This is a genomic window from Dyadobacter sp. (assembly GCF_017744695.1).
Classification (GTDB): domain Bacteria; phylum Bacteroidota; class Bacteroidia; order Cytophagales; family Spirosomataceae; genus Dyadobacter.
In genome coordinates this window covers 115,343-230,685 of the sequence record NZ_JAGIAS010000011.1, presented here as the reverse complement: position 1 = coordinate 230,685, position 115,343 = coordinate 115,343, and the positions used below count along the sequence as shown (strand labels likewise).

97 protein-coding genes and 1 pseudogene (2 of these 98 running past the window's edge) are annotated in these 115,343 nt (G+C 52.4%); 51 read left to right on the top strand and 47 right to left on the bottom strand.

Going from position 1 to position 115,343, the window contains the following annotated elements; genetic code table 11:
* Together J7619_RS30230 and J7619_RS30225 are read left to right on the top strand one after the other, a co-directional pair.
* On the top strand, positions 1-264 hold the 3' portion of the coding sequence (locus J7619_RS30230; protein WP_291208075.1) for a GTP-binding protein. It extends 942 nt beyond the left edge of the window; 264 of the gene's 1,206 nt are visible here — the last part of the coding sequence; the start codon falls outside the window, past its left edge; its stop codon occupies positions 262-264.
* Between the two features lie 127 nt (positions 265-391).
* Positions 392-1,240 (top strand): YncE family protein, encoded by an 849-nt coding sequence (locus J7619_RS30225; protein WP_291208073.1) that lies wholly within the window; start codon positions 392-394, stop codon positions 1,238-1,240.
* A gap of 81 nt (positions 1,241-1,321) precedes the next feature.
* Here the strand turns inward: J7619_RS30225 and J7619_RS30220 are convergent, their stop codons facing one another.
* The 6 genes from J7619_RS30220 to J7619_RS30195 form a co-directional block, all read right to left on the bottom strand.
* Positions 1,322-2,239, bottom strand: a complete 918-nt coding sequence (locus J7619_RS30220; protein WP_291208071.1) for a bestrophin family protein — start codon at positions 2,237-2,239, stop codon at positions 1,322-1,324.
* A 106-nt stretch (positions 2,240-2,345) separates the two neighbouring features.
* Entirely contained in the window at positions 2,346-5,249 is a 2,904-nt protein-coding gene (locus J7619_RS30215; protein WP_291208069.1) for a T9SS type A sorting domain-containing protein, read from the bottom strand.
* A gap of 555 nt (positions 5,250-5,804) precedes the next feature.
* The gene (locus J7619_RS30210) at positions 5,805-9,038 is read right to left on the bottom strand and encodes a TonB-dependent receptor (RefSeq protein WP_291208067.1); all 3,234 of its coding nucleotides are present in this window, start codon (positions 9,036-9,038) and stop codon (positions 5,805-5,807) included.
* A gap of 185 nt (positions 9,039-9,223) precedes the next feature.
* Positions 9,224-10,114, bottom strand: coding sequence for an RDD family protein (locus J7619_RS30205; protein WP_291208065.1), 891 nt, complete (start codon positions 10,112-10,114; stop codon positions 9,224-9,226).
* 51 nt (positions 10,115-10,165) lie between these two features.
* Positions 10,166-11,359, bottom strand: a complete 1,194-nt coding sequence (locus tag J7619_RS30200; RefSeq protein ID WP_291208063.1) for a winged helix-turn-helix domain-containing protein — start codon at positions 11,357-11,359, stop codon at positions 10,166-10,168.
* Positions 11,360-11,422: 63 nt separating this feature from the next.
* Complete coding sequence (locus J7619_RS30195) at positions 11,423-12,277, bottom strand: hypothetical protein (RefSeq protein WP_291208061.1); 855 nt, start codon at positions 12,275-12,277, stop codon at positions 11,423-11,425.
* A gap of 408 nt (positions 12,278-12,685) precedes the next feature.
* Between J7619_RS30195 and J7619_RS30190 the strand changes: the two genes are divergently transcribed.
* From J7619_RS30190 to J7619_RS30165, 6 genes are all read left to right on the top strand, one after another.
* A complete protein-coding gene (locus J7619_RS30190; protein ID WP_291208059.1) occupies positions 12,686-13,312 on the top strand; it encodes an RNA polymerase sigma factor in 627 nt (208 codons plus the stop codon).
* A gap of 89 nt (positions 13,313-13,401) precedes the next feature.
* Complete coding sequence (locus J7619_RS30185) at positions 13,402-14,487, top strand: FecR family protein (protein ID WP_291208057.1); 1,086 nt, start codon at positions 13,402-13,404, stop codon at positions 14,485-14,487.
* Between the two features lie 349 nt (positions 14,488-14,836).
* Entirely contained in the window at positions 14,837-18,394 is a 3,558-nt protein-coding gene (locus tag J7619_RS30180) for a TonB-dependent receptor (protein WP_291208055.1), read from the top strand.
* A 10-nt stretch (positions 18,395-18,404) separates the two neighbouring features.
* Entirely contained in the window at positions 18,405-20,321 is a 1,917-nt protein-coding gene (locus J7619_RS30175; RefSeq protein WP_291208053.1) for a RagB/SusD family nutrient uptake outer membrane protein, read from the top strand.
* Between the two features lie 12 nt (positions 20,322-20,333).
* Entirely contained in the window at positions 20,334-21,524 is a 1,191-nt protein-coding gene (locus tag J7619_RS30170; RefSeq protein WP_291208050.1) for a DUF5000 domain-containing lipoprotein, read from the top strand.
* 17 nt (positions 21,525-21,541) lie between these two features.
* Entirely contained in the window at positions 21,542-22,237 is a 696-nt protein-coding gene (locus J7619_RS30165; RefSeq protein WP_291208048.1) for a DUF4998 domain-containing protein, read from the top strand.
* Positions 22,238-22,327: 90 nt separating this feature from the next.
* On the opposite strand, the gene J7619_RS30160 is transcribed toward J7619_RS30165, so the two are convergent.
* Together J7619_RS30160 and J7619_RS30155 are read right to left on the bottom strand one after the other, a co-directional pair.
* Positions 22,328-23,194 carry an SDR family oxidoreductase gene (locus tag J7619_RS30160; RefSeq protein WP_291208046.1) on the bottom strand — a complete coding sequence of 289 codons (867 nt, stop codon included), beginning with the start codon at positions 23,192-23,194 and terminating at the stop codon, positions 22,328-22,330.
* Positions 23,195-23,270: 76 nt separating this feature from the next.
* On the bottom strand, positions 23,271-24,083 hold the full coding sequence (locus J7619_RS30155) for an AraC family transcriptional regulator (RefSeq protein ID WP_291208044.1): 813 nt from the start codon (positions 24,081-24,083) through the stop codon (positions 23,271-23,273).
* 247 nt (positions 24,084-24,330) lie between these two features.
* Between J7619_RS30155 and J7619_RS30150 the strand changes: the two genes are divergently transcribed.
* On the top strand, positions 24,331-27,486 hold the full coding sequence (locus J7619_RS30150) for a GH92 family glycosyl hydrolase (protein ID WP_291208042.1): 3,156 nt from the start codon (positions 24,331-24,333) through the stop codon (positions 27,484-27,486).
* A gap of 20 nt (positions 27,487-27,506) precedes the next feature.
* On the opposite strand, the gene J7619_RS30145 is transcribed toward J7619_RS30150, so the two are convergent.
* Positions 27,507-28,346, bottom strand: a complete 840-nt coding sequence (locus J7619_RS30145) for a universal stress protein (RefSeq protein ID WP_291208040.1) — start codon at positions 28,344-28,346, stop codon at positions 27,507-27,509.
* A 13-nt stretch (positions 28,347-28,359) separates the two neighbouring features.
* Complete coding sequence (locus J7619_RS30140) at positions 28,360-29,928, bottom strand: succinate CoA transferase (protein WP_291208038.1); 1,569 nt, start codon at positions 29,926-29,928, stop codon at positions 28,360-28,362.
* A 201-nt stretch (positions 29,929-30,129) separates the two neighbouring features.
* On the opposite strand from J7619_RS30140, the gene J7619_RS30135 reads away from it, so the two are divergent.
* The 8 genes from J7619_RS30135 to J7619_RS30100 all read left to right on the top strand — a co-directional run bounded on the left by J7619_RS30135 (position 30,130) and on the right by J7619_RS30100 (position 39,669).
* Entirely contained in the window at positions 30,130-30,783 is a 654-nt protein-coding gene (locus J7619_RS30135) for a Crp/Fnr family transcriptional regulator (RefSeq protein ID WP_291208036.1), read from the top strand.
* Between the two features lie 84 nt (positions 30,784-30,867).
* Positions 30,868-31,662, top strand: a complete 795-nt coding sequence (locus tag J7619_RS30130) for a sulfite exporter TauE/SafE family protein (protein ID WP_291208034.1) — start codon at positions 30,868-30,870, stop codon at positions 31,660-31,662.
* A gap of 109 nt (positions 31,663-31,771) precedes the next feature.
* A complete protein-coding gene (locus tag J7619_RS30125; protein WP_291208032.1) occupies positions 31,772-33,247 on the top strand; it encodes a rhodanese-like domain-containing protein in 1,476 nt (491 codons plus the stop codon).
* Position 33,248: 1 nt separating this feature from the next.
* Complete coding sequence (locus J7619_RS30120; RefSeq protein ID WP_291208030.1) at positions 33,249-33,812, top strand: YeeE/YedE family protein; 564 nt, start codon at positions 33,249-33,251, stop codon at positions 33,810-33,812.
* A gap of 3 nt (positions 33,813-33,815) precedes the next feature.
* Entirely contained in the window at positions 33,816-34,319 is a 504-nt protein-coding gene (locus J7619_RS30115) for a DUF6691 family protein (protein ID WP_291208028.1), read from the top strand.
* A gap of 48 nt (positions 34,320-34,367) precedes the next feature.
* Positions 34,368-35,006, top strand: a complete 639-nt coding sequence (locus tag J7619_RS30110; protein ID WP_291208026.1) for an NAD(P)H-binding protein — start codon at positions 34,368-34,370, stop codon at positions 35,004-35,006.
* 172 nt (positions 35,007-35,178) lie between these two features.
* A complete protein-coding gene (locus tag J7619_RS30105) occupies positions 35,179-38,283 on the top strand; it encodes a TonB-dependent receptor (protein WP_291208024.1) in 3,105 nt (1,034 codons plus the stop codon).
* Positions 38,284-38,298: 15 nt separating this feature from the next.
* The gene (locus J7619_RS30100; RefSeq protein ID WP_291208022.1) at positions 38,299-39,669 is read left to right on the top strand and encodes a RagB/SusD family nutrient uptake outer membrane protein; all 1,371 of its coding nucleotides are present in this window, start codon (positions 38,299-38,301) and stop codon (positions 39,667-39,669) included.
* A gap of 99 nt (positions 39,670-39,768) precedes the next feature.
* Here the strand turns inward: J7619_RS30100 and J7619_RS30095 are convergent, their stop codons facing one another.
* The 9 genes from J7619_RS30095 to J7619_RS30055 all read right to left on the bottom strand — a co-directional run bounded on the left by J7619_RS30095 (position 39,769) and on the right by J7619_RS30055 (position 50,100).
* On the bottom strand, positions 39,769-41,547 hold the full coding sequence (locus J7619_RS30095) for a RagB/SusD family nutrient uptake outer membrane protein (protein ID WP_291208020.1): 1,779 nt from the start codon (positions 41,545-41,547) through the stop codon (positions 39,769-39,771).
* A gap of 21 nt (positions 41,548-41,568) precedes the next feature.
* On the bottom strand, positions 41,569-45,084 hold the full coding sequence (locus J7619_RS30090) for a TonB-dependent receptor (RefSeq protein WP_291208018.1): 3,516 nt from the start codon (positions 45,082-45,084) through the stop codon (positions 41,569-41,571).
* Positions 45,085-45,294: 210 nt separating this feature from the next.
* Entirely contained in the window at positions 45,295-46,266 is a 972-nt protein-coding gene (locus J7619_RS30085; RefSeq protein WP_291208016.1) for a FecR domain-containing protein, read from the bottom strand.
* A 99-nt stretch (positions 46,267-46,365) separates the two neighbouring features.
* Positions 46,366-46,929, bottom strand: coding sequence for a sigma-70 family RNA polymerase sigma factor (locus tag J7619_RS30080; RefSeq protein WP_291208014.1), 564 nt, complete (start codon positions 46,927-46,929; stop codon positions 46,366-46,368).
* 223 nt (positions 46,930-47,152) lie between these two features.
* Entirely contained in the window at positions 47,153-47,719 is a 567-nt protein-coding gene (locus J7619_RS30075; protein ID WP_291208012.1) for a dihydrofolate reductase family protein, read from the bottom strand.
* 92 nt (positions 47,720-47,811) lie between these two features.
* Positions 47,812-48,321 carry an SRPBCC domain-containing protein gene (locus tag J7619_RS30070; protein ID WP_291208010.1) on the bottom strand — a complete coding sequence of 170 codons (510 nt, stop codon included), beginning with the start codon at positions 48,319-48,321 and terminating at the stop codon, positions 47,812-47,814.
* Positions 48,318-48,638 carry a helix-turn-helix transcriptional regulator gene (locus J7619_RS30065; RefSeq protein ID WP_106594777.1) on the bottom strand — a complete coding sequence of 107 codons (321 nt, stop codon included), beginning with the start codon at positions 48,636-48,638 and terminating at the stop codon, positions 48,318-48,320. The genes J7619_RS30070 and J7619_RS30065 overlap by 4 nt, the downstream gene beginning before the upstream one ends.
* 48 nt (positions 48,639-48,686) lie before the next feature.
* Entirely contained in the window at positions 48,687-49,067 is a 381-nt protein-coding gene (locus J7619_RS30060) for a MauE/DoxX family redox-associated membrane protein (protein ID WP_291208005.1), read from the bottom strand.
* 109 nt (positions 49,068-49,176) lie between these two features.
* On the bottom strand, positions 49,177-50,100 hold the full coding sequence (locus J7619_RS30055; protein ID WP_291208003.1) for a DUF6454 family protein: 924 nt from the start codon (positions 50,098-50,100) through the stop codon (positions 49,177-49,179).
* 155 nt (positions 50,101-50,255) lie between these two features.
* Between J7619_RS30055 and J7619_RS30050 the strand changes: the two genes are divergently transcribed.
* The 3 genes from J7619_RS30050 (at position 50,256) to J7619_RS32340 (ending at position 51,258) form a co-directional block, all read left to right on the top strand.
* A complete protein-coding gene (locus J7619_RS30050) occupies positions 50,256-50,504 on the top strand; it encodes a hypothetical protein (protein ID WP_291208001.1) in 249 nt (82 codons plus the stop codon).
* Positions 50,471-50,626: a DUF5683 domain-containing protein gene (locus J7619_RS30045; protein ID WP_310589835.1), complete on the top strand. Its 156-nt coding sequence runs from the start codon at positions 50,471-50,473 to the stop codon at positions 50,624-50,626. The genes J7619_RS30050 and J7619_RS30045 overlap by 34 nt, the downstream gene beginning before the upstream one ends.
* A 170-nt stretch (positions 50,627-50,796) precedes the next feature.
* Complete coding sequence (locus J7619_RS32340; protein ID WP_409012779.1) at positions 50,797-51,258, top strand: cation:proton antiporter; 462 nt, start codon at positions 50,797-50,799, stop codon at positions 51,256-51,258.
* Here J7619_RS32340 and J7619_RS30035 read toward each other — a convergent pair.
* The 7 genes from J7619_RS30035 to J7619_RS30005 all read right to left on the bottom strand — a co-directional run bounded on the left by J7619_RS30035 (position 51,203) and on the right by J7619_RS30005 (position 60,765).
* Complete coding sequence (locus tag J7619_RS30035) at positions 51,203-52,336, bottom strand: efflux RND transporter periplasmic adaptor subunit (RefSeq protein ID WP_291207997.1); 1,134 nt, start codon at positions 52,334-52,336, stop codon at positions 51,203-51,205. The genes J7619_RS32340 and J7619_RS30035 overlap by 56 nt on opposite strands.
* Positions 52,337-52,340: 4 nt before the next feature.
* The gene (locus J7619_RS30030; RefSeq protein WP_291207995.1) at positions 52,341-56,684 is read right to left on the bottom strand and encodes a CusA/CzcA family heavy metal efflux RND transporter; all 4,344 of its coding nucleotides are present in this window, start codon (positions 56,682-56,684) and stop codon (positions 52,341-52,343) included.
* Between the two features lie 7 nt (positions 56,685-56,691).
* Complete coding sequence (locus tag J7619_RS30025; RefSeq protein WP_291207993.1) at positions 56,692-57,255, bottom strand: YceI family protein; 564 nt, start codon at positions 57,253-57,255, stop codon at positions 56,692-56,694.
* Positions 57,245-58,165: a DUF5777 family beta-barrel protein gene (locus J7619_RS30020; RefSeq protein ID WP_291207991.1), complete on the bottom strand. Its 921-nt coding sequence runs from the start codon at positions 58,163-58,165 to the stop codon at positions 57,245-57,247. Before J7619_RS30020 ends, J7619_RS30025 begins: the two co-directional genes overlap by 11 nt.
* Positions 58,166-58,168: 3 nt before the next feature.
* Complete coding sequence (locus tag J7619_RS30015; RefSeq protein WP_291207989.1) at positions 58,169-58,609, bottom strand: Rieske 2Fe-2S domain-containing protein; 441 nt, start codon at positions 58,607-58,609, stop codon at positions 58,169-58,171.
* 84 nt (positions 58,610-58,693) lie between these two features.
* Positions 58,694-60,085, bottom strand: a complete 1,392-nt coding sequence (locus tag J7619_RS30010; protein ID WP_291207987.1) for a HAMP domain-containing sensor histidine kinase — start codon at positions 60,083-60,085, stop codon at positions 58,694-58,696.
* Between the two features lie 11 nt (positions 60,086-60,096).
* Complete coding sequence (locus tag J7619_RS30005; protein WP_291208168.1) at positions 60,097-60,765, bottom strand: response regulator transcription factor; 669 nt, start codon at positions 60,763-60,765, stop codon at positions 60,097-60,099.
* A 250-nt stretch (positions 60,766-61,015) separates the two neighbouring features.
* Here J7619_RS30005 and J7619_RS30000 point away from each other — a divergent pair, with 250 nt between their 5' ends.
* From J7619_RS30000 to J7619_RS29985, 4 genes are all read left to right on the top strand, one after another.
* Entirely contained in the window at positions 61,016-62,059 is a 1,044-nt protein-coding gene (locus tag J7619_RS30000; RefSeq protein ID WP_291207985.1) for a sensor histidine kinase, read from the top strand.
* On the top strand, positions 62,052-62,729 hold the full coding sequence (locus J7619_RS29995) for a LytTR family DNA-binding domain-containing protein (RefSeq protein WP_291207983.1): 678 nt from the start codon (positions 62,052-62,054) through the stop codon (positions 62,727-62,729). The genes J7619_RS30000 and J7619_RS29995 overlap by 8 nt, the downstream gene beginning before the upstream one ends.
* Positions 62,730-62,859: 130 nt before the next feature.
* On the top strand, positions 62,860-63,771 hold the full coding sequence (locus J7619_RS29990) for an ABC transporter ATP-binding protein (RefSeq protein WP_291207981.1): 912 nt from the start codon (positions 62,860-62,862) through the stop codon (positions 63,769-63,771).
* Positions 63,772-63,774: 3 nt separating this feature from the next.
* A complete protein-coding gene (locus J7619_RS29985; RefSeq protein WP_291207979.1) occupies positions 63,775-64,551 on the top strand; it encodes an ABC transporter permease in 777 nt (258 codons plus the stop codon).
* A 52-nt stretch (positions 64,552-64,603) separates the two neighbouring features.
* On the opposite strand, the gene J7619_RS29980 is transcribed toward J7619_RS29985, so the two are convergent.
* A complete protein-coding gene (locus J7619_RS29980) occupies positions 64,604-67,681 on the bottom strand; it encodes an ATP-binding protein (protein WP_291207977.1) in 3,078 nt (1,025 codons plus the stop codon).
* The gene (locus J7619_RS29975) at positions 67,674-68,306 is read right to left on the bottom strand and encodes a response regulator transcription factor (protein WP_291207975.1); all 633 of its coding nucleotides are present in this window, start codon (positions 68,304-68,306) and stop codon (positions 67,674-67,676) included. Before J7619_RS29975 ends, J7619_RS29980 begins: the two co-directional genes overlap by 8 nt.
* A 431-nt stretch (positions 68,307-68,737) precedes the next feature.
* On the opposite strand from J7619_RS29975, the gene J7619_RS29970 reads away from it, so the two are divergent.
* From J7619_RS29970 to J7619_RS29945, 6 genes are all read left to right on the top strand, one after another.
* Positions 68,738-72,142 (top strand): hypothetical protein, encoded by a 3,405-nt coding sequence (locus J7619_RS29970; RefSeq protein ID WP_291207973.1) that lies wholly within the window; start codon positions 68,738-68,740, stop codon positions 72,140-72,142.
* Between the two features lie 87 nt (positions 72,143-72,229).
* A complete protein-coding gene (locus J7619_RS29965) occupies positions 72,230-74,854 on the top strand; it encodes a zinc-dependent metalloprotease (RefSeq protein WP_291207971.1) in 2,625 nt (874 codons plus the stop codon).
* A gap of 108 nt (positions 74,855-74,962) precedes the next feature.
* Positions 74,963-75,154 (top strand): hypothetical protein, encoded by a 192-nt coding sequence (locus J7619_RS29960; protein WP_291207969.1) that lies wholly within the window; start codon positions 74,963-74,965, stop codon positions 75,152-75,154.
* A gap of 184 nt (positions 75,155-75,338) precedes the next feature.
* Entirely contained in the window at positions 75,339-76,166 is an 828-nt protein-coding gene (locus tag J7619_RS29955; protein WP_291207967.1) for a hypothetical protein, read from the top strand.
* 70 nt (positions 76,167-76,236) lie between these two features.
* Entirely contained in the window at positions 76,237-76,821 is a 585-nt protein-coding gene (locus J7619_RS29950) for a Crp/Fnr family transcriptional regulator (RefSeq protein ID WP_291207965.1), read from the top strand.
* Between the two features lie 121 nt (positions 76,822-76,942).
* Entirely contained in the window at positions 76,943-77,557 is a 615-nt protein-coding gene (locus J7619_RS29945; RefSeq protein ID WP_291207963.1) for a c-type cytochrome, read from the top strand.
* Positions 77,558-77,640: 83 nt separating this feature from the next.
* Here the strand turns inward: J7619_RS29945 and J7619_RS29940 are convergent, their stop codons facing one another.
* The 4 genes from J7619_RS29940 to J7619_RS29925 form a co-directional block, all read right to left on the bottom strand.
* Positions 77,641-78,402: an SDR family oxidoreductase gene (locus J7619_RS29940; protein ID WP_291207961.1), complete on the bottom strand. Its 762-nt coding sequence runs from the start codon at positions 78,400-78,402 to the stop codon at positions 77,641-77,643.
* Between the two features lie 72 nt (positions 78,403-78,474).
* On the bottom strand, positions 78,475-78,855 hold the full coding sequence (locus tag J7619_RS29935) for an AraC family transcriptional regulator (protein WP_291207959.1): 381 nt from the start codon (positions 78,853-78,855) through the stop codon (positions 78,475-78,477).
* A 72-nt stretch (positions 78,856-78,927) separates the two neighbouring features.
* Entirely contained in the window at positions 78,928-79,872 is a 945-nt protein-coding gene (locus tag J7619_RS29930) for a polysaccharide deacetylase family protein (RefSeq protein ID WP_291207957.1), read from the bottom strand.
* A gap of 10 nt (positions 79,873-79,882) precedes the next feature.
* Positions 79,883-80,275: a DoxX family membrane protein gene (locus J7619_RS29925; protein WP_291207955.1), complete on the bottom strand. Its 393-nt coding sequence runs from the start codon at positions 80,273-80,275 to the stop codon at positions 79,883-79,885.
* A gap of 94 nt (positions 80,276-80,369) precedes the next feature.
* Here J7619_RS29925 and J7619_RS29920 point away from each other — a divergent pair, with 94 nt between their 5' ends.
* The 3 genes from J7619_RS29920 (at position 80,370) to selD (ending at position 83,807) form a co-directional block, all read left to right on the top strand.
* Positions 80,370-81,620: a GNAT family N-acetyltransferase gene (locus J7619_RS29920; RefSeq protein WP_291207953.1), complete on the top strand. Its 1,251-nt coding sequence runs from the start codon at positions 80,370-80,372 to the stop codon at positions 81,618-81,620.
* 94 nt (positions 81,621-81,714) lie between these two features.
* The gene (gene mnmH, locus J7619_RS29915) at positions 81,715-82,770 is read left to right on the top strand and encodes a tRNA 2-selenouridine(34) synthase MnmH (protein ID WP_291207951.1); all 1,056 of its coding nucleotides are present in this window, start codon (positions 81,715-81,717) and stop codon (positions 82,768-82,770) included.
* Complete coding sequence (selD, locus tag J7619_RS29910) at positions 82,767-83,807, top strand: selenide, water dikinase SelD (protein ID WP_291207950.1); 1,041 nt, start codon at positions 82,767-82,769, stop codon at positions 83,805-83,807. Before mnmH ends, selD begins: the two co-directional genes overlap by 4 nt.
* A 26-nt stretch (positions 83,808-83,833) precedes the next feature.
* Here the strand turns inward: selD and J7619_RS29905 are convergent, their stop codons facing one another.
* The 5 genes from J7619_RS29905 to J7619_RS29885 form a co-directional block, all read right to left on the bottom strand.
* Complete coding sequence (locus J7619_RS29905; protein WP_291207948.1) at positions 83,834-84,325, bottom strand: GNAT family N-acetyltransferase; 492 nt, start codon at positions 84,323-84,325, stop codon at positions 83,834-83,836.
* Entirely contained in the window at positions 84,325-84,729 is a 405-nt protein-coding gene (locus tag J7619_RS29900; protein ID WP_291207945.1) for an arsenate reductase ArsC, read from the bottom strand. The genes J7619_RS29905 and J7619_RS29900 overlap by 1 nt, the downstream gene beginning before the upstream one ends.
* Before the next feature lie 19 nt (positions 84,730-84,748).
* Positions 84,749-85,303, bottom strand: coding sequence for a DUF6428 family protein (locus J7619_RS29895; protein ID WP_291207943.1), 555 nt, complete (start codon positions 85,301-85,303; stop codon positions 84,749-84,751).
* A gap of 56 nt (positions 85,304-85,359) precedes the next feature.
* Positions 85,360-85,689: a helix-turn-helix transcriptional regulator gene (locus J7619_RS29890; RefSeq protein ID WP_291207942.1), complete on the bottom strand. Its 330-nt coding sequence runs from the start codon at positions 85,687-85,689 to the stop codon at positions 85,360-85,362.
* A gap of 65 nt (positions 85,690-85,754) precedes the next feature.
* Positions 85,755-86,756, bottom strand: a complete 1,002-nt coding sequence (locus J7619_RS29885) for a S41 family peptidase (protein WP_291207940.1) — start codon at positions 86,754-86,756, stop codon at positions 85,755-85,757.
* Between the two features lie 133 nt (positions 86,757-86,889).
* Between J7619_RS29885 and J7619_RS29880 the strand changes: the two genes are divergently transcribed.
* The 15 genes and pseudogenes from J7619_RS29880 to J7619_RS29810 all read left to right on the top strand — a co-directional run bounded on the left by J7619_RS29880 (position 86,890) and on the right by J7619_RS29810 (position 97,133).
* Positions 86,890-87,015: a hypothetical protein gene (locus J7619_RS29880; protein WP_291207938.1), complete on the top strand. Its 126-nt coding sequence runs from the start codon at positions 86,890-86,892 to the stop codon at positions 87,013-87,015.
* Positions 87,016-87,125: 110 nt separating this feature from the next.
* Complete coding sequence (locus J7619_RS29875) at positions 87,126-87,500, top strand: hypothetical protein (protein ID WP_291207936.1); 375 nt, start codon at positions 87,126-87,128, stop codon at positions 87,498-87,500.
* A gap of 293 nt (positions 87,501-87,793) precedes the next feature.
* Positions 87,794-88,096 carry an urease subunit gamma gene (ureA, locus tag J7619_RS29870; RefSeq protein WP_106593510.1) on the top strand — a complete coding sequence of 101 codons (303 nt, stop codon included), beginning with the start codon at positions 87,794-87,796 and terminating at the stop codon, positions 88,094-88,096.
* A gap of 18 nt (positions 88,097-88,114) precedes the next feature.
* Positions 88,115-88,414 (top strand): annotated as a pseudogene (gene ureB, locus J7619_RS29865) (urease subunit beta); the annotation flags it as partial.
* A 70-nt stretch (positions 88,415-88,484) separates the two neighbouring features.
* Positions 88,485-90,206 (top strand): urease subunit alpha, encoded by a 1,722-nt coding sequence (gene ureC, locus J7619_RS29860; protein ID WP_291207931.1) that lies wholly within the window; start codon positions 88,485-88,487, stop codon positions 90,204-90,206.
* A gap of 69 nt (positions 90,207-90,275) precedes the next feature.
* Positions 90,276-90,908 carry an outer membrane beta-barrel protein gene (locus J7619_RS29855; RefSeq protein WP_291207929.1) on the top strand — a complete coding sequence of 211 codons (633 nt, stop codon included), beginning with the start codon at positions 90,276-90,278 and terminating at the stop codon, positions 90,906-90,908.
* Positions 90,905-91,420, top strand: coding sequence for an urease accessory protein UreE (ureE, locus tag J7619_RS29850; protein WP_291207927.1), 516 nt, complete (start codon positions 90,905-90,907; stop codon positions 91,418-91,420). The genes J7619_RS29855 and ureE overlap by 4 nt, the downstream gene beginning before the upstream one ends.
* Positions 91,421-91,425: 5 nt before the next feature.
* Positions 91,426-92,121, top strand: a complete 696-nt coding sequence (locus tag J7619_RS29845; RefSeq protein WP_291207925.1) for an urease accessory protein UreF — start codon at positions 91,426-91,428, stop codon at positions 92,119-92,121.
* A gap of 81 nt (positions 92,122-92,202) precedes the next feature.
* A complete protein-coding gene (gene ureG, locus J7619_RS29840; RefSeq protein ID WP_291207923.1) occupies positions 92,203-92,844 on the top strand; it encodes an urease accessory protein UreG in 642 nt (213 codons plus the stop codon).
* A complete protein-coding gene (locus J7619_RS29835; protein ID WP_291207921.1) occupies positions 92,844-93,641 on the top strand; it encodes an urease accessory protein UreD in 798 nt (265 codons plus the stop codon). Before ureG ends, J7619_RS29835 begins: the two co-directional genes overlap by 1 nt.
* The gene (locus J7619_RS29830) at positions 93,638-94,336 is read left to right on the top strand and encodes a hypothetical protein (RefSeq protein WP_291207919.1); all 699 of its coding nucleotides are present in this window, start codon (positions 93,638-93,640) and stop codon (positions 94,334-94,336) included. Before J7619_RS29835 ends, J7619_RS29830 begins: the two co-directional genes overlap by 4 nt.
* A 32-nt stretch (positions 94,337-94,368) precedes the next feature.
* A complete protein-coding gene (locus J7619_RS29825; protein WP_291207917.1) occupies positions 94,369-95,277 on the top strand; it encodes an urea transporter in 909 nt (302 codons plus the stop codon).
* Between the two features lie 35 nt (positions 95,278-95,312).
* The gene (locus J7619_RS29820; RefSeq protein WP_291207915.1) at positions 95,313-95,543 is read left to right on the top strand and encodes a hypothetical protein; all 231 of its coding nucleotides are present in this window, start codon (positions 95,313-95,315) and stop codon (positions 95,541-95,543) included.
* Positions 95,527-96,216: an outer membrane beta-barrel protein gene (locus tag J7619_RS29815; RefSeq protein ID WP_291207913.1), complete on the top strand. Its 690-nt coding sequence runs from the start codon at positions 95,527-95,529 to the stop codon at positions 96,214-96,216. Before J7619_RS29820 ends, J7619_RS29815 begins: the two co-directional genes overlap by 17 nt.
* Positions 96,217-96,248: 32 nt before the next feature.
* Positions 96,249-97,133, top strand: coding sequence for an AraC family transcriptional regulator (locus J7619_RS29810; RefSeq protein WP_291207911.1), 885 nt, complete (start codon positions 96,249-96,251; stop codon positions 97,131-97,133).
* A 150-nt stretch (positions 97,134-97,283) separates the two neighbouring features.
* Here J7619_RS29810 and J7619_RS29805 read toward each other — a convergent pair whose 3' ends face one another.
* The 4 genes from J7619_RS29805 to J7619_RS29790 form a co-directional block, all read right to left on the bottom strand.
* Positions 97,284-99,044 (bottom strand): RagB/SusD family nutrient uptake outer membrane protein, encoded by a 1,761-nt coding sequence (locus J7619_RS29805; RefSeq protein WP_291207910.1) that lies wholly within the window; start codon positions 99,042-99,044, stop codon positions 97,284-97,286.
* A 9-nt stretch (positions 99,045-99,053) separates the two neighbouring features.
* Complete coding sequence (locus J7619_RS29800; protein WP_291207908.1) at positions 99,054-102,695, bottom strand: TonB-dependent receptor; 3,642 nt, start codon at positions 102,693-102,695, stop codon at positions 99,054-99,056.
* A gap of 235 nt (positions 102,696-102,930) precedes the next feature.
* The gene (locus J7619_RS29795; protein WP_291207906.1) at positions 102,931-103,974 is read right to left on the bottom strand and encodes a FecR family protein; all 1,044 of its coding nucleotides are present in this window, start codon (positions 103,972-103,974) and stop codon (positions 102,931-102,933) included.
* 109 nt (positions 103,975-104,083) lie between these two features.
* Entirely contained in the window at positions 104,084-104,677 is a 594-nt protein-coding gene (locus tag J7619_RS29790) for an RNA polymerase sigma factor (RefSeq protein ID WP_291207904.1), read from the bottom strand.
* Positions 104,678-104,832: 155 nt separating this feature from the next.
* Here J7619_RS29790 and J7619_RS29785 point away from each other — a divergent pair, with 155 nt between their 5' ends.
* The 3 genes from J7619_RS29785 to J7619_RS29775 all read left to right on the top strand — a co-directional run bounded on the left by J7619_RS29785 (position 104,833) and on the right by J7619_RS29775 (position 107,651).
* The gene (locus tag J7619_RS29785) at positions 104,833-105,483 is read left to right on the top strand and encodes a FadR/GntR family transcriptional regulator (protein WP_291207902.1); all 651 of its coding nucleotides are present in this window, start codon (positions 104,833-104,835) and stop codon (positions 105,481-105,483) included.
* 28 nt (positions 105,484-105,511) lie between these two features.
* Entirely contained in the window at positions 105,512-106,723 is a 1,212-nt protein-coding gene (locus J7619_RS29780; RefSeq protein ID WP_310589831.1) for an MFS transporter, read from the top strand.
* 265 nt (positions 106,724-106,988) lie between these two features.
* Positions 106,989-107,651, top strand: coding sequence for a hypothetical protein (locus J7619_RS29775; RefSeq protein ID WP_291207900.1), 663 nt, complete (start codon positions 106,989-106,991; stop codon positions 107,649-107,651).
* Positions 107,652-107,686: 35 nt separating this feature from the next.
* On the opposite strand, the gene J7619_RS29770 is transcribed toward J7619_RS29775, so the two are convergent.
* The 6 genes from J7619_RS29770 to J7619_RS29745 all read right to left on the bottom strand — a co-directional run.
* Positions 107,687-108,073, bottom strand: coding sequence for a GreA/GreB family elongation factor (locus J7619_RS29770; RefSeq protein ID WP_291207898.1), 387 nt, complete (start codon positions 108,071-108,073; stop codon positions 107,687-107,689).
* A gap of 152 nt (positions 108,074-108,225) precedes the next feature.
* Complete coding sequence (locus J7619_RS29765; protein WP_291207896.1) at positions 108,226-108,570, bottom strand: hypothetical protein; 345 nt, start codon at positions 108,568-108,570, stop codon at positions 108,226-108,228.
* Between the two features lie 52 nt (positions 108,571-108,622).
* Positions 108,623-109,588: a hypothetical protein gene (locus tag J7619_RS29760; protein ID WP_291207893.1), complete on the bottom strand. Its 966-nt coding sequence runs from the start codon at positions 109,586-109,588 to the stop codon at positions 108,623-108,625.
* A gap of 95 nt (positions 109,589-109,683) precedes the next feature.
* A complete protein-coding gene (locus tag J7619_RS29755) occupies positions 109,684-110,916 on the bottom strand; it encodes a polysaccharide deacetylase family protein (protein WP_291207891.1) in 1,233 nt (410 codons plus the stop codon).
* A gap of 34 nt (positions 110,917-110,950) precedes the next feature.
* Complete coding sequence (locus J7619_RS29750; protein WP_291207890.1) at positions 110,951-113,992, bottom strand: PVC-type heme-binding CxxCH protein; 3,042 nt, start codon at positions 113,990-113,992, stop codon at positions 110,951-110,953.
* Between the two features lie 80 nt (positions 113,993-114,072).
* A protein-coding gene (locus J7619_RS29745) for a tannase/feruloyl esterase family alpha/beta hydrolase (protein WP_291207888.1) crosses the window boundary here: on the bottom strand, positions 114,073-115,343 show its 3' portion. Its footprint extends 361 nt past the window's final position; 1,271 of the gene's 1,632 nt are visible here — the last part of the coding sequence; its start codon lies off the right edge, out of view; its stop codon occupies positions 114,073-114,075.

The window sequence follows — 115,343 nt, the reverse complement described above, 5'->3', positions numbered from 1 at the left end:
GTCCGGGCCGACTCGGCGGGGGTATGGTGGGCGAGCATGCCCATTGAACAAAGAAGACGGTATCAGGCGTATATAGATAACCGGGATGCTATCGAGGCACGGTGGGGCGAGTTCGGCGACCGGATGAACGAACTCGTGTTGATCGGGCAGGATATGGATCAGCGCCAGATTACCAGGGAACTGGAAGCCTGCCTGTGCACGGAACACGAAATAAGGCTTATGGAAAAGGGGATGCACTTTGCCGATCCGTTCCCGGGCCTGTAACAAAATCTGTTTCTTTGCCGTGTTTTTGTGTAACCCGATCAAGAAACTGCCTACATTTGCGATGTGCCCGTTTGGCGTATTATTACATCGATCGGGCCAACGATTATTAACACTTAACATTTTACTCATGTCAAAATCCTTACTTTTCGTGCTTGCTGGTCTCTTTGCAGGTACATTATCTGCCAGTCAGGCTCAAACCGTCGAGCTGACACCGGTTTGGGAAAGCGATACCACATTGCGGACGCCTGAAAGCGTTTTGTTTGAACCGGGTCAGAATGTGCTGTACGTGGCGTGCATCAACGGAGGCCCCAGTCTGGAAAACAAAAACAGCTACATTGCCAAAGTGGGTCTGGATGGAAAAGTGATTAAATTGAAGTTTGCAGAAAACCTCAATTCAACCAAAGGCATGGGCGTGTTGGGAGATAAGCTGTATGTGACGGAAATGACGCAGGTTGCCGAAATAGATCTGGCGACGGGCAAGATCCTGAACCGTTACCCCGTGGAAGGTGCCAAGTTCCTCAACGACATCGCCATTGATACAAAGAAGCGCGTGGTATACGTTACGGACTCCGGCCACGGCAAGGTATGGGCGCTGAACGGCGGGAAAATGGGCCTCGTGCTGGAAGGAGACCCGCTGAAAGGTACCAACGGGCTACTGTTTGAAAACAACCAACTGCTGATCGGCAATGGCGATGGCACGTTGTTCAGCCTGGATCCGGCAACGAAAAAGCTCAGCACCATAGCCAAAGTATCCGGCGGCATCGACGGTATCGTTGGCCTGGGCAAAAAGACCTACGTGGTTACCGAATGGGCTGGAAAAGTGTGGTACGTGAAAGCCGACGGAACAACCGAGCTCAAAAGCGACACTTCGCCGCAAAAGATAAACTCAGCAGACCTCGCCTATAATCCCAAAGCGAAGGTGCTGTATATTCCGACTTTTTTCCATAATACGGTAAAGGCTGTTTCTATTAAGTAAACGGTTTCCTTATAGACGGAGGGCTGGCGGAGGCACCATTCGGGTGCTTCGCCAGCCCTTTTTGTTGAATTGATGCAGAAATCAATCGAGCATATAGCCGTCGGGTAGCGCCGTATCGGGAACCGGTTTCCCGGCTGTTTCCAAAAGCGTCGTTTCAATCATCCTACTCATCGCGTTCAGTGGCAGGTCATTCGGCTCGGTACCAAAAGGGTCTTCCAGCTCATCCGCGATCGCTTCGAACGCTACAAATGTATAGGCGATGAAAACGGTGATGAGAGGCGTGATCCACCCCAGACTGTCGACCAGTCCGAAAGGCAGCAGAAAGCAATAAAGATAGACGGTACGGTGAAGCAGTACCTGGTAGGTGTAGGGAATGGGCGTGGATGCAATCCTCTCGCAACCTCCCACAATGTCGGATAGTTTATTCAGGTTTTCGTCGATAGCTACCTGACAAATCGGTTCGATGAGCCCGTTTTTCCGGGCTTCCTTTACCCAAATGCCCATCTCACGCATTAAAATAACCGGTTTGAAGCGTGCATTTTCCAGCATCCCGGCAAGTTCAGCAGGAAGTCGTTGTTGAATATCCGGAGAGGGATCGGTTTTCCTGAGCTGATGTTTCAGGCAGTAGGTGAATGCGATAAGCATATCGACGAATTCAGCTACCTCTTTGCCTTTGGGATCGTAGCCCGTGAGCGTGAGGGCCTGGCGTGCGAGCGAACGGGTGTCGTTCAGTAATGCGCCCCAGAGTTTTCGGCCTTCCCAAAACCGGTCGTAGCTGGCATTGTTGCGGAACCCGAGAAACAATGCCAATGCAATCCCGAAAATTGTGAAAGGTGCAGGGCTCAAAGGGATTTTGTAATGATAAAGCGTTCCGTTCACAAATACGATCAGGACTGAGACTAGCAGTAGCAGCAGCAGTCGCGGTACCAGTTGCGGGAGTACCGATCCGTGCCAGACAAAAAGCATCTTGAACCAGTGCTCTTTTTTTCGTTGGATCATCTTGGATTCTAATTTTTTGGCAATAACGGATAATTTCTAACCAAAAACGCCGCCCCACCAACTGTAAAAGTTAGCAGGGCGGCGTTCTGACGAGACACGGAGCAGGTTACTTGCTGACAACGATCTTTCGGGCAGTCTGTAAACCATCTTTGGTGATGATTTTAATCAGATATATACCGTTGGAAAGTTGACTGAGATCGATTCCCTTCTCGGGTACTGCACCCATTTGCACGACTACTTGCCCGTTGGTAGTGGCCAGCGAAATGTGGCTGACCGAATTCGGATCGATGCCGTTGATATGGAGGACGTTGGAAGCCGGATTGGGATACACCCTTACTCCGAGCCCGGTATTGCCCAGGTTCACGCTCGCGGTACGCGAGTAAGCGAAGGTATTGTCGCGATCAACGGTTTTAAGACGATAGTAGCTGATTCCCGAAAGCGGCGCTTCGTCAGTCGTCGTGTAGTTGCTTAGCTCGCGGCTGTCACCTATTGCTGCGGTTTCTGCAATCTTTTTCCAGGTTTTAGCGTCCTGGCTGCGTTCCACATCGAAATGGGAAGCATTGGTTTCTTCGGCCGTTTTCCATGACAGGCGAACCCGGTTTTCTTCCGGAACAGCTTCGAAAGCTACGAGTGTTACAGGCAATGGCCCTTCCCATGTGAGGGTGTAGGTAGCGGGGCTCGCGTCGGTCAGCCCGTCGGCATCCACGTATGCATATTCAACGGAGGTTTTCGAATATCCGGCACCGGTCATTTTGATGCTGAACAATGCGGGATTCGTGAATAGCCTCTTGGTAGTCACTTCGTTCTCGGTTACCAGGGACCCGTCATAATACAGTTCCCCATTGGTAGGAAGCGAAGCGATGATAACACCTTTCGGGTTGGCATTGGTACCCGTGTTACCTGCGTAAGTGCCGTCTTCCGGATCATTGCCTGAAAACAAAGGAGGGTTCCCTGTAACACCATTGAGCGGGATCACCTGGTCAACAGACGGCCTGCTGATGGACGTGGAGTGGTCATCTGAATTCGGTGGCTGGGGATAGGTGACGGTAATGGTCGCGTCGTCTTTGTTATTCTCCTGATTATCGTCGTTTTCGTTACCCTGCACAATCGCGGTATTCAAATAAGGGCCGGTCGCATTCACTTTGGCAGTAACCGTCATGGTAACGACTTCGTTTTCAGCCAGGTCGCCGATCGTCCATGTGTTGCTGGCTTCATTCCAGGAGCCTTTGGAAACATTGACATGCTCAGCGGTATAGCCGTCCGGAAGTTCATCGGTCACGATGACGCCCGTAGCGGTAATAGGATTGCCCGCATTCTCCGACAGCGGGATATTGGTTGCTTGAATCGTGAAGGTAACGGTTTCACCTACCTTGCTGGTTTCGGGAGACACCGTTTTGGTGACGGCCAGATCTACATCGGAAGTGTAATTGAAAAGCAGTTCGCGGACAATTTCATCGTTGTAAGCACCCGTCCACGTGTTAATGGTATTGTTTTGGCTAAAACCATTGTCCCCGTTGGCCCACCACTTATGGTCCGGACCAAATACGCCGGTCACATTCACGGGTACGCTTCTCGGGCTTAGCGTGCTGGTGCCGGGGATGTTGGCCCGCGCAATGTCAGAATCGTCCCAGTAAAGCTTGTCGTTGATTGGCTCGGTACCGGACCGGAGCGGCCGCACGTGTTTGATTGTAACACCCAGGCTTTGCTCCATGTCGTAGATCGGGAAATGGACCGGATAGAATAGCAGCGAGGATACGAAGTGGATCGCGGTGCCGCTCGGCACGTCCGCACCGGTGTTGTCCTTGCCGTTCCAATAAATCTGATAGGTCCCCGCGGCATTGTACTCGTTGGAAAGGATCACGTCTTTCCCGTCGTAGTAACCGTTGCCGTTGAGGTCGATCAGGATGTCGACAATGGAAGGGTTATCGATATTGACTGTGAAGGAAGCCTGGCCCGCAGCGGGTGTGGAGCCCGGTCTCCTGGAAAACACGGCCTGGAAATCTGCTATCGGGAGCGGTGGAGACGGCCACACACTGGCATCCGGATTACGCAGGAATAGCGGGAAATGCGCATTGGAAGAAGAGCCATTCATCGAACGGCGGTTTTGCTCGAATGTCAGGTTGTTCTTGGGGCCATTGAGGTTGGCAAAAAAGATGGCGTAGCCGGAGCTGCTGCCTCCGAAGTTGGCGTACTTCACGTAGAAGTCGTTGGCCGGCGTATAGGTGTTATCGATAGGTATGTAAAACCCGAAGTTGGCAGGGGAGGATGTAGCGCTGGACGAACCGGCCGTGCTGGGCAGATCGTTCACAATGCTCCAGTATTTACAGTAGAGGCGACCGTTCTGTCTGGTATAGCTGCCCGCGGATCCCGAAGCCACAGTAATATCCCAATAGTTGAATTCGAGATTGTTCGACCCGATTTCGACCCAGAAAGCCCTGTCGGCGCCGGTTGTGTTTTTAAATGAATAGGCCGTGTAGCCGCTTCCGGTGACCTGGGAAGGTCCGGCGGTAGCAGCCGCTGCATTGGACGGCCTGCCTGTGGCGCTGCCTGATCCCTGGGTGATATCCTGGTCCTGTACCTGGACCCTGTTCGGAGCGGCCGTAGCCGTGGGATAATAGCCCGTGGAAGAAGCGTCGTAGTACCAGTTGAAATGAACGGTAGTACTGCCCGAGGAAGTTCTGAAACCATAAAATACAGTTTCGTCTGCCTTAACCCACACGTACATACGGTGTGCAGGATTGTACGGCGTGCTGGCCGTGCCTGTGTTGGACGCAAGCATCATGAAGCCTCTGGTCACGTATCCGGTATTGCCTCCACCCGATGAAGATGTGGAAGGTACAAACAGGTTGGCTTGCCGGTTGTCGGTCACGCCCCAGGCTCCCGATCCTTCACCATGTGCACGGTTTGCGCCTGAGAAAACGGTTATGACTAGTATCAGGATACCTGGCAACGAGAGCCATCGCCTGGAAAATTGTTTTGCGAAGTGTTTAAACGTAAATTCTATTTGCATAGCTATTTATGAGGGTGTTTGGTTATGGAAAATACAAGGCAATGCCGGCCGGGAGCGGGCTCACGGAAGGTTCTCTTTCTGATCATTTACCTGGGTGCTTTTTAGGCTCTGGCCGTAGTATTTAGATACTACTACAAACCATTTATCGCCTTCGAATAATTACGCAGAATCTTTATGAGGGGGCTTTTGGGGAATCATAAGTGTCCTTCGTATTACTTCGCAAGTATAGCCGTTTCAGCCGGGCGGATTTGGCTTTTTGGGGTGACAATGGCTATTTCCTGGGGTGTAATACCGGCTTTGCGGGGGGAGGATTTCGTCCGATCAAATGCCTTCGGGGTACCTTGAAATGCTACTACAAAACCTCATCAGGAACGAGCTAGGGGCATTTTGCAGAAGTTACGACGGGGTTTGCGAGATGGTTCGTCTCGCATGAGGAGTTTCGCCGGGTAAGCGTGTAAAAATAGGTAACGGACGTCCGTCAACGCAAAAAGGCCGGTGGCAAATGCCTCCGGCCTTTTTAAAATTTGACACCAATTATAAGTTTTTAACAACCCATCAGAATGTATACCGCGCGCCGATCTGCATCTGGCAACGGGAAGCAAGCGGGTCGATTGAATAGGGTTTGCCTGGTCTGGTCCAGGTAAAGGTAGGGTCACCCGTGGTCGGGTTGGTGGCACGAGCCAGGCCGACGGACGCCGTCGAGTTGAATGTGTTCGGTGAAAAATATACGTACCCCAGTTTTTTGTCCACCAGATTCAGGAAGTTGAGGATATCGTAAGTGATCTGGATCGACTGTTCTCCTTTGAGCTTAAACTCGTGCATGAAGCGCAGATCGACGGTGTTATTCCACGGTGTGCGGCCTCCATTACGTTCCGTAAAATTGCCCTTCCGGGTTTTGAGATAAGAATCTGAATCGACAAAGGCCATAAAATCCGCGGCCTGCGTGCCGGTCGGGATCAGTTTTTGCGCTTCGGAGAGGTCTTTCGGAATATAGGCGAGGCTGTTGGCCTGTCCGGTTCCGTCGATAGTCGTGTTCACATATCCCCACGAATACGGCGTGCCCGATTGCAGTGCATAGAAGAGCGTCACGGTGGTTGCGTTTCTAGGGTTCCAGGTAGCGCGGTAGTTAATGCTACCCACAATGCGGTTTCGGATATCGAAGTTCGAATAGGCCAGTTTCGGGTCGTTCGGGCTGAGCGACTGGTTCAACTGCCAGTTGGATTCCATCGAATTGCGGATACCGTTGGTAATGTCGTACGATTTTCCGTATGTGTACGCGGCCGAGAAGCCGAAGCCCATCGGGAAAGCCTTCTGTACTTGCGCCGTGAGGCTGTAACGGTGGCCTTTGCTGGTATTCGAGAGCATATACGCGTTCGCGAAGTTGTTATCGATCCGCTGCGCGCCCGCCGACCCGTTGGCGGCTACATAAATAGGTTGCTGCTGCTGCGTGTCGTAGCTGTAATAGCGGACCACGTCTTTGGTGTTTACCTGCTGGAATTTCAAGTCCTGGATTACTTTGGTATACAGCCCTTCCAATGTAAACTTGTAGCCATCCACTGTGTAATCCACTGCCAGGTTGCTGCGGAACATCTGGGGCATTTTAAAGTTATTGTCGATCAAATCCACCTGGGTGCGTTTCACGCCTCCGTTGGCCGGATTGTTGTTGATCAGCACACCGCCATTCGGTACAAGCGGGTCGCCCACGAGCTTGGTTGCCGCCGCTGCATTGTTGTTGAAATCATATGCCCCATAGCCAACGCCGTTGTTGTAGAATGCATAACCGAGCCAGGCGAAAGGAATACGTCCGGTAAAGAGCCCGGTTCCGCCCCGGATGATGATGCTCTTATCACCTTTGACATCATACTTGAAGCCCAGGCGCGGTGATACCTGTACATTGTTCAGGTATTTGTTGTGGATCTGGTTCAGAGGGGTATAGGTGTAAGTGCTTCCGTAGCCCGGGTCGGTCGCGGCGGCATTCACCAACGGACTCAATGCAGGCTTTTTAGGCAATCCCGAATAATCGAGGCGGATACCTGGCGTGATTTTAAAACGACTGCTCAGCTCGATATCGTCCTGAATATAGGCGCTCAGCAAGTTTACGTTGAAATGCGCATACGGATTGTTGAACTGGTTGTCCAGGTTGTTGGTCGGGTCGTTGAACGGATAGGAGCCACGCACGCGGTTAGGGAGTGTTTTGCCGTCGGGGGTACCATTGCCAAGAAACTGGTCGAGGTTGCTGTAAGAGATCCGGCCGTTCGGGGAGTTGACAAAACCGTAGTCGATGGTGTAAAACTCGTTATGCGTGCCGACCGTGAAGGTATTTTTGCCCACATAAAAAGTAAAGTTGTCGGTCAACTCGAACGTCTTCTGTTTCAGGTTGAAAACGGATGCTTCGCGGTCATTGCCGAGGAAAATGGTACCCCCATTGTAGCCGATCTCAACCTGCGGGAAGGTCCGGACGTTCGCCAACGTGTTGCGGTAATCATGAATGACGGAATACCCCGCGATGAGGCTGTTGGAAGAGCGGCCGCCAAACTGGCTTTTCAACTCGGCAACCGTGCTGCTCTGGTTGTTATGCTGCTTGAAATCGATACTTCCGAAGCGGAAATTCTGCGAGTCGCGTTCGAGATTGGTAGCTTCGGAAAACACGGTATTGTTCCGGAGCGAAAGCTGGTGTTTCGCATTGATATTCCAATCGACGCGGTTGAAGAACTTGGTGCTTTTAGAATAGATAGAATAGTTGCCGTACGAACCTGCATCGAGCCCGTAGTTGGTTTTGACAAAATCACTGATCTTCTCCGCCACACTCGCATCCTTGATGAGCGAGGAAGCGGTACCGGCCTGGAACTGAACAGGGTCCTGGCGGCGAGTGACTTCCTCATTGGTGAAGAAAAACAGCTTGTCCTTGATGAGGGGTAATCCCACACGGGCGCCGGTCTGGTATTCATAGAACGTGCTGGGTAATTTTTCCTTCGCATCCGAAGCACCATTCCATTTGGTAACGAGCGCCGCATTCCGGCCGAAGCCGTACACCGAGCCTGTCACCTTGTTGGTACCGCTGCGGGTAACGGCATTCACCGAACCCCCTAAAAAGTTGCCCAGGCGCACATCGAACGGTGCAACGGCGACCTGAATATCCTGGATCGCATCGAGGCTGACGGGGTTGGTACGCGTACTCGATCCCGGTTGGCCGGTGGTACCCGTAGAGCCGCCCAGAGACGGGCTGAACCCGATCGCGTCGTTGTTGACGGCGCCATCCACCGTCACATTGTTGTAACGGAAGTTGGTTCCTGCAAAGGAGTTGTTGTTGGTTACCTGCGGAGAGGTACGGGTAATATCCGTCATACTCCTGGAAATGGTAGGCAACCGGCGAATGGTCTCCGCATTGATGTTGGAACCAGCCCCTTCGCGTTCACCGCCGCGATCGGCCTTCACCGTCACCTCGCTGAGCGTCTGGCTTTCGTCGTTCATCGACACATTCAGACTGGTCGTTTCACCCAGTTGCAGAACGATGTCGGAAAGGGTAGTGGTTTTAAACCCGATATAGGTAACGTCGATCCGGTAAGGCCCGCCAGCGTTCATGCTGTTGATGCGGTAGCGCCCGTCGGGCTCGGTGACAGTGGCATATTTAGTCCCTGTGGGCAGGTAAGTGGCTTGCACTGTGGCACCGATCAGGGCTTCATTTTTGGTATCGCTGACGATCCCGCTGATCCCGCTGGTCGTGATCTGCGCAGAAGCTGCCGAAGCGAAGAGGAGGCATGTAAAAAGTAGAGAAACAAAATGCTTCATAACATGTAACTAGCTAATTTGTACGGAACAAAACTTCCGTAAATATCACCAGCGCATGTTACGCCAATATTACGCAGACGCCCCTCAGGCAAGTCTTAATTACCTTTTAATTCTTTTTAAATACATTTTTAATGCAAATCGGGCCTGACGGACACCCGCAACCAAAGCCAATTTCTGCAACCCTGCTACTTCTGTGGCCAATTCAAACGTTCTATCCTCGTCTGCATGCTATTACTCGTCCGGTAAACATATTTAATCTGCCCTATAAATGCTTTTTCGGGAAACTTTGAAAGCAGAATCGGCATGGTTATCGATTTAATCTCCCCGAAGTTCTGGTCATTCCCGAGATAATTTTCGTTGAGCTGAAAAATCACGGAAACATATTTCAATGGTTTGTCCCGGATCTGGTCGTAAGCCCTGACACTCGCAGTCAGGTATTGCCCGAGGCTGTCGGCAAAGAGTTTTTCAGCTTCCTTGCTCGACTGCGCATTATAGGAGGCTTCGATATAATTGACCTTTTGGCGTTCAGTGGCAGAGGTAAGTGCCGTAAATGGCAACGTGAGCAACAGCATCAATCCATATGAGATTAAAACGGGAACGAGAACTTGCCCGAAATTAACTTTTGGCTGTTCAACGGTCTTGTCAAATACTTCAAGTCTGGTTCCGGCAATTCTGTCGCCGAGTCGTCTGCTGGTATTACTGAGCGCGATGATCGCTTCAACAGGCCACAAAACGAGCGGTAAATTCCGGACAAAGCATTTCATGGGACTTGCTGCCAGGCCCGTTTCATTGTCGACGACCTGCAAGTTTAAAATTCGCTTTGCAAAACTCCGGCCATTGATACCATCTTTACAGAAGTACAATGCGAAGCCGATCAAATAGATGTAAAAGAACGATCCGCCCATAAAATCGAAGCTTTCCTGCTCATGCGTTACTTCAAATGCATTCGAGAAAGTCGAGACCATTCCCGGAACAGCAAAGACCATCACGATCATAATCGTGAAAACATAGTCCATTAACATCGAACCAAGCCTTGTACCCGTGGAAATTGGGGAATTTGTACTGATAGTAGTCATTGTAGGGTTGTTATTGTGGTATTAAAACATAATGAAGCTCCTTGTCCAAATCTACTTGGATAAACCTTCGATAATTGTTTCCAGCCAGGCTTCCTGATTGGATTTTTTGAAGACGATGTCCCGGCACTGATTGAATTTGACGAATGCTCTGAGGGCCCGGACAAACTGTTCGATTGTCGGCTCGTCGAGGTCGACGGCTTCAAAATGCAGGTTATGGACGATCAATACCTTTTGTTTGCGATCTGCCTTCGCATCCATTCTGGCGATGAATTTTTCGCCGGCAAGAACCGGTAGTGAAAAATAGCCGTATTGCCGCTTCGGGGCGGGTACGAAGCATTCGATCTGGTAGTCGAAACCGAAGAAATCTTTCAGGCGGTGGCGGAAGACGTTCAAAATGTCAAACGGAGAGAGGATAAAAACCTCGCTGGATATTTCAGGGTTCATTTCCTGCCCGGGGAGCATGTAGAGGGGACCTTTCAGATCTTCGACGACTACGGTCATTACTTCGCCGGAACGGGCCATTTTTTCCAGCTCCTTCTTAATCAGGTTCCCCTTCACGCGGCGGGCGCGCCACGCGATCTCCCTGGCGTTGGCAATACCGAGTGCGCCCAACGTGCGACGGATCACGAAATGTGCGTATTCTGCATCATCGGGCATGGTAAGGTCGGTTTCGCGGGGTACCACATTAACCGGCAGTACATACACTTTCTGAAAGCCCTTCGTTCGATGGATCATCAAGTCGCCGTTCAGGTAAAGCCTTTCGAGCGCCACTTTGGCCGGTCGCCAGTCCCACCAGCCAGAGCTCGCTTCCACGCGGTCGTTCTCAAAATCACCGACCATGAGCGACTCTTCCCGTTCCGCGCGGTCGAGAATCTCTTTCATCAGCCTGACTTCCGCAGGGGAAAGCGGTGCGCGCTGCGTTTTGAAGGCCCTTTTTACGGGCAACGAAAACCGGAAATCATGCATAGGCAGATAGCCCGCATCCGAAGTGAAATACTCGAAGATGCTTCCGTCCTCACAAAGCTGACCCAGCCATTCGGTGCGATAGTCGGGGATGCGGGCTGCCATCACATGATGATGGGCGCGCTCCACGACGTAGTTTGTATCCAATTGTACGAAACCCAGGTGGTCGATCAGTCGGTAAACGGCTTCGATCCCGGTCCCGAACTGTGATTTCCGGGCGAGTCCGGCGGCATGGAGGATAATCTTTCGGGCTTGGGTCTTGGTCAGGCTGATAGGTTCCATGTTGTACTTTCGATTTGAAAAGTCTTCGAAAGTACAAAATAGGATCGTTGATTTTCGCTCGTTTCAGTATTTGAAGCTGACCTCCGATTCGTCGTCTGCCTGCGGAATCCCCGGATAGCGGACCGTGACTTTCATGCGCCGTATCTTTTTGTCCGCTACCTGAAACTCCTGTGTTGTGATCCGCTCCGGTTTGAATACGCCATGCTTATCAGGTATTTCATAAGTAATTTGCAGTGGCAGCCGGCCCTTCATAGCGTGGAGCACCGGGAAATTATAGATGGCATAATGCGGGTTGCTGAAATCCTCGATAAAGAGCCAGGGATCGTGGTCGAATTCCGCTGAAAAGCCTTTGAGGTTCGTAAGCGTCTGGTAGCCATCCGATTGCTCTGATCGGACACGTACCAGCTCACCGGCCTTGTCGTATTCGTAATGGTGCACGATGTCCATCCGTGTGCCTGCGGGCGTGATCTGATAACGTTCCAGTTTCCGGACGATACCATCGTCGTCGTACAGGAACACGAGTTTTTGCGAATTGTCGTACGGCCCGGCCTCCTTTTTCATCATATACATGGTTTTGAGTCTGCCTTGATGGTCGAATTCGTAGCGCTTTTTAGATATCGAGCCTGCTACATTAATTTCCGAGAGGGTTTTGCCGACATATTCATACGTTTTCAGCTCGGTCTGGCCGCGGGAGCCTATGTAGTTGATGTGGTGAATGCTGCTGTCGGAATTGTAGCTGACGGCACCCTGGTACTCAAACGTTTCCCAATCGATTTCGCGGATCAGATGGCGGGGAGGTGGTGCGGTACCGTCCGGTACCGGTTCGGGATCTGTTGCTTTGTCGTTGGAACAAGCGGTGAAAAAAAGGAGTGTTACCCACAAAATTGCGGTGAGCGCGCTTTGGTGCACGGTTTTCATGGCTGATAAAATTGGTTGGGATAACGAACGGGCCGGGGATGCAAAGCGAATGCCCTTGAAAGTACCGGCAAGTTTACCGGTTTGACGCTGATGCACCAACATCCGGCGACAGACGGCACGTTTGCGGAGACCAATGACCGTAGCCGGCGTGTCGATGTGTTGCGTATAAAGATTATCGTTATTTAACGGAATCCCCTTTCAATATGGAGACGCTGCTTTCACCAGTGCCAGTGGCCATTGGATGATTACAGCAGTTCGAGTGCATTCAGGGTCTTTCCAGGCGATGGCTTGCTGGGTTGTTTTGTATATTATTTATTTTTTTTGCAATTAAACAAAGATGGTTTTTTCGGATTTTTCTTTTCTTTGTCAAAAAACGTCACATCACTTATTCAACGGAAGCCAACCGGGATGTCTATTTTTACCAGAGTTGAATCAGATTTGAGCAGTGAGCTGCATATCTGGCATCGTTTCAAGCAAGGGGATATTCAGGCTTTTCAGGCACTTTACCAGCGCCATGTCAAGAACCTGACCAGCTATGGCCACCGGCTGACACCCGACAGGCAACTGCTGGAAGATGCCGTACACGATCTTTTCATTGATCTTTGGAGGAGAAGAGAGCACCTTACCGAAGCGGAGAATGTCAAATTTTACCTGTTCCGGGCATTGCGTAACCGGCTTTTGCGTAATGGCAGAAACGATGTTTTCGAGCAGGCCGAGGATATCGACGGCTTCCTCGACTACCTGGTAGCCCTTTCCAGTGAGCAGCAGCATATTAACTCCGAGGAGACCCAGGCGCGTACCCATCGGGTGCGCAGCGCGGTTGAAGGTCTGTCGGACCGGCAAAAGGAAGTCATAAACCTGCGTTTTTACCACGGAATGGGGCTTGATGAAATTTCGGCGGTGATGGGACTTTCGAAGCAGGGCGTGAGCAACCTGCTCTATAAATCGTATGCCGTGCTGCGTACCAGGCTCAGCGACTTGACGATCCTGTCGCTGCTCGTTCCGCTGGGCGAGCTGCCTTTGTGGCTTTCTTGAAATGAATTTGAGAAATAATGGCTGATGATAGGTTAGTTTTCAGCCATTGTTGTACCTGTTAGTTGTGCGCGTACCATTTATCCCTGACCATGAATGATGAAAGTTTAAATATCGAGGATCTTTTGGGTAATGATTCCTTCATAAGCTGGGTGCTGCATGACAAGGATGCATTGTGGTGGGAAGAATTTATCCGGCTGAACCTGGACAAGCGGGAAGTGGTCGAAAAAGCCTCGAAAATAGTGCTGGAACTGCACCGGGCCGAGGAGGAGTTGATCCCCTCCATAGATGAGCAGAAACTGTGGCAAAGGATCGAATCGTCGGCGGAGAACCGGGAGGAACCCGTCGGCTCCAAACCTGCCCGAAAGCTGCTTGTGACGTTTCTGGCGGCTGCGTGCGTAACGGTGGTGGCCGTATTGGGCATCTTCCAGGCCATGCGCCCGGACAGGAAGCGGGTTACCTATAAGGAGCTGCTTACCCACGCGAAAGTCGAAAACCAGCTTCTTGAAAAGGAGAACCTGGGCGCGGCACCCATGCAGGTCCGGCTGGAAGACGGAACGGTTATTACGTTAGGTAAGAATAGCCGGCTGAGCTATCCGGCCCATTTTCAAAAACATAAACGCGAGGTTTTCCTGAGCGGGGAGGCATTCTTCGACGTAAGCAAAGACCCCGCTCGTCCATTCCTGGTTTATGCCAACGAGACGGTGACCAAGGTGCTGGGAACGAGTTTCGAGATCAGGGCATTTGAAAACAGTCAGAATGTGACGGTGCATGTCAGGACAGGGCGTGTCTCGGTGTACAAGCAAAGCCGGATCCAGATGGACGATCCGGAGACAACCGGGCTATTGCTGCTGCCTAATCAGAAGGGGACGTTCAACCGGGACAGCGAGACGCTCGTCAAAAACCTCGTGCCCGATCCATTACCCATCGCGCCGATTACAGATACCCGAAAGTTCAAGTTCGACGAGGTTCCCGTTACCGAAGTATTTGCGGAAATTGAAAAGATATACGGCGTACAGATCCTGTGCGATCACGAATTGCTGGCCAAATGCATTATCTCCACCACGATCCGTAATGAATCGCTGTACGACAACCTGGATGTGATTTGCCGCACCATAGGCGGTAATTACAAGGAAATCGACGCCCAGATCGTGGTCGATTCGAAGGGGTGCTTTTAATGAAACAGGCCTTGAAGGGCCCGACCGAAAGCAGTGAGGGACGTCTTGAAGATTTATTGATAAAAAATCGAAAAATAATTTAATAGGGGAGGTTAGTTTTTCCGAAGTCCTGTACCTGTATAAATAGAACGGCCGGATGGTTTCCCGCGCCGGCCATTTTTGCAAAACATGTTCTATTGCCATTGCCGGTGATCCGGCACGGGATACCTATGTCTTTTTTTCGCAATGACCGCATTGTGACCACCACCTAACTGATCTACTGATGGAAAACGAAGTTGTTACCTGACAAGAGAATATGCGACCGGCCGCGGACTGGTTGCCCGGGAAGGCCCGGATGTCTATTCAATAAATGAAAATCAAAACAGGTATGGGCATTTTTACAAATGAAAAAAGGGTTTTTCAGCTCCTGTGTATGACCGTGAAACAATTTTTGATTGCCGTACTGGCAACCGGGCTGAGTTACGCGTCCCCGACGTATTCGCAGGAATTACTTAAACAACGTATAACAATCAGCGTTAAGAATGCTTCGCTGAAAACTGTCCTGAAAAACATCGAAGAACAGGGGGACCTTTCTTTTTCCTACCAAAAACAGGTCGTTGCTTCCGACGAGAAGATCAGCCTGGAAGCGAGGAACGAACTGCTGGAAGATCTCTTGAAACGGGTGCTTTTACCCAGGAACATCATTTACCAGGTAGTGAAGAGTAATCAGATTATCCTTTCCAAAGCACCCGAAGACGGAAAGGGGCCGACCGGCGCACTGCCTGAGACCCTGGTTGAACCATTATTGGAGCGACAGATCGCAGGTAAGATCACCGATGAAAAGGGGGAAGGATTGCCAGGGGTAAGTGTGGTATTGAAAGGCACGCAAAAGGGGACTACCTCGGAAGCGGATGGTACCTACCGACTGGCGATTCCGGACAACAATGCGGTGCTGATCTTCTCTTTCGTAGGCTATGTTTCCGAGGAGCGGCAGGTAGGTGCGCAGTCGATCATGAATGTGGTGCTCAAAGTTGATAACAAGGCATTGGAAGAGGTGGTTGTGACCGCCTACGGGCAGAAACAGCGGAAGGAGGCGGTAGTGGGGGCGGTGACGACGATCCGTCCGGGTGAACTGAAAATCCCGGCGAGCAACCTGACGACAGCCATTGCGGGCCGCCTCTCGGGCGTGATCGGGTACCAGCGCAGCGGCGAACCGGGCGTAGACAATGCCACATTTTTTATCCGCGGTATCACCACGTTCGGGTACAACAACTCGCCGTTGATACTGGTCGACAACGTGGAGCTTACGGTTACCGACCTGGCGCGGTTGCAACCCGATGACATTGAAAGCTTTTCGATCCTGAAAGACGCGAGTGCTACGGCCTTGTATGGTGCGCGCGGCGCAAACGGGGTCGTGTACGTGACCACCAAACAGGGGCGTGCAGGTAAGGCGAAGATCAATTTTCGTATGGAGAATTCCGTTTCGATGCCTACCCAGACGGTGGAGCTGGCCGATCCGATTACCTACATGAAATTGTACAACGAGGCACAGCTGACACGCGACCCGCTCGCAGCCATCAAATACTCGCAAAACCAGATCGAAAATACGGGGAAGGGAAACAATCCGTACATCTATCCTTCGACAGACTGGCGTGACGTACTTTTTAAAAAATACACACAGAACCGCCGTGCGAACCTGAGCGTGTCGGGTGGGGGCGAGGTGGCCCAGTACTATGTCGCTACGTCGTTCAGCAACGACAATGGTATGCTGAAAGTCGACAAGATGAATAACTTCAACAACAACGTTAAGCTGAACAGCTATTCGGTGCGGTCTAATGTCAATATCAATCTGAGTCCGCAAACGCAGCTGATCGTGCGGTTGTACGGAAACTTTGACGACTACAACGGCCCGATCGATGGCGGTTCCGGCATTTACCAGAAAGCGCTGAAAACCAGCCCGACGTCGTATCCGGCCTATTACGCGCCCGACAAGGCCAACGAGGCCACGGACCACATCCTTTTCGGAAATTTCGACCTGGGGCAATACCTCAACCCGTATGCCGATATGGTGAAAGGGTACAAGCAGTATTCCAGGTCCAAAATGCTCACGCAGCTTGAACTGGCCCAGAAGCTTGACTTCGTCACCAAAGGGTTAAGCGTACGGGGCCTGGCGAATATCAACCGATCGTCCTATTTCGACGTCACGAGGGCCTATAATCCCTATTTTTATCATGCAGGCTCTTACGATAAACAAACCAATACGTACACGCTGAATTGGTTGAACCAGCAAGCCAGCAATGAATTCTTCGACGAACCTGCGACCGAGTACCTCAATTACAAGCCCGGGGCCAAGAACCTGGAAAGCTTCCTGTATTTGCAGGGAACATTGGATTACTCGCGGGTTTTCAGGGAAGTGCATTCATTGAATGCGACCGTGGTAACCACCTTGCAGCAGATTCTCAAAGATAATTCAAGTGCGGGGCAGGTGCAATCGTTGCAGCAGTCGCTTCCAAGCAGGAACACCGGGGTGTCGGGGCGCTTGTCCTACTCGTTCGATAACCGGTATTTTGCAGAGTTCAACTTTGGCTACAACGGGTCGGAGCGGTTTCACAAGAGCAAGCAATTCGGCTTTTTCCCGACCATCGGCGGGGCATGGGTGATATCGAACGAAAGTTTCTGGAAACCCATGGAGCGTATTGTGAACAAGCTCAAAATCCGCAGCTCTTATGGATTGGTGGGTAACGACGCCATCGGAAGGCCCGACCAGCGCTTTTTCTTTCTTTCCGAAGTTAACCTGAACAACTCGTCGAGGGGGGCATCATTCGGCTTTAACTCAAACATTACCCGCAACGGGGTGTCCATCAGCCGGTATGAAAACAAGGATATTACCTGGGAAACATCCTATCAGACAAACCTGGGGCTGGAATTTTCGATTATGCAAAAACTGAATGTGATTGCGGAAATCTACAAGCAACGCCGGTCCAACATCCTGATGGAAAGGGCGTCGATCCCAAGTACCATGGGACTGGCCGTTACGCCGTCGGCCAACGTGGGTGAAGCGAAATCGAAGGGGTTTGACCTGGCAGTGGATTTCAACCAGAACTTCAAAAACGGTGCCTGGCTGGTAGCAAGAGGTAACCTGACGATGGCCCGCTCGGTTTTCTCTATTTTTGAAGAGCCGGATTACAAAGATCGCTATTTGTCCAGGGTGGGGCAGTCGATCAGCCAGCCCCGCGGATTGATCGCCGAACGACTTTTTATCGATGAAAACGATGTGAAGAATTCGCCCCGCCAGAATTTCGGGGTGTATGGCGCCGGGGATATCAAGTACCGGGATATTAACCGGGACGGGCAGATTACCAATGCGGATTTTGTGGCGATCGGCCATCCCGAAACACCTGAGATTACTTACGGTTTTGGTCTGTCGGCCGGACGCGGGCAGTTTGACCTCTCGGTATTTTTCCAGGGCTTGGGGAGGGAGTCGTTTTTCATCAATCCCGTGGCATCCGCTCCTTTTATAGACTACAATAAAGACAACAACGGGGATAACGAGCTTTTTCCGGCTAAGCTGACCGGTGAGAATGCATTGTTGAAAGCATTTGCGGACAGCCACTGGTCGGAGGAGAACCGTAATGTCTACGCGGTGTGGCCCAGAATGTCGACCGTCGAAAACCAGAACAATTCCCAACGAAGCACCTGGTTCATGCGCGACGGGTCATTTATCCGCCTGAAAACCCTGGAAGCCGGGTACACGGTGAAAGGCCGCGTGCTGGAAAACCTCAAAGTGACCAATTTCAGGGTCTATTTCAATGGAACAAATTTGCTGACTTTCAGCAAGTTCAAGTTGTGGGATCCTGAAATGGGAGGGAATGGCCTGGGCTACCCGGTCCAGAAAGTCTTCAACATTGGTTTGAATATGAATTTCTAAGCTTCATACTATGAAATTACTGTACACCAGTTTTTGCCTCGCGGCCATGCTCGCACTGACCACCGCAGGCTGCCGGAAATACCTCGATATTGTCCCGGACAACGTGGCGACCATCGACAACGCATTCAAAATGCGCGCAGATGCGGAAAAATACCTTTTTACCTGCTACAACAATCTCCCGCAGTTCGGTAACGAAGGGGCTGATCCCGGTTTTCTGACCGGCGACGAATTTGCGACGGTATATCCCGTACTCGGAAATATCAACGGCAGCCTTTACCGGATCGCTAGGGGAGAGCAGAACATCGTTTCACCGATCGCCAATTACTGGGACGGTAAATATTTTCAGGCACTCCGCGAATGCAATATATTTTTGGAAAACATCGACAAGGTTCGCGACCTCACCGATTTTGAGAAGAAAAGATGGGTGGCGGAAGTGAAATTCCTGAAAGCCTATTACCATTATTGTCTGGTCAGGATGTACGGGCCGATCCCGATCATCAAAAACAACCTGCCGATTTCAGCTTCGGCGGAGCAGGTAAAGGTCAAAAGGCAGCACGTCGATTCCGTTTTCAACTACACGGTAAGCCTGATCGACGAGGCGGCTGCGGACCTTCCGGTGATTCTACCCAACGAGTTTTCGGAACTGGGAAGGATTACAAAGCCCATCGCGCTGGCGATCAAAGCCGAAATACTCACCACCGCGGCCAGCCCGCTTTTTAATGGTAACCAGAATTACGCCAATTTCAGGAATAAGGATAACGAGCCGCTGTTCAGCAGCACAGCGAGCCCCGAAAAATGGGAGCATGCGGCCCAGGCCTGCCGGGAGGCGATTACAGCCTGCGAGGCAAACGGACACCGGCTTTATGAGTTCGTGCCCCGTTCGGTCACCACCAAGGTTTCCGATTCGACGCAGCGCCTGATGTCGATCCGTGCGGCGGTGACCGACAAATGGAATGTCGAACTCATCTGGGGAGCTTCCAATTCGACCGGCGGCGGCGGCCGGGGCTTTCAGTCGCTCTCTCAGGCACGGCTAAGCCCCTTTACCGGTACGATTCCCAATGAAAGCATTGGCTCCATGCTTGCACCGCCATTGCACATCGCCGAGATGTTTTACAGCAACAACGGCGTGCCGATAGAGGAAGATAAAACCTACAAATACGGCACCCGCTTCACCGCATTGCGAAAAGCATTGAAAAGCGAACGCTATTACATCAAGGAAGGCTATACGACCGTCCAGCTCAATTTCGACCGCGAGCCGCGCTTTTACGCAGACCTGGGCTTCGACGGAGGCATTTGGTTCGGTCAGGGGAAAAACGACGACGACAATACCTGGGTACTCGAAGGGAAACTGGGGCAAACCGGCGGCAGGCAGGGGGCTTCCCTGTATTCCGTAACCGGATATTGGCCTAAAAAACTGGCTAATTACAATAATACGATCAACGACCCCGCGCAGCAGTACAATGTGGAAGGCTATCCGTTCCCGATCATCCGCCTCGCGGACCTGTACCTGTTGTACGCGGAGGCATTGAATGAGTCGAAAGGGCCATCCGCGGAAGTATACGGTTGGATCGACAAGGTACGGGCCCGGGCAGGTCTGAAAGGGGTCGTGGAGTCGTGGACGAAATACTCCAGCAAGCCTTCCAAGTTCACCGGCAAGGATGGTTTGCGTGAAATTATCCAGCGCGAGCGGCTTATCGAGCTGGTTTTTGAGGGAAAAAGGTTTTGGGACCTCCGCAGATGGCGGGTGGCTGAAAATTACCTGCAAAGATCGGTGAACGGGTGGGATATTGCCCAGCGCGAGGCGGTCAACTACTACCGGGTGAAACCGATTTACACCAGCAGTTTCAGCCTGAAAGACTACTTCTGGCCCATCTCCGAAAACTCTCTCATTGTTAACCCGAACCTTGTTCAAAACCCAGGCTGGTAAACGCTGTCGTCTATGAAAAAGATCAAGATATTATTCGCATTTGCATGGATATCGGCGTGGATTTGCTCCTGCGCCGACACCGACGAGATCCGCAAACCCCTGGGCGCGGATGCGACGAAGCCCGGTGTGGTGACCAACACCTCGGTAGTCAATTTCCCGGGTGGTGCGACAATTACTTACTCGCTCCCCGCCGATGAAGACCTGCAATATGTCATGGCGGAATATGTCATTAATGAAGCCACGAAGCAGGTCAGCGAAGCAAAGGCATCGCATTATACCAACAAACTGACCGTAGAAGGGTTTTCTGCTGCCGGGGACTATGAGGTGAAATTGTATTCTGTCGACAAAAGCGACAACAAATCGGAGCCGGTGATCGTGAAAATCGCACCGCAGGCCCCGCCTGTGCAAACCGTTTTTAACTCGCTGCAACTGGGCGTCGATTTTGGAGGGCTCAATGTCGCATTCAATAACCCGTCGGAGGCCAAGCTGGCGATCGTGGTCATTACCACCGACAACAACGGCGATTTCATTCCCACCGAAACATTGTACACGCAAATGAAAGGCGGCTCATTTGCCGCAAGGGGATTCGATACCCTCAGCAGGAAGTTTGGCGTGTACGTGCGCGACCGCTGGAACAATTACTCCGACACCGTTTTTAAGGAGGTAAAACCATTTTTTGAAAAGAAACTGGATAAAACCCGGTTCCGGGAATACGTGCTACCCACCGATGAGGAGAGCGGTTACGGCTGGCGCATTCCATTTCTCTGGGACGATCTGACGAACGAGCCGGGTTTCCATACCATCCCGCTCTCCGACCGCGATATGCCGATCCACTTCACATTCGACCTGGGCACGACGGCCAAGCTAAGCCGGTTCAGGTTATGGCAACGGCAGGGAGACTGGTTCTACAAACACGGTAACCCGCGTAAATGGACCATGTGGGGCAGCGAAAAGGCCCCTAACCCGGACGGGAGTTTCAATGGCTGGACCAAGCTGATGGATTGTGAGTCGATCAAGCCGTCGGGGAGCCCTTATGGGGTGAATACCGGTGAAGATATTGCTTACATGTCGGCCGGGGAGGAGTTTGTATTCCCGCTTTCGGCGCCGAAGGTCCGTTATATACGGATGCAGATCCACCAGAACTGGTCGGATACCAAGTTTGTCCATTTTACCGAGCTCACTTTCTGGGGTGATACCAAATAATTCTAAACTGACATTTTATGGTTATCAAATATAAAATCACTGGATTGCTGTTGATTGTTTGTGCGCTGGTATCGTGTACCGACTGGGACGATTTCAAAAAATACCAGGCAGGTGGAGAAATCGTATACCCGGGGCGCGGCGATACCATGCTGATCGCGTCGGGAAGGAACAGGACGCAGCTACTGTGGGTCCTGAGCGCCGATCCGCGCGTCACGGCCTATAAATTGTATTGGAACAATAAGGCCGATTCCATGGAAGCCGCCGTCCCGTCCGACCTGATCGGCGACACCGTCCGGATTATGATCAATCCGCTGCCGGAAGGATCGTATAACTTCGAAATGTACTCGCTGGATGCGAAGGGTAACCGCTCGGTGCCGCTGCGTTTCAATGGGAGAACATTCGGAGCAAACTACGAAAACGGGTTGCTGAACCGCACCATCAGCGAAGCGTCTTACGACTCGACGCTCAAAATGCTGAAAGTGAGCTGGAATACCCCCGATACAGTGAATGTCAACACAGAACTTAAATACACATCAACCGATTTGAAAACCAAATCCCTGTTCGTTGGTCCGCAAGTTCAGGAAAGTAAAATTCCCGACTGGAAACCCGGGACGTTGCTGAATTTCCGCTCTTCATTTAAGCCGGATAGCAAAGCCATCGACATTTTTACCGTTACGCGGTACGATACGATGTCGGTGAAGAAGCCGGAATGAGTGGTTGTTTACGGGCCAATGGATGATTTGCAAAAAGCGCCTTGATTTGGGCGCTTTTTGTCATTATCAGTTAATCAACCCCACTTTTTACTACAACAGAAAGCAGTGGTCTTTTACAAACTGCTCGAAACCAATAGCGTTCCGACCGGTAACGCGGGCGACCGCGTCGGACACGGCTGCTGCCTCTTCCCGCGCATAATGCGCATAATCCTCGATCAGGCCGCCTATCTGCCATTCCGGGAATCCGGCTCCGGCGAGGGCCTGCTCCATCTGTGCGGGGGATACGTCGATGAAATTGACCGGTTTGCCAAGAACATGTGACAGTGTTTCAGCGAGTTGATAATGGCTCAGTGCTTCGGGACCGGTGATATCGTAGATTTGATCTTCGTATCCTGGTTCTGTCAACGCAACGGCGGCGATGGCCGCAATATCCCGCACATCGACCAGGCTCACCCGGGCCTGCCCGATCGCCGCGAAAAACTGGCCGTGGTATCTAATTTGTTCTTTAAAGGCCAATAGACCTTGCATGTATAAATTGGGGCGCAGGAAGGTGTACCCAAGGCCTAGCTCCCTGATCCGGTTTTCAACCCGGGCATGGTAGCGCAGGAACCGTACCGGGGATGATTCGTCCGCCGCAAATTGGGAAAGCTTGACAATGTGCCCGACGCCGGCCCTGTGAGCAGCTTCCACGAAACCCATCTGCAACGATTCAGCCTGTTCGGATGAGTTGGTCAAAAGGAAGGCCTTTTCAATACCCGTCAGAGCATGTTCAAAAGTTGTCGGCTCGGCCAGATCGCCTATAATGGCTTCCGCATTGGGCAGCTTATTCAGTTGCCCGGCTTGCTCTGGTGTGCGCACGAGGGCTTTGAAACCGATATTGAGCGATGAAAGCTGTTGAACGAGTTGTGATCCTACCGCGCCTGTTGCGCCGGTGAGAAAGATGCTGGTCTGTTTCATACTGTTGTTTTTTGTACAGCACAAAATTCATGGATCCCGCATCGCTAAAATTGTAAGAAAACGAAAACCGCACCGGTCAGCCGCCGGCTTTGCAGATGTCTTTCTGGAATTGAATGTACCGGCGGGGACTCAGGTTGAGGTAATGGTTGAAGTCGCGGATGAGCTGGCTTTGATCATAATAGCCACAAGTTTCCGCGATTTGAAGCCAATCCACCTTACCGGAAGTGCTTTGCAACAATTGGATGGCTTTCGAAAATTTTTCATAGCGGCCTTTTTCCTTGGCCGTAAACCCGAAGTATTTCTTGTGGTTAAGCTGGGCATTCCGTTCACTTTGCCCCGTTTTCTGCGCCACGGTTTTAATAGGGTTGACAACCGCGTAGTCCGCATTCTCTTCCGTGAAGCTACTGGCCGACAAATGCCTCGGCCGAAGATAAGGCCTGCAAAAATCGAGGATCAGCTTTACCCGCTCCGCTGCCGGTTCATTTTTCAGGCGGAGCCAGAGCGCTGAAAAGCAGTTTTCATCCAGTAGCTCATCGGGATGCGCGGCGATTTGATCGGAAAGGACAGCCAGTCCAAAAAAACGGTAAAAGGCGTCGTCTTTGAAATTGGCCACCAATAAATCGGAGCCTGCCGGCAGCGTGTATTCGATGGGCTGCTTGATGGGCCCCAATACCACACATTCATGCACTTCGAGGCTGTTGCCACAGGATTTGAAACTTACCGAAGGCCCGAAACCGAATACCATAATCGTTTGGAAACTGGGTATCAATACCTTGGTAACATCCAGTGCAGTGGCGTTTTGAGCCATGTAAAAATGCGTGAACACGTCCGTGAATTCACTGGGGACTGTGATGCGCTGCTCTGTATAAATGCTGTTTTCCTGCTCCATTCCCAAAGGGCCCGTTGCCCGAAAGATCCGATAATATACCCGGTGCAGACCGCTTTCACGCAAAAAATCGGAAGAATACTTAGGCTACTTTGTATATACAAACTATATCCACTATACTTGCGAAGCAATTGTGTGAATACTGGTTTTAGTAAAAAATGCTGATTCTGAGTTCTATTTCAGTTGTAGCTAATCGGATAGTTTGTATAAACATATTCTTTGATTAAAAATCTGGCTTATTCCTAAACCTATGCAAAACCGCCTTGTTACCCGAACGTTTGCCGTTCTGCTGTTATCCGTATTGCTTGTTACCTCCGGCTTTGCGCAGCAAAAGACGATCTGGAAGATTGGCGACGCCGACAATTCCCCGTCCGGGATGGCGCTCGCCCCCGACGGATACAAGCGGTTTCTGGAAAATGATTTTGGTTATGAGGATAATTTCTTCCTGGTCGGGCGTTCACAGGCGCAAAAGGACTGGCCTTACGTGCTGCCGGGGCCGGTGAACGGCTGGGGTGGGACCGGCGGGACCTCGGGAATCAGGTCACATTTTCTGACTGTTCTGTTTGATATTAAAAAGAAGCCGGCTTCGGGCAAATGGCGGCTTGTGGTGGATGTACTCGAAACCGATTCCTTGCACGCGCCTCTTCTGAAAGTGCTCGTGAATGGCCAATCCTGGAAATTCAAGCTGAAAAAAGGCTCCGGTTTCAAGAATCCGGATCAGCTGACGGTGAATCCCAAAGAGCAGCTCGTGACAATCGATATTCCAGCCATGCTGATGAAACAGGGGGTTAATGAGGTGATGATGACCACGCTGCAGGGCGGTTGGCTGATGTTCGACCAGGTGAAACTGGAAGGGCCGGCGCAGGTCGCCCTCGCCACACCCGGAAAGGCATTGCTCCGAAATGTAGCAGCGGCCGATTACGAGTTGAATGTGGATGGCGAGGCAATTCAGCCATTATTGATCGACGTTACCCAGCTGGAAGGAGAGCCTTCGGTGGAGGTGAAACTCGATGGGAAGATTATTTTGTCCCAAAAAATAGAGCAGGAGCGCTATGTGTTGGAAGCGCCGATGCCTGCCGTTGGTCAGCCGGGTTCTGCGCTATTTGAGGTTTTTGTGGATAATCAATTGGTTAAATCCGGGAAGGTGAAACGGGATAAGCAAAAACTCAAAACGCCGGCCGGATACGTGAATACCATGCTCGGGGCGGGGCATTCGCGGTGGATGATCGCCCCGGGGCCGTGGATGCCGTTCAGCATGGTCAAGCTCAGTCCGGATAACCAGAACAGCGGCTGGCAGGCGGGATACGACCCTACTTTCGAATCGATCGGAACATTCAGCCACATCCACGAATGGACCATGACCGGCCTGGGCATTTTCCCTACCGCCGGGCCGTTGGAAACGAAAATCGGTGACCAGGCGGACCCGGATAGCGGTTACCGCTCCCGGTTCGATAAGGCTACCGAGCAGGCGCCTTTGGGGTATTACAAGGTAAATCTCACCGACAATAACATTACCGCCGAACTGACCGCGACTACCCGTGGGTCGTTTCAGAAATATACCTGGCAAAAGAGCGAAAAGGGCCGGGTGATGGTGGACCTGCAAATTCCTACCGAATACGGCTACAAAATCAGAAAGGTGAAGATCGACAAGGTGAGTGACAGGCGGATCGAGGGGTATAGCGAGCAACTTTCACGCAATGTCTGGTCGGGAGGGATCGACCAGCAGTACACGGTCCATTTTGTGATCGAAACGGATCAACCTGTCGTGAACTACGGCACGTGGCTGAACGACGAAGTACGGCTGAAAACCAACCTCGCCGCAGACAGTGCCCGGAATGCGGGGTTGTTTCTGGAATTTGATACAAAAGCGAACAAGGTCGTGCAGGTACGCACGGGTATTTCGTACGTGAGTGTGGGGAATGCGTCACTGAACCTGAAAGCCGAAATTTCAGACCCGTTTGGCTGGGATTTTGAAAAGGTGAGGGTGAATCAGGAAAATGTCTGGAATGCGTTGCTGGGGCGGGTGGCGATTTCCAGCAACGACAAGCGGGAAAAGGAGCGTTTTTACACGAATATGTACCGCTCGCTGAGCAGGAACGCATTCAGCGACGTGGACGGCAGCTGGCGGGATGCAGACGAGAATGTCAACAAATTTCAGGATAAAGACGATATAGCGCTGGGATGCGACGCATTCTGGAATACTTTCTGGAATCTCAACCAGTTCTGGAACCTGGTGACACCGGAGTGGTCGAACCGCTGGGTTAGATCCCAGCTTGCGATGTACGACCGCGGCGGCTGGCTGGCAAAAGGCCCTGCCGGGATGGAGTATATTCCCGTGATGGTGGCCGAGCACGAGGTGCCGCTCATTGTCGGTGCCTACCAGATGGGCATTCGCGGCTTCGATGTCGACAAAGCCTATGAGGCTGTCCGGAAAATGCAAACTGTTCCTGCCGCGGCCGTGGGCGGTGGCAGGGCCGGCAACGAAGATTTACTGACCTATCTGAAACACCATTACGTACCGTACGACCAGGGACGCTTTTCCAACACACTGGAATACAGCTTTGATGACTATTCGGTTTCTCAATTCGCGAAAGCACTGCATAAAAAAGACGATTACAAGGCATTCGGAGAACGGGCCAATTGGTGGAAAAATGTCATCGATCCCGCTACCGGATTTGCGCGCATGAAGGATTCGACCGGGCACTGGCTCGCGGATTTTGATCCTTTTAAATCCGGCGCCAACCATCATTATGTGGAAGGAAATGCCTGGCAGCTCACTTTTTTTGTTCCGCAGGACGTCCCCGGGCTCGCGAAAGCCATCGGAGAAGATGAGTTTGTCGAAAGGCTCGACTGGGGTTTTAAGGAAAGTGTCAACTGGCGCTACAATGGTCCAAACGATCAGTACTGGGATTATCCCGTGGTGCAGGGCAACCAGCAGTCGATGCATTTCGCCTTTTTGTTCAATTGGGTCAAAAGGCCCTGGCTGACCCAGAAATGGAGCCGTTCAGTGCTGGACAGGTACTACGGGCACGAAGTCTCGAATGCCTATCTGGGCGACGAGGATCAAGGGCAAATGAGTGCCTGGTTTGTGATGGCCGCACTGGGCCTTTTCCAAACCGACGGGGGCACGCGCGTAGACCCGATCTACGAGGTGGGCAGCCCGATGTTTGAAAAAGCGGTCATTGACCTTGGGGAGCAGTTTGGAAGGGGCAAAACATTTACGATTGAGGCTAAAAACACCTCGCGCAAGAACGTGTATGTCCAGCGCGCAACCCTCAACGGTCAGCCGCTGAACAGTTTCTGGTTCAAGGCTTCCGACCTGCTCAAAGGCGGATCGCTCGTACTCGAAATGGGGCCTGAACCCAATATGAACTGGGGTAATGAAAGGCTTCCTTCCAACGAGTGACGAGCGAATGGCGGAGTGTATTACCTGTGCGCGACAAAGATAGGCAGGTTCAGATTGCGGATCAGCGGATCGGCGGTGCTGGGTGTAAGCATGTTTGAAAATGTGCTGCGCCCGTAGGAACCCATGACCACCAGCGATTTTTTTCTGTTCATCAAAAAGGCGAAAAGTTCCGAATTAGCGCGGCCGTAGAGTTTCTTGAAGTGCGCGTTCGAGTAGTGTGAGCTCACGAGCCGGGCCAGTTTTCCGTCGTGGGCATCTTCCTGTACCTCGTCGCTGATCACCTGCACGATAGTCAACCGGGTGTCTCCCAATTCCGGCAAAAGGTAGGAGAACTGTTTGATCGCGTGTGCCGCGGCTGCATTGCCGTCGTAGGCAAATACGATTTCGTCTACCCCTTCGAAATGGTCGGGTGCTATCATCACCGGGCACTCGGCAGCGCACAGTACCTCTTTCAAAAAGGAACTTGGCCTTTTCCCGTCCGAGGGCTCGAATGCCAGGTCGCTGCCGATGATCATCAGATCTGCATACCGGCTTTCCGCCAGTATCTCTTCCAGCGGCTCATGCGGGTTTGTATGTACGCTCACGTGTACGCCCTGCCGCTCGCACATCGTGCGGAAAGTACTTTCATTTTCATGGAGCAACTCCTGCATTTTCCTGAAATCGGGGAGTTCCTGCAATGCCAGCGCTTCTTCAAAGGGCGTTCCGGACGCTATTTTCAATTCGGAAAGCGCTTCGGAAGGTACATTTTGCATGAAGATGCCGGTTAACCGGGATTGAGTCAGGGACGCCACATAGCATGCAAACTGGACGTGATGGGTATTGAGGTGACCGGCATCGATCACAAGGCGAATGTTTTTCATAGTAATCTGCTATTTAGATGGATTCCAGGACACGTGTTTTCATTGAACCGGTTTCGGCCAGGTTGGTGTGCAGCCGGAATGCTTCTTCCAGCAGGTGTGGCGTATGGCCGCCGCGCCGGCGGGCGCGTTCAAAATATCCGGTGAGTTCCCCGTGGTAATCCGGGTGTACGCAATGTTCAAGAATGGTTTCGGCCTTCTGCCGGGGCGATAGTCCCCTCAAATCCGCCAGACCCCGTTCGGTCACAATCACATCCACATCGTGTTCGGAATGGTCCACGTGGGTCACCATCGGTACTATACGCGATATTTTGCCGCCCTTGGTCACGGATTCTGTTACAAAAATGCTCAGGTAGCTGTTTTGGGCGAAGTCCGCGGAGCCGCCAATGCCGTTGACAATCTGGCTGCCGGCAATGTGCGAGGAGTTGACATTGCCGTAAATGTCGCATTCAAGGGCGGTATTAATGGCGATAATGCCCAGCCGCTGGATGACCTCCGCGGCATTGGTAATGTCCTGCGGCCGAAGCACGATCTTGTGCCGGTAGCTCTCGAAATCGCCGAAAACACGTTGGTAGCATTCAGCCGATAATGTCATGGAGCTGCCCGATGCGAAATCCATTTTGCCACTGTCCATCAACCGGAAAGTACTGTCCTGCAAGACTTCGGAATACATGGTCAGGTGCTGAAAGTCTCCATGCGCCAGCCCGCCCAGTACGGCGTCCGCAATTTTTCCGATCCCGGCCTGAATGGGCCTGAGGGCAGGGGTAAGCCGGCCTACCGCAATTTCGCGTTGAAAGAATTGCAGCAGATGCCCGGCGATGGCTTCGGCCGCCGGGTTGCCAGCCGCGGTTTCGGCCGGGCTGTCCTTCCGGTCGGTGAATACGATTGCGGCAATTTTCTGCGGATCACAGGCAATAGCGTCCTGGCCAATGCGTTGCCAGACATCGGTTATCGGCAGTATAGCACGACCGGTCGGATCTTCGGGGAGAAATACATCGTGAATGCCGCGTATTTCGACCGGGACAGCTTTGTTGATCTCGACAATCACCTGTTTGGCCTGCTGCACGAAAATCGCCGAATTGCCTACCGAGGTGGTTGGTACGATGCTGCCGTCGGCTTCGATGGATGCCGCTTCGACGATCGCGATGTCGATAGGAGGCAGGAAGCCGTTGCGGATATGGGCTGCGGTTTCGCTCAGGTTTTCATCGATGTAGGATAGTTTACCTTCGTTAATGATTGTTCGCATAACGGGATCCGACTGGAAGGGTAGTCGCATGGCGATTGCACCGGCGGTGGCCAATGCGCCATCGGTCCCTTGTCCGAGTGAAGCCCCGGTCATGAGCGTGATCCGGGTATGGTCGCATTCTGCTTTTTCGGCCAATGCGGCCAGCACGGCCTTGCTGTCGCCCGAGCGCGTAAACCCGCTGGCGCCCACCACCATGCCGTCGTGGATGAGCGTGGCTGCCTGCCGGGCCGGCATTATCCTGGAAGTCAGGAATGTATGTTTGATTCTGGATGTGTCGTTCATGGCATTCGCTTTGGAAGTTGACGGATTCAAACCTGTTTCGTTCAATGATGTGATCATTGGAATCGAATGCAAGTTATAGACGGCCCGGGCGGTTAAAGATGACTAATAGTGCTTCAAAGACTGACTTTGGTCAGTTCTGCGGGCCTGCGTTGCGCGTGCCCGACAGGTTGCATCAATGGGCATCTGAGGCTCTGTGACCAATGTCACAAACAGGAAGTTGGTAAATGCTTAACTTAGCTTTTTTTAAATCAACAACTAATGGGCATTACGATACAGCATTCCGGGGTACAGCAGCTGCTGGAATTACATTTCGGACAGTTTGAGCCGGATTTAATCAGCAAACTCGCGGAACATTGCGTGATCCGCGATTTCGAAGCGAACCAGCAGCTTATGCGGCCGGGGCAGTACTTCAAGTCGACGATGCTGATCGTTGAAGGCGGAGTGAAAATATACCGCGAAGATCAGGAGGGGAATGAGTTTTTTATGTACCAGCTCGGTCCGGGGGATGCGTGTGCGCTGTCGATGATCTGCGCGACACGGAAGGAACAGAGCCAGATTTCCGCCAAAGCCATTGAGCCCACCAAAGCTTTGCTCGTTCCGATCGCATTGATGGACGAGTTGATGACGGGTTATAAAACATGGTATTATTTTGTACTGGAAACCTATCGTTCCAGGTTCGAGGAATTGCTGGAAGTGGTGGATAGCATTGCTTTCAAGAGCATGGACGAACGCATTGAATTCTATCTCAAAAATCAACGCAAGCTTTCCCACAACGACGAACTGGCGCTGACCCACCAGCAAATCGCGACGGATATGAACTCTTCGCGGGAGGTGGTATCAAGGCTGCTGAAAAAAATGGAACAGCGTGGGATGGTGCGACTGGGCCGGAATACGATTACCATCCTTTTTTAAACAACTTTTCCCGCTGTGTAACATTTGTCACAAACCTGCCGGCATCCGTATTGCAACTTTGTACTCAGTTAGTACAAAAAGCATATGGAAACCATTGGTTATATCGCGTCGGTGTTCATCGGCATTTCTTTGGGGCTCGTCGGTGGGGGAGGATCGATCCTGACCGTGCCCGTATTGGTATACATTTTCGGAATCAGCCCGGTCGTATCCACTTCGTATTCGTTGTTTATTGTCGGTTCGACCAGCCTTGTAGGCGCGTACGGCAATTACCGCCGCGGATTGGTCAATGTCAAAACGGCATTGTTCTTCGGGCTGAGCTCGATGGTAACCGTCTATCTGACCCGGAAGCTTCTGGTGCCCGTAATCCCTCATAATCTGTTCCGGATCGGCCATTTCCACGTAACCGAACCACTGCTGACAATGGCTCTGTTCGCCGTGCTGATGCTCGTGGCGTCCGTGGGAATGATCAGCGGCAGGCAAAGCCAACCCGGCTGCCTGGAATGTGACATGGGGCGGAATATGGTAAAACTGGGGCTCAGTGCGGTCGGAATCGGTCTTACAACGGGACTCTTGGGTGCGGGCGGCGGATTTTTACTTATTCCTACGCTGGTGCTCGTGCTGGGTATGCCCATGCGCGAGGCCGTAGGCACCTCCCTGTTGATCATCGCGCTGAATTCGCTGGTCGGCTTTGCAGGGGACCTGGGACATTTCGAAATCGACTGGTATTTTCTGCTGACGATAACCCTCGTCGCCGTGGCGGGCATCTTCATAGGCGGGCTCCTTGCGCGAAAGCTGGATAGCGGCCAATTGAAAAAGAGCTTCGGCTGGTTCGTGCTCGCCATGGGATGCTTCATCCTCTTCAAAGAGTTTTTCCTCTAACCAACTCCTCAAATGACCTGTGTGACAAAGGTCACTGACAATGGCCGGCCGCCCGGCGAACTTTGTCATATGGTTCTCCTACCTATCACTCAAAACAGTTAACAGAACAATGAAACTCGAACAAATTTATACCGGCTGCCTGGCACAGGGCGCCTACTATATCGAAAGCGAAGGCGAGGCGGCTGTCATCGACCCGCTTCGGGAGACTGGCCCTTACCTGGCCCGCGCAGAAAAAAATGGTGCGAAAATCAAGTATGTATTGGAAACCCATTTTCACGCCGACTTTGTCAGCGGGCATATAGACCTGGCGGAAAAGACCGGTGCGACGATCGTTTACGGTCCTACCGCAAATCCAGGCTTCCAGGCGCATATTGCGCAGGACCGTGAGGTGCTCAGGCTGGGCAAGATCACCATCGAAGTTATCCATACCCCGGGGCACACGTTGGAAAGTACGTGTTACCTGGTGTCGGACGAAAATGGCCGTCAGGTGGGCCTCTTTACCGGCGACACGCTCTTTATCGGCGACGTCGGCCGTCCCGACCTTGCGCAGAAAGTCGTGCAGGATCTGACCCAGGACAAATTGGCCGGCATGCTTTACGACTCGCTCCACGAGAAAATCCTGCCGTTGTCCGATGACCTCATCGTATACCCCGCCCACGGGGCAGGTTCGGCTTGCGGCAAGCATATGAGCAAGGAAACCACGGATAGTCTGGGGCATCAGAAGGCCACGAACTACGCTTTGCAGCCGATGGACAAGCAGACATTTATCCAAAAGGTGACGGACGGCCTGACGCCACCACCTGCATATTTCCCGGCCAACGTGATGATGAATATCCAGGGCTACGAAAGCATCGATGAGGTGCTGAACCGCGGGATGCAAGCCTTGTCGGCCGATGCATTCGAGGTGGCAGCCAACGAAACGGGCGCGCTGATCCTGGACACCCGTGCGGCACAGGTATTTGCCAAAGGCTTTATTCCTAATTCGGTCAATATCGGCATTGACGGCAGTTTTGCTCCCTGGGTAGGCGCGCTGATAGAAGATATCCGGCAGCCGATCCTGCTGGTAACCGACCCCGACCGGGAAGAAGAGGTGGTGACGCGGCTGGCACGGGTAGGCTACGACAATGCCATCGGGCATTTGGCCGGAGGTTTTCAGGCCTGGGTGGATGCCGGAAAGGAAATAGACAGTATTCCGTCGGTGGAGGCCAGCGAAATACCAGCCCTTTTGGAAAGTAATCCGGGTTGGCAGATACTGGATGTAAGAAAGCACAGCGAGTACCTGGCCGAGCATGTGGAGGGGGCCGAAAATCTGCCGCTGGATTACCTGAACGAGCATCTGAGCGAAATCGACAGTAATATAACCTACCTGGTGCATTGTGCCGGAGGTTACCGGTCGATGATCTTCAACTCGATCCTTCGGGCGCGTGGTTACCATAACCTGATCGATGTGGCAGGCGGATTTAAAGCGATCAGCGAATCGGGGCGCCTGAAAACCACGGATTATGTATGCCCGACCACGCAGGAGGCGATGGCGGCGTCGGCCGACGGGGAGGTATTACAATCATTAAACAAGGGAACGAAATAGAATGCTGGAAGTAATCAAACAACCCTGGCCGTGGTATGTGGCCGGTCCGCTGATCGGCCTCACGGTACCCGCCCTGCTGATTTTAGGCAACAAACACTTCGGGATTTCGGCCAATCTGCGACATATCTGCGCGAGCTGCTTTCCGGCAAATGTGCCCTTCTTTCAATATGATTACAAAAGGGAGGTCTGGAACCTGTTCTTCGTAGCAGGTATCGTTATCGGCGGAGCGCTGGCAGCTTATTTTTTGGCGAACCCCGCAGCGATTCAGGTGGATCCGCGGCTGGCGGAAGAATTGGCGGGTTACGGCATCAACGATTTCTCGGGAATGGTACCCGCGCAGCTCTATTCGTGGAACAGCCTGCTGACCTTCCGCGGACTGATCATGATGGTGGGGGGCGGCTTTCTGGTCGGCTTTGGTTCGCGCTATGCGGGCGGGTGCGCCAGCGGGCATTCGATTATGGGGCTCAGTACCCTGCAATGGCCTTCGCTGGTAGCGACAATCTGCTTTATGGCCGGAGGCTTTCTGATGGCCAACTTTATTTTACCAATCATTTTAAACAGCTAATTCATGCAGTCTCCCCTGATTGAAAGTACTGCCGGCTTCGAAGCCCGTTCGCAGGACACGATCTGTATCAACGAATCGCATTTACAACATAAATGGTACCACAATTTTAAATACCTGGCTGTCGGCGTACTGTTCGGCATCGGCTTCGTCAAGGCGGAGGTAATCAGCTGGTTTCGTATCCAGGAAATGTTCCGGTTACAATCGTTTCATATGTATGGCATTATCGGGTCTGCGGTCATGACCGGGCTGATATCCGTTTGGCTCATCAAACGATTTGGCATTAAAACCCTGTACGGGGAGCCGATTACCTTCACGCCTAAAAAATTCAACAAAGGACAAGTGTACGGCGGGCTCCTGTTCGGGCTGGGCTGGGGACTTACCGGGGCCTGTCCCGGGCCATTATTTGCGCAGATCGGGACAGGGGCCACCGTTGTGGCAGTAGTGCTGGCAAGCGCAGTGGCCGGTACCTGGGTTTACGGCCGCTTTCGCAACTCGTTGCCGCATTGACAGCCCGGGAATAATCACTTAATTTACCCGAACAAACCATGCGTAGCTATGAGAGCTTTGATTATCGGCGCTACCGGCGCAACGGGTAAAGACCTGGTAGACATTTTACTGCGGGATCCGGACTATACGGATGTGGTCATATTTGTGCGCCGTGCAAGCGGTGTCGTGCATCCTAAGTTGACTGAAATCCTGACTGATTTTGAGAAAATGGAGCCCATAGAAGGGCAAATCAAGGGGGATGTCTGGTTTTCTTGCCTCGGGACTACTTTGAAAACCGCAGGTTCCAAGGATAAGCAGTGGCATATCGACTATGAAATCCCCCTCGAATTCGCCCGGGTCGCGAGGCGGAATGGCGTAGCGCAGGCCGTCCTGTTATCTGCATACGGCGCGTCCCCGCGTAGCAATGTATTCTATTCCAAAATGAAAGGTGAACTGGAAGAAAAGATCAAAGGGCTGGTATTCGAAAAGCTGATTATTTTCAAGCCGGGCCTGTTGCTCAGGAAAGACACCGACCGTCTGGGCGAACGGATCAGCGCATCAGCGATACGCCTTTTGAACAGGCTGGGTATCATGAAGAAGTTCCGTCCCATGCCGACTGAGATACTGGCAGAAAAACTTGCCAAAGTGCACAAGGTTTGCTCGAACGGTACGCATGTGATCGAGCTGGATGGGATTTTTGAAGTCTAGCCGTCAAATAACTCGCCCGGGAATTATTTCATCAAAATATTATATTTTTTCAACACAAAACAACAGAATTTATAGTAATGAAAGTGGTATAATCTCATAACAAAATTTGGTTATTTTCTCTACGGGCATATATTTGTTTTTAGTAACTAAAAATAACCAAACCTAACTTGTTATGAGAAGAATTTTTCCACTAATGCTTCTGGCATGGCTGGCTTGCTGGCTACCTGCGGCAGCACAGGGCGTGAGGATTACCGGAAAGGTAACCACCAGTGATGACGCTTCACCCTTGCCGGGCGCTTCGGTGCAACTTAAAGGCACCGCCGTCGGCACCCAAACGGATGCGGAAGGAGTTTACGCGATCGACGTGCCGTCGTCCAACTCCGTGCTGGTGTTCAGCTTTGTGGGGATGGTGGCGCAGGAAATAACCGTGACCAACCAGAGTACCATCGATGTCAAACTTTCAAGCGATGTCCGGAGCCTCAGCGAGGTCGTTGTGACGGGCTACGGCTCGCAGATCAAGCGGGATGTGACGGGCAATATCGCCCAGGTGAAGGGTACAGAGATCCAGAATATGCCCGTGGCGAGCGTGGATGCGGCTATTCAGGGAAGGGCGGCAGGGGTGTATGTCAATAGCGGGACGGGCAAACTCGGGCAGGCGATCAACGTGCGCGTGCGGGGCAATTCTTCCATCAGCGCGAGCAGCCAGCCGTTGTATGTGGTCGACGGGATGCCGGTTACGACGGCCGATCTGAGCAATAACGGCGGTTCCACCAACCCGTTGTCGGACATCAACTCCAACGACATCGAATCCATCGAAATCCTCAAAGATGCGTCTGCCGGGGCTATTTACGGTTCCCGCGCGGCCAACGGGGTGGTTTTGATCACAACCAAGCGCGGCAAGGCCGGGAAAACCAACGTCAGCCTGAACTACCAGCTCGGTTCTTCGGAAGCGACGCGGCGTGTGAAATTCCTTGATGCGGAACAATACGTGAAGTTCTATACGATGGCGGCAGCCAACCGCGACCGTATAGACGGTACCGATACCCAGGATCCCGATTCCTACACCCAATATATGCTAGGGCCAGGTGGTTTTCTGGAGTATTATAGCCTGGGTACCTACAATACGCCCCAGCAGCAGAACTATTCCTGGCAGGACCAGGCATTCCGGAAAGGCCCGATGCAGCAGCTCGACCTGCAAGTCAACGGAGGGAGCGAGAAAACGAAGTTCTTCCTTTCAGGACAATACCTGAATCAGACAGGGACACTGGTAGGGAACAAGCTCGAACGCATTTCCGGTCGTATGAACCTTGACCATCAGGCTTATAAATGGTTGCAGATAGGGTTGTCGATGGGGCTCGCGCGCACGGTGAACCGCCGTTTGCCGGGTGACAATGCATTCTCGAACCCGCTTCAAATGGCTGCATTGACGCCACTGACCCCGTTCACTGATCCCAAAACGGGCCTGCCCACCGGAACACCTCCCGGCGACGTGAATGTGCCGCTCTATTTCAACCCGATGATCTCGATCAACTATGCGAAATTTGAAGCGACTTCGTTCCGTAACCTGACCAACGCTTACGCGCAGGTCAATATCCTGCCCGAGCTGAAATTCCGCAGCGAACTGGGAATCGACCTTTTGAACCAGAATGAAGAAGGTTACTACCAAAGCCAGAACGTGCGGAATGTGAGCACGGCCAGCAGTGGGTTGGGTAACAACTATGCGACATTTGTTACCAACTACAATACCAACAATTTCTTCTCCTATGACAAAACGCTCGGGCTGCACGGCATCGGCGCTACATTGGGGATGTCCTACCAGCAATCACAGCGGAAGCTGAGCTTCGTGGAAGGCACGCAGTTCCCGTCCGATTCCTACAAAAAGATCGCCAGCGCGGCTACCAAATCGGATGGAAGCACTTCGGAAACCAATTTCCGTTTCTTGTCCTATTTCCTGCGGATGAACTACAAGTTTGCGGATAAATACCTGTTATCGGCGAGCGCGCGTATCGATGGTTCGTCGCGTTTCGGGGCCAATTCGCGTTATGGTTTCTTCCCGTCGGCTTCATTGGGCTGGGTGCTTACCGAGGAAGGTTTTCTCAAAAACAACAATGTGCTCAGCTTCCTGAAACTGCGCGGCAGCTATGGGGCGACCGGTAACTCGGAGATCGGTGATTTCCCGCAACTGGGGCTTTTTGCCGGAGATGCCGGCTATGCAGGGGCCGCCGGGCAGCGCCCGTCCCAGATCGGTAACCCTAACCTGAAATGGGAGACTACCCGCCAGGCTGACTTCGGCGTCGATTTCGGCTTGTTCAATAACCGGATCAATGGGGAGATAGATTATTATGTCAAAAAGACAAATGGACTTCTGCTCGAAGTGAACGTACCGGCTACTTCGGGCTTCTCGGTTCAATATGCCAACGTGGGTAAGCTGGAAAACAAAGGGTTTGAATTTGTATTGAATACCCAAAACACCGTGGGCGCATTCCGCTGGACTACCTCGCTGAACGTGGCCAACAACAAGAACAAAGTGACCGACATACAGGGCCAGGTGATTGAAGGCGGTATCCGCAGCATGAGCCGTGTGATGGAAGGCCAGCCGGTGGGTGTGTTTTACACGGTCGAATACGCCGGCGTGGATCGTGCGAATGGTAATGCATTGTTTTACAAAAACACCCCGAACCCCGATGGGACAGTCGACCGGTCTACCGTAACAAACAACGGCTACAATAGCGCGCAGCGCGTAGTCGCAGGAAACCCGAACCCCAAGTTTGTGGGGGGGATCACCAACACGTTTTCCTACAAAGGGATCGATTTGAGCGTCTTTTTCAACGGGGTCTCCGGCAATAAGATCAACTTCTATGGGGTAGGACAGTACTCGTCGGCCAACGGGATCTACGAAGACAACCAGACTGCCGACCAATTGAATGCCTGGACGCCCGAAAACCCGGATACTGACGTTCCCGAAGCCCGTTTCTACCGCGGCAATGGCAATCAGGCATCCTCGCGCTACATTTTCAACGGATCGTATCTCCGGTTGCGTTCGATGACTTTGGGCTATAACCTGCCAGCGGAACTGGTACGCCGCATGAAGATGGAAAAGGTGAGGGTGTATGTTTCGGCACTCAACCTGGCGACTTTCACCAAATACAAGGGATGGGACCCCGAGGTCAATACGGACGACCTGAGTGAGAAGGACAGCAAGTTCGCACTGGGTAATGACTTTTACACCGCTCCACAGCCGAGGACATTGCTGGTGGGTATCAATGTCGGATTTTAATATTGGATTATCATCATGAAAAAGAACAGATATATCATACCAACCTTGCTTTCAGCCATGCTGATGGCAACGGGCTGCGACAGCAAGCTGGACGTGCAGCCGACCCAAAGTATCGACGAAAATGTGGCCCTCGGTACTTCCCGGGATGTGGAGGTAACGCTCATCGGGTGTTACGATGGCTTGCAGGATGTGGATGTGTATGGCGGGGCATTCCAATATGCGTCCGAACTGCTCGGCAACGCCGACGAGCTGGGCTTTGGCGGTACGTTTCAGAACCTGCTTGAAATGTACAATAAGGAAATGACCACCAATAACGTCACCGCCACTTCTACCTGGCGCGATTCTTACGTGGCGATCAACCGTTGCAACAATGTACTTTCCGCATTGGATATCGTCGATGAGGACAAGCGTGCCCGCATCGAGGGGGAGGCCCGGTTTATCCGCGGATCGATTTATTTTGACCTGGTGCGGCTTTACGCCAAGACCTGGGGAGATGGCGATAATGCTTCGAATCCGGGCGTTCCGCTGGTATTGAAGCCGACGCGAGGCGTTACCGATGCCGACAAAATACCACGGAATTCCGTAGCGGAGGTGTATGCGCAGGCATTGGAAGATCTGACGAAAGCCAAATCGCTGTTACCGGAAAGCAATACCATCTACGCGACCAAATATGCGGCAGCGGCACAGCTCTCACGCGTGTACCTGATGCAGGGCAACTACGCGGCTGCGCGCGACGAGGCCAACGAGGTGATCGTGTCGGATGCATTCTCGCTCAATGCGGCATTCGAATCGCTCTTTTTTACATTTCTTGAAAACGGCGGGGCTAATCCCAAGGAGTACATTTTTTCGATGATCGTCACCCAGCAGGACGGAACCAACGACATGAATACCTTCTTTGGAACGACCATCTCGGCGATCCCCGGAACTGCGGGCCGCGGGGATATCCGTGTGCTGGCCAAACACAGGGGTTTATACGAAACCGGTGATAAGAGAGGGGCATTTTTTGTGACTACCAATAACACATTTACCCGGAAACACCTGGATAAGTTTGGCAATGTGCTGCAATTTCGCCTCGCAGAAATGTACCTGACACGGGCAGAAGCCAACCTGCGGCTCAACAGCCAGGTGGGGGCCACGCCGCTAGCCGACCTGAACCTGATCCGCACCCGGGCCGGCCTGAAAGCAGCTACCGCGGCTACGATAGAGTCTGTGCTGAAAGAGCGGCATTTGGAACTGGCATTCGAGGGCCATACGTTGCACGACCTCAAACGCACACGGCAGAATGTGGGTGCTTTGCCCTATAATTCGCCCAAGCTGATCATGCCCATTCCGCAGCGCGAAATGGACGTGAACAAGCAGCTGGTGCAAAACCAGGGCTACAACTAATAGCCTGGCTGGTGTAAAAATGCAGAAGAGTAGCAGGTTTTTGCCTGCTACTCTTCTGTTTTTTGGGCAACCGATGGCTGGCCGTTGCGGGAACTATGTTTAGTTGTATCCCGGATTTTGTTTGAGCAATGGCGTACCGTTCACTACACTCATGTCGATCTGATATTGCGGGATCGGGAAGTAGTTATTCTTGCCGTCGAGGTATTTGCCGCCGGCCAGATCGGTAGTGATCTTAGACTCGTAGCCGAAATAGGCATTGATGGCCGTATTGGCTTTGTTCCAACGCACCAGGTCGAAAAACCGGTGGCCTTCCATCGCGAGCTCAATGCCCCGTTCGTAATAGATCGCGTCGAGTACGGCGTCCTTCCCTTTTGCCGCCAATGTGCCGGCAGGATAGGGCTTGATCACATAGTTCGCCGCAGGGGTACCCGAGAAGCCGCCCAACGGGTTGGAGTCGTTGGTGTATTTGTACAACCAGCCGGTCTTGTCTGCGGCCCTGCTTCTTACTTTGTTGACATACTCTTCCGCTTTCGCAAGACTTCCGCCATTGGCTTCCGCTTCGGCCGCCAGTAGCAGTACATCGGCAAAGCGGATAACCAGCACGTTGATCGCATTCCCGGGGGCCCACGAGCTCAGATCGGCGTAGAGGTCCTGCGTTTTCTGCCGGTGAATGTTCTTTTTCGGGGCATAAGGACCACCATAGGGCTGGTCGCGCACCCAGTTCATACCCGGGTAAATGCCCCAGTCATGGTAGGGGATACCGCGGCGGCCGACGGTCCAGTCGAGGCGCGGATCGAGGTTGCCGGCGTCGGGGGTGAACGCCGTGGCCGAGGCAATGCCCATGTCGCTTTTTACGGCGTGACCGTTAAAGTCGGTCAGGTAAGGCAACCCGTTGGCGTCAGTGCGGTACATGTTTACGAGCATTTGCGTGGGCTGGAAAAAGCCGCAGCAGCTGAACGGCGCGCCTGTTCCGTAAGGGAAGTTGAGCATACCGCCCTGGTTGGCATTGGTAATATCGAGCGTCCCGTCGTTGGCTACCATTTGTATCGCGAAAACCGATTCCGCATTGTTTTTAGTGGCCGCATCGAAGTTGTCTTTGAAAGAAACGAGGTCGTATTTCAAGCCATTGGTAGTCACGCCATTGGAAATTACATCGGTAAAAACCTTAACAGCGTCAGCATACTTTTTCTGATACAAATAAGTTTTGCCCAAATACGCTCCCGCTGCCCATTTGTTGGCCCTTCCTACCAGGGTTTGTGTAGCAGGCAGCTGCTCATATGCGGCCTTGAAGTCCGCCTCGATCAGCGGCCAGATGTCCTTGTCGTTGGGTTGGTTGAAATCGGTGGTGGTTTCATCGATCCAGGGCACCATATTCCACATTTTCTTCAATTCGAAATAGTAATGCGCCCTGAGAAACCGTGCCTGCACTTCCATGTTCGCCTTGTTTTCGGCTGAAACGTCGGTGGTCAGTGCAAGTACTTTGAGCACGGTGTTCGACCGCGAGACGCCTTCGTACAATGCTTTCCACTTACTGTTGAAAAAACCGTTGTCGGCCCCGGTACTGAACGTGGCAATGGCGCTGATGGGGGTCTGGTCGCCTCCGTCGCTGCCTTTGTGTGCATCGCCGCCGGGAATGGCACCGTATACCCAGTTGTCGGGTGGCGATTCCCAGCCACTGCCACCGGTGAAATCGCCCTGGCCGTCGAGCGCGGCATAGGCACCGGTAAGCAGGCCGTCGATACCCTTCGCATTGGCGAGCACATCGTCGCCCAGCGCACCCTGTACGGGTTTGTCCAGGAAATCGTCCTGGCAGGCCTGTAACATCGTAAAACCGCCGATCCAGCAAAGAGCGGCTATATATTTCATGAACTTCTTCATATCACGTTGCTTGGAGATGAGTTAAAAAGTAAGGTTCAGGCCAATGGTGTATTGCCGGGATGACGGATACGAGCCCTCGTCGATGCCGAATACGGTCGGGTTGCCGCTCGCGTTCCGGCTTACTTCCGGATCGAGTCCTGAATAACCGGTGATCGTGAACAGGTTAGTCGCTTGCAGGTACACGCGGAATTGCTGTGCGCGGATCTTCTTCATCAGCGCAGTCGGGAATGTGTACCCGATTTGTAGGTTCTTCGCGCGCAGGTAGGAGCCGTTTTCCACGAAATAGGAATTGGGCACATTAATGGTACTGAAAGAACTGGAATTCTCCTGGATAGGTGCTTTGGCATTGTGGTTTTCCGGTGTCCACGAATCGTACAATGCGGTTTTGCTTTTTGCACCCGAACGCGAAGAATTGAAATCGCTCCACCAGAGGGTCTGGTTCCAGAGCTGGTTACCCTGAACGCCGTAGAGGAACAGGCTGAAATCGAAGTGTTTGTAATTCAGGGCAATGTTCAGGCCATAACTGAAATCGGGGTTCGGGTTACCGAGCATCTGGCGGTCGGCGGCGGTGATCTGGCTGTCGCCGTTGATGTTCTCATAACGGAACCGTCCTACCGAAGCGCCGTCCTGGTACACGGCATTCGCGTCGCCGGTTTGCTTTACCGCTTCGGCATTGGCTGTTGCGATCTCTTCCTGCGAGTTCCAGAAGCCGATTACTTTATAGCCGAAGAATTGGCCAATGGAATTTCCCACGCGGTTGCGTACAATGGAGGCACCGTCGAATCCCCGGCCCTCAAGATCGAAATAATTGGTGCTGTTGGTGACCTTCTTGATTTTGTTGTTGTAGGTCGTTAAAGTCAGTGTCGCATTCAGTTTCAGGTCGCTCGTCAGGTCGAATTTGGAATCAATTTGCAGATCGATACCCTTGTTTTTCATCTGACCTATATTTACGTACGGTACCGACCCGCCACCGGCCGTTCCGATCAATGCCGGGTTGAACAGCAGGTCCTTGATCTCTTTGACATAATAATCCGCAATCACATCCAGTCTGCCTTTGAAGAAAGTAGCGTCGATACCGATGTTGGTACTGATATTCTTTTCCCAAACGGCATTAGGGTTGCCGATCTGGCTCTTTTCAAAACCTTCCAGCGCGCCCGATCCGCTGGTACCACCGAGGTCGTAGTAAGAACTGCGGCGGTTGGAGCTGTAAGTAGTGAATGCATTGCCCGAAGTCACGTTGATCTGGTTACCCATGATCCCGTAGTTGGCCCTGAGTTTCAGGTCGTCGATCCATGTCAGGTTGCGCATGAAATCCTCACGGGAAATGCGCCAGCCCGCGCTCACAGCCGGGAAGAACCCATAACGCTCGTTGATAAACTTGGAAGATCCGTCCCGACGGAGAATCGCGCCGAAAAGGTATCTGTCGTTGTAAATGTAATCCAGGCGACCAATGAGTGAGTACAAAGCGTCCGCGGAACGGCTGCTCGAATTGGTGCGCGTGCCGGAGCCGGTGCCCAGGTTCATGTAGTTGGGGTCAAAAGAGAAATAGCCCTGCGTGCTGCCGCCGATTTCGTAGTATTTGCCGCTGTAAGCCTCGGTACCCGCCGCGACGGTCAGGTCGTGTTTACCCATTGTTTTGTGAAAGGTCAGCAAATTGGTCCATGTCCAGTTGAAGCCGGAATAGGAGCCTTCCGAGTAGGTATTGGTATTACTATTTTCCTTGTTTTCGTAGGTAGGGAAGGAAAACGAGCTCCATCTGCCGGAGTAGTTCTCGCCACCCAGGCTGGTACGGAATGTAAAAGATTTGAAAAAGTCGAATTCCGCAAAAACATTACCGAACAGGCGGTTGTCCAGTCCTTTGTCGTAACGGGTGCGGTCGCGCATAGCCACGGGGTTGAATGCGTCGCCCATGCCCGAGGCGCGGCTGCCGGCGTAGTTACCCATGATGTCGTGCACAGGCACGATAGGCTGCATACGGAAAGAGAATGCAATGGCCGAGCCGCCGTCGGAGAGGCTGGATTTGGGATTGTCGGAAATCGAATAGGCGAGGTTTTCGCCGATGCGCACGTGCTTGCCGATGTTGTACTGGCTGTTCGAGCGGAGCGTGTAGCGTTTCAGGTAGGTGTTGGTCAATGCGCCCTGCTGGTTGAAATAATTGAGTGAAAACAGGTAGTTGCCCTGGTCGCTGCCGCCGCTGAGCGAGATGTTATGGCTCGTGGAAGGTGCGGGTTTGAATATCTCGTGAAACCAGTCGGTACCGGTTTTGTTGGCCTTTACAATCTGGTTAAAGGTATTGAAATCATCGACCGAAGTGTAGTTCGGGTTCACATAATACAGGTTCGGATTAGTCCGCGGATCACCTTCCGAGGCTCCGGCAGGAAGAATGTAGTCGGGCAGGACGGGAGAGGTGCCATAGCCATACTGGTCGTCGCCCACGGTCAGCCCGGAGTTTTTCTGCACCTGAAATTTCAGTTGCGCCTGTTCCTGCGGCGACAGGGTGTTCCATACGTTACCTCCCGGGGGTGTCTGAATCCCGAACCAGGCACTGTAATTGATTTTAACCTTATCCTTCCCTTTTTTGGTCGTAATGATAATCACCCCGTTGGCCGCTCTTGATCCGTAGATGGAGGCAGAACCAGCGTCTTTCAGCACCTGCATGGAGGCGATGTCGTTGGTGTTCAGGTCGGAAATGGACGTGGTAGGAACACCGTCGACCACGTACAGCGGCGAGTTGTTGCCAAATGTATTCAGACCGCGGATGCGCACCTGCGGCGTTTCGCCCGGCTGGCCCGAGCTCAGGATGGTAACCCCCGAAGCGCGGCCCTGCAACTGGTTGGCGACCTGCCCGTCGGGCGTTTGTTTCAGCTGTTCGACGTCCACGACCGACACCGCACCGATCAGGTCCTTCTTGCGCTGGGCGCCATAGCCGGTTACGACGAGTTCGGTCAATGTCGACACGTCGGGTTTCAGGGCCACGTCCACGCTGGTGCGCGCGCCAACCATCACTTCCTGCGCCACAAAACCAATGAAACTGAATATCAGAATGGATTCATCGCCGGCGATATCGATGGTATAGTTGCCTTCCACGTCGGTCATGGTCCCTTCATTGGTGCCCTTCACGCGGATCGCCACGGAGGGTAACGCCTCGCCCTTTTCGTCGGTTACCTTTCCCTTCACGGGTCGGGCGAGCGTTTGCGTTACCGGCACGATCTCACGCAGGATTTCCGTCTTTGGCCTTTCCGTAATCCCGATCATGTTGCCTACCTGCCTGAATTCCAGGCTGGTTTGCTTTTCGATCATTTTCAGGATCGCCGGAACGGGCTGTCCCAGTGCGTAAATGGTAATTTCCGGTGCTTTACGCACCAGCTTCTCGTCGAAAGCAAAAGTGAGACCGGTTTGCTGCTCGATCTGCCTCAGGACTGTCTTTACCCGGGTTTGCCGCATATCCATGCTGACGTGCTGGGCCTCCGTAGGCCCGGCCATGAGCAAGGCGGTTGTCAGGACATTAATACCCAGTATTAGCGTAGAAATGCGCATACATTTTTTGAATAAGGGGAGCCCCTTATGGTAATAATTCACCATATTTGTCTGATGTTTAATGGTTAAGCTGTTAAACCGCGTCCACCCGCCATTCATGGTTCCAAGCATTGCCTGGCAGGCGACAACCGATACCGGGGACATTCGCAGTGTTCCCGGTATTCACCAGACCAGCCTTCCTGGAAAGCCAGCCCGTATTTTTTGTTCTTCCTATCTGATTACTATCGTACTGTCGTTTAGTTGTGAATAATTGAAATTCTTGGAGAAACCCAGGACTTTCAGCACATCGTTCATGGGTTGGTCGTCGAGGGTCAGCGATATTTTCTCGGTGGAAAGGCCTGGTTTCTCGATAAGGATATGCTGGTTATACTTTCTTTCCAATGCATGCAGCACTTCCACCAGCAGTTCGTCCTCGAACACCATCCTGTTGTCCTTCCAGGGGGCAATGGCCGGTTTGCTGATTTCACTCACATGGATTTTTTGCGTTTTTTCCGGTACCACGGCCTGCTCGGCGGGCAGCAGCATCAGTGCGGGCTGTTCCGGTTTGTCACGAACCTGCACACCGACCTTGCCGGTCTTGACCGTCACTTTGATATCCGGGTCGTTTTTGTAGGCTTTAACATCGAATGAAGTACCTAAGACGGTAATGTCCAGTGTCTTGGCATGGACGATAAATGGTTTGGTTTTATCGTGGGCGATGTCAAAGAATGCCTGTCCCTCGCGCAATACTACTTCGCGGGTTTTTCCTTTGAATGCTACGGGATAGCTGAGTGTCGAGCCTGCATTCAGCCAGATATGCGAGCCGTCGGGCAGGTTTACCCGGATGGTCTTGCCGAGCGGTGCCGCCACCAGCCGGAGGTCGCTTGCAGCAGGCTTTCGTTCGTTGGTCCAGAGCAAAAAACCGACCAGAACGATCGCCGCGGCTGCCGAAGACCAGGCTGTGAGCCTCTGTATCCAGCCGAACCGTTTCGCGGGCATGTATTGCCCGCGCCGGTTTTGCAGGCCCGCGTGCATGCGGTCACGGATTTCGTCGGCGCTTTCCCCCGCCGGTGTGACAATGGTCTCCGGGCTTTGGTCGTCGGCGAGCCGGTCGTACCACTCGTGCAATAGCTGTTTTTCTTCTTCCGTAGCGGTCCCGTCGAAGAATTTCCTGGCAAGCGATCTGATATATTCCTGTGTCATTGCAAAGCGGATTGACCCTTTGCAACACATAGAGGGGAGATGGAGGAAAAACCCCTTAGTGGGGCGGTGATTTTTTTGTGGGTGGTCGGCGGCCGGCCCTCACAACAGCAACGCCACTACATTACTCAGGCTGGCCCTGACGATCTTCAATGCTTTGGTCAGGTGCGCTTCGGCGGTTTTGGGGGAGATGTTCAGCTCTTCGCAGACGTCGGGCAGGGAGCGATCGTGTAATTTGTTGTATTGGAAAACAAGCCTGCATTTTTCGGGCAGGCGATTGGTGAGATTGGTAATGATTTCGAGCAGCAGGCGGTTTTCAATCTCCTGCTCCATCGATACCGAGGGTGCAGCCTCGTGCCGGATCGACTGTTCGATTTCTTCTGCCTGTTTGGATTTAGCCAGGTAGCGGTATACTTCATAGCGGAGCATGGCCGCCAGATAAGGCGCCAGCGATTGTATTTCGAGCGTTTCCCGCTTAATCCACAGGAGCATGAATGTATCCTGTGTGATCTCTTCCGCCACGGCTGCCGACTTCACCATCCGGTGCGCGGTATAGTAGAGCTTGTCCCAATACCGCGTGTAGATTTCATCGAATGCCCGTTCCTCGCCCTCTCTTAGCAGCGCCGCGAGCTGATCGTCGGATAAAGAGGAAGGCAGGGTTCTCATGGCAGGTTAGCAGCAAACCAGTTGTTGTTAACCAAATATATGTATTAATACATTCATAATATTGCTTGATCTTTCAAAAATGCAGAATTAAAAGTAAGAAATTGGGGTAAAAATGGGTGTTGGAATTTCTAAATTGTAGAATTTCAACATTTTATTCTGTTGAAATTATTTTATAAACAGAGGGTTCATTGCAACGCTTCCGGTGAAGCTGTCTGACAATCTTCTATCGCTTCGTGTAGTGCAACGTAACGACACCGGAGCCGAGCGTTCTCGATTCCTGCAATACCAGATTGCTCATGGGGGCATCTCTATCGAACAGGCTGATCCCTTCTCCCAGTATCACCGGATGCAGAGTCAGTTTGTATTCGTCTATCAGTCCAAGTTTTGTCAGACTTTTAGCCAGACCAGGGCTGCCGAATATCACCAGGTCTTTGCCTGGTTGCTGTTTCAATTTGTTCACCTCATCCACGACGTTGTCTTTGATCAGTGTGGTATTGTTCCAGTCGGCACTGGCTAAGGTTGTCGAGAAGACGATCTTGGGAATTTCCTGCACCCATTGTGCATGCGCCAGTGCGTGACCGTTTGCATTCGGGTCGTTCAATACCGTCGGCCAGTAGCCTTCCATTAAATGGTAGGTGTTTTTGCCGTAAACCGGGGCGCCCACTGTTTTGACCAGCTCATCCGCGAACTGTTGCAGCTCGCTGTTGTAGGACAAAAAGCCAAGGCCGCCGTTTTTGTCACCGGCAAAACCATCAAGGGACATGTGTGCAAATAGGATCAGCTTTCTCATTTTGATCGTGTTTCGTCTGTTTTGAATTAGAGTTTCAATATACAAAACTATTGGCTGGGCAGTGTCACCGCCCAGCGCCCATGATATGCATTCTATGCCCTTCCGGTCAACTTAACCAGCAATTCGTCCAGTTTTTCGAGTGTTGCGAGCATGCCTTGTTCCATGCCCATCTGCAATGTCGCTTCCAGATCTTCCAGGGATTTGTAGGTTACCACCGTTTCTACCACCGCATTTTCGCCTTTGTCGGTAAAGGTAACTACCCATTCGGCACGCGGCAGCGACTCGTTGATTTCGCCTTCGGCATTTGAAAAAGCATCAGTCGAAGTGTAAAAGTCGATCGGCTGAATTTTGATATAGTCAGTCCAGCCCCAGTATTCGTTGCCGTTGGGTTCTACCATCGCGTAATGCCAGTGGCCGCCTTCGCGGAAGTCCATAGACTTGGTTTTGGTGGTCAACGGCTTGGGGGCAAACCATTGGTCCAGCAGTTCGCTTTTGGTATAGCAATCCCACACCAGCTGGCGGCCGGCGAGGAATTCGCGGCGTACGGTCAATGTATTGTTTTCTTTGTCTGCTACGAAGTCGAATTGAAGGTTGTGTTTCATTGCTGTTGTTTTTTAAGTGTTTCTAAAAGGTTGTCGAGTTGATCGAACCGACTTTCCCAGATCTTTCGGAACTGTTCCAGCCAATGATCGATCTCCTTCATTTTATCGATCTGAAGTTTGTAATAGATTTCCCGACCCTGCTGTTGCGGTTGGACCAGTTCGCATTCAGTCAGGACTTTCAAATGTTTCGAAACGGCCTGACGGGTCGTGTCGAAATGCTCCGCGATCGCATTGGGTGTCATGGCCTGCACGGCGATCAGTACGATAATGGCCCTGCGGGTCGGGTCGGCGATGGCCTGGAAAATATCTCTTCTCATGGGATTATCTCGGATAATTTCGTGCAAGATAACTTCATCCCGGCTGCATTACCTGGATACGATCGGCAAATACTTTCCCCAGTTGTCGACGATCACCCAGGCGATCACCGCGATAAAAATAAAAACGATGGGCAGGCCCGAGGGGGCGGCGGTGGCATTGGTGAGCAGAACACCCGTAAGGACTGGCAGGAGCACAATAGCCCCGAGTGCGCGGGTCCTGGGCACGGCCAGCAGCAGGCCTCCGGCCAATTCCACGGCGCCCACCAGCGGCATCAGCCAGCCGATCTGCGCAAACGCCATGCCTGTTTTTACCATTTTTTCCGGCAAATCGGCCGGTACGGGCATGTAGTGCAGGAATTTATCCAGACCCGCATTGATGAACATCAGCCCTGTCAATAGGGAGAGAACCGACAAAATTTTCTGTTTCATAGCTGTTGATTGTTTATTTGTGAAACCGATTGGTTGCAAATATATGTGCAACCAATCGGTTTCACAAATAAATTCAGAAAAAATTTTTGATGAATGCGGCCTGCCCGGCTTAGCGTCCTTCGTATATGTAAACAACCGTGTGGTCGTCGTCCGGCGCGAAGGCGAGCCTAAGCTTGCCGTTTTTGACCTCGGGGAAGAAGGGATTGTTGCAGATACTGTTGCCTCGCGGTGTTTTGATGGAGAGTGGCAATTGGTAAACGGTCTGATATCCGTCCGTTTTCATGAGCTGGATGGTTCCCAGTGCAAAGCTCTGTTCGCCTTGTTTCCACCGGTTAAGCCCCGAGCAGAGCATCATTCCGGCGCCTACGTACTTGGCGTCCTGGATTTTGAACGTGAACATGTTATTTGACTGTTTCGAAACGAGCTCCCAGCCGTGGTGCGAGTCGTCTTTGCGCGCCCATTTATAGAATTGCTCGGCGTCCCAGTTCATGCCGATGATCTCTTCTTTGGCTACGCTTACCACCGCCCCAAGGGCATCATGGACATCCCACATTTTTTCGACCTCCATGGTCTGCGGGTCCATTCTGTAAACGATAGAATTGCCGTGCGGGCGATACTCGCAAACCGGTATCCATATGTACTTCCCGTCAAAGTCAATGCCGCCGGGGTGGTAGATGCTCTTTTCGCCGATGGTCACCTGGGCGACCAGCTTTCCGCTTTCGTCGAATTTAAAAACGCGGCCTATGCCTTCGCCGGTGTCGCGGTCCATGCCGTCCACCGGAACGGGATACTTTTCGGGCCAGCGCTTCACATCGACGGCCGTCAGGAAATAGTATCCGCCGGCCTTTGTGAGACCTTGTGTATGAAAGGTTTGGAATGGTAAAACGATGGAGTCAACAAGGGCGAACTGCTTCTCGGAGGTGTACCCTGATAACTTTCGGGCTATTTCGCCGTGATCGTTCTGGGCGGACGTCTTATGCGCAAGCAGCCCGGAAATCGTGGTAAGGAGGACAATTAAGCATTTCAATTTCATAAAGAGTACATTTCAAATGGGTTAGGATCCTGACAAGCAAATATAGGATGTTGCTGAAAAGAATATCCAGAAGAACCTGAGGGACAATTAACATTTTTTATGTTGCGGAAACGGCGTTAGCGTGGTTGTTTGCGATCATCAAATATCAGCAAGCCATGACTAACCTTCAGAAGTTCTCTTACATTGTCGCATTTTGCTTTACGCTGGCAAATGCCCCCGCGAAATCAGCGCCCCTCTTTTATCCTAAAACAGCGGCCTCCGGCGATTCCGCACGCAAACCGGAGGTGCGCGACGCAAAGCAGCGAAGTCCCCGCAAAGCTACGCTTCTGGCGATCGTTCCGGGCTTAGGGCAAGGATATAACGGAGATTTATTTATCTGCTTAGCACAATCGAAGCCAACGTAGCTGCTCATCTCCAAACATTCGATGTTTCCGATGATTTGGTCGTTCGAATCGCCCCCGGTTCGGTCAAAACGCCCTTTTCGCTCCTTAGCCCCGGCTTGCAGGTTGTTTTTCACTTTAAGTAAGCGCGAAGCTGTTTACCGACAGCATTCAAGCGCTACCACGGATCGCCGCCTTCGGGCTTCCGGTGCTGAGGACCGGTATTTGCTGATGGCGAAGACAATTGTCGAAAATGGGCTTGCCGATAGCAAATAATTTTTCTTTTTTCACGGAAAACCGACCGTGAAAGGCATTTATGATCGACTTGATACCCTTTATTTTTATTGTCGCGACGCTGGCTGTCGTTTCCGTTCTATCCGATAAAGTGCGCATTCCATACCCGATCCTGCTTGTACTGGTAGGATTGGTAATCGGCTTCATTCCTGGTCTTCCCCTGGTTGAGCTCGACCCGGAGGTCGTTTTTCTGCTTTTTCTTCCACCCCTTCTTTTCCGTGCCGGGTGGAATACGTCGTGGCCGGCTTTCCGGGCGGCAATAAGACCAGCTCATCGTCACCCAGTTCAAGCGGGATTTGCTGCTGCGGTTCCATCGGGAGGCTTCCTTTTCGGAAGCGGCGATCAAAAAGATGGAGCGAGAGCTGGATTTGGACGAGGCCAGGCTTCGCTCGCATATGTAATCCGATGGCTCCTTCATGACAGAGCCTTTATTCATCGGATTTGTTTTTCAAAAACATCAGCAGCGAGTAGGCGCCTTTGGTGACGCAGCGTGTCCCACGCAGTTCGGGGCTCAGGATTTCGGTAACACCGTTTTCACTGTTGCCCGTCTGCACGGCCGTCATGGCAAATCCTTCCTTTCCGGGGATGAAGATGTATTCTTTTCCCTCAAAGCTGACAATGGCATCGTCCGGCAGAACGGTCGCGTTGCGGGATTCCAATGCAAGCTCCGCGTTCATGAATGTGCCGGGTAGAAGGTCGGGCTCGTATTTCTGAAAGTGACAATGGACTTCGGCCGTACGCTCGGCGGACAGGTCTTTGCTGACCAGTATCACTTCGCAGGCCAGCTTCCGCTCAGGCGTGGAATTGGTGAAGGCTAATACCTGCTGGCCCTTGCGGATTTTGTCAAGGTCTTTTTCGAACACTTTCAGCGCCAGATGAATATCCGATGGATTGATCAGATCAAAAAGCACCTCGGTGGGAGCCAGGTATTTGCCGATATTCACATTGACCCGCGACACATAACCCGAGATCGGTGAGTGGATGTTGATGCTGCGTGAGATCCGGTCAGCGCTGATCTGCTTCGGGTTGATTCCCGCGAGCCGAAGCTTTTCTGCCAAAGCACTGACTGCCACCTGCTGAGCCCGGAAATCGGCTTCGGCTTGCTGATAGGTTTTATCGCTCACCGATTTGGAACTATTCAGGTTTTTTTGCCGCTCGTATTCGGTCTCAAGGTACCTGATGCGGGCGCTGCCGGCCAGGTAGTCCTGTTGCAGCTGAATATACTGCTGGTCTTCCAGCACCGCCAGCACCTGCCCCTTTTGCACTTGCATTCCAGGCAGGAGGTTGGTTGATTTCAGATAACCGCCCAGCGGCGCGCTGATCGACACCATATTTTGCGGCGGCACGTCGATCTTCCCGTTCAGACGCAGTACGGACGAAACCGGCGTCACTTTAGGAAACTCTGCGACGATCCCCGCATTGCGAATTTGTTCGGGTGTCAGCTTTGCGACGTTCTCTTGTGTTGGCGCTTCGGCGGCGGAATCCTTATCAGCCGTTTTGGCTGTGCAGGAGCCAAGTATGAGGCCGAGTGCAGTGTAAAGCAAAAATTTGGTATCCATCATTCACTTATTGGCTAAGGAAATAGTCCAGTTCTATGGCATTTTGATTCAGATTGGCGACCGTATCCAGGTATTCGCTCCTGATCGAGGTGGCCTGTGCGATCAACTGGCCCCATTCCAGGTAATTGATATTACCTTCCTGAAGTTGACGGGTGGCCGTCAAAACAACCAGCTCGGCATTGGGCACTGCGGAATTCTGATAGTAGCCGAGCCGTTCGAGCAACTGAAGGTAACCTGTTAGTGCCGCTTTGTAACGAGCTGCAAACTGCCGGTGCTCGCTCTGATATTGTTCCCGGGCAGCCTCGGCGGCGATCCTGGCTGCCTGAATACGCGCTTTTTGCGCACCCGCGAAAAGGGGAATGCCTACTCCGACTTGCGTGGCCTGAAAGCGCGGCCAGCCATTGTACAGTTTATTGTCGGCTCCCGTCCCCCGCATGCTCATATTATTATAAGCAAGGCTCAACTCCGGCAAAAGGCGGGCCTTTTCGACAGCAATGGCTGCGCCGGCAACGGTTTGCTGCCGACTGGCCAGCTGCATATAGGGGTGCGATAATAGTTTGGCCGTATCCGCATACCCGGGCGCCGGAAAAATGAGCGGGCCGTCGTCCGGTTCATAGGATTCTGATCCGTTCAGCAGCAGGTTGAATGTGATAAGCGCGAGCCGATGGTCGGCATCCAGCTGCCCCCGCTGCTGCCTGATTTGCCCGAGCTGCATTTCGGCACTAGTCTTTTCCAGTACGTTGGTCTCTCCCCGCGCCAGGCGCTCGCTTGCGCGTGCAGCGACCGCCCCGAACAGGCTGTCGAGCGAGCCCAGAAGCCGGGCTTTTTGCCGGAGGTAAAGTAACCTGTAGAATTGATGCGTGACATTACGCCGCAGATCGAGCGCGGTGGCAGATGCTTGCAGGGCGCCTGCCTCATACTCTTGTTCCAGAAGCGAACGTTGCCTCCTGTACACCACCGGAAGAAACACGGATTGGGATAATGCAAACCGGGTGTCAGTGTAAGCGCTGTTGATCTGTCCCGCCTCTATACTCACAGCGGTTTGCGGTAGAGTAACGGCAGTTTTCATCAATGCCCGGCGGTATTCCGCCCGTAATTTTTCGCTTTTCAACTGGCTGTTGTCTTTCAGGGCCAGGTTGATGGCTGTTTCCAACCCGATCTGCTTTTGAGCCCGGGCCTGACCCGGTGCAAAGAGGAATGCAGGGATCAGGAGTGCGGCCGCGCCCGCTTTGATATGGAACCGGCTTTCGAATACCATGTACAGGACCGGTAAAACGAATAATGTCAACGCCGTCGCGACCAGCAGGCCACCGATCACCACGGTGGCCAATGGCCGTTGCACTTCCGCTCCGGCACCATTGCTGACGGCCATCGGCAAAAAGCCCAGAGAGGCGACAAACGCGGTCATCAGGACCGGGCGAAGCCGGTGGCTGGCACCTTCCAGGATGGCCTTCTGAATAGCGCTTTCACCCACCTTTCGAATGCGGTTGAACTCGGCTACGAGCACGATCCCGTTCAGTACCGCCACTCCGAACAGCGCGATAAAGCCGATCCCGGCACTGATACTGAACGGCATTCCACGCAGGGCCAGCAAGAAAATCCCCCCGATAGCCGATAGTGGAATCGCCGAGTAAATCAGCAGCCCGTCGCGCACCGAGTTGAAAGCAAAATAAAGCAGCACGAAGATCAGCACGAGCGATACGGGAACGGCGATCATCAACCGCGCTTTGGCGGCATTCAGGTTTTCAAAGGCCCCGCCATAGGTCACATAATACCCTGCGGGAAGCCGCAGGCTTTTGCCGACTTTCGTTTGAAGCTCGCTTACAATGCTCTGTACGTCACGCCCCGCCACATTAAAGCCCACCACAATACGACGCTTGGCATCCTCCCGCTGAATCTGATTAGGGCCGGAAACAATGCGGATGTCGGCAAGTTGCGAAAGCGGTACCTGGTTCCCGCCGGAAACGGGTACCAGCAGATCGCGAATGAGCGCTACATTCCTTTTTTGTGCCGGACTAAGCCGGACAACCAGGTCAAAGCGTTTTTCTCCCTCAAACACCATCCCCGTACTTTGGCCGGCGAGCGCGGTGTTTATGATGCGGTTCACTGCCCCTACGGTAAGGCCGAATTGCGCAATGGTGTTCCGGTTGTAACGGATCACTACCTGCGGCAGCCCGGATACAGCTTCGACGTACAGGTTCCGGGCTCCATCGACTTGATTGACAAGCTTGCCCAGCCGGGCCGCATATAATGCCAACGTATCCAGGTTTTCTCCGAATATTTTGCAAACCACATCCTGCCTGGCACCGGTCATGAGCTCATTGAAGCGCATTTGCACCGGAAACTGAAATCCGGCTGTCACTCCGGGCACTTCCTGCAAGGCGCGGCCCATTTTTTCAGAAAGCTCGGGGAAGGTCCTGGCCGAAGTCCATTCGCTTTTGTCTTTCAGGATCACCATCATATCGCTCGCTTCCATAGGCATCGGGTCGGTAGGCACTTCGCCGCTACCGATTTTGGTGACCACTTTTTCGACCTCGGGGAAACGGCTTTTAAGAATGTGCGCCGCCTTGGTGGTATTGGTAATCGTGGTGGTCAGGCTGCTGCCTGTGAGCACGCGCGTATCGACCGCGAAATCCCCTTCTTCCAATGCAGGTATGAATTCACCTCCCAGCGTGGTAAGCGTAAATATCGCCGCAGCAAAAAGGAGTAATGCGGATAGTATGACGAGCCTGGGCAGATGCAATAGCTTTTCCAGCGCGACCACGTAACCGGCCGTAAGTTTGTTCATGACGCGGTCCGACCAGTTGGGCGCGTGGCTCACTTTTTTGCTCAAAAATACCGCGCTCATCATAGGAATGTATGTGAGTGAAAGCAGAAAGGCACCCAGCAGTGCAAATGCCACAGTTTGTGCCATAGGCTTGAACATTTTTCCTTCAATGCCCTGTAAGGTGAATATGGGCAGGTATACGATTAAAATAATCATCTGTCCGAATACAGCGCTGTTCATCATGCGGTCGGCCGACTCGTTGACCTGCTCGTCCATTTGTTTCTGTGTGAGCCGGCCGGTGCCGGAAAATTGGGTGCTCCGGGCGATCTGATGCATTACCGCTTCGACAATGATCACCGCACCGTCGACAATCAGGCCAAAATCCAGTGCCCCAAGGCTCATCAGATTGCCGCTGACGCCGAACGTGTTCATCATGATGACCGCAAAAAGCATAGCCAACGGAATGACCGATGCCACCAATAAACCTGCCCTGAGATTCCCCAGAAAGAGCACGAGTACGAAAACGACGATCAATGCGCCTTCCAGCAAGTTTTTTTCAACAGTCCCGATGGCGTTGTTGACCATCTTGGTACGGTCCAGGAATGGTTCTATCACCACACCTTCGGGAAGCGTCTTCTGAATCTGCGCTACGCGTTGCTTCACAGCGGCGATCACCTCACTGCTGTTGGCTCCTTTGAGCATCATGACCACAGCGCCCGAGACTTCTCCCTGATCGTTATAACACATGGCGCCGTATCGGGTTGCGAAGCCTGTATTCACTTCGGCGACGTCGCGGATGAAAACCGGTTGTCCGTCGGGCAGGTTTTTGACGGCGATACCGCCAATGTCGTCCAGATTTTCCACAAGCCCCTCGCTGCGGATATAAAGTACCGAAGGCCCCTTTTCGATGTAGGCCCCTCCCGTATTGGCATTGTTTTCCTGTAATGCGGTGAATACATCATTGATATTCAGCCCCATGGAGAGCAGTTTCGCAGGGTCCACTTCGATCGAATACTGTTTGAGTTTGCCGCCGAAACTGCTCACTTCCGCAACGCCCTTCACGCCGAGGAGCTGTCTTCTGACGATCCAATCCTGAATCGTGCGGAGCTCGGTTTCATCGTAACGGTGCCGGTAACCCTCCCGGGCGCGGACCACATACTGGTAAATCTCGCCAAGTCCCGTGCTGATGGGCCCAAGCTCCGGCGTACCAATGCCTTGCGGGATTTGCCCCTGTACTTTGCCAAGGCGTTCGGAAACCTGCTGTCGTGCCCAGTACACATCCACGTCGTCCTCAAAAACGATCGTGACCAGGGAAAGGCCAAAGCGGGAGAAACTGCGTATTTCTTTCAGTCCCGAAATGTTATTGTTGGCCTGCTCAATGGGAAAGGTGACGAGTCTTTCGATATCGGTCGCACCGAAGGATGGCGCGATGGTAATTACCTGCACCTGGTTGTTGGTGATGTCGGGCACGGCGTCGATCGGCAGCCGGGTAAGCTCGTAGCTGCCGTAGCCTATCAGCGCAAGGACGACCAGTCCCACGATAAGCTTGTTGCTGACCGAAAAGGCGATGATTTTGTTCAGCATTGAATGGCTACGAGGTTTTCTTCAATATGAGAACGAACTTGTTTTTAACTGAAATGGACTCTGCAATTTTGGTGATTACTAGGGTAGGGACCTGGATATTGTGATCCGCCAGCCTGACGTCGAATTCGCAATTCAGCGTGCATTGTCCGTGGTCTATGGTCAGCTGACCTTTCAACACCCGTTTTTGTTTGACACCGTGGATGTCCAGGGAACCTTCCGCGCTCACGGCGTAAGTGCCGTCCTTGCTGTAATCGATATGCTCAGCCAACTTTCCCGTAAAGCTGGCTGCCGGATATTTCTCCGTTTCCATGTAGTTTTCGTTGTAATGCTCCTGCATGAGCTTGTTGGGAAAAGTAAATGCCCGATGTTGCATTCGCACCGCGATTTCCCCGTTGGTGCTATTCAGCAGAACCGCTACCTGCTGGTTTACAGCCGAGATATTTTCCAGGGGAGTTTCCGAAAAAAAGCTCGTTTGTCCGGTTTTCGTCATGTAAATCTGCCCGCTGGCGCAAATTGCCAGGAACTGGCTGGCCATTAGCAGAAATGCCCATCTGAAAAGCTTAGTATCCATTGCCGTTGCTGCGTTTTTTGTTTTTGTCAAAACTGAAAGTCCTGGCGACGTTGAAACCATAGAAGATATCCCCGTTGCTCCATTTGCCGGTCGTTTGGCCGAGGAACTGTTTCTCGATCATACCACGGGAGTTTGTCAAATGCAGCTGGAACACGTGTCCGCCCGTCTCGATGTCAAAACCCAGAGACAGCGTATTGGTGTATTGCGGGTCGCGCTGTGTCGTGTTGCCGATGCGCTTGGGCGTGTACCAGTATTCGGCATTGAACGAGGTGCGTTTGGTGAGCTTGTAGCGGCCGCCGACGCCCAGGGCGTACAGATTGTTCGCGTCCAATGGCTTTTCTGCCAGGTTGCGATGCATGATGGTTGGCGTGAGCTGCAAGGAGAGGTTTTCATTGAATTTCCGGGCTATCAGCGCCTGGAATGTGTAGGTCTGCCGCTGGGTAATGGTGTAAAATGGAAGGTCCGGCGTAGATGTGCTTGCATTGTGCGCGTCGCTGGCGAAAAGTGTAACGGACACGGGTATGTTACGCAAGCCGCCCGACTGGCGAAGCAAGCGGTACTTCACGAAAACGTCAATCGTTTTCTGATAGCTGCTACGGCCCAGCCCTACCATCAGCCGGTCGGTGAGGCCGTATTCCAGCGCGAGGCGGATCTGGGATTCGTCCAGCCCGAAAAAGTTGCCTGCCCCGGAATTGATCGCCCCGAAACGGTGCGAAATAATGAAGTCCATGTTATTCTTGCCAACCGTTTCGATGGAATGCCCGTTGATAATGCGGGTGCCTTTGAAAGTCGCCGCCGCATAATGTATGGTCGAGTCATCGGCTTGTTCCAATTCCTTCATCAGATCGGTCTGGGCCACAGCCATGAAAGTTATGAGGCTGAAAAATAGAACGAATGTCGTTTTGAGCATGGCTTAGGCAGTTATGGTAAGGATCTGGTCGGTAAGGGAGGTTGTGTAAACGGCTATCCCTTTCTTGCCTTCACTGTTGAGGCCTTTGCCGGTATTGTCGTATTTGGCCCCGTGTGCTGTGCAATAGAAATGGTCGGTTTGGTAAATTACCTCATTCCGGCCTTCGTGGCTGCACGTCCGGGTGGCCGCTATGTATGCGCCGGTGTTGCTTCGTGCGATGACGACGCCATCCTTCACGACATATCCGCCATTGGATTTCAGGGCCGCGTAAGCGGGGTCGTTCAGGTCGAGGGTCATATTGGTGGGCGCGGGATTGACGCGGTCGTTGGTACAGGATTGCAGATGGCTGCCAAAATAGATGGCGGAAAGTGCAGCTCCGCCAAAGCCCAGCTTGCGCAGAAAGGCATGGCGGGTCAGGTTCTCAGCGTGTCCGGTGGAGTTCATAGATGATTAGCGGGATTAACTCTGATTGTTTTCTGTTTGAATCAAAGGTATTCCCGGCTTTCTTAAAGGATTCTCAAGGGATTCTTAAGATTGGCTTAAGATTGGAAATGAGAGCGTAACTTCGGTGCCTTTGCCGAGCTGGCTATGGATGCTGAAATCTACCCCAAGCATCTCGCACATGCGGTTGACGATGGACAGGCCCAGCCCGCTACCCTTCACCTCGGGGTGCGACAGGGGGGCCGACCGGTAGAAGGCGTCGCGTATGCGATTGATGTCGTTAGGGTCAATGCCTATTCCCTGGTCAGTTACCGTGTAATGCGTCTTTTCGCCGGAAGTTACGATCCTGATCATCAGGCCGGCCGGGCCGGATGAATACTTCACAGCATTGGAAATAATATTGTCGAGCATGATGTCCGTCATGTACGGATCACTATATACGATATGCGATCCGTCGGTTTCCAGATCCACAGAAAGTTTCTTTTCGACGATTTGCTGCTGGTGGCGCACCAGAATGTTACCGGTGAGTTCGGAAAGGTCTGTGGCCCCCATGTCCATCGCCTTTTGCTGACTTTCGAACCGGGTTAATAGCAGGAGTTGATCGACCAGGTGGTTGATGCGGTCCATTTCCGCGATGCAAAAGGAGATTTTTCTGATGTATTCATCCGCCGACCGCGGTTTTCGTATCAACACTTCCAGCGTGCCTTTAATCACAGCCAGTGGCGTACGCAGCTCATGCGAGGCGTCGGCGGTAAACCGTTTTTCACGTTCGATGGCGTGTTCGACGCGGGTCATCAGTTCGTTGAGGGTGGTGACCAGCAAATGCAGCTCGTCCCGAACAGCCGGCACTGGAATGCGGCTCGTCATGTTATCGTTGGAAATCTTGCTGGCCGTTTCTATCACCGTCAGCACGGGTTGTATGCTTCTGCCGGCTGTGTACCTGGTAAAAACGAACAGGATCGCCAGCGCCGCCGGGAAAGCGACCAAAAGCACGACCTTAAGATTGAAAAGTACCCTTTCGGATTCGTCGATGGGCATTGCGACAATGATGTAGCCTGCCGGCCGGTTGTTTTCCTTAATGGTCACCTGTATCTGTTCGATCGCCCGTCCCTGCAAAGTGGTTTTGAAAACGGCGCGATCCACCGTCGAGAAATGGAGTTTCAGAGAGTCATTTTTAAGGTTGGGTGATTTATCGATGACATTCCCCGAAAGGCTCGTCAGGACCACAAATACCGGATTGATTTCCAGTTCGCTGTGCTCGCGTTCCAGCCACTCGGCTTTGTCGGCAAAGTAGGGTTGCCCGTGCAGGACGCCCACTTCATAGAAATGTTTTTCCAACTCGTAGCCGAGGTCTTTTTCCAGACGATTGAAAACCGTCGCGCTGACGATGTAGTAGATCAGCAGAAAAATGAATGCCACCAATAGCCCCGTCCCCAGGGTAAAATTTAGTGCGATCCGGTTTCGATAGGAGGAGGTCATTCCCGCATTGTTCATATTTCCTTTGCTATGTAACCCACGCCCCGGATGGTCTGGATGTAATCTTCCTCTTTGGTGAGCCCCAGCTTTTTGCGCAGTGAATTGATGTAAACGTCAATGACGCCGGTATTGTACTCGAAATGAATGTCCCAGACGCTCTCGATGATGCGTGTCCGTCGGCAAACCTTTCCTTTATTACGCAGCAGAAATTCCAGCAGGCCAAATTCTTTCTGCGTCAGCTTGATTTCCTGTGAATCCCTGAAAACCTGGTGGGATTGGGTATCGACCAAAATGGGCCCCAACCGAAATTCAAGCTGCTCGCCTGATTGCGGCCGCAATTGCACCTTGATCCGTTCCAGAAGTTCTTCAAAACTGAATGGCTTTTTGATGTAATCATTGGCGCCGGCCTGCAAGCCGAATACGGTATCCTGGACCGTATCGCGGGCAGTCAGAAAGATAACAGGCGTTTTGATACCAGCCTTCCTGATTTCCCTGCAGACTTCAACACCGCTTTTTCCGGGCAGCATCCAATCGAGCAGTACCACATCGTATGCTTCTGCGAGCGCCATTTCGAGCCCGTTCAGGCCATTGGTGGCCGTATCTACCGAATAGGATTCTTCTTCAAGCCCCTGCCGGAGGAAGTTCAAAATGCCGGGTTCGTCTTCGATGATCAGGATTCGCATACTCTGGGTCGTGATACGGGTATCAGGGTATACGAAGTAAATAAGAAGCAATGGAATATTCATCCGATCGACTCTTAAGATATGCTTAAAAGTGTGATTGCTGATACTGGCTGGTATTGCCTGCCTACGGTCTGTCGACTGCGCGCGTAAGCTTCGGCGAGACTATCGGTTCAACCCGTCCGTTGGCCGGTAAAATAGCGGCGTTGACGGTGTTCCTTTCGAGTGTATCCGGAAATGGGTATTATCGCGTATGATTGAGCCGACAAAAGAAGCGTGGCAGCCGATATTGGAACGGAAACTCCCGGTATTGCTGCATTTGCTGGGATGGGGCATTTACGCGACCCTGGTTTTTTATGGGAACTTCGCCCGCATGTCCCCCGGGTCATTTTTTTTGCATTATGGCCTGGCTTTCGCTATGCACGCGGGCAGTTTTTATCTCAACTATCTGTACCTGGTACCTAGCAGCCTGCCCAAGTATAGTATAGCGCGTTTTTTGGCGGCGAACCTGCTCGCGGCGGTGTTGATGGCGTCCTGCGTAATCTTGCTGGAAGGCCGGCTGGCGCCCGGAAACCATATGATAAGGCGAATACTGGGCGGCGATTTACTGCCATTGATGACCAGAATTAGCAACTATATCGTTTTTGCCGTTCTCGGGCTGTTTATCAGGCTGAGTGTAGACTGGTACGGCAAGCTACGCAAAGAAAAAGAGGCGGAGAATGAGCATCTCAAATCCGAGCTTGCACTATTGAAGGGGCAGATTAACCCTCATTTTCTCTTTAATTCGCTGAACAACCTTTACGCACTTTCCCTCCGCCAGGCGCCGGAGACCCCCACTGTGATCCTCCGCATTTCGGAAATGATGCGCTATCTCCTGTATGAAACCAATGCCGGGTCGGTACCACTTGAAAAGGAGATCGATATGGTACGTACCTATGTGGCTATGAACGAGCTGCGCAGCAAATCCGGCGAGGATAGCAGATTGGAGGTTTCCGGGAACCTCCAAGCCGTGATGATCCAGCCACTGCTGCTTTTGCCTTTGATAGAGAATGTTTTCAAACACGGGACATCGCCGATGAAGATCGCGATTCGGCTGGATGGCCCCGTACTTAGCATTCATACCGAAAACAAAATACGGGCTGCGGGGCCGGAGGATAGCGGTGGCTTTGGTATTGCTAATTTGCAGCGAAGGCTCGCATTGCTGTACCGGAATGCACACGAACTTACATTCAGTCAGGAGCAGGATACATTCGTTGCCGACCTGACTATTAAACTCAACAGCCAGGGCCATGATTAAGTGTATTGCCATCGACGACGAATTCCTTGCATTGGAAATTATCGAAAACTACGTTTCCAAATGTCCTTTCCTGGAACTCGTCGCCACGTTTTCATCTCCATTAGAAGCATTGCCTATGCTGAACCAGGGGGGATGTGACCTGCTTTTACTGGATATTAATATGCCTCAGGTGAACGGGATGGATTTTCTGTCGGCGATCCCCAATCCGCCGCTGGCCGTGCTGACAACGGCCTATCCGCAGTTCGCACTCGCCGGGTTCGAGGCCGGGGTGGTCGATTACCTGGTCAAACCGTTTTCCTTCGAACGCTTTCTGAAGGCGGTACAAAAAGCGCAGTCCCTGCTTGCGCCGCGAATGGCCAGTGGCCCGGAGTATCTTTTCGTGAGGTCGTCGCACCGGATGATCCGCGTGGACCTGGGCGATATCCTGATGCTCGAAGGCAAAAAGGACTATGTGGCGGTGCATACCCGGGCTCAGGTGATCGATACGCTTACAACACTTACGGCATTCCAGGAGAAGCTGCCGGTAAAGGATTTTGTACGTGTGCATAGGTCTTTTATCGTCGCCCTGAACAAAATCAACGCGATCGAGCGAAACATCATATATATAGGTGAAAAGAAAGTCCCTGTCGGGGAAATGTTTCGCGAAGATTTGTTGCGCCGCATCGGCTGACGTTTCAGGCCGCATTTTTTAGTCGTTTATTTCGAAGCGTTCGGAGGCAAAAAAGGCCTGTTGGTGATTTTATTTCCGCTTGCGAAAAGAGCCGCATTTCTTTGATACACCACCAAAAGAATCAACGGAAATGAAACAAGCGGTTATCGAAACCGACCATCTGGATTACGGCTTTCAAAAAGGCGAACGAATCCTGCACGACATTAACCTGCATGTACCGCAAGGCAGCATATATGGCTTCCTGGGCCCTAATGGTGCCGGGAAAACGACCACTTTGCGCCTTCTGCTGGGACTGCTGCGCAGCGAAAACTCCGGGATCCGGCTTTTTGGCAATCCGATGCCCGGCAGCCGGATCGACATTTTAAAGCGCATCGGTTCGCTGATCGAGCAACCGTCCCTCTACCTGCATTTGACCGGCCGGGAAAACCTTGAAGTGTTCAGGCGGGCCTACGAATGCCCGGCGAGCAGGGTTGGGGAGGTATTGCAAGTGACGGGGCTCTCTGATGCGGCTGCCAAAAAGACAAAAGCTTACTCACTGGGCATGAAACAACGGCTTGCGATTGCGATCGCCTTGCTGCACGATCCGGAACTGCTGATTATGGACGAGCCAACCAACGGGCTGGACCCTAACGGGATCATCGAGATCCGCGAACTGATCCGTGATCTGAACCGGCATCAGGGAAAGACGGTGCTGGTTTCGAGCCATTTGCTGGCGGAAGTGGAGAAACTCGCGACCCATGTATGCATTATTCACCAGGGGAAATTGCTTTTTCAGGGCACCTTGGCCGAATTACAAAGTTTGCAGCACCGGCACGCGTTGCTGGAGATCGAAGTGGACGACGTTGCCAGGGCTGAACAAATCCTCTCCGGCCGGTTTACGGTTTTTGCCCAAAGCGGCTTTACCGTGCATGTCGCACATGCGGAACCTGATGAGGCCGCATCGATCAATCACATGCTCGTAGGCGGGGGCGTACGCGTGAGCCGGTTGTGTGCCGTGGGCAATGACCTTGAAGGACTCTTCTTACAAATTATTTCAGCATAACCCATGAAAACGAGATTTTTTGCCAACACGGCAGCAGAATTTATGAAAACGAAAGGAAGTTTTGCCTTGTGGCTGACGATCCTGGCTGCGCTTTTTATACCGGCTATTCATGTGGTTATACTGCTGGAAAGGCCCGATATAATGCTTCCCAAATTAGAACAGACCCCCTGGCTGACATTCTTTCGGGTCAATTGGAAAAATGTGGCCGCGGTGATCCTGCCGATGTATGTCATACTGATCACAAACCTCATTGTCCAGATCGAGTTTCGCAACAATACCTGGAAGCAGGTGTATGCTTCGCCCCGATCGTTTACCGACATTTTCTTTTCGAAGTTGGTGGTGATCCAGGTGTTGGTGCCGGTCTATATTTTTTGTTTTGACGTGTTTATCATATTGGCCGGGTTGCTGGTGCACAGCCTTAATCCGGCGTACCGGTTAACAGCCGGAAACATCGCTTGGGACAGTCTGCTGCTGATAACTTGCCGGGTCTATCTGGGGTGTCTGGCCGTCTCGGTTATCCAATATTGGCTCAGCCTGCGTTTTCGCAACTTTGTGATTCCTCTCGGCCTTGGGCTGGGCCTGTGGATCACCGGCATCGTATTAATGGATTGGGATAAAATCATCTACTATCCCTACGTGTATTCAGCGTTTATGTTTTTCATTGATTTCGATAAGGAGCCGCAACAACTCGTGGTGCTTACGATCAGTTCTATTACTGCGCTGGTGCTGTCAGTAGGCATTGCGTACTATGATATCAAACACCGGCCGGAAAGGGGATGACGGTTCAGCTTTCGGATACCACGGGTAAAACTTCCGGGTTAGTCCATGCTGATTAACCCGGAACGGCATTCCCGAAATTCAGAGAGATAGAAGTCTTCTTTTCATCCACGACGTGCGCATTGATTTGAATGCCCAGCAGCACGCAAAGGTCCTTGACAATCACGAGGCCGATCCCTTTTTGGCCGGGGTTTTGGGAGGCGCGCAGCCAGTCTTCGTAGGATGGGTATCTTTGGTTAAGCCATTCGACCAGCTCCGACGGCATGCCGCCTCCATCATCCTCAATGGTGATTTGCCTTACCGCGCCTTCGCCGGCTGATATCGTGATCGCAGATTGTGCGACTTTCAATGCATTGTCGATCAGGTTATGAATAATGATGGAAAGCAGGTTCGGGTCGCTATTGAACGTGAGCTTTGGGTCGATCACGGTTTTGATTTCCACTTCCCGGTGTGCGGCAATACCCGCAAATAACTGTGAGGTAACAGCGACGAGATCGGCTACATTGACCGGCGCGATTTCCCAGCGGTCCGAGGGCGATTTACTTTGCAGTTTGATATAGTCCAGGATACTCCGGGTGAGCGTATTCAATCGCTGGGACGTATCGAGCGTTTCGTCGCTGAGCCGGACCATGAGCGGATCGACAGCGGGTTGCCTGTGGAAATACGTATTAAACTGTTTGAGTGAAAAACCAATGTAAAGCAGCGGCGTCTGGATGTCATGGTTCACTGCCGCTATAATCTGGCTGATCACCCGGTAATGCCGGATCAGGTTGGCTTCACGTTCTTTTTTGATATGGTATGCCGACCGGGACCTGACCGATACGATAAACAGGGCCAGAAGCGCTACCCCGGCCAGGAACCGGAACCACCAGGTTTCGTACCATGCGCGCGGAACCCGCAGGTGCACGGTCTTGTAGGTGTAATCATATGCCCCGAAACCGGTAACTTTCCTGATCCTCAGTACATAATCCCCGTACCCGAGGCCGGGTAATGATATGACAAAGTCGGGATTGACAGGCATCCAGCCGTCCGCTCTGCCCGGGCCCGAGAGGGAGTAATAGATTCGGATATTTTTGGGGTTACCCAGATAGGGCGTCGTAATTTCCAGCCGCAACTGTTCGAACCCTTGCGACATTTCGAGTGTATCCGCGGCCGGCATTGCTTTGCCATCTTCCAGTGCCGAGCTGATGAAAATTCCGCGGTCGGGTAGTGCGGCTTTGACGGTTTCGGGTTTAAACCAAACCAGCCCGTTGATCGACGGGAGTGAAACGATCCCATTGGCAAGGGTAACGGCGCAAGGGTAGCAGCCCCCATTGAACTCGTTACTCCCGAAGCCGTTACTTTTGTCGTAGAACAGGTAGTAAACCAGGCTCCTTTTACGGGTGGCGTAGTCGACCAGCTGTTTTTTGGCAACCTGGAAAAGCCCCCGGTTGGTGGTGATCCAGAAAAAGCCTTTTTTATCCTCGACGATGCAATGTGCCGTTGCGAGAAAACGGTCGTCGTCAACCGGGAATTTGACCGCATTTTCACCATTCAAAAGCAACATCCCGTTTCCATAAGTCATAATCCAGGTGCCTTCCTGTGTGGTGTAGGAGCTCCGTACAGTCATGTCTTTCAGCGCTCTGACGATTTTCAAAATACCTGTTCGGGTATTCAGCCGATAGGTGTTGCCTTCGGTAGCCAGGAGCATGGATTCATCGCTTTCTCTGCCGATGATCGCGTATTCGTTCATGCTCAGCCTGAACCTGAGCTTTGGTATAAATTGCCCGTTAACCTCTTCAACCGAAAACACCGCATTGGTTTCACAGCCCACCCACAGCCTTCCGCCCGACTCCATACTGAGCGACTTCGCTTTTTCAGGCAGCCTGACATGTGCCAGGACTTTTTGTCCGCTGGGGTCCATTTTGTATAGATCAAATGCAAATTGAAGCCAGAAAGAGCCATCCTGGCAGCGACTCATGTAAAACCTGCTTCCTGTTTTTTCCAGGAAAGGGGCCTGCCGCAGGACTGTCGCCTTTACGGTACCGGGTTGAGCAATGAAGGAATACCCCTGGGAGGTAAGTACCGATAGTCCCGGGCCGGCAACCTGTGCATAGTATACGTTATCCGCATTGTCGGCAGCGAGTTTGTTGGGATGGAAATCCTGCTTTCTGAGTTGAAACAGGCCGTTCGTTGTGCTGCCGAGGAATACGATGCCACTGCTTTCGTCGAAGTATAGCGAGTGAATTTTGAATTTATCGAGATCAAAATTTCGCAGGATCAATTGCGTAGTGAGCCTTCCGGGAGCGGATGACTTGGCGAGGTAAAGGGAGTTGTCCAGGTATAGAAAGGCCTGGCGCGAGATGTTATTCCATAACAGCCGGTAGTTGTTTTTGTCGGGGGAAAACTGGCTGTTACGGAGAATATCACCATCGATGACGACGTCGCGGGTCGCGGAGCTGATCGATAGGAGGTCCCCTTTCAAATCGACCGCGTAGGGGTCCCGGCCGACGAGCAGGAAGTTCCTGAAAGGACCTGTCGATACTAAAATGGGCTTGCCGTTCCGATAACGGGTGATCGCCGGGTTACGCCAAATGTACGAAATACCTTGGTCGGAGGCTGCGAAGTAGGGTTCCGAATCCGGGTCGACGTCGTGCAGAGCGGGCATGCTCGCGAGTACACTGTTGTACCTGACCGCGTCATGCGCTATCGGGTGAGCCTTCTTGTAGAGCCTGTAAAAAGAGCTGTCTACCGACACCTGCCCGTTGGCCAGGATACCCACGTATTCGTTCTTTTCCGACAATGCGTAGAACTCCGGCCAATGCTCGGCACCCGTCGCCGGAGAAGGGACAAACCCCCGGAACCGGTTGTTTGAAATGGGGATCACGGATTTGTCGAAAACCATAAAGCGGCGCCCGTCGAAACGCACGAGACCGGCCTCCGTGGTGAGCCAGATAAAGCCATTCCGATCCTGCGCTATTGCTTTGACGCTGTTCTGGGGAAGGCCGTTTTCGTCGGTAAATTGCTGCAACCAATATCCTTCGGGCGCCTGCTGGGCAATTGCACGTGCGGGCGCAAAAAGCCACAGAGCCGACCATATGAATGCCAGTACACTTTTAAAACTACATGACCATTTCAATGGCGCTCTACTCATTAACCTGAAAATACTTGGTCAGCTCGATCACATTGTTTACGCCGAGCTTTTCAAAAATCTTGGATTTGTAAATGCTGATCGAAGAAGATGAAAGGCTCAGTTGCTCACTGATGTTCTTGGTGGATTGCCCTTTCACCAGCAGCTGCGCGACATCCAGTTCCCGCTCCGACAGTTTCTCGGCCACATTTTCCCGTGTCTCTTTGGTGCCCAGCAATTTGGCAAATGCCTGCTGCATTACCTCCGGGCTTGCGTAAGTGCGGCCGCTCAGGACATGGTCTACGGCTTTGGTAAAATCGTCGTTGATAGCGGTTTTGGAGATGTAGCCATTTGCCCCCGCCTTTAAGAACGGCACCGCATAAAGCTGCTCATCGTAGCTGGAACAAACCAGGATCGGGAGATCAGGCTGCCGGAGCCTGACGGAATGCACCATGGTAACCTTATCGCCACCGGGCAAATTGATATCCATGATCAGTAAATCAAATCTTCGCTTTTCGAGCATCGCGATGGTCTTGTTGAAATCGCTGGTGCAGGTAATTACCGCCTCGGGTTTGTGTGCCATCAATAGAAATTGAATTCCCGCCAGAATCAGCGGATGATCTTCTGCGATGATGATCTGAATACTCATGTGTGAAAAGAAATAGCTGTCGCCGGAAACTGGTGACAATTATAGGGAAAATCAATGATAGTAGTTATTCGACACGTCGTTAAATTTTTTAAATATAATTCATGCTTTTTTTTAATTGATGATCAAATTTTCGGCAATGAGGCTCCCGGTTACACGTCCTACTTTTGTCTTGTCGCTAATCCGCAATTGATACGCCGGTCAGGGCATATCAGACCATGGTAAAGGATTACGCTGAGTGATTTTTCTAACGTTGAGTAATATGATCTTCTCCCGGTGATGCCGGGAGATATGATTCTGAATGGGTTGCCAGCAAAGCACGTGTTCAGTTTGAAAATACAGCCCTCCTCCATAACTGTAATTCGACATGCAACAGCAGTCGACTGGCTCTGCGGCATGCCTTCGGTAGTTTATCGTTATTAAAACCATTTTTTATGAGCAGAAATTTACTTTGTTCGGCATTGAGCTGGGCGGTACTCCTGGCCTTCTCGTCCTCGTTTACCGTTCCGGTCGCGCACAAGACACCGGTATCAGCCACACCCGGTGCAACGGCGAAAGCAGTGGCCATCATGACATCCTGTGATCCGGGCGATCCCGCATTTGTGGATACAGACGGTGACGGAGTTGGGAACGACTGCGACCTGGATGATGACAACGATGGGATACTGGATACGAATGAATGCGCCCCATCTGATTTTTTCTGGTCGGGTAAGCCAACTATAAGCGGTAACACCGCAACGGGTACAATTAACGGAATAGGTTATACTTATCAATCTTCAAAACCAATAGGAGCCACGGGAGGTCTGTTTGGAGTAGGTAATTTTCCGGCCTCATATGGGGTGCCCAGTGTCAACCCAACGATTCAGAATACCCAGGTTACCAGTAATACGTTGACATTTGACAGTCCGATGACAGACCCGGTTTTGGTATTCGCATCCATTGGAAGCGCTTCCATTTCCGTTGGGATCACTTTCGGTGCTCCGGTGGAAATATTGTGGTCACAAGGTGTTACTCAGAATTCGTCCACCCAGATCACCGGAAGGGAAGGATATGCGATTGTAAGGATGACGGGATCATTCAGCAGCCTCAGCTTCAACTACACAGTAGCCGAGTTTTACGCGAATTTTGTTTTCGGGGCAACTATTCCCAGGGTATGCGACTTCGACGGGGACGGCATTGCAGATCAACTGGATGCTGACAGTGATAATGACGGTTGCAATGATGCCATCGAAGCGGGCGGTACCGACGGCGACAGCGATGGTAAACTGGGCATTTCACCGGTGCAGGTGGATGCTAGCGGAAGGGTAACGGGACAAGGCGGTTATACGAGCAACTTCCAGAATGCCAAGAAGGCGACGCGTTTGCTGGTTAACACAGCACCCGAAAACCAGTCGGTAGCAACGGGTGGTACCACTTCTTTCAGCGTGGCTGCCAATGCTACTTCCACCACCGCCTACACGGGATCAACGCCGAACTACACCGACCCTGGTGCCACTGATGTGTCGGGCACGATCAAATACCAATGGCAGGAGAATACCGGTTCGGGTTTTACCAATATAACCAATGGAGGCATTTACAGCGGCGCTACCACTGCGACGCTTACGCTCACCGGCGTGAGTCCGGTTAAAGATGGCGCCGTTTACCGTGTGCTGATCTCACACCCCGATAATGCTTGTATCGCAGAGCAGCGCGACGCAACGCTTACGGTAATATCGACTCCCTGCGATTTCGGTAACCCTGCATTCGTGGATACCGACGGAGATGGGGTCGGGAATGCCTGTGACCTGGATGACGACAATGATGGAATCCTTGACACGGATGAATGCTCGTCGAACACTTTTTTCTGGTCCGGCGCGCCTGCAATAAGCGGCAACACCGCAACAGGCACGATTAACGGAATAGGGTATACTTATCAGTCTTCACAACCCATCGGGGCTACGAGCAGCATGTATGCGATAGGCTTATTTCCTGCCTCGTATGGTGTGCCGAATGTCAATCCAACGATCAGAAACACCCAGGTTACCAGCAATACGCTCACATTTGACAGCCCGATGACCGATCCGGTACTCGTGTTCTCCTCAATTGGAAGTGCTTCCATTTCTGTTGGGATTACCTTTGGAGCTCCGGTAGAAATATTATGGTCGCAAGGTGTTGTCCAGAATACGCCAACCCAAATTACCGGAACGGAAGGCTTTGCCATTGTGAGAATGACCGGCGTATTTACCAATATCAGCTTCAACTACACGGTAGCTGAGAACTGGGCTAATTTTGCCTTCGGCGCAAGTCTTCCCTCGGTCTGCGATCTGGACGGAGACGGAATCCCCGATCAGTTGGACCCGGATAGTGACAACGACGGCTGCAACGATGCGATCGAAGCAGGTGGTACAGACGGCGACGCCGACGGCGTGCTGGGAGTTTCGCCGGTACAGGTGGATGCCAATGGCAAGGTGACGGGGCAAGGCGGTTACACGGGCAACTTCCAGAATGCCAAGAAGGCGACACGTCTGCTGGTTAACACCGCACCCGGAAACCAGTCGGCTGAAAGCGGCGGTACCGCTTCGTTCTCTGTGGCTGCCAATGCGACTTCTACTACTGCTTATATCGCATCGACCCCTAATTATAGTGATCCCGGTGCTACCGATGTATCAGGCACCATCAAATACCAATGGCAGGAGGATACCGGGTCGGGCTATGCCAATATCGCCGATGGAGGTATTTACAGCGGGGCAACGACCGCGACACTTACGCTAACCGGCGTGGGACTGGTGAAGAACGGTGCGAAATACCGCGTAGCAGTGACACACCCGGATAACGTCTGTATCCTGGAACAGCGCGAAGCGACCCTGACGGTTACCGGTTGTTTAATGGACATTGGCGGGACGGTGTTCGACGACCCGACGGGCATCCAGGACGGCGTGAGCGGCTCGCCGGTGAACGGATCGACATTGGGCCTTTACGTGACCCTGATTACCACAGGACCGGGTGCTCCTTCGCAAGCGGTCGTACCGGTTAGCGCCTCAGGTACCTTCTTGTTCTCCAACGTCCCGGCCGGCAGTCATAAGCTGGTATTGGGCACCACTTCCGGCGGTACCACTGCGGGCCAGATGCCTTCGGGATACTTCGCGATCCGCGAGGGCGGGGCGGTTATTTCCGGCAGCGGGCCAGGTGATGGCACCGCGGACGGGGCCATGAGCCTCACGGCCGACTGCGCTGGTATCCAATACCCAACAGGACGTATTGCGGCAGACGTTAGCTATCTGGACAACAACTTTGTGATTTCCGCCAACGATCCGATGCCGGTAACATTGATATCCTTCTCGCTGGTAGCGGAAGAGCATCACGCCCGTTTGAACTGGGAAACTTCTTCGGAAACAAATAGCGACCGGTTTGAAATCCAGCATAGCCGCGACGGGAAAACCTGGGCTGCATTGGCATCGGTCAAAGCAAGCGGTGAAAGTGTGACCAACCGAGCTTATACATACCTGGATCAGCAGGCCAGGCCGGGCAACAACTTCTATCGTCTGAAAATGATCGACTATGGCTCGGACGGTCGGGAAGGTACTTTTGCATACAGCAGCGTCAGGAACATCCGGATAGACGGCAAAGAGCTGGCGGTCGCGTACCCCAATCCTTCCAACGGGCCTGTACAGCTGACGGTCACCGATTGGAAACGTGTCAGGAATGTTACTGCGGTGGATATGTATGGCAGGAATGTGTTCGACACAGGCCGCCTGAAATCGGAAACAGTCCAGCTTCCGGCGCTGGGTAAGGGAGTGAGTATATTGAAAATCCTGTATGACGATGGGGCTATTGAAACAGTCAAGGTGATAGCACGCTGATCTGCGCTTCTCCCGGTGATGCCGGGAGAAGCTTTGTTTTTGTAATCAATCAATTCGTTCGTTTATCAAACTAAATTTTATTCATTTATGAAGAGACTTCTAACCGTTTTATTTGCGCTCTCCTTTCAATTTGCAGCTGCGCAAAAGGGCTTTTTTACCAGGGTAACATCCAGCGATAACCCCGCAGCCCGTGAAAGTACACATCTGACGAGGCATTCGGTTTTCCGTATTCAGACAAGCAATTTGAAGAACTATCTGGCCGGAGCTCCCCGTGAGTTTGGCGCGAAGAATGCCGCAGGCCGGGTTTTGGAAATCCCGCTGCCTGATGGTAACGTAGCGCTTTTTGAAATTTTCGAATCGCCGATTTTGTCCCCGGAGGTTGCTGCAAAGCATCCTGAGATCAAGACTTACGCGGGTAAGGGCGTAACACGCAAGGATTATTCGGTCCGTATCAACTTCACTGCCATGGGTTTCAATGCAATTATCCTGGGTGTTGAAAATGATGCGGTGTATTTTGAAAAAATCAATATGGACACGGCCGACAGCACCTACCGGAGCTATTTCTCCCGGGATGCGATCAGTCCTGAAAAAGCCACGGAGAAAACCGCCAATAACCGTTGCGGAACGCTCGACAGCGAAAGCCGCGCCAAGCGGCTGAATACCGGGAACAAGCGAAGTGCCGCCACCGCCTCTACCGGAGCTACGCTGAGAACCTTCCGCCTGGCCATGGCAGCCAATGGGGAATTTACCGCGCGGAAAGGCGGAACGGCCACTTTGGCCTATGCGGCGCTGACCAACTACGTCAACAACATGAACGCCGTTTACCGAAAAGAGCTAAGCGTGTCGTTTGTCCTGGTTAGTGATGAATCGGTCGTTTACACCGACGCTGCTACCGATCCATATAACAACGACGACCAGTCGGCGATGCTGGACGAAAACCAGGCGAACCTCGACAATGTCATCACCGGCGGTTATGATGTCGGGCATGTGCTGGGCGCAACGGGCGGTTCGGGCGGTGGCATTGCCGCGCGCGGATCGGTGTGCGACCCCGCTTCGAAAGGACAGGGCGTATCAGGAGTAGGGGACGGGTCCTATCCGGATGTGTTCGATCAGCAGCTTATTCAGCACGAGGTCGGCCACCAGTTCGATATGAGCCATAGCTACAATAGCAATGTGCCGGTATGTACCACCCGGGCATTCGACACCTCGGTAGAGCCGGGATCGGGAACTACGATTATGAGTTACGGCTATACCTGCAACAATACCGAAGCGTCGAGCGGGTTGGTCGGTAATGATGATTATGAAGGAAGTTACTCGCCTATTCTGAACTTCCACACTGTGAATTACGATCAGGCGAATACATTTATTGAAACGTTATCATGCTACTCATCGACAGCTACCGGCAATGCTATTCCGGTGATCAATGCCATGCAATCGAGCTGGACAATCCCGAAATCGACCCCGTTCGCGCTCAGCGGGTCGGCCACCGATTCGGATCCGGCCGATGTTTTGAGCTATTCATGGGAAGGCACCAATGTCAGCGATGAAGCCGACAAAACGGCACTGACCGCGACTGTGATTTCCGACGCTTCGAAGCCACCATTTTTCAGGTCCTATGCGCCCGTCACGATCAATGAAAGCGCGAATCCGGGAACACGCTACTATCCGAGGTTAAGCTCAATCCTGGATGGTTCAAACTATGCTATCGGCGATAAATTGCCTTCGATCGGCGTGGTGACGACCCATAAGCTGACTGTCCGGGACAACGACAGCGGCGTTAACTCAGCCGCGGTCACTGTGAACGTGGACGGCGGCTCCGGCCCCTTCCTGATTACCAATGATACCCCTGGCAGCTTGCTCGGGCCAGTCGGTTCTTATCCGCTGGCAGGCCTGATCACGGTGAACTGGAGTGTCAATGGAACAGCCGCTGCACCGGTGAATTGTACGTTGGTGGATATTTTCCTGTCGACGGATGGCGGATTGACATTCCCGACTACCCTTGGAACGGCCCTCAATGCATTGGGAACTGCCACGGTTGTCTTGCCGCTGGTCAATACGAATAAGGCAAGAATCAAAATAGCGCCGAGCAGCAGCACAGCAGGGGGCAACGTGCCCAATGTGTTTTTTGATATCTCGAATGTCAATTTCACGATTGGCTCGCCAATGCCAGTAACCCTGGTGTCATTCGAGGTAAAACCTACGTCGGAGCGTTCGGCGTCGCTCGTCTGGCAAACTACTGAGGAGCGAAACAATGCTGGTTTTGAAATTGAAATGAGCCTCGACGCGAGAACCTTCGGCAAGGTCGGTTTTGTAGATGGGAATGGAACCACCAATTCAAGCCGGCAATACCAGTATTCGGTGAAGGACCTGCAAAGCGGAAGATATTATTTCCGTTTGAAGCAGCTGGATTATGATGGCAAATTTGAGTATTCTCAGATTCGGGCGATCGAGCTGAAAAGTGCCAAAGAGACACTGGCGGTATATCCTAATCCGACCAGCGGCAAGCTGAAAATCCATCCGTCGCTGCATAAGGGCCAGGCGTTCTCTGTACAAATCGTTGATCAGAGCGGCCGGACCGTGGTGTCACTCCCAACCAGCGACCGCTATACCAATGGCTATGAACTGGACGCATCGCGTCTGCCCTCGGGGATTTACAGCATCGTCCTGACAGGGATAAATTTCAGTGAAAACCTGCGATTTGTAAAACAATAACCCGATTCAGCAGCCAGATAACCTGTCTGGCCGGCACACTCACGAAGAACAGAGCGAAGAGAATTTCTGCTCTGTTCTTCTTTTATCCTGACGTAACCCAAAGTACGTATGCCAGTGAACAAAGAACTATTCCCGGACTTCCCTTACCGCGCAATCGAGGTGGTTCGGTTTATTCAGTCGAAAGAACTGTTCACATGCATGCTGCGCAACGGCCGCGTGATCCATTTTTGCCCCGGGGATGCCGCGTTGTTCAGGAGCTGGCTGTTGGAAAACGGGGTAAAAGCGGTACCACTCATCTGATATTTTAAAAATGTGCTTTTTAAGCGAACTATTCGAATGGTTACATAGTTGGCTTTTTAGTGCCAGGCAGCATGGAAAGGCTCTTTTTTGCTGATTATTGGATTTGTTCTACGCAAAGTTCCGATAGTTATAATAAGAGCCGGCAGGTTGCTTCGCCTGTTTTTAAAATACCCGATTTTATCAGATGATCCGATTTTTTATTGCAAGCGTACTGCTTGCATGCAGCAGCATCGCATATGCGCAGTACTCTCCTGTGAGTTCTCACAATCAAAAGGGCAAGATTTTCGCTTATTGGGGCTGGAACCGAGCCTCTTACACACAATCCAACATCCATTTCAAAGGTCAGGAGTATGACTTTACCCTGAAAAGCGTGGTGGCGAAAGACCGGCCGACGCACTTCACCGCGCGGTATTTCAACCCTTCCAAGATGACCATACCGCAGTACAACTTCCGGATCGGTTACTTCATCACACCCGAATTCAGCCTTTCCTTCGGATTCGACCACATGAAATATGTGATGAAGCAGGATCAGACCGTCGACATTACCGGCCACATTTCGGGCTCAGGCACCGAGTACGACCGGGTTTACGAGAACGAGCCGATCAAACTCACTGGCGATTTCCTGAAATTCGAGCATACCAATGGGTTGAACTACCTGAATATCGAGCTTCGCCGCATGCACAATTTGCTGGATGAGCGAAAGCTGAGGATCAGGAATATCGAGCTCAACATCTTCGAAGGGGCCGGAATCGGTATTTTGTATCCTAAAACAGACGTGACGCTATTGAACTTTGACGAGAACGACCAATGGCATGTAGCCGGTTACGGGATGAACCTCGTCGGCGGGCTGAACGTGACGTTCTTTAAACATTTCTTTATCCAGGCAGAAATGAAAGGCGGTTATATCAATATGCCCGACATCCTGACCACCAACTTCCCGCAAGACCACGCGAGCCAGCATTTCTTCTTTTTCCAGGGTAACACCAATCTTGGGGTAATTTTCAAATTGTAGGGTTTGCGATGGGGCGGGGTAAGCGTGCTCCTTGAGGGCATAATCCCTCGTTTTTGTATTTTAGCGATCTATGGAGGAATCGTTAAAGTCGCTTCACGCATTCATGTGCAAGTTTCATCCGCTCGATGCCGACGATTGGGCGGCATTGTCGTGCGTGTGGAAGCCATTCTCGGCAGATCGGAGGGAAATCCTCACATTTGCCGGAGAAACGGAACGCTATCTTTATTTCGTGACCGAAGGCGTGCAACGCATTTACTATCTGGACGACGAGAATCGCGAAGCTACGCTTGTTTTTACCTATAAGTCGGCATTCGGCGGCATTATGGATTCCGGGCTTATGGAAGAGCCGTCGCGTTATTATTATGAAACGCTCACGCCTTCGAGCTTCATCCGCGTGCCTTACAGTGAATTCAAGGAATTGGCCCAACAGCATCCCCGTATCCAGCAGATGATGCATGTTTGTATCACTCGGATATTTTCGGGCATTATGGAACGGCTGGTGGAAGTACAACGGTTTTCTTCCGAAGACAAATTCAGAAATCTACTTAAGCGCAGTCCGCATATCCTTCAATTGGTACCCCATAAATACCTGGCCAGCTACCTGGGTATCGACCCGACGAATTTCAGCAAACTGGTGAATAAGGTACGGATTTAAAAATGTTGGTTTTTACCAAATATTTGAAAAACCCGGTTTAGCAAATTTGCAATGTCGATTGATCATCAGGGGTTGAGAATTACCGGCATGATCCAGTTTTAAACCTAAATATCTATTTGCTATGAAACTTATTTACCTGGCCGTTTCCGCGGCTATCTGGTCCTTGTGTGCCTATACAAAGGCCCCCGAGACACACAAACAGCTGATCCGAAACTTGTCGGAGACGGCGGTCCCGGCTGATAAACAGCACGTCGTCGCCAGCGAAGATGCAGTCCGGCGGGGCGAATACCTGGTGACCGTTATGGGATGCGCTGATTGTCATTCGCCTAAGAAAATGACCCCGCAGGGGCCCGCACCGGATATGGACCGCTTCCTGTCGGGATACAACAGCGCCCAGCCGCTGGGGAAGGTCGATCAGAGTATTATCAAAACGGGAGAATGGGTAGTATTTAACGGGCAAAGCACCGCATTTGCCGGTCCGTGGGGTGTTTCATTCGCAGCCAATCTGACACCTGACGAGACAGGAATAGGAACCTGGACGTTCGATCAGTTTAACACAGCGATGCGTAAAGGGAAGTTCAAAGGGTTGCCAAATACGCGCGCGCTGCTGCCGCCAATGCCCTGGCCTAACTATATGAACATGACGGACGCTGACATGCGTGCGGTTTTCGCCTACCTGAAATCCATCAAGCCCGTCTCTAACGTGGTGCCGTCGCACATACCACCGGGTAAGTGAGATTTTGAGTAATGCGTGTAGCTGTTTTGGAAAAGCAGGCTCCTGCCTTCTTTTGAAGCGTTTGGAGCCTGCTTTCGAAACGATTATCGGGTCGTGTACCCGCCGTTTGCGAATATGGTCTGGCCGGTAATCCACCATCCGTCGGTTACCAGGAACTCCACCAGGGGCGCGATGTCGGCGATGTCCGTTAACCCTCCGAGTGCTGAGGCTGATTTGTGATAAGCCACAGCGTCAGCGGTTTCCTGGCCGTAGAAGAACGGCGTGTCCATCGGACCGGGTGCAACCGCCGTGACGGAAATGCCCCTGGCGCCAAATTCTTTGGAGGCGGCGCGGGTGTAGTGCTCAACGGGCGCTTTTTGTCCCGCATAAGTAGAGTAAAGCCCGGTGTATGCGGCCAGAAGGGAAGTTACGATCGTACACACCTTACCGTTTTCATTGAGCTTGCTTCCTGCCTGCTGGATAAAGAAATACGCAACTTTGGAATTAATATCTGCCATGCTGTCATATTCAGCCTCCGTGGTTTCGGCAAATGGTTTTTTCAGGACTTTCCCCACGGTGTTGATCGCAATGTCTATGCCGCCGAACCGGGAAATGGTTTCATCAAAAAAGCGGGCGATATTATCAATCTGAGTCAAATCGCCCTGGAAGAGGAACCCGTCCGCACCCGCGGCCTGCACCGCGTCGAGGGTTGCCTGCGCCTCTGGCCGGGAGCTTTCACTATTGTAATGGATGGCCAGCTTGGCTGCGCCTTTCGCGGCAAGGTTCCGGGCCAGCAAACCTCCAAGGTTCTTGCCTCCACCTGCGATCAATACTACTTTACCTTTTAGTTCGTTTCTTGACATCATCGTGATTTTTATTGAATAATGTCAAAGGTAGACCACCGCCCGGGCGCGGGTATGGTGAACTTTTCGGAATTTTCAGGCTGGGGTAAACATCTTTTGCCGGTATTGCCCCGGCGTCATTCCCGCATATTTCTTGTAGAATTTGGTGAAATTGGAAGGATCGTAGCTCAGCTTGCGCGCAATTTCGGCAACCGGGTAATCGGTTTCATTCAGCAGCGTATTCACCTTTTCCAGGATCTTTTGAATGTAAAAGTGGCACGGGTGATGCCCCGTCGCTTGTTTGACAATCGCGATCAGGTGTTTGTGCGATACACACAATTCCCGCGCGATATCGCCAAGCTCCATCATTTCCGTTTCCTGCCCTTCGGCCAGTCTGGAAAGGTGAATGTCGATCAGCTCGAAATAGGCGCTGATCAGCTTGTTGTGCCGTGATGAAGTGCTCTCTTCTTTTATCATAACCGTATTCAATATTTGCAAAATTACATCAATAAGTTTTGCATCAACATTCCTGCTGGGCAGAAGCTTGCACTACCGGCGGATCGCCGTAGGGTCCGACAGTATGATCCGGGCAATTTCATCCTTGCGCTTGAAGCTCACACCCGGGTGCCGCTGCATGTACCTGACCAGTTCATGGGTGGCCAGTACCATTTGAGGAGTACCGCCAATCCGGTCGTGAAAACTGATGGACATTTGCCGCCGGCGGGTCGCGCCTTCTTTATATAGTAAGTCAAACTCGGCTTTGACCTGGTTGACAAACTGGTCAACGGAAAAGTTTCTGCCTTCTATCAAAAGGATATCGTTGCACCTGATCGTGTACGGAACAACAGCCAGGTCGCGGCCTGCTACTCCAATCACAAAGGGTTCATCGCGGCTCAAATCATCAATATGATATTGAAAACCCAGTTCCCCGAGTATTTTTAGGGTGTTTTCCCCACGCCGCAGCCAGTTGGCATTGTAGCCGATCGGGTCAACACCCGTGGCTTTCCTGACCGCCTCGGCACCGTCGGCGATGAAGGCCTTTTCCTCATTGTAAGACATGTCGTACTGCGAACGCCAGTTCATGCCATGTGCTGCCGCCTCGTGCCCACGCCTGACGATCTCTTTGGCCAGATCCGGATGTTTGGCCACGGCCGCGCCGACCATATGCGAAGTGACCTTAATGCCCAGCTCATCCCAATTGTCGAGCATTCGGGGGATGCCTTCATTTACGCCATATTCATACCAGGTAACAGCGGGCAGGTCGCGGAACCCCGGTTGCATATTTCGCGGAAACGGGCTTTCGGCGTTGTCGGGTTGCCCGCCGGATTCGAACTGCATGGAAATCGATACGACGAGGCGGGAACCGTCCGGCCATTTTGAAACGGCATTGTCGGGAAGGTGTTTGAGGGCGTTTGTTGTACCTGTCTGCCTCGCAAATGGGCTGAATGCGCTTAGTACGCCGGTTTGACGAAGGAATGTTCTGCGATTGTTCATTGTCGTACGGTTAATTGTTAAAAGCCTTGTCGACTGCCCAGGTGTTGCTGGAAATGAATTGAATCAGCAATGCGACGATTAGCAAATGAATGAGCTGGCTGGGGACTGCTTCCCAGTTTTCGACCATCGCTGTGCCGAAAAGCAACAACAGCATCAGGGCCGCTGTGGCGAGCAGCGCAGCTTCCGTCCAAAGACCTGCCAGCAGCAAAATACCGATGATGAATTCGCAGAAAGGCAAAGCCATACTGAACGGCCTGACCAGCGCCAGGGGGAGCATCGACTTGGCGAAGCTGCCTGTCATCCAATCGCTGAATGCATTTATTTTAGGTAAACGGACCAGTCCATGCCCGAACATACTTACACCGATTCCGAGGCGCAGCAATAAAAAAACAGTTGTGTTCATATTCACAGGATTAAAAATTAGTGATGCTGCAAAACTCCGTACATTTGCAGGAGGAAAAATGTATGTTTATTGGAAAAATCGGTAAATTGAAAGGATGCGGGTAAAAAATCTCTATAAGCCCTACGAAATAGAGCTGCTTGAAGCGGATCAGTACAAGGCCAAGAGCCAGGTAAATACTTTTTTTGAAATGGTTTTCATTCTGGAAGGGACCGGCGTGCAAATCATCAACGACCACCAGCTACCCTATGGGCCCGACAAGTTGTTCCTGATATTTCCCAGGGATAGCCATGGTTTTGAAATACAGGAAACGACACGGTTTGTATTCATCCGTTTCAACCAGGGCTATCTGAACAGCCAGCCCAGGGAGTGGCTTCAAAAGCTTGAGTACATTTTTCACAACCACGACCATCTTCCCGGCTGCATTCTTAAAACGGTTACCGACAAGCCGACGATCAGGATATTGACCGAGGCGCTGTTGAGGGAGCAGCAATCCGGCGGCCCCCATCAATCGCAGGTAATGCAACAGCTGCTGAATACCATTATTACGGTCGCCGCCAGAAATATCGCACTTTTCCAGCAAGCGGATCACTACCAGTCGTCTCAGCCTTTGTCTTTACTCGGGTATGTGCATGAGCATATTTACACGCCTCAGGCGCTGAGGGTCGAAAAGCTGGCGGCCTATTTCAATATATCACCCACGTATGTCAGCCAGTATTTCAAACGCGAAACCGGGGAGAGTCTTCAGGAGTATGTTAATGCCTATCGGCTGGCGCTGATCGAATCGCGCCTGGCGTATACCAATCAGCGCCTCGGAGAGATCGCCACTGAATTCGGTTTTACCGACACGAGCCATCTCAACAAGCTTTTTCGAAAAAGTAAGGGCGTTTCGCCATCCGGATACCGTAAAAAAAGAAAGCCCGGTAGAACCGAGCTGTTGGAATTTACCCCCGACCATGCCCAGGCGCTGCGTGAGATTTATCTGGAAGGACGCCGGCACGCATTTCCGTGGATGCCGGCAGATTCTTACGGGCTTGGCGATTTCGACCTGGCCGTAGAAGGGGAGAAGATACTGGTCGCACTTCACGACCAGGTTGTGGTGGGGTTTGTTTCCTGGTGGGAGCCGGACAACTTCGTTCATTGCCTTTATGTGGATCCGGCATTTCATGGGCGCGGCATCGGGACCAGGCTGCTGAGCGAATGTCTTGACAGGATCGGTCGCCCGGCTCAACTTAAATGCGTTGCGGCGAATAACGCTGCAGTCCAGTTTTATTTGCAGCAAAAATGGACCGTCGCTTCGCAGGGGAATTGTGATGAAGGTACCTATTTGCTAATGGTACATTCCTGACCAGGATCGGTTGATATACCCTCGCACTTCGTTTCGATTATCTGTTAACTTTGCCGGCATCATACCTGGTGAATCCTTAATTGTGAATGATTGAATGATCCGAAACCTGTCAATAGAGGATTTTCTCGCGTTGGAAAACCCGGTCGTGCTGGCCGATGTGCGCACGCCGGCGGAATTTGACCATGGGCATATTCCCGGAGCTGTGAACCTGCCGCTTTTCAGCAATGAGGAGCGTGTGCAGGTTGGTACTACCTATAGGCAAATCGGGCGCGAGCAAGCGATACTGCTCGGTTTTGATTTGACGGGCCATAAATGGTCGGGTTTTATCCGGTCGGCATTGGAGTTTGCTCCCGACAAACGCATAGCGGTCCATTGCTGGCGCGGTGGTATGCGCAGTGGGGCAATGGCCTGGGCGCTGGACTTGTATGGCTTCGAGGTGCTTTTGATCCGGGGCGGATATAAAAGTTACCGGCAATGGGCACACCGGCAGTTTGCAACGGCGTACGATTTGAGGATATTGGGTGGCATGACCGGCTCGGGTAAGACCATGATTTTAGGCAGGTTGCAGGACATGGGCGAACAAATCATCGATCTCGAAGACCTGGCGCAACACCGGGGATCCAGCTACGGAAGCATGAACAGCATGCGGCAGCCCAGTCAGGAGCAATTCGAGAATAACCTTGCCTGGATTATGAAGGATCTTAGCCCGCACGCACCCGTGTGGATAGAGGACGAAAACCTGAACATCGCAAGGGTGGCGATTCCGCGTCCGCTCTGGCAGCAAATGAACGTGGCGCCTATGATCGATATCGAGGTCGATTTACGGGAACGGGTTGCCAGGTTGGTAGAAGAATACGGTTCACTGTCCCCGGATTTTCTGGTTGAATGCACCGAGCGTATCCGAAAACGCCTGGGGCCATTGCAAACGACACAGGCCGTAGCGGCGATCAGGGAGGGGAAAATGGAGGAATTCATCCGGCTGGTTTTGGTTTATTACGACAAAGCCTATCGCAAATCCCTGGCAAACAAGGATGCCGGCAGGTTGTTCCGCGTTCTGTTAAATGGCGGCTCGGATGAAGCCAATGCGCAGTTAGTATTAGATTTTAACCAAACCATAGCAGCCCGAAAGCTGCGGCAACCTATTTCATGACCGCTCAGGATATCAAACTTACACAATACTCACATGGCGCCGGATGCGGTTGCAAAATCAGTCCGGCTATACTCGATACCATACTGCATAGCCATTCGCCCGTAGCCATAGACCCGCGCTTGCTGGTCGGAAACGACAAAAGGGACGATGCCGCCGTGCTCGACCTGGGCAATGGGATGGGGCTTATTTCAACGACGGATTTTTTTATGCCTATTGTGGACGATGCCTACGATTTCGGCCGCATCGCCTCTACCAACGCCATTAGCGACGTGTATGCAATGGGCGGGAAGCCCGTGCTGGCGATCGCCATCCTGGGGTGGCCGGTGGATAAGCTCCCGGCCGAAACCGCGCAGCGCGTGCTCGAAGGCGCGCGTGCGGTATGCGCCGACGCGGGTATTACGCTCGCAGGAGGCCATAGCATCGATTGCCCGGAACCCGTATTCGGGCTTTCTGTGAATGGCATGGTGCCGGTGGAACAACTCAAACAAAATTCAACCGCCACGCCCGGCTGCCGGCTTTACTTAACCAAGCCACTGGGCGTAGGTATACTTTCCACCGCTCAGAAACGCGGCATACTCCGCCCGGAAGATGCGCTGATGGCATTGCAAAGTATGACCACCCTCAATAAGATCGGTGAACTCCTGGGTAAAATGCATTACGTGAAAGCGCTTACCGACGTGACCGGCTTTGGCCTGCTGGGACACCTCGCTGAAATGTGCGAGGGAAGCGGCCTGGCTGCGGAAATCGACTTTGAGAAAGTGCCGGTCATTGCCTCGCTGCCGCATTACCTCGACCAGGGCTGTTACCCGGGAGGTACCCAACGGAATTGGAAGAGTTACGGACATAAAATCGGCGCATTGACCGAGACACAGCGCTTCGTGCTGGCCGACCCGCAAACGAGCGGTGGACTGCTCATTGCCGTTGACCCGGACAACGCCATCGAGTTCGAAGGTCAGATGCGTCAGGAAGGATACGAGCTTAGTTCATTCGGTGTTTTGAAAGAGCAAGGCGACGGGCGACTAATCGAACTACGTTAGAATGCAGATGCAGGGAGTGATCACTTTTAACCTACTACCTTGCTACGTCGTTCCAAAAACAGGACGTCCCTCCATACCCCGTTGTGCTTCCCTAGTTTCTCGCGGTAACCTACCTGGCGGAAACCGTGGCGTAAATGCAACGCGATACTGGCCCGGTTCTCCGGAAATATCTGAGCTTGCAAGGTCCAGAAACCATGTTTCTCGCTGAGCCGCACGAGCTCTGCCAATAGCGCCGACCCGATGCCTTTGCCGTGGTGTGCCTGGTGGACGTAAATGCTGGTTTCCGCCACGCCGCCGTACACACAGCGGCTGGATACAGCCGAGAGCATGGCCCAGCCGGCGACGTGACCGTCGTCTTCGGCGACCAGGCACGGCTCAGCCAAAAACTTTGTTTTCAGCACGTCGATTTCCGGTGCCTGCGTTTCGTAGGTCGCATCGCCGGTATCAATGCCAAGTTGGTAAATTTCCCTCACTGCCGGCCAGTCGGACACAATGAGGGGACGCAGCGTGATAGCCATTACAGGTTCTGGTTGATAAATTCGCGACTGAATTCTTTGATCTCGGTACGGATCCTCCTGAAAGTAGTGATTACGTCCTCGCCAGGTACGTGCCCCGGATCGGAAAAGCTACGGTGGACCATTTTCCCCGAAGGGAAATAAGGGCATTGTTCGCGGGCTTTGTCGCACACGGTGATGACGTAATCGAATGCCATGCCGGTATACTCATCGACGTGGTTGGAGGTATGGTGCGAGATATCGATGCCATCTTCGGCCATTACCTGAATGGCGACGGGGTTGACACCTTTTGGGTCGACACCCGCACTGTAAACCTCGGCACCCTGGCCGGCAAAATGCTGCAAATAGGCCTGGGCCAGCTGGCTGCGGGCTGAATTGCCCGTGCATAACACGAGTATTTTCTTCATATGTGAATTTAGTTTAAAATTAGCAACATCCCGAACCAGGTGTACACGAGGCGCTTTCGGCCGCGACCGCTACCTGCGCTTGCGGGGCACTTCCACAGCATGCCGTGCTCCCGGTGCCTGTTCCGCAGGACTGGTCTCGGGTCTGTGCTTTGCATTGCGTGAAATCGGGAACCAGGCCCACCGTAAAGTTATCCTCATCGGCCCGGAAATCCCCTGGGTACATCTGGCGGGTGTCGAACCTGGAATTACCGAATTCGATTTTGACGACCGCGTTGGGATCCAGCGGCAGGGATTTTTCGACCAGGCTCACGATTTTTAATGCCTTACCGACCTGCATCGAGCAGTCGGTCTGCTTAACCGGCGGCTCCCAAAGCTGTACAATCACTTCTGTCCAGCGGTTCATCACACCGCCGCAATCTACCGATACGATCGGCGCTTGCTTGATTTCGGTGATGTGAAAGGACGGGTCCACCAATTTGCCTTCTTCGTATTCGAATTGCAGGTGCAGATCCGGGTTTTGTTCCAATGCTGACCTGAACGCCAGCCAGTTCATGGGATTGGATATGTGGCTCATTGTATTAATTGTTATAATGTAATATTACGATTGATTTACTCAAAAAAATAGCTGTATCAATTACAGCAGGAAATATCTGCAAAAGAATCCAGCATCCCCCCGAAGGCTGATTTCGCTTCCTGCCAAACCACGGGATTGATACAGTAGCAAACGCGGGGCGGGTTGATTTCGCCCTGAATAATACCGATTCGTTTCAGCTCCTTTAAATGCTGGGATACTGTCGCCTGGGCTAGTTCCAGTTCGTCCACTAAATCGCCGCATACGCACGCCTTGCGCGCAATCAGTAGTTGTAATATCGCTACCCTCGCAGGATGCGCAAATGCCTTGGCCAGGTCCGCCACGCGGTTTTGCTGTTCGGTGAATATCTCTGTTTTCGTAACTCCCATGTTGCAAACATAGCAGTAATAATTCATATCGCAATATTACGATGATTATTTTTTGGATGGGCCGGTCAGAATTCCTGCCACCTCAGTTGTTTGACCAGCATCGGGAAATCTCCGTCGGCCGGAATATTACAGGGAATATCCGGTATGAGTTTATTCACCTTTCCGCGCCCGGCCGGCCGTATCCATTCTTTGACGCCAAACCGCAGTTCGAGTTGGGAGTGGGGAAGAGTGATCGAATACATTTCCCCGAAATGAGTGGGGTGCCCGCTGACAGGCGTTTCTCCGGCTAACGGTGCGATCCCGTTATCTTGAATCAGCGTGGCAAAGATTATCGCGCTGGAGAACGTTCTCGGGCCAACGATAACGATCACTTTTCCCTTGAATGCATGGGGAACCTTATCGGGTATCGCGGTCCCTGAAGAGAAGTGAAGTATTTCTCCGGGCTTTGCTTTTTCATAGGCCTCGTCGCTGAGTCCCCACGACTTCAATTTGGCCAGGTAGGCCTGGCTACGTTTCCAATTCATGGAATAAGTTTTGTAAGGTTTCCGGTAGATATGCTTGATGATCATATTCCCAACTGCGGATGCCCCGCCGTCATTGTTGCTGACATCAATCGCCAGACGTCTGATGCCGTCGCGACGGATTATCGCAAAGATGCTGTCGATACAACGCTCATAAACGGGTAAATCCTGGCCTCCTCTGGTGGCAAAGGAACGGGCGAGAATATAACCGACGTCACCTGTCCGTCGATACGATATATTGGTAGCGACGCTATCAGCCAGGCCCTTCTTACCCGAATGAGCACTGCGAATGGACACAACCGCATGTTCATCGCCCAACGGGATCAGGGCAAGGCTGGCCTTTCTCTGGAAACCGGCTGCCGACAATGGCTCGTTTAAGCCGGCTGCCAAAGAGTCAAGGTAGGCCCCGTAACTTTCCTTCGTCAACAGGGAAAATGGGTTGGCATGCACGCTAAATATCTGGTCGCGGATAAACTGAAAATCTTCCTGTTGGGCTGTGGGCGAAAGCGGGGTGTCCTGGCCACTCGAAAAGGTGCTTACACCCAAAAGAAGGAGAAGATTGAGCAAAAGGCGGCAGCGAAAACAAAGCATATCGGCAGTTATCGAAACGGGTTGGTATTTGAATAAATCATTACGTCATCTAGGTAAAGGATAACCGTTCGGGTTAAACGTTGCAGGGATGATGCAACAAACCACCGATTTTTTGCTGAAAAACTATATTTCAATGGAATTAACAGGCGGTTCAGAAGAGCTGGGAAGAGCAATTTGTCAAAAACATGCTCTTTGGATGAGGCAACCAAAATGAAATAGTTTTCCAGATTTGTGCAAAAAATGTCCAGATTATTGAAAACCGGTGGATGCAGGAATATCTACATTTATCACCCGAAAGATGATGTAATTTTCTGCTGGCATCCAATGAGCTGCATTAGAATCCTTTTTGGCATACTCCTTGTCATTCTGACGACAACCGGAACCCAGAGTTTGGGGCATCCCGCCGTCGTGTCGATGAAGGATTCAAGTGGCTGCCAGGCAATCGGAAAATCTCCTGATAAAGACAACTACTATCAGGAGGCGGCGATGCTCGAAGTGCAGGAAAACACGTCTTCCGTCTCCAAAGAAAAAAGGGACAACCAGGATTTTAACACCCTTACAGGTCTTTTCAGCCGGTACTTGTCCTTTGTTTTTCGTGCCGATGGCGACCCGGGTGTTTCCGTTGCCGCTCCAAGGCTTGTTCTTGTGCGGTCTCTTCCCCGGTACATTCTGTATCGATCCCTGATCATTCCTTTCTGATTGCTTCCCGGCACTGCCGTGTGCATTTGGCATCCGGTGTATGTACTGTTTCTGAACGGGCGTGCGGCCGTATTGTGCCGTTCCGGTTTTGAACTGCCCGTTCCGGCCTTCGTATATCCATGTAAGTTCGCGGTTCTTCCCCTTTTAACCAGCCGCCTGGCTTCGGTTCAGGGAGCTTTTTGGCCCACAGGTAATCTGTATGGGACAGGAAAGGCGTGTGTTTGCAGGTTACCGTGAGCGGCGTTTTTCAGACAATCACTGTCTTCAAAATCAATTCAAAATAGAATATCCATATGCATTTAACACCAAGAGAAACAGAGAAGCTGCTGCTGCACCTGGCAGGTGAGGTTGCGCTCAAACGTAAAGCGCGGGGCGTGAAGCTCAACTACCCCGAAACGATCGCGCTGATCAGCAGCTTCGTCATGGAAGGCGCCCGCGACGGGCGTACCGTGGCCGATCTGATGCAGGCAGGGGCAGCCGTGCTCACCCGCGACGATGTGATGCCCGGCGTGCCCGAGATGATACACGATATCCAGATCGAGGCGACGTTTCCGGATGGTACCAAGCTGGTGACCGTTCATGAGCCTATTCGTTAACCCTTAAACCTGATGCGCATGATACCAGGAGAATTTTTTATCAAAAAGGGCGACATTATCTGCAATGAAGGCCGCCCGACAACTACTGTGAAAGTGACCAATACGGGCGATCGCCCCATTCAGATCGGTTCGCATTTCCATTTTTTCGAAGTCAACAAAGCAATGGCTTTCAACCGGGAGGCGGCATTCGGGATGCGGTTGAATATCGCCGCAGGGACGGCCGTGCGCTTTGAACCGGGAGAAGAAAAAACGGTGGAGCTGGTAGCCCTGGGCGGTGCCCGCCGGGTGATCGGCATCAATAATCTGGTCAATGGCGATACCACACTGGAGCTTAACAAAAAGCTCGCATTGCAAAAAGCCGGTTTATTAGACTTCAAAAATCAATAAGATGAGCCTCAAAATAAGCAGAGAAAAATATGCGAACCTGCTCGGCCCGACAGCCGGAGACAAAGTTCGCCTGGGTGATACCGACCTGATCATTGAAATTGAAAAAGATTACGCTGTATATGGCGACGAGGTGAAGTTTGGCGGCGGTAAAACAGTCCGCGACGGCATGGGCCAGTCGGCAACGGCGCTACGGAGCCAGGGTGTGCTCGACCTATGCATTACCGGCGCGATCATCATCGACCACTGGGGGATCGTGAAGGCCGATATCGGAATTAAAGATGGCAAGATCGTTGGCATCGGCAAAGCCGGGAACCCGGACATTATGGACGGCGTACACCCCGACCTGATCATCGGAGCCTCTACCGAGGTGCACGGTGGCAATGGTTACATCGTTACCGCCGGCGGGATCGATACGCACATCCACTTCATCAGTCCGCAACAAATCGAGACGGCATTGTACAATGGCATTACGACCATGATCGGCGGCGGGACCGGCCCGAATGACGGTACCAATGCCACCACGGTGACGCCAGGCAAATGGAATATTCAGAAAATGCTCGAAGCGGCAGACGACTACCCGATGAATCTGGGTTTTTTCGGAAAGGGAAATTCGGCGTCACTGGAAGCATTGGAGGAGCAGATCGAAGCGGGGGCATTGGGTTTGAAAATCCACGAAGACTGGGGAGCGACGCCCGCCGTAATCGACGCCTCGCTGACGATCGCTGACAAGCTGGATGTACAGGTGGCCATTCACACGGATACCCTTAATGAGGCTGGCTTTCTGGAAGATACGATGAATGCGATCAACGGCCGTGTGATCCATACCTTCCACACCGAAGGCGCAGGCGGAGGCCACGCGCCGGATATTATCAAAGCGGCGATGTATCCCAACGTGCTTCCTGCCTCGACCAACCCGACACGGCCATACACGAAAAATACCATCGACGAGCATTTGGATATGCTCATGGTGTGTCATCATTTAAGTAAGAATATCCCGGAAGACGTGGCTTTTGCCGACTCGCGCATTCGTCCGGAGACCATTGCTGCCGAGGATATTCTGCACGATATCGGGGTGTTCAGCATTATGAGCTCCGATTCCCAGGCCATGGGCCGGGTAGGAGAGGTGGTTACCCGCACCTGGCAGACTGCGAGCAAAATGCGCGAACAACGCGGTGAGCTGGAAGAGGATAACGGGCATGAAAACGACAACTTCCGCGTGAAACGGTACGTAGCCAAATACACGATCAACCCCGCCATTGCACACGGTATCTCGCAATATGTCGGGTCGATTGAGCCGGGCAAAATTGCCGATCTGGTGATCTGGAAACCCGCATTGTTCGGGGCCAAACCAGAAATGATCGTGAAGGGCGGTTTTGTGATCGCGAGCAAAATGGGCGACCCGAATGCGTCCATTCCTACGCCTCAGCCTGTGATTTACCGCAATATGTTCGGGGCGCATGGCAAGGCGCGGCTGGCTACCTGTGTGAATTTTGTGTCCCAGGTTTCGCTCGATAATGGAACGGTGCAGTCGTATGGTTTGGGCAAAGCATCGCTGCCGGTGGTCGGTTGCCGGAATGTTTCCAAAAAGAACCTGATCCACAACGACAAAACGCCGGTAATAGAAGTGAATCCGGAAAACTACAAGGTAACAGTGGACGGTGTGCACGTGACTTGCGAGCCCGCCGATAAGTTGCCGCTGGCTCAGTTGTACTTCCTTTTTTAGTAGCAACCCAGAGGTGTATCAAATGTGATTTTACTCCTTTTGATACATCTCCTTCAAAAAATCCTGCAAATGATCCGCTTAAAAAACCTGACGGTTTTGATGACGGGCTTGCTGTGCCATTTGGCGGCGGCAAACCTCTCGGCGCAACGGTTGAGCGCCACCGACAACGGGCCGAAGGGCCAGTTCATGTTGTATGGCTCGCTGGATTATTCCAAAACGAATGGTCCGGGCTACCACAACAGCTCATTCAGCACCAGTCCCGGTGCGGGCATTCCCCTCGGGCTCGGGTATTTTATCAATAACAACGACCTGATCGGCGTCAATTTCGCATTTTCCAGTGAAAAGCAATCTGCGACCGACTACCGGATGAAGCAGCGCGAAGCCGGGATCTGGTACAGTCCTTCGATAATGATCGGCGAGCATTTCCTGCTGATCGCGCAAGTAGACGCACATTACGTATGGGGCGAGCAGGGAATCCGCACGCAGGAAAAGTTCAATGGTTATCGTTTGCGGGCTTACCCGATGCTCGGCGTGCTGCTCGGCAAGGGATGGGCATTGAAATTCAAGTTCGGGGAGCTTTCCAACCTCATGACGAAGCCGAAGGGTGGCGCCTCCACCAACAATTTCACGGCCGGACTTAGTGGCGCCACTTTCGGTACGGGCATTTCCAAAAACTTCCATTTCCAAAAGAAAAAATCATGACGATTATCAATGATATTCTGGGGAACCTGGCGACCTGGCCGAATAACGGTCAGGCGGTTGATCTCCTTGAAATAGAATGGTTTGAGAGTGCCAAGAAGATCCATAGACGGTTTACGAACGGCGGCGTCGAAATTGCGATCCGCTTTACGCGCGAGGGCCAGCGCCTGCGGCAGAACGATGTTGTGTATGCCGATGCCGGGCGGATCGTGAGCGTGCATATCAGGCCCTGCGAGGCGATCGTGATCTCGCCTGCGACGATGCTCGAAATGGGTACGGTATGCTATGAGATCGGGAACAAGCATATGCCGCTTTTCATTGACGACGACCAGGTGCTGATGCCTTACGAGGAGCCGATGTTCCGGTGGTTGCAGGCAAGTGGTTATCAACCCGAAAAACAGGTGCGCCAGTTGCTCAACTGGTTGAAATCCAATGTAGAGCCTCACGGGCACGGAGGCGCGGAGCAGTCGCTTTTCTCAAAAATTATTAACCTGGCCTCGTCCGTTTCAAAATAGGGATTATGCAAAAGGAAAGCCCCAATTCATTTCTCGCCGCATTGCTGCATTTGTCGGACCCGACTTTGCCGATTGGCGGTTATGTGCATTCCAATGGTCTGGAAACCTATGTGCAGCAGGATATTGTGCATTCCACGGCTACTGCCAAGGAGTTTGTGACGAACATGCTGATGTACAATGTAAAGTACAACGACGCTTCCTTCGTGCGCCTCGCGTATGAGGCGGTTGCGGATATCGATGCATTGGTGGAGCTGGACCAGGAATGCAGCGCATTGAAAAGCCCGAGGGAAATCCGCGAGGCGAGCCAGAAACTGGGCGTGCGGCTGTTGAAAATTTTTCAGCGGAAAAGAAGCTCGGCGCTCGCTGATGCATTCGACCGGCAGATTAAGGAAAAAAATGCAGAAGGTCACTACTGCCTCGCATTCGGCTTGCTGGCCAGGCAGCTCGGCATTCCTTTGCACGACACATTGCTGGCATTCTATTACAACGCCGCCGCCGGGCTCATTACCAATGCCGTGAAACTTGTTCCGCTCGGGCAGCTCGACGGGCAGGACCTGATGCTCGACCTGCAACCGGTTTTGTACCAGTTGGCGGAAGATACACTGCTGGTAAACAGGGAGCTCGTAGGCCTTTGCAACATCGCTTTCGATATCCGGTGCATGCAGCATGAGCGGCTGTATTCAAGATTGTATATGTCTTAAAAGAGCAAAAAAAGTCAAATGCTGCCCGCCGCCGGGAAAATCATGGAAATGGCGGAAAAAACATTCAAAGGAAAATTAACGATGAAGAACGAGAGAGAATATGTGAAAATAGGCGTGGCCGGGCCGGTGGGTTCCGGCAAAACCGCGCTGTTGGAATGCCTGTCGCGCAGGATGATGAACGACTATAACCTGGCCGTGATCACCAACGACATTTACACCAAGGAAGATGCCGAATTTATGGCGAAAAACAGCTTGCTGCCCCGTGAGCGGATCATCGGCGTCGAAACCGGCGGATGCCCGCACACCGCCATCCGCGAGGACGCGAGCATGAACCTGGAAGCCGTGGACGAGCTCGTCAACCGCTTTCCCGACATTGAAATCATCCTGATTGAAAGCGGCGGCGATAACCTTTCGGCCACATTCAGCCCCGACCTGGCGGACGTTACCATTTTTGTGATCGACGTGGCCGAAGGAGAGAAGATACCGCGTAAAGGTGGGCCGGGCATTACCCGCTCGGACCTGCTGCTGATCAATAAAATAGACCTGGCCCCGTACGTGGGCGCGAGCCTGGAAGTGATGGAGCACGACGCGCGCCGCATGCGTAAGGGCCAGCCGTTCATCTTTTCGAACCTGCGCTCGGGCGAAGGCGTCGACAGCATTATCGACTGGATCAGGAAGTATGCCCTGCTGGAAGAAATTGAAGAACCCAACCTCGTCAGATAGTGGATTGTAAACTGAGCATCACAGCCGGTGCGCGCGGAGAGAAGTCGTACATGAAAGATGTTTTCGTGTCGGCGCCCTTTCGCGTGGTCCCGGTGGGGCAAACGAAGTCGGATGGCGCCGCCTATCTGATGGTGATGAGCTCGTCGCCCGGTATTCTGGACGGTGACCATTATGATTTGCATATCGAAGTCGAGGAAAATGCGCGTTTGCAGTTGCAGTCGCAATCCTACCAGCGGCTGTTCAACATGGAACGCGGCGCTTCGCAGTCGATGCAGGTGAACCTGGCCGATGGGGCGGCGTTCTCCTACGTTCCGCATCCGGTGGTACCGCATGAAAATTCGACATTCAAAAGCGTTACGAAAGTTTCGATTGGTGACGGGTGCGAGTTCCTGATGAGCGAGATCATCACCTGCGGCCGGAAATACCACGGGGAGGTTTTTAAATACAGCCATTTCCAGAACCTGATCGAAGTAAGGCACCGCCAGAAGCTGGTACTGAAAGACAATGTGCTATTGCTGCCCGAGCTGATGCCGCTGTCGGCGATCGGCCTGCTTGAAGGGTTCACCCACCAGGGGACTTTGATTTATGTAAATACCCAAAATCAGCCCGTGGACGAGCTCATCGAATGTATTTATGAAATGATGCAGGGCGAGCAGGATATGCAGTTTGGTATTTCCAAGGTCCGGCACGACGGGTTTGTGTTGCGCTGCCTGGGGCACGGGGGCGAGCAGTTGTACGACCGCTTCCAAAGTATTCAAAATCTGATCTGGGAGGAAAGTAAAGCTAGTCTCGTATGAATTCAACGCTCATTGTGCTGGCCCTCACGGCTGCATCCATCAGCATTATCCACACGGCGGCGGGGCCGGACCATTACCTGCCGTTCATCGTGCTGTCGCGCTCCCGCAAATGGACCATGGGCAGGACCATATTGCTCACGATCGTTTGCGGTTTTGCGCACATTTTCAGCTCGGTACTCCTGGGTTTGGTAGGGGTATACCTTGGTTGGCATTTGAACAGGATTTCCTGGTTCCAGGATATCCGCGGAAACCTTTCGGGCTGGGCGCTGCTGCTGTTCGGGCTGGGGTACCTGCTCTTCGGGCTGCGCCACGCGTACCTCAACCGCCCGCATAAGCATTTCGACGTGATGAGCGACGAGGTGTATGTGTATGAGCACCGGCATGGGGAGGCGGTGATGCCCGGTAACCGGGTGAAGGTGACACCGCTGGTGCTGTTTGTCATCTTTGTCATGGGGCCGAGCGAACCGCTGGTGCCATTGCTGTTCTTTTCAGGTACCAATCGCTCCATGGTCGAAGTAGTGGTGCTGATCGGCGTTTTCACGGCTTGTACGGTGCTTACCATGCTCTTTATGGTGTTGCTGGGCTGCTATGGCTATGGTTTTCTCCGGACCGAGCGGCTCGAACGCTACATCCATGTCGTGAGTGGCGTTGCGATCACTTTCTGCGCGACCGGGATGGTGTTTTTGGGATGGTGAGTTAAAAGGATTTTCAAACAATATTCAACAAAATGGATTTAATAGGAAAAAGAGCCCCCTTTATCTCGGAAACCCTCAAAGGCGTGGGGCAGATCATGTTGCAGGAAAATATCTGGACAGGTTTGTTGTTCCTGGCGGGTATCTTCTACGATGATGCCACGATGGGCATCGCCGCGATTCTGGCCGCTGCTACCGGCACGCTTACCGCCCGTATTTTGAAGTACGATCCGGCGCAGATCAGCATGGGGTTGTACGGTTTCAGCGCTGCGCTGGTGGGCGTTGCACTGACGTTCCACTTTCGTGCGGAGCCGGTCGTATGGGTGATGATTATCGCAGGTTCGGCGGTAGCGGCGGTGATTCAGCATTTTTTCATCGAGCGGAAAATCCCGGTTTTTACATTGCCTTTTATTCTGGTCACCTGGGTGGTCGTGTTTTGCCTGCACCATTTTACGGCCATACCCGCGCCGGTGGCATTGGTCGAAACCAGCATGTTCAGCAATGAAGTGAATGATTTTACGACCTCTACCAATGGTTTCGGTGAGGTGATTTTCCAGGGAAGTTTTCTGGCCGGGGTGATCTTTATGGTGGCTGTGTTTATCTCCAATCCCGTGGCGGCATTGTACGGCCTGGCGGGATCTATTCTGGGGGCCTGGATTGCCCTCCTTTTCGCCGAACCTATCACCCAGGTGCATATCGGGCTGTTCAGCTTCAATGCGGTGCTGTGTTCCATCGTGTTTGCAGGTGTGAAGCGGAAGGACGGGCTGCTCGCATTTATCGCCTGTGCATTGGCGGTGCTGATCGATATCTACCTCCTGAAAGCGGATTGGGACATCCTGACCAAAGCAGGGGGCGTATTGACATTCCCGTTCGTGTTAGGGACCTGGCTCACCTTGCCGATCAGGAAGCTTTTTTACCAGTTCAGTAACGAAAGCGACGAGTAGGGGCACGGCCGAAGTATCAACAAACTTTTATTTTAATGAATGATTTGAATGGCCAGTTTTTGCGGGGCGCGCTGATTAGCCTTTCCTTGCTGGCAGGAAAGGTGCGCGCCGACATCAAAACCGATAGTACGCGGGTGACCGCCAATGAAAATGGATATTTGAGCGATTCCATGGCGATGATGCTGTCCGCGGTAGTTGTGACAGCCAAATCGCCGGAAGCTGAACGTTTTTTACAACGTGAATCCGGCCATGCAGCTTTTCGTTAAATCGGGGCTGGGTTTTCATTCGAACGATGTTCGCGCGGTGGTGGCGCAGAACGGGAAGGAAATCCTGCCCTGGTCGGTAGGCGCCGACCTGGGGACGATCTGGACGCCGGCGCCGGGGCTCATATTTATTCCCACGCTTTGGTATAGCTTCTTGCAGAATGAATACATTTGGAATGGCGACAGCTACGGTACGTCGGCGGTCGGAAGTACCCGCAGGGTGGGGGTTGACCTGACATTCCGGTACCAGCCATTTCATTGGCTATACCTGGATTCGGACGTAAATCTGGCCCGACCGAGGCTAACGGGCGAAGAGCGGGGAAATGACTATGTCGACCTGGCGCCAACGATGACCAGTACCGGCGGCATTGCATTTACGTTTAACAATGGGTTCACGGCCAATTTGAGATACAGGTACATGCACGACAGACCCGCGACCCAGGATAAAAGCATCATCGCCAATGGCTATTTCGTGAATGACCTGATCATGAGTTATCAGAAGAAAGCCATGGTACTGAGCTTCCAGATCCAGAACCTGTTCAATACGAAATGGAACGAGGCGATGTTTGCGGCAACGACCCGACTGAAAGGAGAACCGGCCGGAGGATATGACCAGCTGACATTCACACCGGGGACTCCATTCTTTTTGAAGGCCGGGGTTGCATTCAAATTTTAATCAGTGAGAAACGATCCAATATCTGCGATGCTATGAGCGATACGATCAAGATGTTGTCAAACTTCGAGTACAAAAGTTTGTTCCTGCCCGGCTTATCGGAAAAGATCTATTTCAACAATTCAAAACTGCAATTGTACCGGATAGAAAACTATCTCCGGAACATATTGATACCGGTCCTTCCCTACCGGACCACTTTCAACTTCATCATTTTCGTGACCAGCGGGAGGATTAAACAGCAACTGGAAATCTCCGAATATGAGATCAGCCCGGGCTCTGTGCTGCTGATCAAGCAGGGCAGCATTACCCGCACACTCGAAATTTCGGAAGATACGGAAGGCTTCTTTATTGTATTTGAAAATGAGCTTCTTGAAAATATTTCCCTCGACAAAAGCACCGATTACCATTTCTTCAAAACTTCGCCGTATGCGATGCTGTCCAAGCCGACCGAGAACTGGATGTCGCATTTGCTCCGGCTGCTCGAACTGGAACTGAGCTCGAACGATAATATTGAAATCAGTGGGTTGTTGTTGAAGGCCGCATTGATGAAAATGCGGCCCGATCAATCGCTGGAAGAGGCGTCCATTAAAAGGACATTCTATATCACATTGCAATTCAAAGACCTTGTTCAACGGTACCACCAAACGGAAAAGAAAGTGTTGTTTTATGCCAACAAGCTTTCCATTTCAGAGAATTATCTCTGTAAATGCATTAAAGAAACAACCGGCAAACCGCCCAAGCAGTGGATCGGCGAGTTGAGCATATTGCATAGCCAGATCCTGCTTCAGGATATCAGCAAGGATATTTCCAGCATCGCTTTCGAGCTTAATTTTCAATCGACTTCTTACTTTACGCGGCAATTCAAACAGTTTACCGGCATGTCGCCATCGCAGTTCCGAAAAAGGGCAACGAAGTTCTGAATATCTTTTTACGCGGATTTATATCAGTACAATCACAAGGGCCGGCTGATCCGCGTCTATACCCGGCTCGATACTTACCTGATGTTTGAAGATTTCTTTGCCAAACTGGAATAGCGCGGGAATTAACAGGCCGGCGGACAATGGGCCCGCCTAATCAATCCATCCCGGGTTTTGAACCAGGTTCGGGTTCATTTGAATCTCGCCGGTAGGGATCGGCCAGGTCATCAGGAAATCTCCTTTATAGGAATAATCGCTTACATTGGCGCCCCAAATCTGCTTCTTGCCGCTTCCGTTGTAGAATACCTTTTCGCCCCACGTTTTCCAGCGCAGTTCGTCGAAATAGTTAATCCCTTCACCGGGCAACTCGATCCTCCGTTCGTTGCGGATTCGTTGCCGCAGATCTTCCTGGCCTTTCACGGCGGTAGCCGCATTGGAATTCAGCAATGCGACCCCGGCTCTTTTCCGCACCTCGTTTACCTTTTCCACCGCCTCGGACGTTGCGCCCGATTCGTTCAATGCTTCCGCCCACATCAGCAGCACGTCGCCGTACCGCAGGATCGGGAAATCCGTAGGGCCGTAGTTCCGGTCTATCAACCCCGTAACGCCTTCGATCACAAACTTGCGATAGAAGTAGTAAAAGTTGATCTGGGTGTCGCTCTGGATATCACCGCCCGCAGCGGCCTGTCCCCGGAACGGCCACCGCATCGTTTGCAGGCTTTCCACATCCGTAAAATTGAAAGCGCCGCGGAACGTGGCATAAGGGGTGACCACATTGGCCTGTAAACGGGGGTCCCTGTTTTCATAGGCCTTTTTGATCCTTTCCTCGTTGCCCTGCGGCAGGTACAAACTCATTTTGGCCCCGCGTGCGCTCGCAGCCGCGCGCTCCTCGGCAGTGATGTTGTTTCTGAGGAAAAATACTTCACGCTCTGCCATGGTCAAGGCGCTAAAACCCGGTATAATATCGTCCCATTTGAAAGGAGTGCCATCGATATTTTCATGAAGATCCACCAGATTGGGCGATGGCAGGTAGTAGTTCCAGCCGCGGCGAAATGCCGAGGGCCAGCCGATAAACAGCTGAAAGTTGTTTCCATATCCCTGCTCGCCGCGATGCTGGATAGAGAAAATCATTTCAGGGCATTGTTCGTTGGCCTCGGTAAACAATGCTTTGTAGTCGCCGAACAATGCATGCCCGGCGTCTTTCACCTTCTGGAAATCGGCCGATGCTTTTTCCCATTGTTTCAGGTACATGTACACTTTCCCGCGTAACGCGTAGGCGGCAGCTTTGGTGGCGTGGCCGTAGTCGGCATTTCCGCTGGCGTAGCGGTCGGGCAGGTTCGGCTCGTTGATGGCATCATTGAGATCGGCCATTACCTGATTCCAGACCTCCGTTTCGGTGGCCCTGGGTTTGGTAGCTTCGGTAGGCGTAAAGGGTTCGAGGTAAATCGGGACGCCTTTGTACAGCTGATTGAGCCGAAAATAGAAATAGGCCCGAAGAAACTTGCATTCGGCCAGGTATCGGGCTTTCTTTTGCTCGCCGGAAGGGGATTTTGCGGGAATATTCAAAAGGGCGTCGTTAGCCCGCTGGATGCCTTCGTACATGTGCTGCCATACTTTTGAGAACATGGCATCGCCCGCGGTGATCGTGCCCCTGAGCAGCGGCTCGTCCCAGCGTCCCTGGCCGGTATAGCCGAAACGGTCCGTTTGATAAAGCTCATGTACGGTGGTGAGCCCGCTATGGCCCATTTCAAGCCTGAAAGTATTGTAAACACCGGCCACCCCGAGATCGGTCAGGTTATCGGTCGTCCACATGGTTGTATTGGAAACGGAAGAGTAGGGGACTGTATCCAACAAATTATCCTGACAGCCGCCCAGGCCCAGTGCAAGGATTATAGCAAAGAATTTCTTCATCATCTTTTTTCTTTAAAATGAAACATTCAACCCCAGTGAAAACTGGCGCATGGTCGGATAATTGGGGTTTGGCCCGATTTCGGGATCCAGCCCCGGAAACCTGGTCAGGGTCAGCAGGTTTTCGCCTGCCAGATATACCCGCAATTTGCTCATAGCCAGTTTGCCTGTGAGCCGGGCGGGAACGGTGTAGCCCAATTGGAGATTGCGGAGTTTGGCAAAGGATGCATTGTACAGATAGTAATCGCTGGTGCGTCCGTTCTGCGCGTCTGTGATCCCTTTGAGCCGCGGGTAATGCCCTGTAAGGTTATTGGCAGGATCGGCGGGGTTGGATTCATTGAAATAATAGTGGTTGTCGGCCACCAACGCCGGTATCGATTTGCCTTGCGCAACAATCGACTGGTTCAGGTAAATCGTGTTCCAGTAGTAATGCATTCCCGCGGCGCCCGACCAGATCATGGAAAGATCGAAACCACGGTAAGCCAGGTTGAGCGTCAACCCGTAATTAATGGAAGGCGCGGCCCGTTTTCCTGTAAACTGCTGGTCGTAGACGTTACCGTAGATGCCGTCGCCGTTGGTATCCGCGTAAATGATATCCCCGTACCAGATTTTCGTCGGATCGATGCCGTCTGCGGGTTGAAACCGGTATCCTGCATCGACCATCCCACGCAACCAGGTCAGGTCTTCCGCCGTCCGGATCATCCCGTCCCGCGGTCCGCCGTTGACATCCAGGGAACCATCCTGGTGCCGGTAGTTGCCCGAGCCGTTATAAACCGGGTATAAATAAAGCTCATTGATGGTATGGCCTTCCAGAATCCGCTCGGTAGAACCGGTCGACACCGTACCGATGTTGGACTGATAAACGCGATTTCCGGAAACATCCGCATATCCCTCCTGCAAACTGCCTTTATATCGGTCGACCCGGTTGGTGTTGTAGGCAAAGTTGGCCGATATGGAGTACTGAAAATCGTTGATCCGGTCCTGGTATCCGAGGCTGAGTTCTATTCCCTTTTTGGTGACTTCGGCGATATTCATCGTTGCGGGGCTGGCGGTGCCTACTATCAGCGGGACATTGGGAGCAAAAAGGATTCCGTCCGTAAAACCTTTATATACATCCAAATCGAAATTCAACCGCCGTCTGAGCGCAAAACCGCTGAGCCCGATGTTGGTCGTCGTGGTCGTTTCCCATCTCAGGTTACGGTTTCCCGTTTTAGTCTGGGCGAGGCCCTTGATTGCCGTGTTATTGAAAGAGTAGTTCACCGTGCCATACGCGGGCAAATGATCGTAGTTGCCGGCTGCATTATTTCCGGTTCGTCCCCATGAAGCCCGGATCCGGATGTCATCGAATACATCGGCCAGGGGCTGCATAAAAGCTTCCTCCGAAATGCGCCAGCCTGCCGAGAAGGCCGGGAAAAAGCCCCAGCGGCTCGACTCCCCAAAGCGCGACGAACCGTCGTAGCGGAATACCGCCTCGGCCAGGTACCGTTTCTTGAAGGAATAATTGAGCCGCCCGAAAACCGATTTCAGCCCGTAGTCGGTTTCATCGCCGTTGATGCCGGTCATTGTCGTGCCCGAATTCAAAGTGGTAAGGTCCGGATGCGTGAGGCCCTGTTTGGACGCGTCAAAGTTGTATTGGTTGAAATATTGCTGGTTGTAGCCTACGAGCGCGCCTACCTCGTGATGGGTAAATTCCCTGTTATACCGGAGCACGTTGTCCAGGATCATGTTGCGACTCTTGTACAGGGAATAACGGGTGGTCATTTGGGCGGCGGGTTGCGCGGCGGTACTTAATGTATTCGTAGCGAAGTTCCATTTTTCGTAGGGAACCGGGTGGGTATCATTCTCGGTGTAGCCCTGATTGTAATGCACCTTGGATTCAAACTCCAACCCTTTGAAAAGATCCAGCTTCGCAAACAAGGTCGTATTGATCCGGCTCACCCGGTTGTTGCCTCCCTGGCTGTACAACCAGGCGATTGCGTTGTTGGCTGTCGCCGATTCCTCCGCGGCGGCCGGAAAGCCATATTTACCCTGATAAACAGGATAAACACCGGGAACGGTTTGGGTGAGGTAGGAATAGGCAGTGGCTACGTCAGCAACACTGGTACGCTGGAGGTCGCCGAAGGTTTGTGTTCCCACGGTCAGAAACCGGGCGACTTTGGATTGCAGGTTAATCCGCAACCGCACATTGTCGGCCCCGGTTTCGGGCATGGTACCCGGGTTGTTCAGATAGCCGACCGAAAACAGATATTGCGTATTTTCCGAGCCGCCATTGAGGGTCAGGTTATGGTTTTGCAGAAGTCTGCGCGCTCCGAACAACACCTTTCCCCAATTGGTATTCGGATAAGCCACGCTGTTGGGAATTCCCTGGGCTGTCAGGGTGTTGGGGTTAGCCCTGGCGGCTTCCCATTTTTCGATGGTGGGATTGGAATACACCGAAGCCTGTCCCAGGTTGTTGAAACCCTCATTGACCAGGCGCATGTGCCTGGCATAATCGGTTACGAACTCGGGTACGTTGTTGGGCCGGAGCAGGGAGGTCATCACGGTATAATTCACGGAAGTTTTGCCCTTCGTACCCTTTTTGGTCGTGATCAGGATAACACCATTGGATGCAAGTGAGCCGTAGATAGCCGCCGTAGCCGCGTCTTTGAGCACGGATATGCTTTCCACGTCATTGGGGTTCACTGCATCCATTGAACCTACCACCCCGTCGATCACGACCAACGGAGAAGTGCTGTTCAAGGTGCCCGTACCGCGTATGCGTATGCTGGACCCGTCAGCACCCGGCTTGCCTGTGGTAGCCTGCACATTGACGCCCGCCGCCAAGCCGGCCAGTGAGGAAGATAATGTTGAAGCAGACCTGTTTTCAACGGACTGCGCATTGATGGTGGCTACGGAGCCGATGACGTTCCCTTTTTTCTGAGTACCATATCCCACGACCACCACCTCGTCGAGGCTCCTCTCATCGACTTTCAGGGAAATTTCGATAAGTGTTTTGTTCCCGACGGCCTGAACTTCCCTGCTCACATAGCCCACAAACGAAAACACCAGCACGGCATTTTCATCGGGAATATCCAAACTGAAATTCCCTTCGCGGTCGGTAGTCGTGCCTTGCTGTGTGCCTTTGACGATCACATTGACACCCGGTAACGGCTCCCCCCGCTCGTCGGTTACTTTCCCTTTCACAGGGAGGGTTTTCGTATCAATATGCGGCTCCGGCAGCTCTTTGGCCGGAGCGGATGCCGGAGCGCCCGCTTCTTTTCCGTTCTGCGGGTTTTTGATGATATACACCATGCTACCGGTGTTCATATACGTTAAGTGCAACGAACCTAGCATTTTATCGAGCAGTTCGGTGACCCGATAGGTCCCTTTCCCAAGCACAAAGCGCGCTTCGTTGTCCACCTGGTTCTCGATAAAAGCGAAGCGAAGCGGGGTTTGCTTCTCGATTTTACGGAAGAGCTCCCGCACACCTTCGTTTTTCAATTGAATGGTAACCTGCATCTCGGCCAGGGGCTGCGCCTCGGAAGGCCGGGCGGCCATGAGCTGAATACAGCTTACTGCGATGATTAAGTAGGATAAACCTAAGCGCATAACAAATCGGAGACCGGGCTGGTGGTTGGAAAGTGCATACCTTCCCCCGATGATAAAGTTTTTGTACATTTACCAGACGTTTTTAGTGATAGCCAATTATTAAAAGCGACACCCGTTCGTTACGCCTAACTTGCGGGTAAAAAGCCTTTCGGTTCCCGCCGAAGGGCTTTTGCTTGAATGCTGTTTGAATTTTCCGGGAGGATGGTATGCGTCAGCCAGCTCTGGGGAAAATCGCAAGATCTGCTCCGTACGACATCGTTATAGGGGTTTAGTGATGATAATCAGGGTGATACCGGCATTTGCACTAATCACAGGAGCCACCTTCTATCGACACGTTGCCGTTTTCGATGGTGTAAGTAGCCCCGATCATTTTGGAAAGCACGGTCAACACGGTATCCAGGTTCTCATGATGAAGGAACGAGGCGGTGATCCGGCATTTCTTGATTTCCGCGCGGGTGAAAGCCAGTTTCACACCATAGTGTTCTCCGATGAGCTGACCGGCTTTTTCCAGATCGATGTTATCGAATACCAGGTAGGCATCTTTCCACGCGGTTTCTTCGATCGCGCTCACCGAGGCCGTGTTGTATTGTTGCGTCCGGGTATCGACCGTAATCTGCTCGTCCGGCCTGATCTTCGCATACACGTGATGCGTGCTCCCCACTTCCACCAGCCCCCGCGCAACCGTGACGACTACTTTGTTTTCCAGCATATTCACGTTAAATGCGGTGCCCAGTACCCGCGTCACCACTGCTCCTGACTTCACCCGGAAAGGCTTCGAAGGGTCATGAGCAATGTCAAAATAGGCTTCTCCCTGCAACGTCACCTCGCGGGAGCCGTTTTGAAAAGAGGCAGGCGAATAGGTGAGCTCGGCACGCTCGTTCATCAGTACGCTGCTTCCGTCGGGGAGTATCAGGAATTGCTTTCCCTTTGCGACCTGTAAGTCGTCTTTCGGAGGCGGCGAGTCCGTCCGGGTTACATTCATTGGAGCGCTCTGGTTGTTTTTCAACGTTAGCCACATCAAACCGCCCAGGGCCAAAAGAATGGCTGCTGCCCAACTCCACCATGCGGGCATCCGCCGGGTTTTGGGACGGGCTGCCCCGAGGATATTGGTCAGTATCTCGTCGCGTGCCTTTCCTGGCAGGGCCATTTCGGTCGAATCCGTATCGGCATGTGCATCGAGCCACTCCCCGAAACGCGGTGCATAGCCGTTTTCAGTCAACTGGTGGAGCTCTTCTTTTTCCGGATCGGAGGCATCTCCGGCCAGATATCTGGCCATGAGAAAATCAAATCGTTCTGTTCCCGACTGGTTGAAATCGTTAGGGGCATTTGTATCGTTGTCGGCGCTCATGAAGCCATCTGTTTTTCTGGTAACCTGTGAATGGATCGGAGCCGCGAACGACTCCCTATTTCACATGTCTCCTGAAAAAGGGGAAGGGGGCAATTTTTTCTAAAAAAAATTATTTTGTTGTGAAGATTAGCAGCCAGAACAGGGTCTCAGCCTTTAAAACCGGTTCAAGCCGCGTGCGGATAAAACGTAGTATGCGCTTCATATGCGCTTTAACGGCCAATCTCGAAAGGTTCATTCGTTCGGCGATGGCCTCGTGAGTCAGCCCTTCTTCCCGGGCTAGCTGGAAGATTTCCCGCTGATGTTCGGGCAAGCTGCGGATTGCGTCCTGCAACAGCCTTTCACGCTCATCTTCGTAGACCATCCGCTCGGTTGCATTGTCGGATTGTTCCTGGTAGCCGATTTCGCGGACCATTTCGAGAAAATTGGATTTGCGGCGATACGCGTCGTAGACCTGCTTTTTAGCCATTCCATGCAGGTACGCTCCAAAATTCAGGACGTCGGCCATTTTTTTTCGTCCCAGCCACACATCCATAAAAACATCCTGCACAACTTCCTCCGCGGCGTGCGGCGAGTTCAGAAATTTCAAGGCAAGCCGGTAGACCCTGGGGCTATATGCATCGAAAATCCACACAAAAGCAGATTCGCTCCCGTCAGCCAGCTCGCGCAGCATCTCGCGCTCGTTATCTGATTTGTGCGTAGCCATGATGAGGGAAAAATAGTTTTGAGACAAAACTATTACAATTTTTATAAAATTTAGTCTGATAAGTTGACCGGAGCGACATTCGGTCCGTTTTTTCTTTTGGAAGTATGGATTTCTCCTGAACCCATATATCTTTGTCATCAGATGATATGATGAATATGCGCATACAGAAAAGATCTTTGGCGGATGAAGTGGCGGGCCAGATCAAAGACTATATTCGTTCGGGGCGGTACGTGGCTGGGCAGCAATTGCCGACTGAACCCGAATTGATGAAGCAATACGGGGTAGGGCGTTCGTCCATTCGGGAGGCGGTCAGAATGCTGGCGAACTCCGGTTTGTTGCGCGTGCAGCAGGGGCTGGGGACGTTCATCAATGAGTTTGTAGAAGACAATGAAACTTTACACCAGCGCCTGAACCGCGCTGCGGCAAAAGATATCGATGAAGTAAGGCAGCTTCTGGAAATTAAAATCGCGCAAAAAGCGGCGCTCAATCGTACCCAACAGCAACTCGATGTAATAGAAGGTTTTCTGAACGAGCGGATCCAGGCTTCTCAGCAGGAAAAGATCGAGGAATGCATTCAGGCCGACATCAATTTTCACGTGAGCATTGCCATGGCCTCAGGGAATGAAATCCTGGCCGATATGTATCACGCATTTTCATCCCGGTTGAAAAGCTGGTTTCTACAAATTTACCCCGACACCACTACGTTCATCCAAACCAACGACCTGCATAAATCCCTGTTCGAAAGTATCAGAGATGGTAACGAAGAGCAGGCATTGCGTTACGCCAGGCAAATATTGAAACACTAAATTTTTTTACCATCAAACATCAGATGATATGATGAATAGTTCAGCCGTTCAGGAACCATCCGCCTCCGTTCTGCAACCTCAGAGAACGGTTTATCCGATTCTCTTTGCGATCAGTTTCGCACATTTGTTGAATGACACGATGCAGGCAGTCATTGCGTCGATTTACCCCTTGCTCAAAGTTGATTTTCACCTGAGTTTCGCGCAGATCGGCCTGGTGACGCTGTGCTACCAGATCACCGCTTCGCTATTGCAGCCGTTTGTAGGCCTTTATACAGACAAAAATCCCAAACCTTTCTCGATTGCAATAGGTATGGGCTTCTCCCTGATTGGGGTTCTTTCACTGGCCTGGGCAAACTCCTTCGGGTTCGTATTAATCGCGGTGAGCCTGATCGGTATCGGATCGTCGATCTTTCATCCGGAGTCCTCGCGCATTGCGCATTTGGCATCGGGAGGCAAACGCGGGTTCGCCCAGTCTTTTTTCCAGCTCGGTGGTAACAGCGGCAGTGCGCTGGGCCCGTTGTTAGCCGCATTGATTGTCGCACCTTTTGGCCAGCACGGCATCATGTGGTTTTCGGTGGCCGCGCTGCTGGGCGGCGTACTTGCCATTTATATAGGGCAATGGTACAGAGGGGGTATTTTGCCTAAATCGGCTAAAAAAGTATCCGCTGTCCACGCTTCACTGAGTCAAAACAAAGTCGTTTTCTCGCTCGTGATTCTGCTGATCCTGATCTTTTCCAAGTATGTATATCTGGCCGGGATGACCAGTTACTATACATTTTTTCTCATGAATAAATTTGGTCTGACGATCCAGGAGTCTCAAATCCAATTGTTTATATTCTCGTCGGCCGTTGCCATTGGAACCGTCGCCGGTGGGCCGATAGGGGACAGGTTCGGGCGCAAATATGTCATCTGGATTTCGATCCTCGGAGCCGCACCGTTCACCATGCTGTTACCCTACGCCAATCTGTTTTGGACGACCATCCTGTCGGTTTGTATCGGACTGATCATTTCCTCAGCCTTTTCCGCGATTGTTGTTTACGCTCAGGAATTGGTGCCAGGGAAAGTCGGGCTGATAGGCGGACTGTTCTTTGGATTGTCTTTCGGTATGGGAGGGCTTGGTTCCGCGTTGCTGGGCAACCTGGCCGATCATACCAGCATCGAATATGTGTTTCAGCTTTGTGCATTTTTACCGCTGATCGGCATTATCACCGGTCTTTTACCCAAACTCAAAAACGCGTGATTATCCGGCTTTAAGGGCATTCAGTTGCGCTTACGCCGTCATAGACGACCAATTTCGCCGGCACGATATAGGCGGGACAATAGCCGGCGGTCTTGTTTTATCGTTGCTGTTAGCAGGCTACTTTTTTCATATTCACAACGGTTCATACCCATTTCGGCAAAACCCCAGACGGGTGAATGTAGTATTTCCTCCCTGGGAACCGCAACGGTGACGATCGAAACAGGTGTCTACGAGCTATATTAGACCAAATTTGCAGACACAAGCCATGAAAAAGCTATTCTGTTTTGTTGTTGTCGTTGCGGTTGTTGCATTAATTGCCGGATCCTGCTCGAAAAAGGAAGTTCAGGCGGTCGAAATATCGGCCCGATTGAACAGGGATTCGCTCAATCTGGGGGTTTTGTACGTCGATCAGGCCTATCGGCATATTGGAAAGGATTCGGTGAGCCTCTTTGAAATAGATACGATATATAAGGTGTATCAAAAAAGAGTTTTTCTGGCATTTCCTTACGAGGGAGAGGGCTCTGTTTGGTTGTATTTCGGGGATGAATTTCTTAACACCGAAATAGAGGGCCCCGCAAGAACTTTCGCATTGTTCACGAGGGTTTCCTATCCGTCCGGACTGAAATGTGAATGGGATGAAGCGAAAGGGACCCTGGTTGTCAGCTCGCAGTTTACCCCGAATTTAGTCCGCATGATCATTCCCGGAAAATCCGCGTATATCGATCCCGCCAGTTCGAGGATACTTCACAGCCTTACCAGTGCCAGGCAGGTGGATAAGGCCGGGGGGAAATCGTTTATCACCTTCATTTATCATGATGAAGATCCCAAACTTGGCCAGGTAACCTACAAGCTCAGGCTGAAACAGTTGTTTAGATATGTTCCGCAAGCAGGATTTCAGGGATACGACTCCTGGTATGCGATGTATTAAGTCCGCAAAGCCGGTTGGTAACTTCCCGCCGGCATTTAAGCCGAACGTACATCTAGGATCTTCAATTTCCTGATCCCGGCGGGCATTTTCCACTCTACGGTTTCACCTTTGCAAAGTCCTATCAACGCGGCGCCCATCGGCGTGAGAATGGATATCTTCTGTTCCGCAATGTCCGCCAGATGGGGCATAACAATGCTGAATTCCATTTCCCTGTTGGTCGTCAATTCCAGCACCTTTACTTGTGAATTCAGGCGGATACTATCTTCCGGAAGTTGATCGTCTTCAACGACTATGGCCCGGTTCAGCTCGTAAGCAAGTGACATTTCGCTCGCCGCAGGGCTGTCCGAGAAATTGCTCGCAAACTGTTTAAGAAGGCGAAAATCATTTTTTCCAAGTATGACAGGGCTTGTATTGGTGCTCATAACAGGTTTGGTTTGTTGGTTGTTCACAGGGGGCAAGGTTAATGGGTTAAGGAATAGTCGATTGCAGCCCGCCGCAGCCCCTGACAGGATGCGGTGGCGCTGCAATCATTGATAGCGTTATGTGTTTGGTATTGACTGGAAATGCCCCGAGGCTATTTTCCGGAAGCAGTATGTTGCAGGTCGGACCAGTATTGGTTAACAAAAATCCTTTCCTGCCGCGACAGTCCCTCGTTGGCCTGGGTAAGCCGGCCTAAGATTTTAAGGAATCGTTCGGTAGCGATTTTATAGGAGTTTGCCGTCCGGTTGCCTGCTTGATTTTGCGGCTGCAACACAGCTGTTTCGTCAAGTGCGAGGGCATTCTCGCGGATAAAATTTGTGATAATGGACAGGTCGGGCCGATGATGCGCCGAGCCGGCTTCCCGCTGGCGGGATGGGCCATGAGTGCTGAAAAGCTGCTGGATTTTTTCCAATGCCGGTGAAATTCCCACTTTATCCATACATTCCTAATCGGTTGATGATCAATGCTTATGATTGCTATACTTCTATGGGTTAATTAAATGCAAGCGCGGCAAACTGGTGAAAGACCTTTTCATCGAGCTTGTAGCGATCATTTAAGGTAAGGCTGCTGCGGGCGTTGAAAAGGGCATAATTCACCGCATTGTACATCAACCAATAGGAGGGGGTTACTCCCAGCAAGCTCTGCTCAAGCCGTAAGCGCTCGCGGGCCTGCCTGGCCAGCTGCACGGGGATGGGCAAGCTGCTCAGTACATTTTCCTCTTTGCGGGTCATGGATTTATTTTGAAAGTATTCATATACCAGCGCCGTCAGCGTAAGGTCCTGCTGTGTGACAGAACTCAGCAAGTCGGTCAGCTGCTGCTGAAGTGCTTCCAAATCGATTTTGCGATTTCCCTTCGGTCTGCGCAATTGCGGGAGTGCTTCCGGCTTCATGGACGCGTCGCTTTTTCTTTGCTGTCCCTTGAAAGCGCCGGGCAGCTGTCCTCGTAGCCAATCCCGGTAATGGCTGAGCTCCGTGAAAGAGTCGGCCCAGCCCATCAAACCGTTCTGGCACACTGCCCTGTACATACTTCCGCCCGGCAGGCCGTTGTCTGCGGTAAGTGTGCGGCCTTGTATGCTGAAAGGCGTTTTGCCATTGTAGCCATTGGTAACAATAATGCTCCTTTTCAGGCGCTCTCCTCCGATAGCGAGTTCTTCGGGAAGGATAATGCTGATACTGAACTCTCCGGTAATGGTATGCTTGATCTGGAGTTCGTATTGACTGAACAGGCTGTCGACGGCCTGTCTGATCATCTCGTTAGGAATAATGGTGTAGCCGGAGCTTTGTATTCCAAAGATTGTTTTCCTGTGGCCCGGCGGCGTGCCTACAATCAGCTGTTGCCGGTCGGTGGCAATAATGTCATACTCGGGCAGCATATCGGCCAGTAACACCGAATCTACCGGATAACAAATTTCCTCCCAGGATGTAGCCGCTTGCGGCATTGCGCTCAGGTAAGTCATTCCAATTGTGTTTTTACAGTTGTAAATTTACAGCCGGGATTTGAATTTCCAATTAAAGCGACCAATAATTTGGGCAAACGGGTTCAGCGGATGTCCTATTGGGCAGGAGTGAGCACCACTTTGCGCAGGTCCAGCAGTCCGCCGTCGGCGAAAGGTTTGCTGGACCGGAATTTTATTTTTTGCACACCGGCAGCGAGTCGCAAGGTGCCCACCGATTTGTTTTGGAAATTTTCCCAGCTTCCGCTCGGCGGAACTTTCCCTGACAGCGAGGTCTTACTTGTTTCGAGCACGAATGTCTTCCCGGCTTCTTTATCATCGACAGACCACTCCATATTTACGTCAAACAGGCCTGCCCGGGGTACCTCAATCTCCCATTCTACGGCATCCGTAGCACCAAACCAGCCAAATGCTTTCCATTTAGGCATGTATTGAATTTTAGGGCCCGTGCCCTTGCCCTTTTCGGCGGTCAGATGAAGGACGCCTTTTGCGTCGGCTGCAACGAGTTCAGGAATGTTGATCGTATCGCGCACGGCCTTTACATACCCGGCGATTTCGCTCACAGGCGCAATCCAGATGCCATTGTCGGGGTTCCTGGCGTATTCGCAGAGTTTGCGCAGCATCGCCAGGCGGGTAGTTTGCGGTCCGGAATCGGCCATTTCGTGTCCGGCGAGTACAAGCCATTGTCCCGATTTTCTGGCCGCTTCGATGATCGGAAGAATCTGTTCAAAGTCTTTGCCGTCGGTTTCCATGCCTGTTAACTGCGCGAAATCACAATAAGCCGGGTCTACTGGAGCTTCGTCGAGCCAGCCGCGGCCCGTTACGAACAGCTCCGAAATGAGTGGTATAAAGCTCCGCGTCCCGCGTCCGCGGCCTACGAAGGTGTGTCCGCACGGGTAGGCATATGAGACGGGCGTAACCCCCAGCATGGCCTGGATCTGGCGGTTGGTTTCCGTCAGTTCGGATCGCATCTGGTCGAGGGTGTAGGTTTCGAGCGCCTTTTCCCTCGACCATACAAAATTGCCGCTGCACGGGTGGTGCAATGAGTGGTTACCCATTTCGTGACCGCTTGCAACTGCTTTTTTCCAGCCTTCCAATTGCTTTTGAACCGCTGAGGGAACGAGGTAAAAGGTCCCCTTAACGCCGTATTCATTGAGTAGCGGCACGCCTGCGGTTGCCTGACTGCCGCGCGCGTCGTCGAAGGTGAGGCTGATCGCCATTTTTTTCCCTTCGGGCCATTGGAAGGATTGCGAAACAGCGGGTGGGGTGGTAAGGCCGGCAACGGCCAGGCAGAAAATACTGAGGTTACGAAACAGATGTTGATATGCCATAAAGGTGAAAAGTTAGTCTTAAATAGAGAGGTAGTTATTTGGCGTTTTTGATGAAGGCAAGCAAGTCTGCCATTTGTTGTTGGTTAATCGACGCTTCGAGTCCCACCGGCATGCTTGACATGCCCAGTGTTTTCAATGATTTGATATCCTTGCGCGCGATGACTCTTTTTTGGCCGCCATAATTGGACAGCGTGAGCGCGGAAGGCGTTTCGCTGGCGATCAGTCCCTGCGCCGATTCACCCGAGCCGAGCTCGATTTGCAAGAGATCATATCCGTCGGCAATGGAAAAATTGGGATCCAGAATGTCGCCCATAATCGATTCGGGGCGTCGGTTGCGGACCGTCCCAAGGTCGGGACCGAATGCCACGCCGCCGGCGCCGGCGATCTGGTGGCATACGGCACATTGCTGTTCGAACACCAGTTTACCGGCTTGCGGATTTCCCGCAAGGGTCATTACGGGCTTGTAAGATTGTATTACAACCTGCCGCTGGCTGTCTTTCTGTGTCAGGAGCTGCCTCGCACGGTTGCGCAGGGTTTCGTTGTGATGGGCCATTAGCGATACGCTGCGCGGCCATCCAAGGGTCGCCTGGTCGATTTTGCCTTGTTCCAGGCCGTCAAGCAGGAGTGTGATCCGCTTCGGGTCGGAAAGAAAGAACCCTATGGCCGATTCACGCACGTCGGGCGTTAGCGACGCCCACCTTTCCAGCAGCAAGCGGCATACCGTTTCATCGGGGATGGCATTGAGCGTTTTCAATGCGGCTATCTGCACCGGACGAGGTTCACTCGGAACGACGAGTTTTTGGAGCACATCCGAATACGCCGCCGGGTTTTTGAAGGAAAGAAACTGAATCGCTTCTGCCCGTTTTTCTGCCGTTGCGCCCTTGTTGGAGGCTGTCAGTACCGCGTTTTTGGTGGCGGCCTGCGTTTCCGGTCCGGCGGGGAGTCCGGTTTTCCGCAGGAGCTGCATGCCGGCTTGCCTGATTTCCGGATTCGCGTTTTTGAATGATGCATTTAACAGCAGCGTCTTTTCGGCTTCTAATTGACCAAGATCCGTTCGCTTGCTGAGGCTTTCGGCTAATCCGCGCAATACGGGTGCCTGCCAGCCTTGGGTACCGCCAGGTGCCAGCGCTTTACGAATGATGGAACTGATTGCGGCAGCGTCCCCGCGTGCACCGGTCAATGTGCTCAATCGCTGCACAAGCGACGCATATGCTTCGTCATGCGGTTTGTAACGTTTCAAAGTTTCGGCAAACAGCATATCGTTTCCGTATGCTGAGGTGAGGGCAGCGGTTTGCACCCACGGGTCCCGAAGGTCCCTGAACAAAATGGCTTCGCGCGCTTTGAGCACGTCTGCGGACTGCGCGTCTTCCGACTGCGCGTCTGCGGACCGTATCTCGCCCAGGGTCAGCAGCGCCTGAAAGCGGACTTTCGCATTGGCGTGATGGGCCAGGGCAGTCAGTGAAGGTATCAACTCCGGAAACTGCGCCAGGTGAAGTTCGGCGATTTTGATGGCATTCTCCGTCACGCCTGCATGCGGGTCTCTGAGTGCGCGTTGCAGATCGCCTGCGCGGAGTGCATCCAGGCCTTCCAATGTCCATAACGCATGCAGCCGGCCATGCGGGTTGTCGCCCGTGGCCATGCTTTTGAGCAGCGGGATGGCGGCATCATGATGGCGATCCAGCAGCAAGCGCTGCGCATGACGGCGCCACCAGATGTTCCGGTCTGCGAGCTTTTGGACCAGATCGGCATCCGTCATTGCGTTCAGGTCCAGTTTACCCGGCCAGGAAATCCGGGGCGTACCTTTGGGCGAAATCCGGTAAATGCGCCCCATGTCGCGGCCATTGTACAATGCCCCGGATTTAACGACCTCGTCGGCCATCCATTCCGGGTGTTCGATGATCTGCCGGTAATAGTCCATCACGTACAATGCACCGTCGGGCCCGATGTACATATTCACCGGTCTGAACCAGGAGTCGGTGGAAGCCAGGAACTCTTTTTTGTCCTGTATGCGGCTTGCCGTAAAACTCGCACCGCTGTCGCGGATCAGATCGGCATGGACAAGGTTGCTTACAGGTTCCGCCACAAATGCGACGCTATCGTAAGGGGCAGGGAACAATCCGCCCTGATAGCTGGTCAGGCCACAGGCCGACGTAAACACGCCGAGGTCGGTAAGCAATTGGTGCTGCGGGTTTTTGGTAATGGGAAAAACTTCCGAGGAATGATCCGACAATGTTTGAGTCACCTTCGAAACCAGCAGGTCGGGATTGCGGAGCAGATAGCGGTTGGCAATTACTTCGTGATAACCCGGGTTTGCATTGCTGACAAGCAGGTAATGCCCCCATTGATCGAACGTATGGCCAAATTGCGTGTAGCTGCTCAACACCTCCAATCCCTTGGCGTCGGGCCGGAACCGCACGCCTCTTCCTAAACCATTTTCGGGCAAACGCGGGCTGTCGGGCAAATGTGGATAGAGTATTTCCCCACCGCGATCGCCAAATTCCTTCTGAAAAGTTTTGGTCGTTACGGCCGGCTCGTGCCCGAGGTAAATCCAGTTGTCGATACCCAGGATCGGGTTGTTGAAATTATGTTGCGGATTGGACATCGCGAAACCCGTCAGGAGCGTGTCCCGCTTGTCTGCCTTGCCGTCATTGTCGGTGTCTTCGAGGTAAAGGACATTGGGCGGATCGGTTACCAGCACGCCTTTTTTCCAGCGTAGGATACCGGTCGGTAATACCAGGTTTTCGGCAAAAATTACCGAACGATCCATTTGGCCGTCGCCGTCGGTGTCGTGCAGTGTTCTCACTTTTCCCGTACCACTTTTATCGAGGGGATAGCCGTGCATTTCAACGACGTACATCACGCCGTTTTCGTCGATTTCCATCGCAACTGGATCTGAAATGGCCGGCTCGCTGGCCACCATTTCAATTTGAAAACCTGCCGGGATCTCGAATGTGGCGATAGCATCCTCGGGCTTTACCTCCCGGGGAAATTCCTCTTTTCGCCCGACGGCCCCTGCAAAAATCCCGCCGCAGAGCGTCATAGCAACCAGAAAGCGTTTCATGCTGATATTGTCCATGGGTTATAGCGTTCGGTCGGCGCAATAGTAATTTTGTATGCGCTGCCTTATTAATATTACTCTCTTATGCCGGATTTCGGCTACTTGGTCCCTGATGTGCGTGCTTGTTTGATGCTCTTCAAATACCGCGCTGCCGGCTCCTTCACTTTCGCCTTGGGCTGCGCGACCCCCTCGTAGCTTTCAGGGCTTGATTCGTCGCCCGCCTTGTATGCGGGCAGTAGTGGATAGGGATACACCGGTCGCCGGAACCGTACGCCTTTTTTTGCATCACCGCCCTCATAAGCTGTACCTGTCAACTGCTGCGGCGCGATGCCCTCTTCTCTCCATTTGATCAACGCAGTCAGCATATCGCCGCCGTCGTTGAGGCCGGGCCCGCCGTTGCAATGCCCCATGCCGGGGATCAGGTAAAAACGGAAGAAATCCCGGGTTTGCGAAAGCCCGCCTTGTACGCCCATCACGCGCTCGTAGTAGCTCAATGCGTCCTGGTAGGGCACAAGCGGATCGGCGGTGCCGGTGTACAGGAGGAGTTTGGAGCTGTTCTGTTTGAATGCGGAAAGGTCGGAATCATTGGCATTCAGAACGGGGCCGAGGAGCGCATCGAGCTCGTCCTGGTCGTGATCAAAATCGAAAGTTTTGTAGTCGAAATCTTTACCGAAGGCCCATTTGTATTGGTAAAATAAGGCATTGGGTGCCAGGGCCGGATTTTGCTGTATGTCGATGCCCGCGGCCACATTTTCGCTGCCCAGCGGGATGGGTGTGTAAATCCTTTCGCCGGTGCGCGGGTTGACGGGGCCTTCCCAGATCTTTTTCAATGCGGTTATCTGAGACCGGGTCAGGCAAGTGCTGTCGTCGGTGCCATCGGGGCATACCGGTAGTGTTTCGGGATCAAACCGGCAGGCGGCGGGGTTGGTCAGGAAATTGTCGCCGGGGGCGCCACCGTCCTTGCCGGCACAGGCGTTGAGCACGGCGCGGGTGATCAGGTCGAGCTTTTGCTTGGGGAAGGTGCTGCCGGGTAGGTCGTTGGTGGCCCGAAGAATCCATATGAAGCCGGTGTGCAAATGCGTGCGGTTGTTGGCAGGTGCGCCTGCAAGAATGCCATCGTAGTCGTTTGGATACCGCTGCGACTCCATCAGCGCTTGCTGGCCGCCGGTGGAGCATCCCGAGAAATAGGCTTTGCGGGCGGATTTGTGGTAGTATGCTTCGGTAATGGCCTTGCCCGCCACTGTCATTTCGTGTGTGGCGCGGTGCCCGAAGTCGGTCCATTTTTCGGGATGCCCGGCCAGCTCGTTTGCGCCGGGGAAGGTACCCATGTCGGTATTCGTGGTGGCAAAGCCCTTCCGCAGGCCCGTCG

Bases quoted from the DNA above. Each gene is read 5' to 3' on its own strand.
- J7619_RS30225 (WP_291208073.1), top strand. From the start codon at position 392: ATGTCAAAATCCTTACTTTTCGTGCTTGCTGGTCTCTTTGCAGGTACA.
- J7619_RS30220 (WP_291208071.1), bottom strand. From the start codon at position 2,239: ATGATCCAACGAAAAAAAGAGCACTGGTTCAAGATGCTTTTTGTCTGG.
- J7619_RS30215 (WP_291208069.1), bottom strand. From the start codon at position 5,249: ATGCAAATAGAATTTACGTTTAAACACTTCGCAAAACAATTTTCCAGG.
- J7619_RS30210 (WP_291208067.1), bottom strand. From the start codon at position 9,038: ATGAAGCATTTTGTTTCTCTACTTTTTACATGCCTCCTCTTCGCTTCG.
- J7619_RS30205 (WP_291208065.1), bottom strand. From the start codon at position 10,114: ATGACTACTATCAGTACAAATTCCCCAATTTCCACGGGTACAAGGCTT.
- J7619_RS30200 (WP_291208063.1), bottom strand. From the start codon at position 11,359: ATGGAACCTATCAGCCTGACCAAGACCCAAGCCCGAAAGATTATCCTC.
- J7619_RS30195 (WP_291208061.1), bottom strand. From the start codon at position 12,277: ATGAAAACCGTGCACCAAAGCGCGCTCACCGCAATTTTGTGGGTAACA.
- J7619_RS30190 (WP_291208059.1), top strand. From the start codon at position 12,686: ATGTCTATTTTTACCAGAGTTGAATCAGATTTGAGCAGTGAGCTGCAT.
- J7619_RS30185 (WP_291208057.1), top strand. From the start codon at position 13,402: ATGAATGATGAAAGTTTAAATATCGAGGATCTTTTGGGTAATGATTCC.
- J7619_RS30180 (WP_291208055.1), top strand. From the start codon at position 14,837: ATGAAAATCAAAACAGGTATGGGCATTTTTACAAATGAAAAAAGGGTT.
- J7619_RS30175 (WP_291208053.1), top strand. From the start codon at position 18,405: ATGAAATTACTGTACACCAGTTTTTGCCTCGCGGCCATGCTCGCACTG.
- J7619_RS30170 (WP_291208050.1), top strand. From the start codon at position 20,334: ATGAAAAAGATCAAGATATTATTCGCATTTGCATGGATATCGGCGTGG.
- J7619_RS30165 (WP_291208048.1), top strand. From the start codon at position 21,542: ATGGTTATCAAATATAAAATCACTGGATTGCTGTTGATTGTTTGTGCG.
- J7619_RS30160 (WP_291208046.1), bottom strand. From the start codon at position 23,194: ATGAAACAGACCAGCATCTTTCTCACCGGCGCAACAGGCGCGGTAGGA.
- J7619_RS30155 (WP_291208044.1), bottom strand. From the start codon at position 24,083: ATGGAGCAGGAAAACAGCATTTATACAGAGCAGCGCATCACAGTCCCC.
- J7619_RS30150 (WP_291208042.1), top strand. From the start codon at position 24,331: ATGCAAAACCGCCTTGTTACCCGAACGTTTGCCGTTCTGCTGTTATCC.
- J7619_RS30145 (WP_291208040.1), bottom strand. From the start codon at position 28,346: ATGAAAAACATTCGCCTTGTGATCGATGCCGGTCACCTCAATACCCAT.
- J7619_RS30140 (WP_291208038.1), bottom strand. From the start codon at position 29,928: ATGATCACATCATTGAACGAAACAGGTTTGAATCCGTCAACTTCCAAA.
- J7619_RS30135 (WP_291208036.1), top strand. From the start codon at position 30,130: ATGGGCATTACGATACAGCATTCCGGGGTACAGCAGCTGCTGGAATTA.
- J7619_RS30130 (WP_291208034.1), top strand. From the start codon at position 30,868: ATGGAAACCATTGGTTATATCGCGTCGGTGTTCATCGGCATTTCTTTG.
- J7619_RS30125 (WP_291208032.1), top strand. From the start codon at position 31,772: ATGAAACTCGAACAAATTTATACCGGCTGCCTGGCACAGGGCGCCTAC.
- J7619_RS30120 (WP_291208030.1), top strand. From the start codon at position 33,249: ATGCTGGAAGTAATCAAACAACCCTGGCCGTGGTATGTGGCCGGTCCG.
- J7619_RS30115 (WP_291208028.1), top strand. From the start codon at position 33,816: ATGCAGTCTCCCCTGATTGAAAGTACTGCCGGCTTCGAAGCCCGTTCG.
- J7619_RS30110 (WP_291208026.1), top strand. From the start codon at position 34,368: ATGAGAGCTTTGATTATCGGCGCTACCGGCGCAACGGGTAAAGACCTG.
- J7619_RS30105 (WP_291208024.1), top strand. From the start codon at position 35,179: ATGAGAAGAATTTTTCCACTAATGCTTCTGGCATGGCTGGCTTGCTGG.
- J7619_RS30100 (WP_291208022.1), top strand. From the start codon at position 38,299: ATGAAAAAGAACAGATATATCATACCAACCTTGCTTTCAGCCATGCTG.
- J7619_RS30095 (WP_291208020.1), bottom strand. From the start codon at position 41,547: ATGAAGAAGTTCATGAAATATATAGCCGCTCTTTGCTGGATCGGCGGT.
- J7619_RS30090 (WP_291208018.1), bottom strand. From the start codon at position 45,084: ATGCGCATTTCTACGCTAATACTGGGTATTAATGTCCTGACAACCGCC.
- J7619_RS30085 (WP_291208016.1), bottom strand. From the start codon at position 46,266: ATGACACAGGAATATATCAGATCGCTTGCCAGGAAATTCTTCGACGGG.
- J7619_RS30080 (WP_291208014.1), bottom strand. From the start codon at position 46,929: ATGAGAACCCTGCCTTCCTCTTTATCCGACGATCAGCTCGCGGCGCTG.
- J7619_RS30075 (WP_291208012.1), bottom strand. From the start codon at position 47,719: ATGAGAAAGCTGATCCTATTTGCACACATGTCCCTTGATGGTTTTGCC.
- J7619_RS30070 (WP_291208010.1), bottom strand. From the start codon at position 48,321: ATGAAACACAACCTTCAATTCGACTTCGTAGCAGACAAAGAAAACAAT.
- J7619_RS30065 (WP_106594777.1), bottom strand. From the start codon at position 48,638: ATGAGAAGAGATATTTTCCAGGCCATCGCCGACCCGACCCGCAGGGCC.
- J7619_RS30060 (WP_291208005.1), bottom strand. From the start codon at position 49,067: ATGAAACAGAAAATTTTGTCGGTTCTCTCCCTATTGACAGGGCTGATG.
- J7619_RS30055 (WP_291208003.1), bottom strand. From the start codon at position 50,100: ATGAAATTGAAATGCTTAATTGTCCTCCTTACCACGATTTCCGGGCTG.
- J7619_RS30050 (WP_291208001.1), top strand. From the start codon at position 50,256: ATGACTAACCTTCAGAAGTTCTCTTACATTGTCGCATTTTGCTTTACG.
- J7619_RS32340 (WP_409012779.1), top strand. From the start codon at position 50,797: ATGATCGACTTGATACCCTTTATTTTTATTGTCGCGACGCTGGCTGTC.
- J7619_RS30035 (WP_291207997.1), bottom strand. From the start codon at position 52,336: ATGATGGATACCAAATTTTTGCTTTACACTGCACTCGGCCTCATACTT.
- J7619_RS30030 (WP_291207995.1), bottom strand. From the start codon at position 56,684: ATGCTGAACAAAATCATCGCCTTTTCGGTCAGCAACAAGCTTATCGTG.
- J7619_RS30025 (WP_291207993.1), bottom strand. From the start codon at position 57,255: ATGGATACTAAGCTTTTCAGATGGGCATTTCTGCTAATGGCCAGCCAG.
- J7619_RS30020 (WP_291207991.1), bottom strand. From the start codon at position 58,165: ATGCTCAAAACGACATTCGTTCTATTTTTCAGCCTCATAACTTTCATG.
- J7619_RS30015 (WP_291207989.1), bottom strand. From the start codon at position 58,609: ATGAACTCCACCGGACACGCTGAGAACCTGACCCGCCATGCCTTTCTG.
- J7619_RS30010 (WP_291207987.1), bottom strand. From the start codon at position 60,085: ATGACCTCCTCCTATCGAAACCGGATCGCACTAAATTTTACCCTGGGG.
- J7619_RS30005 (WP_291208168.1), bottom strand. From the start codon at position 60,765: ATGCGAATCCTGATCATCGAAGACGAACCCGGCATTTTGAACTTCCTC.
- J7619_RS30000 (WP_291207985.1), top strand. From the start codon at position 61,016: ATGATTGAGCCGACAAAAGAAGCGTGGCAGCCGATATTGGAACGGAAA.
- J7619_RS29995 (WP_291207983.1), top strand. From the start codon at position 62,052: ATGATTAAGTGTATTGCCATCGACGACGAATTCCTTGCATTGGAAATT.
- J7619_RS29990 (WP_291207981.1), top strand. From the start codon at position 62,860: ATGAAACAAGCGGTTATCGAAACCGACCATCTGGATTACGGCTTTCAA.
- J7619_RS29985 (WP_291207979.1), top strand. From the start codon at position 63,775: ATGAAAACGAGATTTTTTGCCAACACGGCAGCAGAATTTATGAAAACG.
- J7619_RS29980 (WP_291207977.1), bottom strand. From the start codon at position 67,681: ATGAGTAGAGCGCCATTGAAATGGTCATGTAGTTTTAAAAGTGTACTG.
- J7619_RS29975 (WP_291207975.1), bottom strand. From the start codon at position 68,306: ATGAGTATTCAGATCATCATCGCAGAAGATCATCCGCTGATTCTGGCG.
- J7619_RS29970 (WP_291207973.1), top strand. From the start codon at position 68,738: ATGAGCAGAAATTTACTTTGTTCGGCATTGAGCTGGGCGGTACTCCTG.
- J7619_RS29965 (WP_291207971.1), top strand. From the start codon at position 72,230: ATGAAGAGACTTCTAACCGTTTTATTTGCGCTCTCCTTTCAATTTGCA.
- J7619_RS29960 (WP_291207969.1), top strand. From the start codon at position 74,963: ATGCCAGTGAACAAAGAACTATTCCCGGACTTCCCTTACCGCGCAATC.
- J7619_RS29955 (WP_291207967.1), top strand. From the start codon at position 75,339: ATGATCCGATTTTTTATTGCAAGCGTACTGCTTGCATGCAGCAGCATC.
- J7619_RS29950 (WP_291207965.1), top strand. From the start codon at position 76,237: ATGGAGGAATCGTTAAAGTCGCTTCACGCATTCATGTGCAAGTTTCAT.
- J7619_RS29945 (WP_291207963.1), top strand. From the start codon at position 76,943: ATGAAACTTATTTACCTGGCCGTTTCCGCGGCTATCTGGTCCTTGTGT.
- J7619_RS29940 (WP_291207961.1), bottom strand. From the start codon at position 78,402: ATGATGTCAAGAAACGAACTAAAAGGTAAAGTAGTATTGATCGCAGGT.
- J7619_RS29935 (WP_291207959.1), bottom strand. From the start codon at position 78,855: ATGATAAAAGAAGAGAGCACTTCATCACGGCACAACAAGCTGATCAGC.
- J7619_RS29930 (WP_291207957.1), bottom strand. From the start codon at position 79,872: ATGAACAATCGCAGAACATTCCTTCGTCAAACCGGCGTACTAAGCGCA.
- J7619_RS29925 (WP_291207955.1), bottom strand. From the start codon at position 80,275: ATGAACACAACTGTTTTTTTATTGCTGCGCCTCGGAATCGGTGTAAGT.
- J7619_RS29920 (WP_291207953.1), top strand. From the start codon at position 80,370: ATGCGGGTAAAAAATCTCTATAAGCCCTACGAAATAGAGCTGCTTGAA.
- mnmH (WP_291207951.1), top strand. From the start codon at position 81,715: ATGATCCGAAACCTGTCAATAGAGGATTTTCTCGCGTTGGAAAACCCG.
- selD (WP_291207950.1), top strand. From the start codon at position 82,767: ATGACCGCTCAGGATATCAAACTTACACAATACTCACATGGCGCCGGA.
- J7619_RS29905 (WP_291207948.1), bottom strand. From the start codon at position 84,325: ATGGCTATCACGCTGCGTCCCCTCATTGTGTCCGACTGGCCGGCAGTG.
- J7619_RS29900 (WP_291207945.1), bottom strand. From the start codon at position 84,729: ATGAAGAAAATACTCGTGTTATGCACGGGCAATTCAGCCCGCAGCCAG.
- J7619_RS29895 (WP_291207943.1), bottom strand. From the start codon at position 85,303: ATGAGCCACATATCCAATCCCATGAACTGGCTGGCGTTCAGGTCAGCA.
- J7619_RS29890 (WP_291207942.1), bottom strand. From the start codon at position 85,689: ATGGGAGTTACGAAAACAGAGATATTCACCGAACAGCAAAACCGCGTG.
- J7619_RS29880 (WP_291207938.1), top strand. From the start codon at position 86,890: ATGATGCAACAAACCACCGATTTTTTGCTGAAAAACTATATTTCAATG.
- J7619_RS29875 (WP_291207936.1), top strand. From the start codon at position 87,126: ATGAGCTGCATTAGAATCCTTTTTGGCATACTCCTTGTCATTCTGACG.
- ureA (WP_106593510.1), top strand. From the start codon at position 87,794: ATGCATTTAACACCAAGAGAAACAGAGAAGCTGCTGCTGCACCTGGCA.
- ureC (WP_291207931.1), top strand. From the start codon at position 88,485: ATGAGCCTCAAAATAAGCAGAGAAAAATATGCGAACCTGCTCGGCCCG.
- J7619_RS29855 (WP_291207929.1), top strand. From the start codon at position 90,276: ATGATCCGCTTAAAAAACCTGACGGTTTTGATGACGGGCTTGCTGTGC.
- ureE (WP_291207927.1), top strand. From the start codon at position 90,905: ATGACGATTATCAATGATATTCTGGGGAACCTGGCGACCTGGCCGAAT.
- J7619_RS29845 (WP_291207925.1), top strand. From the start codon at position 91,426: ATGCAAAAGGAAAGCCCCAATTCATTTCTCGCCGCATTGCTGCATTTG.
- ureG (WP_291207923.1), top strand. From the start codon at position 92,203: ATGAAGAACGAGAGAGAATATGTGAAAATAGGCGTGGCCGGGCCGGTG.
- J7619_RS29830 (WP_291207919.1), top strand. From the start codon at position 93,638: ATGAATTCAACGCTCATTGTGCTGGCCCTCACGGCTGCATCCATCAGC.
- J7619_RS29825 (WP_291207917.1), top strand. From the start codon at position 94,369: ATGGATTTAATAGGAAAAAGAGCCCCCTTTATCTCGGAAACCCTCAAA.
- J7619_RS29820 (WP_291207915.1), top strand. From the start codon at position 95,313: ATGAATGATTTGAATGGCCAGTTTTTGCGGGGCGCGCTGATTAGCCTT.
- J7619_RS29815 (WP_291207913.1), top strand. From the start codon at position 95,527: ATGCAGCTTTTCGTTAAATCGGGGCTGGGTTTTCATTCGAACGATGTT.
- J7619_RS29810 (WP_291207911.1), top strand. From the start codon at position 96,249: ATGAGCGATACGATCAAGATGTTGTCAAACTTCGAGTACAAAAGTTTG.
- J7619_RS29805 (WP_291207910.1), bottom strand. From the start codon at position 99,044: ATGATGAAGAAATTCTTTGCTATAATCCTTGCACTGGGCCTGGGCGGC.
- J7619_RS29800 (WP_291207908.1), bottom strand. From the start codon at position 102,695: ATGTACAAAAACTTTATCATCGGGGGAAGGTATGCACTTTCCAACCAC.
- J7619_RS29795 (WP_291207906.1), bottom strand. From the start codon at position 103,974: ATGAGCGCCGACAACGATACAAATGCCCCTAACGATTTCAACCAGTCG.
- J7619_RS29790 (WP_291207904.1), bottom strand. From the start codon at position 104,677: ATGGCTACGCACAAATCAGATAACGAGCGCGAGATGCTGCGCGAGCTG.
- J7619_RS29785 (WP_291207902.1), top strand. From the start codon at position 104,833: ATGCGCATACAGAAAAGATCTTTGGCGGATGAAGTGGCGGGCCAGATC.
- J7619_RS29780 (WP_310589831.1), top strand. From the start codon at position 105,512: ATGATGAATAGTTCAGCCGTTCAGGAACCATCCGCCTCCGTTCTGCAA.
- J7619_RS29775 (WP_291207900.1), top strand. From the start codon at position 106,989: ATGAAAAAGCTATTCTGTTTTGTTGTTGTCGTTGCGGTTGTTGCATTA.
- J7619_RS29770 (WP_291207898.1), bottom strand. From the start codon at position 108,073: ATGAGCACCAATACAAGCCCTGTCATACTTGGAAAAAATGATTTTCGC.
- J7619_RS29765 (WP_291207896.1), bottom strand. From the start codon at position 108,570: ATGGATAAAGTGGGAATTTCACCGGCATTGGAAAAAATCCAGCAGCTT.
- J7619_RS29760 (WP_291207893.1), bottom strand. From the start codon at position 109,588: ATGACTTACCTGAGCGCAATGCCGCAAGCGGCTACATCCTGGGAGGAA.
- J7619_RS29755 (WP_291207891.1), bottom strand. From the start codon at position 110,916: ATGGCATATCAACATCTGTTTCGTAACCTCAGTATTTTCTGCCTGGCC.
- J7619_RS29750 (WP_291207890.1), bottom strand. From the start codon at position 113,992: ATGGACAATATCAGCATGAAACGCTTTCTGGTTGCTATGACGCTCTGC.